This is a genomic window from Marinomonas sp. AWM4_232 (assembly GCF_056158325.1).
Window position 1 is genome coordinate 1,956,520 of the sequence record NZ_JBSWTA010000001.1, and the last position, 115,343, is coordinate 2,071,862.

Sequence of the window (115,343 nt, forward strand, 5' to 3'; positions counted from 1 at the left end):
ATGATCGCATGGTGTAGGCGCAGGGTAATGTCTGCGTCCTCTGCTGCGTAAAACGCCGCTTGCTCAAGCTCGATCTGGTTAAAGGTTTTCTGCTTCGCGCCTTTACCTGCGATTTCCTCAAAGCTCACGGTGGTGTGACCAAGGAACTTGGACGCTAGGCTGTCCATATCGTGGCGTGTGGCGGTGGAGTTAAGCACGTAGGACTCCAACATGGTGTCGAACTGAATGCCACGCAGGGTGATGCCGTAGTTGTTCAAAACGTTAGCATCGTATTTAAGGTGCTGACCGACTTTCTTTTGGTTGTCGTCTTCAAGCCAAGGCTTAAGTTGTTCTAGTACCCAGTCACGATCAAGTTGCTCTGGCGCGCCTTCGTAATCGTGTGCCACAGGGATGTAAGCGGCCTTGCCGATCTCAACAGAGATGCCTACGCCAACTAGCTCGGCGGCCATGTAGTTAAGAGACGTGGTTTCGGTATCGAACGCTACAAGGTCGGCTTCTTGGATTTTCTTCAGCCAAGCATTAAAGCTGTCTTTATCGAGAACCGTGTCGTATTCCACATCGATATTAGCCGCAGGCGCTGGCTCATCATCGTTGTCTACCGTGTCATCGGCGGTGCCGGAAGCAGGGGCTTTATCTAGATCGCGCAGCCAAGTTTTGAATTCCAGTTTAGTGAACCATTCGCGTAGCGCTTCTTTGTTGATCTCTTCGTTTTTCAATGTGTGTGGATCAAATGGCAGTTCCACATCGCATTTGATGGTTGCCAGCTTGTAGCTAAGCTCGGCCATTTCACGGTGTTCTTCCATTTTCTTAGCCATGGTTTTCGAACCACGGAAGCCAAGCGGGGCAATGTCATCAAGGCGCGCGTAGATTTCTTCTAGGCTGCCGATACCTTGTAGCATGGCGAGGGCGGTTTTCTCACCCACACCCGGTACACCTGGGATGTTGTCGACCTTGTCGCCCATCAGCGCGAGAAAGTCGATGATCAATTCTGGTGGGATTTTGAATTTCTCTTTAACGCCTTCTACGTCCATTACGGTATCGGTCATGGTGTTCACCAGTGTGACTTTGTCTGTCACTAACTGGGCCATGTCTTTATCGCCCGTTGAGACGACGACTTCACGGCCTTCACCACCGATTTGTTTGGCGATGGTGCCGATTACATCGTCCGCTTCCACGCCTTCGATGATCACCAAAGGTAAGCCCATGGCTTCGATCATACGGTGGATCGGTTCGATTTGTAGACGCAGATCGTCCGGCATCGGCGGGCGCTGGGCTTTGTACTCTTTGTACATATCGTCGCGGAAAGTTTTACCTTTGGCGTCGAAAATCACCACGATCGGGGAGTTAGGGTAACGGCCAATTAAACTGCGAATCATGCTGATCACACCGCGGGCCGCGTTGGTCGGTTGGCCATCGCTGGTGGTCAGTGGTGGAATCGCGTGAAAAGCACGATACAGGTAAGACGAGCCGTCTACCAAAACCATCGGTGCTGTGCTTGATAATGTGTCCGTAGCCAAAATAAAACCTCTGTTATAAAACGCCATAATTGCTGACTATTCTAGGGCGTTCAGCAGAAATTTACAGCGTTAAGTGGTCTGAGTGACCGCTTAATGCATTATTCCTCAGATGGGCGGCTGACCACTTGATCTCGGCCTTGCCGTTTGGCGATATACAGACACGCATCCGCTTGACGGATGAGGGTGTCAATGTCGTTTGACTGGATATTATGAGCAACACCAATGCTACAAGTGAGCTGGCCTACTAAGGGGAACTGATGGTCGTGGATGGCTCGCCAACAAGTATCTGCAACCTGTTTCGCCTGGTTCGCTGTCAAATCATTTAATAGTACTACGAATTCATCCCCACCCCAGCGAGCAAGGCAGCTTTGTTTTGGTAGACTGTTTCCCAAAAGCTTTGCTGCTTTCCTTAGAACTGCATCGCCGGACTCGTGTCCATGGGTATCGTTGATTTGTTTGAAGTGGTCTATATCGATGATGAGGCTGCTGATATTAGGTTTTTCCCCTGCATTCGACGAAAGCCAGTAAATAAGGCCTCGGCGATTATAAATGTCGGTTAATTCATCATAGTCGGCTTGTCTGCGCGAATAACGTAAGCGCTCTTCTATCTGGTAAAAACGCAAGAACAGGTCTCGTTGATAAAATAAAACGATCAGTAGCAACGCCCCGCAAGGTCCGAAGAATACTATCATCTCTTTGCCGCGAGCTGTTTGTAGCTCAGCTGGGTGCGCAATGAGGTAGACGAGTATAGGGGCACAGATCAGCACCCATAAAAGGAACATATACTTTAACCATGACTGGGGGGCCATGACCACTGACATCGCTGAGACAAATAACATTAGGCCGCTCACTGGAGGGAATTCATCTACTAATACCCAGTCATTTAGGGCTGAGCTAATCGTAAAATACCAAGCCGGTGGGATAAAGGCGTAGGCGTTCATTATAAGTAGCGCTTTAACAGCAACAGAGTGTCTGTCTTGTGGAGCTTGATGGAAATAGATCAGAACCAAGATAAAGCAAACGCCGGAGCTAGTGGGAAGAACAAAATCAATCAGGTGGCGGGTATTGAAATGAATTGCGCCAATGCTGATAGTGGATATGATGTAGAGGCACAGCGCAATATAGGTCGCCCTGATGGAAAACAACGGTTTCTGCACAACTAGTCTCCTGCCTCATTACTTTATCGAAAAGGGAGTGAATGATGTATGAAGTATAGTTTAATAGCCGAGTCAGTATTTTTATATGGGCGTTGTGTATAGAGATGTAGCGCGAATGTACTAAAATGCCTCATTCAAAAGAGGTTTTGGCGATAACCAATTGACCTTTTTGCTCCGATTGTGGAGCATTAGCGGCTAAATGAATCATTGCGCAAATAAAATACATTAGGTACAGATTTTGGCTGTTTACACTTCTCTTTCGGACTCTGACATGCGCGGCCTTGTGGCCGATTATTACTTAGGTGAATTGGTGTCTTTTCAAGGCATTTCTGGTGGCGTAGAAAACACCAACTACTTTGTGAACACCACTACAGGCAAATACGTCCTGACCTTATTTGAAGAGTTTGAATACGACGAAGTACCGTACTTCTTGGATGTGGTCGCGCATCTTAAGCACAAGGGCTTTAACGTACCGGCGGCCTTGATTGACAACCATGGGGAACGTTTACGTGTCGTCCAAGGTCGTCCTGCGATCATAGTGGATTGCTTCCCAGGTGGCTTGCTAGAAGATGGCACCACTGTCGAAAGCTGTCGTTTGATGGGTAAAGTGTTGGCGCAGCTGCATACAGCGGGTATGGATTTCCCTGAACACCGTCCAAGCCACCGTGGTATGGATTGGTGGCGCGCGACGTCAAAGTCGATTGCTCCAGAGCTAGAAACGGATCAAGCGCACTTATTGCTTGAGCAAGTGTCTGAGTTTGATGCCTTTATTGCGCAATACGACGATCAGTTAGCCAAAGGTACGGTGCACGGGGATTTGTTCTACAACAATACCTTGTTTGAAGGGGAGCAACTGTCTGCGATCATCGACTTCTATAATGCTTGTTACTCTTGGTTGATGTACGACTTAGCCATTGTGGTGAACGATTGGTGTTCGGATATGAGCACTGGCGAGCTGGATATGGATAAGTACCATGCGATGGTCAATGCCTACATTCATGAGCGCCAGCCAAGTGCGGCAGAAATTATGTCTTGGCCACATATGCTAAAAATCGCCGCGTTGCGTTTTTGGTTGTCACGTTTAGAAGCATGGCACGGTGCGAAGCATGATCCTGAGCGTTTGGCACAACAGCATGATCCAATGGAGTTCCAACGTATCCTAGAAGCGCGTGTGCGTCATGCACCGAGTCTAACGGAGAATTAATCTATGTTGAGCTGGCGTCGCTGTATTTGTAAAGCTATGAGTGCAAGTTTGTTATGGCTTGGAGCAGGGCAGGTGCTGGCTCATCCGCATATTTGGATCGACTCTTATTACCAGGTCAATCTAACGACACCTGCGATTCAGACGGTCGATGCCTACTGGAAGTTTGATGTGTTTTCCAGTCTCGACATGTTGATGGCTTTTGATCAAAATGCTGATGGGCAATTAAGTGGCGCTGAGAAATCAGAGGCTGCTTTAGCTATGACCAACCTTGCGCAATACGGTTACTTTCTAAAGATTAAGGTCAATGATCGGAAGTTAAAACCTACTCATGTTGAGATCGTTAATGTGGGCATCAGTGATCAAGCCTTAACTGTTCACCTAGGTATAGTGCTTCCCGAAACGATAGATTTACAAACCAGTACCCTTCATTTGGGTTTTGGCGACCCTGAAAATTATTTTGCCTTGGTCACTCCTGATGAAGGCTTGATTAAATTGACCGGAATGATGGCGGAAACCTGCACACCAGCAGAGCAAGAAGCCGATGAATTCTATATGGAAGGTTGGGTCGACCTTCACTGTGACACCTAGTCCTTAGGCTGTCGTGTTCCTAATTTGATTGAGAGCGTCCTATGATCGAGCAATTCCAATGGTTGCCATTTTTACTGGCGATAACGGTGTTAACCATGAGTCCTGGAGTGGACACTTTATTGGTGCTTCGTAGCTCTGCCGTGGCAGGCTGGCGTGTAGGCTTCGTGTGCAGCTTAGGTATTTGTTTGGGCTTGTTTGCCCATGCCACGATTTCAGCCCTAGGCCTGTCGGTGATTTTATTAGGTTCTGCGACCTTTTTTACGGCCTTCAAAATAGCTGGTGCTCTGTATTTGGTCTACTTAGGGGTACAAGCTTTGCGCAGCGCTTGGCGACCTCAAGGACTGACACTGAATGTGCCAGAAGGGCGTCAGATGAATGCTAAACTGGCGTTTCGTCAGGGTATCTTGTCGAACATCCTAAACCCTAAGACTATTGTGTTTTATATGGCGTTTTTGCCGCAGTTTATTAACCCAGAATATTCTGCCGTGGCGCAATCTCTGTTTATGGCTGCCCTTCACTTTATCATAGCGATGGTGTGGCAAACGTTTCTTGCGGTGATGGTTCACCGAGCAAGAGTATGGCTGGCGCGACCAAAAGTGGCGCAAGTCTTGGATAGCTTAACCGGCGTATTGCTGGTGGGCTTTGGCATCAAACTGGCACTGACGCAACGCTGATCGCGAACGCACTGCCGATCTAGGTACTCCTATCATGAGTCTATTACTGTCCACGTGGATTAAGTTTTTCTTCCTATTTGCTCCGTTTTTCGTGATGTCGATGTTTTTGGCACTGACACGCGGTGAAACCCCAGAATCCCGCCGTCATGTGGCCAATAAGTCGATTATTGCCGCATTAGCGATCGCTTTAGTGTTGATGTTCTTTGGCAGCACTTTGTTTGCGGTATTAGGGATTACACTGGATTCTTTTCGAATCGGTGCGGGCATCCTGCTGTTTATGTCTGCCATCAGTTTGGTGAAAGACGGTACTCGTAACCATGCTACGGGGATGCCGAACGAAGAGCGTGATGATATCTCTGTGGTGCCGCTCGCGGTGCCGACCATCATTGGTCCGGCGACGATTGGTACAATCTTGGTTTACGGTGCGGAGTTCAAAGGCTGGGAGTTTGTTATTGGCGTAATGGGCTTAGTCGCAGCGCTATTGACTCTAGGCGTGTTGTTATACTGCAGTTCGATTATTGAGCGCTTATTAGGCCGCACAGGTCTGAATATTCTATCGAAGATCACCGGCTTGATTTTGGCAGCGATGGCGGCGCAAATCTTTATGGGTGGTGTGATGGGCTTCTTGCATCCTGCGACCAGTTAAGGTGAAAATCAATCTTATTAACCTAGCAAACCAAAATGTTATATTGTAACATTTTGGTTTTGGTGTTTTTGGAGCTCAGTGTGCGCAATATAAAGTGGTTAAGCATTTTATTGATGTTGCTGTCCAGCACTGCATGGGCGGCTGACCAGACGTTTGTCTTTGAAATGGGACGCTGGGTCATGGAGCAGCAGCGTGATTTTCACCGTGAATTAGCGCGTTTGGTGCAAACCTTAGCCAAGCAAGAAAGCCCTGCGTTAATCGGTAGTTTGCTGGTGGCTAGCTTCCTGTATGGTGTATTTCATGCGGCCGGCCCCGGCCATGGTAAAGCGGTAATCGGTTCTTACCTACTTGCTACTAAGGCACCGTTGCGTAAGGGGGTTCAGCTGTCTTTTATCTCCGCTCTGGCGCAAGGTGTGGTGGCGATTCTCTTGGTTTGGGGGATGGCGCAGTTACTCGATATTGCTGGTGCCATCACTGAAACCACCCGTGTCCTTGAGCTGGCTTCTTATGCCGCTATTGGTTTGATTGGTATTTGGATGCTGTGGCGTTTGGCACAAGGTAAATCCAGTTGTGGGCACGATCACAGTAAGGATCATTTGCACGATCACAGTCACCACGATTGTGGTCATCATGAGCATAGCCACTGTGAGCATCATGATCATAGTCATAAGCATGAATGTAAGCACCATGCTCATCAGCATGATGCAAAGCTTTTGGATGCGCCTGATGAGGAAGTAAAAACAGCCAAGCGCAGCACCATAGCCATGGTGTCTGCGATTGGTATTCGCCCGTGTACGGGGGCGGTCTTAGTGCTGTTGTTTGCCACCAGCACAGGCATTTTTCAATGGGGCGTATTAGCGACCTTGGTGATGTCGTTAGGCACGGGCTTAACGGTATCTGCGTTAGCATTACTGAGTGTATTGTTTCGCGATGGCAGCTTTGCATTAAGCCCCAGTCGATGGCGACAACGGGTGACACGCCTATTGGGTGTGCTTGCCGCGTGTGCCTTAATTTTTATCAGTGTCACGATGATTTACAGTGACCTACAAGTTGCAGGGCGGGCATTCTAATGACCGAACACCACCACTCTCATACGGCTGGCCATGATCATGCACACAATCATGATGTATGCATTGAGCAGGCCTTGGAAACCGCTGAAACGGTTTGTTCTGAGCAAGGCCAGCGTCTAACCAAAGTGCGCCGACGCGCGCTTGAGCTGATTTGGCAAAGCCACCGCCCTCTTGGGGCGTATCAGCTATTGGCGAAGCTAGCAGAAGAGGGCTTTAACTCGGCTCCGCCAACGGTTTATCGTGCCTTGGACTTTCTGATGTCGGCAGGCTTGATTCACAAGGTAGAGTCTATGAACGCCTACCTCGGCTGTGCCCACGCCGATAAGCCGCACAAGGGCTATTTCTTAATCTGTGATGACTGCCAAAACGTGATGGAATTTGATTACCAAGACATTCACCAATCGTTGATTGATAAGGCTGCGGAGCAGGGTTTTGAACTGCGTGCTGAAACCATTGAATTGACCGGTTTATGTGCCGATTGCCGTACTCAGGAAGCGCCTGCATCATGAGTACACGATTAGCAGAGCTGCAAGATATTGGCATTCGTTTTGGGGAGCGCCAACTGCTGAGCAATATCAATATGACCCTGCATCAAGGGGAGATTGTGACGCTGATCGGCCCGAATGGCAGTGGTAAGAGTACTTTGATTCGTACCCTCTTAGGCTTGCAAGAGCCTACCACTGGTAAAGTGGTGCGCCATGATCATTTGCGAATTGGTTACATGCCTCAAAAACTGCATATTGATCCAACCTTACCACTAACGGTTAAGCACTTTTTAGGCTTGGTACGTGGCGTGAATAAAAAAGACATTCGCCCTACGCTCAATAAAGTGGGTATTCCGCACTTAGAAAACTCCCAAGTACATGTGTTGTCCGGTGGTGAAACACAACGATTGCTATTGGCCCGTGCACTGTTGAATCGCCCTAATTTATTGGTATTGGATGAACCGGTACAAGGGGTCGATGTCAGTGGTCAGGTAGAACTGTACAACCTAATCGATGTGATTCGCAAAGAGCTAAACTGTGGTGTTTTGATGATTTCCCATGATTTGCACTTGGTGATGGCACAAACGGATACGGTGGTGTGTATCAATCAGCATGTGTGTTGTTCAGGTTCTCCACAGCATGTCAAAGGCCACCCCGCGTATCAGGCTCTGTTCGGCATCCCTGGTGCGGATTCGTCCTTGGCGATTTATGCCCACAATCATAATCACGTGCACGATGACAGTGGTGAAGTGGTCGAAGAAGGCCATGTACACACGGCTAGTTGCCAGCATCATACTCATTAATCGGAGATTTCTAGAACATGCTTGAACTGTTAATGAGAGCCTTGATTGGCGGCGTTGGTGTGGCAGCCGTTGCGGGGCCGTTAGGTGCGTTCGTCGTTTGGCGACGGATGGCATACTTTGGCGATACCTTAGCGCACTCTGCTTTACTGGGTGTGGCGTTGGGTTTCTTGTTGGATATTAATTTGAACTTCGCCATTGTGGTGCTGTGTGTTGGCTTGGCATTGGTGCTGGTGGCGTTGCAGAAAAAACACATCATCGCGACGGATACATTGCTGGGCATCTTAGCCCATTCCGCTTTGTCGCTGGGACTGGTGGCGGTTAGCTTTTTGGACAATGTGCGCATTGATCTGATGGCGTACTTATTTGGTGATTTGCTTGCCATCAGTCAGACAGACTTATATTGGATTTATGGCGGCGGCTTATTAGTGATGAGCTTGTTAGTGACCTTCTGGCGTCCTTTGCTGGCTCTGACCGTGAATGAAGAGTTGGCGAAAGTGGAAGGTTATCCAGTTGAAGCCATCCGCCTGTTGCTAATGCTGTTGGTGGCGGTGGTCATCGCGGTGGCGATGAAGATCGTTGGTGTTTTGCTGATTACGTCTTTGATGATCATTCCTGCCGCAACGTCGCGTAAGCTTTCACAGACGCCTGTACAGATGGCGTCTATGGCAGGCGTATTAGGGTGTTTGTCGGTGTGTGGCGGCTTGTGGGCGTCGTATCATTGGGATACACCAACTGGCCCAAGTGTGGTGGTGTGTGCAGCGCTTCTATTTTTGATTGCTTACACTCTGCCGATTCGTAAGACGGCTTAAACTAAACGCTGATCGCTAAGTAAGAGTTAAAAATGCGACATCTTGAGAGATCAAGGTGTCGCATTTTTTATGGCGTATTACTTAGGCTCTTAATTTAATGAAACGCTTTTTAGCGAGTGAGAAGGTTGTCAAGAGAAACACGTCCAGCGCCTTGTTTCATGAGCAGCAATGCCATGGCTGCCCAAGAAGCATGCAAGGCATAGGCACTAGGGTAAACAAAGATTTGAATCACTAGGGTCATGGCCAAAATTCCCACAGCGCCTAATCGCGTGAACAGGCCCAGTATGAGCAAAATGGGCAGTACATGCTCGGCAGCGGTGGCGAGATAAGCCGCGAGATTGGCTGGGATCAGAGGTAGGGCGTACTCATACTCAAATAAGAAGAATGTGGATTCCTTTATGGTAGGTAAGCCAAATTCAAATTGCCCCGCCAGCGGGTTAAAAGCGAAGCCTTCGATTTTGGTCTGTCCTGACAGCCAAAATACAGTGGCCAGAGCGAACCGAGTTAACAACAGAATGAGTGCTTCTGGAAGGGGGCGAAACAACTGTTCGGGAACACGCGTTAACAGGTTTAGCATAATCTGGCTCCTAAGATTCGTAAATATCTGAGAAAACTTCCCAAGTCATTAATTTTGCAAGAGTTTGTCCTAAGTCGAAGGACTCGCTTTCAGGCAATGCTTGGCTCAAGCTAGGGTTCTTTTTTAACGCAGTAATGAACTCGAACTCAATGCTGCTGAGTGTGTAAATACAGCCGTAAAGGCCAGATTTTGTGAGCATCAAGTAGTCCGTTTGCTGAAGCTGTAATTGACTCAAGTCTTGCTGTTGTTGCTTATGCGCTAGGTAAAGTTGTCCGACGGCGTAAGGATAGCTTAGTAGTTCACATTGTGAGCAAAGTAACAGTTGTAAGGCTTCTGGGTTACTGGCTTGGCTGAGACGTTGTTGCGCTTCTATGAGAGATAAATGAGTCGGCTCAGCGCTATGTGTCATCTGCAAAAGTCGGTATTCAAGGTCACACAAACTGGCTAGATAGGGCAATGATTGGGCTGCAAAGAAATGACTGACAAATTCACTGAATTGATCACCGTACTCGCTCAGGATTGCCGATTCAGGAGGGTGTCGATCCACATATTGGCGTGCCATGGCATTAAAAAAAGCGTCACCCACCACTTGCTTACACACGGGAAAAATCTCCCCAAGGGCTTCCATCAGGGAGACAAACACATTGTTGCGGTAGACGTTTAGGCGTTGTGTGCGCTCTGCGAGCGAGTGGCCCTTAATTTCGTTGAGTAAATCTTCTTGCTCCAGTTCGTTTGTGGAAAACAGAGCCTGACTAAATTGTTGCTGCATTCTGTGCCTCCTTTACTAAGGCTCGAATACGGTCGGCCATACCTGCCTCTTCTCGTAACACGGACAACTCAGGAAAATTGCCATCACGTTCAATCAGAGTTGGACAATCTCCTATCAGCTCAAGTGTGTGCTGATAAAGGTGCCAGACATCGGTGGTTACCGGTTGATCATGTGAGTCGATCTTCAGTGCGGGTTGCGCCTTCTCGTCTAAAGTATGTCCTGCTAAATGTATCTGCTGAACGGCCTGTAACGGGAAGGTTCGTAAATAATCATAAGGGTTACGTTGATGATTAAAGCAAGAGACATCAACGTTATTCACGTCGAGTAGAAGCCCACAGCCTGTGCGTTTGACCAATTCCGCGATAAAGTCAGTTTCTTCCATGGCGCTTGAGCAAAACTCGAAATAGGTAGAAGGGTTCTCGATTAATATCTGGCGTTTGAGTCGTGCTTGTACTTGGTCAACGTGCTCACACAGTCGCTGCAACCGATCTTCGGTGTAGGGCACTGGCAGTAAGTCATTAAAGAAATATTGCTGGTGAGTAGACCAAGCCAAGTGCTCTGAAAATACGGCGGGTTGAACTCGTTCCACTAAGCGTGCAACGCGTTCTAAATGCTCAAGGTTGAGCTTCTCATCACCTCCTAAGGATAAGCCCACACCATGTACACTGATGTCATACAGGTTTCGAATCTTTTCAAGATAATGACGTGCGGGACCGCCTTCACTTAAATAGTTTTCGGCATGGATCTCAAAAAAGCCAACCTTAGGTTGTGTCGCTAAGACTTGCTCGTAATAGCAAGGCTTTAAGCTGATCCCTGTTTGCTGGGCAAAGCCTGAGGGTAAAGATTTACCCTCGGCTTGCGGCTTACTAAAGGTCATCATGACAGCCCTTAGAATGCTTCCAATTTACCGTGACCAGAAGGAGACGTTGGCGAGTCCATTTCCATACATGTGCCAGCTGGAACCAGTTTCCAAGCATTGCCTTGGTAATCCATAGTCGATGTGCCGGCACAAGAAGTACCTGGGCCTGCGGCACAGTCATTTTGACCAGCAAGCGCTACGCCGTAGCATTTTTCTTTAGATGCGGCTTGGGCTGGAACCGCCACAGCAGATAGAGCAACAGCAGTACCTAAAGCAAGAGCAAGGGAAGTGTTTTTAGTAGACATAACGTTTTCCTCTAATGAGATAATGTTGATTTGCCTACATTGGACGAGAGGCTTTTTGAATTTCTTACACATCATTTCAAAAAAAGATAATTTTTTCTCAAAGAAAATGTTTTTTTTAATGTGGCGGTTTTGTGACTTATGTATTAAGTTTTTATGACAATTGCTTTTGAGGGGTGGGAGTTTCTCTTCAATAAGCGTAAAGTGAAGTTCTTAACTCATTGAATTATAAGGAGACTACGGATATGTCTAAGAAAGAAGTTAAAGCAATTAAATCAGAGATTAAAGCACGTAAAGAAAAAGTGGCTAAGCAAAAAGATAAAATTGCTAAATTGAAAAAGTCACTTAAAAAGAAATCTGCAAAATAAGTTTTGCTGGATTTAAAGCGGGGCCAACATGGCCCCGTTTTGCTTTATAGCGGTTATGTCATGAATGCCTGTTATTTGTCTTGCGCAGATGTGTCAGACGCTTTGACATAGCGCTGGCTTAAGTCACGCAGATTCAGCATTTGTTTGCCAAATTGGCGACAGGCTGGGCACATGGCTGTGTGTAAACCTAGGTTCACTTTTTCACTGTTTGTCAGGTTACGATCGAGTCGTTCTGATAAAAGCTGTGTGGCTTGTGTGCATTTCATCATGGTGTGTTCTCTCCGATAAACCAGTTATCTTCTAGACATTCACGCAGGCGTAGGCGAGCACGGAACAAGGTCGTGTTCAGGTTGCTCACACTGACTTCTTCATTTTCACAGATCTCTTTAGTTTCCAGCTCAAGGAATTCTCGCATCATAAAATAGCGGCTATGCTTCGCTGGCAAAGCTTCTAAACAGACATCAAATGTGCGCCAAAAATGAGAGTTTTCAATATCGTGATCTGGCTCATCCCATTTTTTTGGACGCTCGCTTTTTTGCCAATGGCCTTTTTCATTAAATAGATCTTCTAGTAAAGCTTCGTCACTTCGGCCTGCGCCTTCTTCTAATAAACTGACGTTGGTATAACGCTTTTCCTTACGCAAAATATCAATCAATTTATTTTTCAGGATGGCAAACACCCAAGTTTTCAAGGCAGCTTGACGATTAAAACGGTCAATATTTTGATAAGCGGATAGCATGGCTTCTTGAACGGCATCTTCGGCAAGCGCTTCGTTGCGAACTTGTAAGATAGCGAATTTAAGCATCTGACTGCGTAGCGCTTCCATAAATTCAGTATCTTGGAATAGCTGACTAGAGGCTTGTTCGTTGGAGCGAGATAGGGTTTGGGTCATGTTAAATCTCGGCTTGTCGTTTTATGAAAAATCAATTTATCGAATTAGACGAATCAAGCCGAGGTTTTATTACAAGACGATACAAAAAATTATGGATTCAAAGCCTGCATCGCGTTAGCGAGCGTGTCAGCGTTATAAGGTGGTCGCAAAGAGCCTGCAAACTTCCCGTCTGGGTTAATTAATAAAATTTTGTCTTGATGAAGCTGATATTTCTCAGCACTAGTGACTTGGGCAAGGTCTGAGTAAACCGCCTGAGTGGCTGGTACTATGTGTACGCCTAATGTGGCAAGTTGAACCATGGTGCCTTGGCAGACTGCATCGCAGAACTCAGGCTGTAAGCGGATAGCTTGCCATGAGTTGCTATCGAGTCGCTCAATGGGTGGTATCTGGCGTGGAAACTCTAGCAGTTGAATTCCAAGCTCAGCTTGTTTGGCTTCATCTAGGGCTGGGCCTGCAAAATGGTTTTGGTAGGACTGAGTCGCCACCCAGAATGCACCAGCGACCAGTGCCACGCCAATGAACCTTGCGCTTAAACGACTCATTAAGCTTCTCCAGCCGCCTGAGCTTCTGCTAGGTACTCGTCTTTCAGTTTGACGTAATTTAGGCCTGCGTATTGGAAGTACTCGATCTCTTTTTCAGATAGAGGGCGGGCTTGTTTTACGGGTGATCCCATGTATAAGTAGCCTGATTCTAGACGCTTACCCGGTGGTACTAGGGAGCCTGCGCCAATGATCACTTCGTCTTCAATCACGGCACCGTCTAAGATAGTCGTGCCCATGCCGACTAGAACTTTATTGCCGATCTTACAGCCGTGTAACATGGCCATATGGCCAACGGTTACATCATCACCGATTTCAAGCGGGTGACCTTCTGGCTTGTAGGTGCTGGCATGGGTGATGTGTAGGCAGGAGTTGTCTTGGATACTGGTACGCTGGCCGATACGGATACGGTGCATATCACCACGTATGGCAACCAATGGCCAAACCGAGCTGTCCTCGCCGATTTCCACATCGCCGATGATCACAGCACTGTCGTCGACCCATACTCGTGCTCCAAAACTTGGCGTGTGGCCGCGAAATGATTTAACTGGCATTCTCTCTTCCTTAGCACACACAGTGCAGCATTAATGAAAGCTATGGGTGTGATCGACGTTTCCCCATTGAAAAAGCGTCAAGACCACATATCTTATAAGACAGTACTAACCCTATTTCAGCTGGAGTGTTTTGGCACTCAGCAAACGCCAAAAAGGATAACACGATATGACACAATCCGTATGGGATGCCACGACATTGCCAGAATTTTCCAAAGTCGAGCCAAAGAACATCGTCGCCGACTTAGAAGCGTTGCTAGAGAAGAACCGCAATGACATCGCTGCGGTCGTTGAAAAAAACGCACAGCCAACGTGGGCAAGTCTGGTCACGCCTTTGGATGAAATCCACGATCGCCTAAGCCAATTCTGGTCGCCGATCAGTCACCTAAACTCGGTACAAAACACGCCAGAGATTCGTGAAGCCTACAATGCCAGTTTGCCAAAGCTAAGCGACTACTACACAGAGCTGGGTCAAAATAAAGCCCTGTACGACGCTTACAAAGCCCTAGCCGAAAGCGATGAGGCTAAATCTCTGACACCAGCGCAAGCTGAAGCGCTAACGCAAACTATCTGTGATTTTGAATTATCGGGCGTCGGTCTAGAAGGGGAGCCAAAGAAACGTTACGGTGAAATCAGCGCGCGCCTATCTGAGCTAGGCAGCCAGTTTGGTGAAAACGTATTGGACTCGACCCGAGCGTGGAGCAAGTTGATCACTGATGAAGCAGAGCTTGCAGGTCTACCTGAATCAGCCCTTGCCCAAGCCAAGCAAATGGCGCAAGCGAAAGAACAAGAAGGCTGGTTATTTACGTTAGATATCCCTTCTTACTTACCTGTAATGAGCTATGCAGACAGCCAAGCACTGCGCAAAGAAATGTACACGGCGTACGCAACACGCGCGTCTGAGCTAAGCAGCGAAGGTAAATTCGACAACGCTCCATTGATCGATGAAATCCTAGCCCTTCGCCATGAAATGGCTCAGATCCTTGGTTTCGAAAACTACGCTGAACTATCTGTTGCAACAAAAATGGCGGAAAGTGGTCAGCAAGTTGTGGACTTCTTGAGTGATCTTGCCGTGAAGTCTAAACCTTCTGCTGAAAGTGATTTAGCTGACCTGAAAGCGTTTGCTAAAGCAGAGCACGGTGTTGAAGAACTAAATTCTTGGGATGTGGGCTACTACGCGGAGAAACTGCGCGAGAAGAAATATTCCATTTCGCAAGAAGTGTTACGCCCTTACTTCCCGATTAACAAAGTGCTGTCGGGCTTGTTCCATACGGCACAAACCTTGTTCGGTGTGGATATTCGCGAAGAGTCTGATTTTGATACGTACCACAAAGACGTTCAGCTGTTTACCATCTCTAAAAATGGTGAAGACATTGCTCGCTTCTTCTTAGATCCTTACGCTCGTGAAGGCAAGCGTGGTGGCGCTTGGATGGACGAATGCCGTGTGCGTCGTCGTTTAGACGATGGCCGTTTGCAGCTACCTGTGGCGTACCTAGTTTGTAACTTCACCCAGCCAATCGGCGATAAGCCTGCTTTGCTGACTCATGATGAGGTTACTACCTTGTTCCATGAATTCGGTCACGGCTTGCACCACATGCTGACGCAGGTAGAAGTCTCGTCGGTATCGGGCATCAATGGCGTAGCGTGGGATGCGGTTGAGTTGCCAAGTCAGTTTATGGAAAACTGGTGCTGGGAGCCGGAAGCCCTAGCGCACATTGCTGGTCACTTCGAAACCAACGAGCCACTGCCTCAAGACTTGTTAGATAAAATGCTCGCGGCGAAGAACTTCCAGTCTGGTATGCAGATGGTACGTCAATTGGAGTTCTCTCTATTCGACTTCCGTTTACACCGTGAATACCAAGACGGCATCAAGGCGCAAGACGTATTAGACGAGGTGCGCAGCCAAGTAGCGGTCACTGTCCCACCAGCGTTTAACCGTTTCCAGAACAGCTTCTCGCACATCTTTGCGGGTGGCTATGCGGCCGGTTACTACAGCTACAAATGGGCGGAAGTGTTGTCTGCGGATGCGTTCTCAAAATTCGAGGAAGATGGCATTTTCAACACTGAAACCGGTGCCCACTTCCGTGATACCATATTGGCAAACGGCGGTTCACGCCCAGCGGCCGAGCTATTTGAAGCTTTCCGTGGCCGTGAGCCAAGTGTCGATGCGCTACTGCGTCATAGTGGCATTGCAGCTTAGAATCTGCTTTGAGTAATAACAGATCAGCAAAGGCATATTGCTCCAGACGGTCGGTCGACGCCATCCATGGCGTCTGCTTTTGAGTAATAACCGCTTAATCAAACAAGCTCTATGATCTAATTAGGTGAAGCTTGCGTTCCTTTTAAACAGCCACCAAGGAGGGTGGCGCGAGGGCTCTGGCGCAAGGATGCGCCACGCCCGAGTGAAAAGGAACCAAGTGCAAGCCAAGCTAAAAAGCGAGCGTCGCTAAGGTAAAAAAGCATCGAGCCAGTACCAATAAACCGAGGTAAGAAATGACAGTTAAACGCTTTATCGCGGGGGCAGTATGCCCACGTTGTAATGAGATGGATAAGATTCGTGCATGGCGTGATGACGAAGCTGAAAAGCAGTACCGTGAATGTGTCGCTTGTGGTTACGAAGATGAGCAATCGACTGTTGTGCAAGCGCAGCCACAAGAGTTAGCTACCCGCGTTAACCAGCCGCATTCTTCTGCACCAGAAGGTGATACGGCAGTGATTAACTTTGTGCCCAATCCAGGTACTACAAAGCACTGACACTGTCGCTAGAGTTGCCAAATAGCGCTCCACAGAAGGGCTGACGCGTCGTTTAGATAAGTATATCATTGAATATGATAGTTATTATCATTAACATGTTTGGCTTATTCTATGACTCAAACCGCTTTAGGCCCTTGTATGAGCTCCTTTCTAAAACGCATTGCCTTGCGCCCGATCTTGGGTGTCTGTCTTTTACTATTCTCGTGCCTGCAAGGACAGTTATTCGCACAAGATAAACCTTACCGTGTCGATCATGCTATGGGTAGTACAACCGTGCCGTCTGAGCCATTGCGTATTGTTACCTTGTATCAAGGAGCAACAGATTCTGCGGTGGCGCTTGGAATTAAGCCCGTTGGCGTAGTGGAGTCTTGGGCGCAGAAGCCTAAGTATGATTATTTACGTACTTCGCTTGGAGGTGTGGAGTTAGTCGGTCTAGAAACTCAACCTAACCTAGAAGTGATTGCCCGCTTAAAACCTGATTTGATCATAGGAGCGAGCGCCCGCCATGAGAAAATCTATGGTCAGCTATCGCAGATTGCGCCAACGGTATTAGCCGATAATGTCTATGATTTCAAGCGCTCTTTAGAGCTAACGGCGCAAGCGACTGCGCGCGTCGAGCAGGGTGCTCAGCTCTGGCAAGATTGGCAAACGCGTATACAGAACTTTCGTGATCAACTGACTGCTCAGCAACCGCAATGGCCGTTGACAGCGTCAGTTTTGAATGTGCGTGCGGATCATTTGCGTTTGTATCTAGCAGAAAGCTTCCCAGGCGCGGTGCTTAAAGATATTGGCTTTGATTTTCCCATGTCTGGTCAAGCTGGTTGGGGTATTAAGCTGAAAACCAAGGAAGCTTTGCCAAGTGCTAACGCGGATGTGTTCTTTGTCATGCTGCACGGCGATGATGCGGCGGTGCGACAGAATTACGACGCTTGGCGTCAGCACCCTATGTGGCAGGTGTTAACTGCGCCTCGTAATGGTCAAGTATTCCAAGTGGATCGTGTTACTTGGCTGCTTTCAGGTGGGATCTTGGGTGCGAATTTGATGCTGGATGATTTGTCCGAGCTGTACCAGCTAACAACTGCGAACTGAGCATGTTGATTTCTTATCAAGCGCATGGTTTACGCCTAGGCTTATTGTCAGTCTCTTTGATGGCCTTGCTATTGAGCTTTATGATCAGTGTAGCTTTTGGCCAGTATGCGGTGCCATTGCAGAGTGTATGGACATCCTTCTGGCATTACGACCCCAACTCTATTGATCATGTGGTTATTCATACCACGCGATTATCTCGTGCGGTAGTCGCCTGTGTTGTCGGCGGGGCATTGGCGGTCTCGGGTGTATTGATGCAAACCTTAACGCGTAATCCGTTGGCGTCACCGGCGATCTTTGGTGTGAACGCGGGGGCGGTGTTTTTTATTGTGCTGTTCGCACAGTTCTTCTCGGTAGCCGCGTTGAATGACTATCTTTGGATCGCGTTCTTGGGGGCGACTATTGCCGGTGGATTGGTCTATGGCCTAGGTGCGATGGGGCGTGATGGCTTATCGCCAGTGCGCATTGTCTTGGCCGGTGCGGCGATTAGTGCACTGTTTGTCGCCTTTACCCAAGGATTGTTAGTGATTGGTCAAGAAGGTTTAGACAGTGTCTTGTTCTGGGTAGCTGGTTCGGTATCAGGGCGTGAGCTGGATGTGGTCGTACCGATTTTACCGTATCTTGGCGTAGGGCTACTGGTGGCTCTGCTGCTAGCGCCGCATATCAATATTCTGCTTTCTGGTGATGACATTGCCAAGGGCTTGGGCCAAAACACCTTACTGCTAAAAGTTGCCTTGAGTGTGCTGATTATCGGCTTGGCTGGTGCGTCGGTGGCGCTGGCGGGCAATATTGGGTTTATCGGCTTGGTGATCCCCCATATGGTGCGTGCTTTTGTGGGCAATGATCATAAGTGGCTGATTCCGCTGGCGGCGATCTGGGGCGCGAGTTTGCTGTTGCTGTCTGATGTACTAAGCCGTTTTGTATTGCCGCCTGTGGAAGTGCCCATTGGTGTGATCACTGCATTGATCGGCACGCCCTTCTTTATTTATCTAGCACGTAAGGGGCGTAAGCATGGCTAAGCATTGGGTTGCCCGTACGCGTTGGATTTCATTTTCAGTGCCCGTGCCCACGTTAGTGGCGTTGGCTTGCATTCTGATGGTCACTCTTGCCGTGATGTTGTTGTCGTTAGCCTTAGGGGAAACCTTGGTGACCCCACCGACGGTTATCGAGGCTTTACTGGCGCCTGCTAGCAGTGAATATGGTTTTGTTGTCGAGACGCTGCGTTTACCACGTATCTTGATGGCAGCCATGGTCGGTGCGGCGCTGGCGTTATCGGGCTTGGTGTTGCAGTCGATGATTCGTAATCCGTTGGCGTCGCCGGACATTATCGGTATTACCAGTGGCGCCTCAGCGGCGGCAGTGCTGTTTTTATCATTGTTCGCCAGCCTAGGTATGATCTGGCTTCCTTTGTTTGCTATTGCGGGGGCTTTGCTGGCGGCTTTGGCGATTTATGTCTTGGCTTGGCGCAGTGGCGTGACGCCTATGCGTTTGATTTTAGTCGGCATTGGCGTGTCGGCGGCCATGGGCGCGGTGACTACCTTGTTGATCTCGGTGAGCTCAACCGCAACCAGTATTACCGCTTACATCTGGCTCACCGGCAGTGTCTATGGTTCTGATTGGCAAGATGTTAAAGCGCTGATGCCTTGGCTACTGGTAACCTTGCCGCTGAGTTTATTTTTAGCGCGTCGTATCAATGCCCAAGAGTTGGGAGATCAGTTAGCTACTGGGCTTGGCTTATCGGTACAGCAGTTACGCTTAGTGTTGCTCGGTTTGAGTGTGTTACTGGCTGCGCCAGCGGTGGCCTATGCCGGAGCCGTAGGCTTTGTCGGCTTGATCGCGCCACATATTGCCCGTCGTTTGGTGACCCGCAGTTTTGCGGTGCTGATGCCGGCGACAGCAATGATCGGTGCTTGTTTAGTTATGTTGGCAGACCTGATCGGACGTACGCTGTTCCAGCCGTTGGATATCCCTGCTGGCGTGTTTGTTTCGGCGATTGGTGCACCGTTCTTTATTTATCTTCTTTACCGACAACGTTTTTAAGTGAGTGACGTGTTATGACCATATCTCAGACCAGTGTGCATCCGTTAACCTGTAAGCAGCTGACCCTTGGCTATGACAAAACCACGATCATTGATGCGTTGGATCTGGCTATTGAGCCGAACCAAATCACGGTGTTGGTGGGCAGCAATGGCTGTGGTAAATCGACCTTATTAAAGTCACTGGCGCGCTTGTTGAAGCCGAGCTCTGGCGAGATATTTTTGTACGATCAAAAGTTATTGCAGCAGTCGGGCAAAGACGTGGCGCGTAAGTTAGCTATCTTACCTCAGGGGCCCACCGCACCCGAAGGGTTAACCGTTGAACAGTTGGTGCGCCAAGGGCGTTACCCACATCAAAACTGGCTGCAGAGTTGGACCGAGCAAGACGAGCAGCTGGTGCAAAAAGCCCTGCGCGATACCCATATGCGGGACTTTGTCGAGCGTCCGATTGAGGCCCTATCTGGCGGCCAGCGCCAGCGTGCTTGGATCGCGATGGCACTGGCGCAAGACACGGAAATCTTGCTACTAGATGAGCCGACCACCTATTTGGATCTAACCCATCAAATTGAAATTTTAGATCTGTTGTTTGAACTGAATCGCACCCATAAAACCACCATTTTGATGGTGTTACACGATCTTAACTTAGCCTGTCGCTATGCCCATCAAATGGTGGCAGTGAAGCAGGGTAAGGTGTTTTGCCAAGGGGCCCCAGAAGACATATTGAACTTCGATATGGTAAAAAGCGTGTTCGGTATGGAATGCCATATAAGCCAAGACCCTCTGTTTGGTACGCCCATGTGTATCCCGTTTGGCAAGGGGCGTAAAGTTGGCTAATGTGGCGTTTACTGCAGCAGAGTGGCAAGCCCTCGCAGCCTATGGTCTAACGCAAGCTGATAGCGAAAATGAGGTGGGCTTTAGGGTTAATGCTGAGCAGTTAATCGACGATAAGACCTGTGTCGTGCTGCTGGAACAGATTCAACCAGCGCTGGGGGCGCCGAACCTTAAAGTGACGGCGTCATTGACCCTTAAACGCTGGGCTTTTTTAGTGTTGGCGCCGGTGCTCTATGCGCTATCGCGCTTTGATAAAGGCCTGGATGTTTCACTGGCTCAGTGTGAATTTGACTACGCCTTAAAAGGTCGTATCTGGCAGTCGAAACTGCCATTAAAAAGCGTGCAAGTCGCGCCATTGTGTAGTGATCGTGCTGCTTGGCGTGTGCAAGTGCTTAGACAAGCGTTTGCCGAACACCTGACGCCTGCCGTCGAGACAATGCATCGCTTAACTCGCTGTCCCAAGCGTATCCTGTGGGAAAACGTTGCCGTACGCGTGTTCAGTATTTATGAGCGTCGAGTATTACCAGGCTTAGAGGGCCAGCAAAAAGTCTTAGCGCAGGCAGATTATGCTTGGCTGTTGTCGCAGGAGGCGAGTGCGGTGTTTGGTCTGGAGAGTAACCCTATCGAGGAATTTGATAGCACCTTTACTGAATTGGAGCATGTCGGAGAAGCGGTACGTGTGCGCCGCACCTGTTGTTATTACTACCGCGCTACTGAGCCGCAGGAGTTTTGCAGTAACTGCCCGTTGCCAATGCGGCTTAATCGTAATAAACGGCCTTAAAAACGCCCGTTAGCTAAACTAGTGGGCGTTTTTATTGCTGTCTTGGGGTTAAAAGTCTAAACCGTAAGCCAAGGTCAGCGTGCGGCCACGACCCTTAAAGTAGAAGTCATCATTTTTGTAGGCACTTTGTGAGTAGTAAGTGAAATAGTCTTCGTCCAACAAGTTAGCCACGGACACATTCAAGCGACCCACAGGCAATTGATATCCCATCGACGCATCCACCAGCGTGTAACCGTCAAACTCTAACTCCGCATCGTCGAAGCTACGATCAAAGGCATGGTTAGCTTGTAGCATGGTCGATAGCTTGCTGTTCCAGTTTGCTGTCCAAGCAACGCGTAGACGGTTGGGGGGGATTTCAGCGCCGGTAAGCTTGGTGTCCACTGAGCCATCGCCATCACGGTCTGATTTACCCTTGATGTACGAGTAACCCGCTTCAAGGCGGTGCTGGTCGGTTAGCACTAGGCCAAGTGTGGCTTCCGCACCTTGGATTTCTTTTTTCTCACGGCTCACGGTGTACAAACCACCAGTTTCAATAATGCGGCTACCTAGGTCTGAGTTACTCTCGTAGTAGCTGATTTCAAAATCGACGTTTTGTTTGTTTACACGCAGACCGGCTTCGTAGTTGTCGGTGACAATTGGAGATAGGTCGACCAGTGTATCCACATCTTGCCCTTCGACGCTGACACCACGTAACACACGGCCCACGTCCGGCATGCCAAAGCCTTGCGAATAGTTGGCGAAGAGACTGACAGAAGGCGTTAGTTTAAACACGGCACCAGCGTTGTAGACGGTTTCGTCAAATTCAGGTTGGCCACCATTCACAGTCACACCATTACGGGCGGCAACGGTTTGGAAGGTGTCCACATCCAGTTTGGCTTTTTCATAACGTGCGCCAGCTTGCAGAATCAAACGATTCGTGGCTTGAAGTTCAAGCTGGGCAAAGGGAGCGTAGTTTTGATAAGTGGTTTCGGGCACATAAGTACGATCGGTGAGGATTAATTTCTGGCTGGTAGTGTCTTGTAGCACGTCTACACCAGTGACAACTTTGAGACGGTCATTCAGCAAGCCATCTTTAGTGAGGCTGACTTTAGCGCCGACTTTCTCTGACTCGTTTTGCGATTGGTCGTAAATGGTTTCTTCTGTATTAGGATCTTGGAAACTGCCCGATGTGCTAGCACCGTAACGGCCTTTAAAATCTTGATGGAAAGCTTGGGCTTTTAGTTCCATGCCGGCCAAGTTGCTATCCGTATAAACCAAGCTAGTGGTTTTCACTTCATTGAAGGGCGCTTTGCCTTCTGGACGAGCTTTGATTGAACTGGTGGCAATGCCATTGTCCCGATCACCGCTAACGCCACGAAAGTTCATATTGCCTTCCAGCTCGTAGCGGTTGTGTTCAAATTCTAGGTTTTGATCATCGTTAAACCAGTAGCCAATTTTGCCGAAGGCGTCGTAGCTGTCAGAGTCTTGGATGTCACCGCGCACGGTAGCAGAACCGACGTAATCGCCATTGCCATCCACATACATGCCTTGTGTCTCACGCGTGAGACCGACGAGGTAATCCCAATTACCTTTTGCGCCTTGGGCTTGATAGCCCACTTTGTAGGACAGCGTATCGCTATCAACCGCATCGGTGGGAGTGGTTAGGGATATGTTGAGGTTTTGTATAAGACTGTCGGAACGGTTGGATTTGGTGATGAAGTTAATAATGCCCCCGGTGGCACCGAGACCATGTATAGCACTGGCGCCGTGAATCACTTCGATGCGTTCTACCATGGCAAGGTCAATGGTATGTGCGGAGCGACTGCCTTCGCGAATCGGGTTGGATTGCGGTACGCCATCGACCATGTACAGCACCGAACGACCTCGGAAAGTTTGACTACTATTGTTAAGCTTCTGTGTATTCGGTGAATAGGCAGGCAGTAAACTAGACAGGGCTTGTGAACTGTCGGTGCTAATGCTTAGTTGTTGTTCGATCTGTTCTCGGGTAATCACGGTCACGACTTGTGAGCTGTTGCCTTGCTCCGTATTGGTTCGGCTTGATTCAATGGTAATGGGAGTCAACGCAGCATTTTGAGATTCCGCCATGGCGGCAGTGGTAGCGGTCAACGCGAACGGCAGCGCAACGATTCCGAATGAGATTGAATAGCGCATGAAAAATTCCTCACCAGTGTCAGTTATTGTAGAATGTTGTTTATAATAATAACTGTTATCGTTTCTGTTTGTAAGGCGCAACAATTCGTTGCCTTTTTTGCACTACTTTTATTTATCAAAAAAGGTGGCGCTACTAATCTGCGTAGCCACTGCCGATGGCGCTAAATGGCATATCTAGGCCCAGTTCTGGGACTTGCTTACCAATCCACGCAGGGAAGGTGTTACTGTTTGGTCCAGGGAAGACGCTGTATTCGTTTTTCCAAGGATAGTTTTGCACGGCTTGATCTATTTTGGGGATCAGTTCGGCTGCTTTCTCGCCTTTAATTGATAAAATCTTTTCGGGCTTTGCGCCAAACCAATAACGATCAGGTGTCGCAGTGTTATAGCTGTACAGCGCAGGTTGGCCGCGTTCGACACGCCAACCCGTAACCTCGTGTACTTTATACTGTGATGCTCCCGCTTCTTTAGTGGCGATCCAAGTGTGAATGGCAAACCAGCCGCGCCAGCTAAACGCATCGGCACCGTAAAACTCAATAACGGCTTCTTGCTCTTGTTGCGGATCCGGTGCAATACCTGCAGGCTCTCGACTTGCTGTGCGCCAGTCGGAATTCGAGCAGGCGCTAACAAGCACGGCTAAGCTTGTTACAAATAACGTTTTCTTCATAGTCTTCTCCATGTCCTCTTTTCAGTCTGACAAAAAAAACGCGCAAGATGCGCGTTGTTCGAGAAGGTTCCAGATTTAATCCATAATGTCAGTGAATTTGAGAAAAAGCTTCATAGTTTTTATTTCAAATACGGGATTAGTTCTTCTTCAGTGGTCGGTGGTAGAAATAAGTAGCCTTGTAGGTAATCTACTTTTAAATTGGTTAATAAGCGGCGCTGTTCTTCTGTCTCAACCCCTTCAGCAACCACTTTATAATTAAATGCAGATGCGATTTGGGAAACAGCCTCTACTATTGCATGGCCTCCAGTATCCATTGACCAAATGAATGATCGGTCAATCTTGACATAATCAACATCAAATTCTTGCATAGCGGACAAGGAAGAGTAGCCAGTACCAAAATCATCAATGGAAACTTGAATGCCTGTTTTCTTCAGGCGGCGAATGTTCTCAATTAGACGGTGCTTATCATGAGCAAAAAGCGACTCGGTAATTTCAAGATCAAGGCAATGAGCAGGAAAGCCTGTACGTTCTAACGAGGCGGCTACTTCATCAGGAAACTCATCATCAAGCAGTTGCTGTATGGATACGTTGACGCTCACATTTAACCCGGGTTGGTGAGCATGAAGACGTTTACCCGCTAAGCATGCTTCATTTAAAACCCAGAGCCCAATTGCTCTAATGAAGCCGTATTGCTCAGCAATGGAAATAAACTCGTCAGGAGGAATTCTTTCGCCATCCAATTGCCATCTTAAAAGGGCTTCTATCGCCTCGATTTTACCTGTGCTGGCAGCAATAATAGGTTGGTATACTAAGTGTAGCTCATGCCGATGAATGGCGTTTTCAAGATGATCGCGCAAACGCAGTTCACGTAGTAATTGCTCGCGTAATGACTCATCAAAAATGCCCACTCGACCTTTCTCAGCGCGTTTTTGATTGTACATAGCCATATCGGCACGTTGAATAAGGCGTTCGTGCTGGCTGCCATGCTGGGGATAGTAAGCGATGCCGATGGTGGCACCTAGGTTCAATTTTGATCCATCGATTATATAAGGGAATGAGATAGTATCGATAAGGTCTTGGGCATCTTCAAGCAGGTTGTCATGTTGCTCGATCGCTAAAAGAAATTCATCTCCACCCCACCTGCATAACAGATCTGATAGCTCGATATTACGCTGAATACGCTGACTTGCTTCACGAATCACCTTGTCGCCCGTTTCATGTCCTAAAGAATCGTTTATCTTTTTGAAGCCATCTAAGTCGATAAATAAAATTGCCAACCGTGTATTAGGCTGAGTCTGGAGTCGATAGTTGAGTTTCTCTGAAAATGCCTTTCGGTTAAAAAGACCTGTTAGAGGGTCGATGTTGGACAGTGAGTAAATTTCTTGTGTGCGTTTCGCCACCTCTTGCTCCATATGGGCAAGTAAGTGCTCATTCTCGTGCTTCAAGTGAATCGAACGTGAAGTAAATAAGGCGGCTTTCTGGGCGCTAGCGAGCAAAATAGTGAAAAAAGCTAAGATCAAATAGCCTAGCGTAGCGAAGTATTCTCCGTCTCTCATTATAAGCGATATACTCAGTGGCAGAGTGACTAAAGCACTATAAATACCTGATAGGTAACGCGAGGCAGACAAAAAGCTGACTGATCCGCCAGAAAAGGCAGAAACAATGATGCATGTAATGGCGATTTCAGCCCAATTGCTGGAGCTGATGATTAAAGCGCAGTAGCTTCCCCATAAGCCCCCTGTCGCAATAACACCTATTGCAAAACGTGGATAAGATCGAGCTACATGAGTGTGGTGTTGATACCGAACACGAGCAAAAAAGTATATTAGATCCAGCAGTCTCGCTAAGATTACAAGGTTAAGAATTGCCCACCAAGTAAGTTGTAATATTCTATCTGATGAGTCCTGTGGAAAGGTCAAGATCAAAACTAATGACGAGATGAATGAAGTGAAGAGTCCTATTCCACTATTTGAATAGAGTTGAATTAGAGCATCCTTTTGTTCCATCTTTGACAATCCTATTGGCTGCATAGTGGTGCTTGTTCTCTGTTTAAGCGATTGTCCAGTACATTCTCTGATGGACTTGCTGATGTATTATTGAAATCTTAGAGCTAAATTTTGATCAAAATCATTTTATTAATTAATTATAACCAATTTATCGGATGAGAAATTCGATTCTTGAAGTTTGTTTACACAATGTAATGCCTCGTCTTCATGCTTAAGCTAGCAGGCCTTTATCAAAGGCTCGGCAAGGTTTTCCCAGCACACTAGCAATACGAATGTATCAATATCCTAGAATGGCTTTAAACTTCTTATAACGTATCTTATTCGAAACAGAGGTGGACATTGTATGCTGACGAATTTGAACTTTGGGGGGTATACTGAAAGTATTATCACAGTAAGGAATTAAGGAAGTTTTATCATGCAACATTTAGTATTAACTGTAATTGGAGATGATCGCCCAGGATTAGTAGAGGCCTTATCTCATGTGGTCGCTGAGCACCATGGCAACTGGAGTGAAAGTCGCATGGCGCATTTGGCTGATAAGTTCGCCGGAATCGTCACAGTGACCGTACCTAAAGCAAACGAGTTAGCCCTTGTCGGCGCTTTAAAAGCTCTCTCTGAAATAGGCTTGAATGTATCAATTGAAACCGCCAATCAGGGCGTGGCAAAACAGGATGTCGTCGTGTTATCAATAATGGGTAATGATCGAACTGGAATTATTCGTGAGGTGTCTAAAACCCTCAGTAGTTTAGGTGCCAATGTAATTGATTTGAATAGCTACTGTGAGCCGGCCCCAATGAGCTCAGAAATGCTTTTCAAGGCGGAATTGGAAATCGCTTTACCAAGCAACTGTTCGGTCCAAGCGTTAGAAAAAGCTATCGAAGAGATCAGCAGTGACTTGGTGGTTGAACTGGTGGAATAACCCGTTTAGCTAGTCACTGGAACTAATCTGGTGTAGCAAATAAGTCTTTTATATGAGCTTCTGGGAAATATTGTGTTTCCAGTTGCAGCCCAGTTTGAACCTGTTTCAATAGAGATATTTAAGCGAAACAGGTTCTCTATGTCACTTCCTGCCACATTTCGTGCGCTCAGCAACCCACATTACCGTTTATGGGTGAGTGCAGCTTTTATCTCCAATATTGGTACTTGGCTACAGCGTACTGCTCAAGATTGGCTGGTTATTTCAGACTTAACGTCACAAAACGCTGCAGCAGTGGGCGTGGTGGTGTTCCTACAATTTATTCCTCAGATATTACTGTTGCCTGTGACTGGCTGGGCGGCAGATCGGATTGACCGACGTAAATTGCTTTTATTAACTCAGCTCGTCATGGCTGGATTAGCATTTCTTCTTGGTTCTATCGTATTGCTTGACGTTGTTCAGCTTTGGCATGTTTATGCCTGTGCACTTGGTTTAGGTATTGTCTCTGCATTTGACGCCCCTGCACGCCATGCGTTTGTTTCTGATGTGGTGGCGGAGAAAGATGTTCCGAATGCCGTGTCCCTTAATTCCATGTCATTCCATTCCGCTCGATTGATTGGTCCTGCTATTGCGGGCGTTTTAATTGCGGTATGGGGGACCGGATGGGTGTTTATGCTGAATGTCATTACTTTCGCTCCATTGCTGTTTGCGCTATTTTGGCTAGGCAAGCAGACCTTGTTGGGGCTTAATGAGTCTCGAACTAATAGTGACAAAGCTGGCTTTTTGGCTGGCTTTCGATATATCAATCAGCGACGTGAAATCATTGTTTTGCTATGCACGGTGGCGTTAATTACCTCTGTAGTGATGAATTTTCCGGTGTATTTGTCAGCTATGACGGTACAAGTTTTTCAGGGGCATGCTGGCCAGTACGGTATGCTGATTTCCATGATGGCTATTGGTTCAATTCTTGGCGCGCTGGTGACGGCTAGCCGAGCGCAGCCTACTTTCGGTTTTCTTGTTTGTGTACCTTTTGCTGTGGCGCTGAGTGCATTGTTATTGGCTTTGGCACCAAGCTTTACGTGGTTCGCTGTCTGTATGACGCTGCTTGGATTAAGTACTCAGTTACTCACGATCTCAACATTCACTTTCATTCAACTGTCTACGACCAAAGCATTTCGTGGTCGCGTGATGGCGATTGCGCTAGCTACCATGATGGGCAGTACTGCGCTGGGGGCTCCGTTAGTTGGTTGGGTGGCAGATGAGTTCGGTGCTCGTTGGTCAATAGGGCTTGGTTGTGTGTCTGCAGTATTCGCACTTTTGATCGGAGCCTTGTATTGGCGCGTCGTATACCAGTCAAAAATAGTGTCACAAGGTGAGTAAGCTAGAAGGGGCCATGTTTCAAAGCCCCTTCAAACAGTATGTTAAATAGTCTCGCATTTCAAGGTGTTAGAGTGAACACCAAACCAACTAGACCAGGCTTTATGAGGGTGGAGGATGAAACCTTCCTCTTTGAGTAAGCCTTGCGTGATTTGGATATCCGTACGTGGATTATGCATTTGATAGTCAATGTTGAAATCGATGCTCACGGTTTTTTGCCCTGCCAGCAGGCGCTTAGAAATTGTGTCATTGTAAACCACAAGTTCAATGTCATCCCTGACGCCAAATCCAATACTGTCACCCGTTCTTGCTCCTGCGATGAACTTAATTGGTGCTGCTCTGCATAGCTCTCCTTGAGCGTTATAAGTGAGATAGCTTCCTTCCCCTTTCAGTCCGTGCAAAAAGGGCAAGCTGCCAACCTTTACTGAGGTGATGGTGAGTACCCCATGAGCGCCTGAAGGGATGGTAAGCAAGGCGCTTGCAGGGGCGCTCATAGCAAATAAAGACAGAACAAACCCCCAAAGTATCGCGATCAGAGTGTGCATGTTTAGACTCCTTTTGGTTGATGAGTGATGTAGGTTTGGCTGGGCAAACTTAATAAAATAAGCATGACAAGCAAACCAAACCCTGGAATCAGCAAGACGAGAAACCACCAAAGTGATAAGCCCGTATCACGTAACCGTCTTACGGTAATGGCCAACGTTGGAACCAGCGCGATCACTGAGTAAATCAGGTCAAGCCATCCGGGATTATTAGTCAGTATTTCGATCGTGGCGATAAACACACTGATCAAGACACTGATTAACGCAAACATCCAGAACGCTCGGCGTTGGGTTAGACTGGTAAAATCAGCGTAGTGTCGAAAAGCATCTAGATACCAATACATGGGAGTTCTCCTGTGTTAAAAAGTATATTCATAATCGTGCAAAGCCTTTAAATTCGCGTCCTAGATCAGGATTTAGGACGTCTTGCTTTACGACTTAGGACACACTGGATGTTCTAAGGTAGCTGTCAAAGGAGCGAAATATGGTGGCCATTCCTCTGCCGTTTGTAGTGTCGTTATTGTTGTGTCTATTGGCTGGTAGTTTGTGGATGCAGCGTCGCCATGCGTCATGGTTGGCCTGTGCATTCTTATTAATGTGTGCGTTCACTACCTTTATTGTGGGTTTGCGCTGGACCTTTGATGTGGCGCTGCTACGCACACTACAGCCCATCTGTGCCAGTTTGATTCCTGTTTTAGCGTGGTGGGTATTCGCCAAGGCGAGAAGCCAGAAACGCCTGCCATGGTGGCATGGCTTATTGCCTGTATCGGTCTGCGTATGTGCGGTGACTTATCCATGGTGGCAACCTCCAGTCGATATACTAATTACTGCTGAGTACATCGTTTATGGTGTAGCCTTATGGCGTTCCGCGAAGCATAGCCACACACTAGAAAATGTTAGGCTAACGGACTTGAACTGGGCGATTCAGTCTGAGCGAGTTGCGGGCACCATGTTGCTATTCTCGGCCTTGATTGATGGCGCGATGACGTTGGATTTTATGCTTTTTCAAGGTCTGCATGCCGTGTGGATTCTGTCCATTGGTCACGCATTGCTATTACCGACGCTGGCGTTATCCGTTGTTTGCTTGAGTGTGACGACGACCGAAGACACAGAGAATCCTGCTGAGGTCGATGGATTTATAAAAGTAAAGGAGACTTCGGCTCAAACAGATGGGGAGGCAAGTCTTGATGAAGTAGCTGACGCATTGCGAATCTCCCAGCAAGCCAACCAAGTGTTGCAAGAACAATCTTTGTTCCTAGATCCTGATCTAACGCTGGCGAAAATTGCGCGCAAAGTTGGGATTCCAGCACGGCAGATTTCCGCAGCGATTAACCAGACCGCCTCGCAAAATGTTTCACAATGGGTCAACCAATATCGTATTGAACATGCGAAAAAGTTACTGACGACAACCAGTGCACCGATTACACAAATCTACTTAGACTCAGGGTTTCATACGAAGTCCAATTTTCATAGAGAGTTTTCGCGCTTAACAAAGCAAACCCCCAGTGCTTATCGAGAAGCTAGCCGTTTATCTTGAGAGTGTTTCTGTGCTTTAGGCCGCGTCAATGGCCAGGTTAAGCGACTTAACAGTACGCCACTGAGCGTGACAATGATGCCAGCAATTTGAAGAGGACTGAGTAATTCGTTGAACAAGAGATAACCCTCAATCGCGGCAAGAGGTGGTACGAGCAGCATTAAGGTCGACACCCTTGCCGCGGGGATTTTACGAAGTAGCCATATCAATAAAAACACACCGCCGCAGGACAACACTAAGACGCCCCAAGCGACTAAGGCAAATGACTGCCAGCCCAATACAAAGAGGTGTTCGCCCAGCGCTAAGGCAAATGCACCAGAGACGACTGCTGCAGCGAAATTCTGCACAGCCATCGCACTGACAATGTCTGAATCGGCAATCGACATTTTTTGATAGACAGACCCCAGCGCTAAACTTAATACCCCAGCGCCGCCTAACAAAGCCAGCCATGGGGAGAACGAGGCGGAGTTGTCAGATGTTAAAGAAGGACTAATGACTAGCAGTAGGCCTGAGATGGCGATCAGCATACCGATCATGCCAAGGATGGAGGTACGCTCTTTAATAAGAACGAGCGCTAAACAGGTGACCAGCAGTGGTTGTAATGCGCCAATCAATGCCATGATTCCAGCGGGTAAGCCTTGTGCCAAAGCAATGTAGGCCAAAGACAAATAGAATGCATTCAGAAGAGTGCCAGCCAAGATATGTTTAGGAAGGTCTTTTCGCAGAGGAAAAGGTCGCTTTAATGCTTTTGCTAGCACGAAAAATAGCAGGGCGACCGCAGTAAAGCGTATGGTTAGGTACACATTGGGATCAATAAGCCCCACGATGAACTTGCCGACGATAAAACCAGTAGACCAAATCAGTATCAATAACACATAAAAAAATAGCATGAGTCACATCCAAGCTTGTGTGTTTCATTTTCAACCAAATCAGGCTAGAGAAGTCGAGCAACACTCTCCCTATAACAGTTGAGAAATGTTATTATTTAGTACGATACTACAGCACTTTATTCTAAGAGATACTGACATGCCAACTTTTACCGTATTACAACGTGGTGACCTTATTCGTGCAGAGTACGATGACAGTGACATAGATAACTTTACTGTGTGTGGTTATACAGCACGTGGCCAGGTTGAAGCAGAGACACCAGAGCAAGCAGTATCCGAGTATATAGCGCAGCATGGCATGGGCGAGAAACCGAAAAAACCGCTTGGATTGCGCTGGATTATGGGGGTTGCTGGCGTATTTGCTATCGTTTGGTTTGTCTTTGTGATCTTCTTTTTATTGCCAACAGCCTTCGAAGGATAATCCTGATTTAGACTCTTATTGATAAAATTGACCATTATGCTTTAACCATCCGTGAGCATGATGGTTCTTCGGGTCGTGATGTGTCCAATGAATCACGCCGCCTTTGTTGTTCCATTCATACTCTCCGTAAAACTCAACCATATCACCCACTTGTAAACGTGGAATACGTGGTGCGAGATCGATATTATGAGCGATGAGCAACGTCTGACCATTGTTCAATTTTAGAATGAATCGTTGGTGTTGCGAGCCTTTGGTATCATCTCTTAGTAATTGAACCACTTTTCCCCTTCCTTGGATTTGCAGGTCGCTTTGCTGGGTTTTATAGGCTTTCGCAAGGCGAACGTCGTTCGCGAAAGTAAGAATAGGAAATACTAAAAGGATAGAAAAAAATAGAGCTAGGATAGTTTTCATAGTGACTAATCTGTATTGAATTAAGCAACCCATTTCTTCTAGCATTTTTATCACGCTGAATCTTATTTTTACGAATCAATGATTGAAATGCTTTATTAAAGGTTTGGCTTGTAAGCTTTAAAGACGTTCTCGCTGATTCTGCAGTTTTTGGACTACTAAGGGTTTTAAGTATCTTTTTTTCCAGCTGTTCCAGCTCGAGAGCAGGTATTTGAGAAGAGCTTTCTTTTTTTGGGGAGAGTGTACATGACTTCTTCTCTAATTCTTTGGCTTTAGAAAATGGTGCAATGTTGTGAGGGGCTTTATGAAGCTTGCATTGGAAGGTAAAGGCTGTTTTTAATGCATTATCTTCAGTAAAGAGTGTAAATCGACAGACTTTTCTCTGCTCTTCTGTGAGTGACATTATGATGCCAACGAGGTCTCCAATAATATAAAAATCTGCTTGATTAGAGCCTTGTGGGTAGCTTGAATTAAAAATGAAAAGTTTGCGTTCACAAATGGTTTTTACATTTTCGCTCTTAGAGTACACCAATACTTTATCTGAAATACTTGCTTGAATAGCTTCAAGCAAAGCAGGACCAGTATTCTCAGCATCTACAAAAATGAATTTCACAGGACTCTCCTAGTCTAATTTCTTATCCTTGTTGACCAGCTAAATTACCATTAAAGTCAAAAGAGGTGAAGGTGAGGCGGCTATGGTCGCCATAAATACTTGAATAAAAAAACCGCCTACGGTTTCCCGAAGGCGGTTTGATGTTTAGCTGTTTTAACTAAGGTTTAGTTACGAATCAAGTAGTCAAATGCGCCCAGTGCTGCCGTAGCGCCTGCACCCATTGAGATGATGATTTGCTTGAACGGAACATTAGTTACGTCACCCGCTGCAAAGACACCATCCATTGAAGTGCGGCCATGGGTATCGATCACGATTTCACCACGATCAGTCAGTTCCAAAGTATCTTTTAGGAATTCACTGTTAGGTACCAAACCGATCTGCACGAAAATACCAGCTAGATCCAGTTTGTGTGATTCACCTGTCTTACGGTCGGTGTATTGAAGCCCCGTAACATGTTCACCGTTGCCTAATACTTCAGTCGTCATGGCTTCTTTGATGATGGTTACGTTAGGCAAGGACTCGGCTTTCTTAACCAAAACATCATCGGCACGTAGCTTGTCACCGAATTCCAGAACGGTAACGTGTTCGACAATACCTGCAAGGTCAATCGCTGCTTCAATGCCGGAGTTACCACCACCGATTACGGCTGTTTTCTTGCCTTTGAATAGTGGGCCATCACAGTGTGGGCAGTAAGCAACGCCTTTTGTTTTGTACTCTTGCTCTCCAGGTACATTCATTTCTCTCCAGCGAGCACCGGTTGCAAGTACGACAGATTTACTTTTCAGTACGGCACCGTTTTCAAGCTCGACTTCGATCAGATCTTTTTTCTCTACACGCACGGCTTTTTGCGTTTTCATCAAATCAACATCGTAGTCTAGTACGTGCTGTTCTAGACCTGCGACAAGCTTAGGACCGTCAGTGGCTTTAACAGAAATAAAGTTTTCGATTGCCATCGTATCTGCCACTTGGCCACCGAAGCGCTCCGCTACCACGCCAGTACGGATGCCTTTACGTGCCGCGTAAATCGCTGCCGCTGAACCTGCTGGACCACCACCTACAACTAACATGTCGTATGGCGCTTTTTCTGCTAAAGCAGCGGCTTGTTTGGCTTCTGCACCGGTATCGACCTTGTTTAAAATCTCGTCCAGAGTCATTCGGCCTTGTCCAAAGTGCTCACCGTTTAGGAAAACGGCTGGTACACCCATGATCTTACGGTCTTCGATTTCTTGTGGGAACAAGCCACCATCGATCATTGTCGCGGTCACTTTAGGGTTCAATACAGCCATTAGGTTAACGGCTTGAACCACATCAGGACAGTTGTGACATGACAATGAAATGTATACTTCAAAGTTCAGCTCAGTGTCTAAACCTTTGATTTGCTCAAGTGTTTCTTGAGCCGCTTTCGATGGGTGACCACCCGCTTGTAATAGTGCCAATACAAGAGAGGTGAACTCGTGACCCATTGGAATACCTGCGAAGTGAACACGTGCTTCGCCGCCTTGTGGTCCCACGGTCATTTGTGGTGCGCGGCCCGCTGAGTTTTCATTCACAGACATGGAAATTTTTGCTGAACTTAGCTCGGTGATTTCACGTGCTAATTCTAGTAGTTCTTCAGATTTTGCATTGCCATTTGAGGACACAGTAATCTCAATCGGATTAACGATGTTTTGAAGGTATGTGCCCAACTGTTGTTTCATGTTTGCGTCTAACATATTGATTAACCCGTTGTATTAGTTGAGTTTTACTAAAATGATTACAGTGCCAATAAATTTCGGGCGAGAGAGGTCAGCACCTGCTCTTTGAGGTGTGAGGTTCCTTAGCTCGAAAAATAAGTTTTGGGCTTTATCTGCCTTGCACTGGAAGGCTAAGCCCGATGTTGGGCGCTAAGCGCCCAACAAAGGAAGAGGCGTCTTAGATTTTGCCTACTAGGTCTAGAGATGGAGCAAGAGTCGCTTCACCTTCTTTCCATTTAGCTGGGCAAACTTCACCTGGGTGTGCAGCTACGTATTGAGCAGCTTTCACTTTACGCATTAGGTCTTCAGCGTCACGGCCGATACCTTCTGCAGTGATTTCCATTGCTTGGATAGTACCTTCTGGATCGATCAAGAAAGTAGCACGGTCAGCAAGGCCTTGACCTTCACGTAGAACACCGAAGTTGTTAGTGATCGTTGCCGTTTGGTCACCTACCATGTAGTAGTTGATTTTGCCGATTGCTTCAGAAGTGTCGTGCCAAGCTTTGTGACAGAAGTGAGTGTCTGTAGATACAGAGAATACTTCTACGCCCATGCCTTTAAGTTCTTCGTATTTGTTTGCAAGATCTTCAAGCTCTGTAGGACATACGAAAGTGAAGTCAGCTGGGTAGAAGAAGAACACGGCCCATTTGCCTAGAACGTCCTTTTCAGAAATCTCTACGAATTCGCCTTCTTTAAATGCAGTCGCGTTGAATGGTTTGATTTGAGTGTTAATCATGTTCATCTCCTAAGTAAGTGTATTTCGCTGTTTGCGTTACCAACGAGATACATATTAGAAGATAGCTGTAAATTAGTAAAATTGTTATTATCTAGTCTGTTGATTTAAAAAAGCTATCGGTATTGAGATCGCCTTCTAATCAGGGTGTAAGTCTCTAATTTCAATAATCTGTGGCATCAAATTAATCGCTAGATCCGCTAAGGTGGGATCAAAATGCTTCCCTTTCTGCTCATCTAAATATTCGATAGTTTGTTCGACAGTCCAAGGTTCCTTGTAAGGTCTTTTTGACATTAATGCATCTATCACATCGGAAATCGCAACAATACGCCCTTCTAATGGGATTTCATCTCCCGCTAACTTGTTTGGATAACCACTGCCGTCCCATTTTTCATGATGGGTTAAAGAAATAGTGCTGGCCATGCGCAGCAAGGGATCTTCTTTAGAGTCAAGGATTTGTGCACCTATTAGGGGGTGCTTTCTCATCTCGTGCCACTCTTCAGGAGTGAGTTTACCTGCCTTACAAAGTATATTATCTGGTATCCCAATTTTACCCAAATCATGCATTGGGGCTGCTTGGAATATGCGCTCTATCCATGCCTGGTCGCTTACAGTGCGTTCAGCTAATAAACGTGAAATTAGGCTCACCCTTATGACATGAGCACCTGTTTCATTATCTTTATATTCGACAGCTCTACCAAGATGTCGAATGATACGTAGCTTGCTATCTTGTAACTCTTTGGTTCGCTCTTTTATTAGGTTGAATAATTGGCGATTTTGATCGAATAGCGCCAAATGAGTCCGTACACGGGCGCGAACCAACGCAGGCGTAAAAGGCTTAGTAATATAGTCTACGGCGCCTATATTAAAACCATATTCTTCATCTTCGACTTCGTGTTTAGCTGTCACGAAAATGATAGGAATATGGGCGGTTGTTGGGTCAGCTTTTAAGCGTTTACATACTTCATAACCATCCATATCAGGCATCATGACATCGAGTAAAATAAGATCTGGTTTTGGTTGCTGATTGTTCTGTGCGATGGTCAGCGCTCGTTTGCCGTTGAGAGCAACTTTTAAGCGATAACTATCACGAAGGGCGGCCGCTAATAGATCTATATTTTCTGGGGCGTCATCGACAAGTAAGATAGTCGCTTGTGTTGTTGTATCGATTGAGGGAAGCTTGCTGAAATCGGTCATGATTGCACTCGCTAAGGTTGAATCGTTCTATCTAAACTGTCGATATGAGCTAAGGCTTTATCAAAGTCATAAAAGTTTATGGCATCGTAAATCAGTTTGAATATGGCTTTTTCATCTTCTTGGGTGAAATGAGGTGCAAGTTGTTTTGCAAGGTCTTGCGCATCAATCGAGTTTTGTTCTAGTTGATGGCGTAATTCTCTCAATTTTTCGAGTTTTTCTTCATCGCTTAATGACTCTTCAGTGTCTTGATCGCAGTTCTTCTTAGGTAATTTTGATTGCCATAGCATTAAGCCACTGAGAATGCTTTCTAGCTCGAAAGCCAGTTCAGATTTGACTTCTTGTTGTAAACAATTGGTCTCTAACTTTGCTGCTATCTCACTCAGGTGCGTCATTCCAAGTGTGGCGGCAATCGATTTCAGGCTATGATTTATACGTTTGGCGTCATCCCACTCTTGCTGAGATAAGTGTTCTTCAAGCTCAGTCATAAAGTTTTGGTATTTTTCAATAAAGCGAGTCAGCATTTTACAGTAGAGATTTTCACTCTGAGTATGTGCAAGGCCATGTTGAATATTGAGGTTAGGTAAGTGAGGCAACCTTGTATTAGCCTGTCCTTTAGACCCACGCGCTGTAGAAGAATTCTGCTGGCTCTGATTCGTCGAGGGCAATGTCTGCTTAGGTAGCCATTTAGATATAGTAGAAAACATCTTTTGGATGTTTATAGGTTTGGCTATATGGTCATTCATTCCTGCCTCCATAGCCCTTTCAATATCCTGAGTGAGTGCATTGGCGGTCAGGGCTATGATAGGTAAATCAGCAAATTGCGTCTGTTGGCGAATGGCGCGGGTGGCTTCATAGCCATCCATAACAGGCATCTGACAGTCCATTAAGATGAGATCAAAGGAATTCTTTTCAATCTGTTTGAGTGCTTCTTGACCATTTGGGGCAACGCTGAGTTCAACATGTTGCTGAAGGAGTAGTTCTTCTGCTAATTCTCGGTTAATCTCATTGTCTTCTACTAGAAGAATGCGTGCACCATGTAAATTTGAATAGTGTGTTTGTGTTTCGCTACTCTCCACTTGCTCAGCGATGATGTCTTTATCTAAACGATGTGATGACATGATGGCATCAAATAGGCTGGATAAAGTGACAGGCTTAGTCAAGTAGCCAGCAATGTCTACATCAATAGCCGCTTGTTTGACCGTTGCTAAGCTGTGTGCGGTGACCATAATCATGGTAGGAAGTGTTTTCTTTGACTGATTCATAATGTGACGGCAGGTCTCGATGCCATCCATTTTAGGCATTTGCCAGTCGACCAAAATAAGCTGATATTCATCGCCTTCAAACTGAGCTCGTTGGACTCGCTCAATAGCTTGGTAACCATCTTTAGCAGAATCACAGCATAACCCTAAAGCTTTGACATTTGAGCTGAGTATTTCTCTTGCAGCATCATTGTCGTCAACTACCAAAACACGCTGAATACCGTGCTCGTGTGTGACCCTTTCCTGTTTATCAAGCTCATCAGATATACCCAACTGAATGGTAAAGTGAAACGTGCTACCTTGGTTCTCTTTACTTTCGAGCCATATATCACCGCCCATTAGCTCAGTCAGCTGTTTTGAAATAGCCAGGCCTAGACCAGTACCACCAAAGCGTCGTGTGGTGGATGAATCAGCCTGTGAGAAAGAGCGGAACAGGTGTTTCTGGTGCTCCTCACTAATACCGATGCCAGTGTCTTGGATTGAAAAGTGCAATTCAATGTTCTGATCATTAAGAGTGCGATATAGACCTACGTGAATAATCACCTCACCGGTGCTGGTGAATTTAACCGCATTATTGCCAAGATTGAGTAAGACCTGTTTCAGGCGTAAAGCATCTCCGATAAATCGGTTTGGCAACCCGGGTGAGACATTAAAGATAAGTTCAAGGCCTTTGTCCTCGACTTTTAGAGATAAAATATTCGCTACATCCGAGAGAACATCTTGTAATAGAAAAGGGTGCCTTTCAATTTCCACTTTCCCTGCTTCTATTTTCGAGAAATCGAGAATGTCATTAATAATGCCGAGAAGGGATTCCGCAGAACCGAGCACTTTTTGAATGTAATTTCTTGGCTTATCCTCGAGGCCTGTTTGTAAAGCTAGATGGGACATACCAATAATGGAATTCATCGGGGTGCGTATTTCATGGCTCATATTAGCCAGAAAGTCACTTTTCGCTTGGTTGGCTTTCTCTGCACTTTCTTTTGCTTGTTTTAGCTCAAAAGTTTGCGCTTCAATCTCTTGTTCTAGTTGCGCTTTGTAGGACTCCAGAGATAGTTGATTTTGTTGGCGTTTGGTGATGTCTCGCCAAGTACAAATAATGGCATTTTGATCCTGATAAGTGACCGATAATAGGGTCATGTCAGCGTATATCTGCTGCCTATCTTTACCTTTGAAAAGCCAATCTGTCTGGGCTTGTCCCGTTGAATTGACTTTATTAATCAGTTCTTCCATTTCTTTTGTCGAATACTGGCCGTTCGCTTGGAGAGGTGGTGACAACTCAATAAATGAGCATCTATCAATGTTTCCCATTAGATGATGCAATTTGCGTTTGGCTGCCTCATTCGTTTCCATAATCTTCTCATTGATCATGATCCATGCTGGATCTGGAGAAGAATCGAACATAGAACGGAAGCGGTCTTCACTTTCAACGACGTGTTTTAAGTGGGAGGAGAGCTTACGCGTGATTGCCCAAGCTAGAAAAAGAGTGATTAAAATAGTAATGGTGCTGATGATGCCTGATTGAAAATTGACTGCTCGAAGAGCATCACCAATGCGCTTTTCAAATGAATGGGACGCTTTTTGCACCAGAGCGTTGACTTGAGTTAGATAAGATTCGATCGGCAAAAATGTATTCGTTAGGGTTGTCTTTAGTGCATTAGCTTCATTTTCAAGCGCAATTTTGGTTTTTAGGTTGTTCAATAGTGCAGCAGAATAAGAAGAGTCGGTAGTCATATCTAGCTGCAACGCTTTATTGCTGTATAGAATGCCGATGAGTTCATTCATTTGGCGATCTATACTGGATGCGTAAGCTGGGTAAACTGGCCGAATAATGTTTAACGCTTCCCTTAAAAGAGTTATTGAAGGGGTTAAGTTACTGTCAATAACATCATGTAATTCATCATTGTTTTTGATATATAAAAGCGAGAATAAAGCTGTTTCGATAGCAACCACATCTTCAATTATTGTCGTTAAAGCTGTGTCAAGTTTGGAGTTTCTTAAGTTGATATAGTATTCGAGAATATTCTCTTGAGTCTCTTTTTGCTGACGACTGTATTCATAAAGGGTGCGATTTTCTTGTTGGCGATAGCGACTGTTTAAGGCATTAGCCAAGCTGCGCAGCGCTTCAACTTTTCGTTGAGCTTTCAAAGTCAGTTGCTCAAGGTCTACCTGGTTTGCGAATCTGGCCTTACGGTCATGCCAATCACTAATATCATGAAAAACCTGCTTTATGGCGATACCCTGTTGTATTAACAGGTTTGTTAAAGCTAATAGCTCCTCTTCTTGAACAGAGGTTTTTTGTAAATCGGTTACTGCTGTCTGATATTGCTTAATCCAACTAGCGTAATTCACTGTGTGATTATGATCATCCTCTATTAAGTGCTGGAGAATGGTGTTGAATTGAGCTGGAACAATTTCACGCAGGTGAGAGGTGGAGCGCAGCATAATGTTTTGCTGCTCCAGCAGTTCTTGCTGTTGAATACGCAAATTGTTGATTGTGCTAATCAGCATTCCAGCACCAACCAACGTTGCCAACAGAATAATGCCAGCCATCGTCCAAACTAACAATGAAGTGGTATCGTTTAGCCGTTTATCTTTTCGCATACTTACAACCTGATTGAGAGTCGCAATTTAACCAGTAAGGAAGAAATAAACGTACCTAACAGATTATTTGGGTAAGACGTTCCTTGCGACATGATGCTTAAACACTATTATAAAAGTGAGTAAATCACAAAAGGAGATATGTAATGATAGATGTCGAAAAGTTGCGCTCCTTTACTCGTTGGATATTAAGTGTAAAAGAGCGCTTTTAAGTTGAATTTGGTTAACGCCATTGATGCAAACGAGCCATTTGTAGGTGTCGCTCGCGTTCTGCTTGGTCAATCGTCATAAAGCGGAAGCCGATTTTATCCCCAGGTTTTTTCTGTGCCAGCAAGCCGCCAGAAATATTCGTGACACAGCCAATTTTGGGGTAACCGCCAATGGTCTGACGGTCTCTGAGTAAAACGATGGGATTGCCATCGCTGGGGATCTGAATCGCACCATAGGCGATGCCTTCAGAAATGATGCCCGGCTGATCTTGGCCAACGGCTTGCCCTTCCAACCGATAACCCATGCGATCACAGTTTTGGCTAAGTGTGTAGTCGCTGTTAAAGAAGCGGGCGCGATCTAGACCAGAAAAACGGGCGTACTGATACCCTGTGACAACATCGATCTCGGCTTGCTCATAGTTTGGAATGGCCAATCTAGGCAAGTGTCTTGGCGTATGGTGTGAGGTTGCGTGAAAGGGCAGTAAGTCGCCTTTTTGAACCTTGCTTCCCCTGCCATCAAAGCCTCCCAAGGATTCACGCATGACGGTAGCGACACTGCCAAGCACTGGTGTAGCCAGGAAGCCGCCCTTGACCGCCAGATAGGCCCTCAAGCCGAATTTAGGTTGTTGGAAGTTAAGCACATCTCCTGTTTTGATCTCATAGGTTTGCCACGGCATAACTGCTTCACCGTTGATCGTTGCCCCTAAGTCAGCCCCTGCAATCGCAATGCTAGTTGGCTGTGTTGCTTCTAATGAGAGCATACCAAACGTAATTTCTAGTTGTGGTGCATTATCTGGGTTATCCAGCAGAGCATTGCCCCATCGAAAAGCAACTTCATCCATGGGGCCGCCCGAGGTAACCCCTAAATGCTGGTAGCCATGTCGCCCGAGATCTTGCAGCAATGTCAGCATGCCGGGCTTTAATACCTTAAAAGCCATCTAGATTCCCCCCTTGTGCTAAAAACTCTTCTTTAGTCATAGGCTCAAAGCGAACGCTGTCTCCTGCATTGATCAGCGCTAAGCTATCACTTGCCCAGTCCACCAAGGCAATAGGAGTGCGTCCGAGGATTTGCCACCCTCCAGGGGTTACGCTTGGATAAACCGCTGTTTGACGCTCGGCGATGGCCACACTTCCAATTGGTACTTTTAAACGAGGTGTTGTTTTACGTGGCACGTGCAAGGCTTCTGGCGTATTACCAAGAAAGGCAAAGCCGGGAGTGAAGCCAATAGCGTAAGCTCGATACGTCGTAGTGCTATGGAGGCGAATCACTTCATCTGTGTCTAGCTGACAATGCTTTGCGACATCTTCCAAGTCTGGTCCGACCTCTGGGCCGAAGTACACAGGAATGACGACTTCCTGGCTGACACGATTCCCTGCACTGGACCAATCAATAGAGGCTAAAACTTTCTGAAGGGCTTTCTGAATGGCAAAACGGTCAAAGCAGCTGGTATCAAATACCACCAATAAAGTGGTGTATGACGGGATCAGGTCAATAATCCCCCCAAGCTCGCGAAGCGCAGTGGTCACGAGACTGATCTGATCTGCCACTGCATCACTGATGACGTTTGAAAACTGTAGTAAGCACGCTTGATCGCTCACTAGGCTGATTTCAATAGGAGTGGCTGTGGAAGCAGATGCTTGGTTATCCTTCATAAGGCACTGGCACCATCAACCACTTGGCGGATACGCTGGACGGCTTCCACGGCATGAGCGCCATCACCATGGACACAAATGGTGTCGGCCTGAATCGCTAATAACTGACCGGATTCAGTGGTTAACGCGCCTTGCTCGCTAAGCTGCAGCACTTGTTGCTCAATCAAGTCAAAGGTCTGATGTACTGCACCGCTTTGTTTACGTGGCGTGAGGCGTCCTTCATCTGTATACAGGCGATCGGAGAATGCTTCGAACCAAAGTGTTAACTGGTATTTTTCCGCTAAGGCTCTCACTTGATCGGATTCTGGAATGGCCATCACCATCAGAACCAGTGTTTGATCCAATTCGCTGACCGCCTGCATCACGGTTTCCAGTACCGAGAAATCCGCCATCATCGTATTGTAAAGTGCGCCATGTGGCTTTACGTAGGTGACCTGAGTCCCGTGAACTTTACAAATACCTTGTAGTGCGCCCACTTGATACTGAATAAGGGCTTTTAACTCTGTTGGCGCAATGTCCATGTTACGGCGACCAAACCCCACCAAATCAGGATACGCTGGGTGCGCGCCAATGGTGACATTATGTTGTTTCGCAAGCGCGACGGTTTTGCTCATGGTCAGTGGATCTGAAGCATGGAAGCCGCAGGCAATGTTCGCTTGATCAACGTATGGCATGATTTGTTCATCCATGCCCATTTTCCATGTACCAAAGGCTTCGCCCATATCACAGTTTAATTTCATAATAGCCTCCGTTAGCGTTGCGACATTGTGGTGGGTAAGTAAGTGACGATTTCAGGGAACAGCGTCACTAAGACGATAGCGGCACCGATCAATAAGAAGAACGGCAGTGCCGCACGTGCGACGTATAAAATATCGCGCCCGGTAAGGGATTGGATCACGAATAAGTTGAAGCCTACTGGTGGTGTAATCTGCGACATTTCCACAACCAGCACGATGAAAATACCGAACCAAAGAAGATCAATACCCGCGGCATCCACCATTGGAAGAACCACTGCAACCGTCAGTACCACGACAGAAATTCCATCAAGGAAACAGCCCAAAATCACAAACAGCACGGTTAGATACAGAATCAATTCCATAGGTGACAGGTTCATGCTGCCAATCCAAACCGCTAATTCTTTCGGGATGCCTAAGAACCCCATCGCAAGGGTTAGGAAGTGAGCACCAATTAAAATAAAGGTGATCATACAAGAGCTTTTTACCGCGCCCATTAGGCTTTCCATAAAGCTACTGACGTTAAGAGAACCAGTCACCGCGGCGATGATCAATGCGCCAGTTACGCCAATGGCAGCAGCTTCTGTCGGCGTGGTAATGCCACCATAGATCGAACCTAGGACAAAGCCAATCAGACCCACAACAGGTAGCAACTGCTTCAACGCTTTAAATTTGACGCTCCAACTGACTTGTGCACGCGTTTGTTGCGGTAATTCGTCTTTGTGCATCAGCCCCCAAATCATGGTGTAACCCATAAAGAGTGCGACCAACAGTAACCCCGGAAGCGCCCCCGCAATGAATAGGCGTGCAATAGATACTTCCGCCGCGACGCCGTAAACGATCAAGATAATAGACGGTGGAATCAAGAGACCTAACGTACCAGAGCCAGCCAATGTGCCGATCGCCATACGCTCGCTGTAACCTTGCTTTTTAAGCTCTGGCAAGGTCATACGACCAATGGTCGCCGCGGTGGCTGCAGAAGAGCCAGATACGGCGGCAAAGATGCCACAGCTTAAAATGTTGACGTGGAACAGCTTGCCTGGAACGCCTCCCAGCCAAGGAGATAATCCTTTGAATAAGTCTTCGGACAAACGAGTACGGAATAGCACCTCACCCATCCAGATAAACAGCGGCAATGCTGTCAGGGACCAAGCGGTGCTGGCACCCCATGAAGACGTCGAGAATAACAACCCGATTTGATAGTTCTCGGACAGAATCAGTCCCAAACCACCGATAAAAATTAGGGTAAAAGAGACCCAAACCCCTAGCGCCAGCATAGCAAGCATAGCGACCGCGAGAATAATTGAAATAAGTGTTAAATCCATGGTTAGTCCTCCAGAGACAGTTCGTCTTCATGACGAATATAGTGTGGGGATTGACCACGAATCGCACTGAGCCAAGCGTCCAGCACAGTAAGTGCTAAGGCAATGGAGCCTAGGGCGACACTCAGTTGAGGAATCCATAAGGGAACAGGGATGTAGCCGTATGACACCTCTTCATAAATGTAAGATTCATACACCATGTAGCAGCAAGCGTAGGCGACAAAGACGCTTAGGATCAGACCTAACGTCAGTACGAAGGCTTCTTGTACTTTACGCGGGCCTTGGTTGAGGCGTTGAATCAACAATGTAACTCGAATGTGCCCGCCTTCGTGAAAGGTGTACGCCAAGCCGAAAAAAGTCGCTGCGGCTAAGGCAAAGCCCGCAAAATCTTCCGCAGAGGGAACGATAAAGCCGAACAGTCGCCCAACAATTTGAGCAAGCAGTAGCAATGTAATGGCGACGATGCATAGGCCAGAAAGCCATCCTGACATACGATAGCAGGTATCTTTGAAATGTTTCATGGTGCTCTCTTCTTGAACAGTGTCTCCCTCTGATACAGAAAGAGGGAGACTCAGGTTGCGCGAGAAACGCTTATGGCTGGTAACGATCTAGGATAGCGCCCACTTCTTGTGGATCTTCGGCTTTCCACTCGGACACCATGGTATTACCAATTGCTTGAAGCTCTTTGATTAGCGCATCGGATGGATCGGATACATTCATGCCGTTGTCGATTAGCTTCTGCTTGTCGCTCGCAGCGCGTTCAGCAACTTTTTCCCAACCCAAAGCTTCAGCATGTTTTGCCGCGTCTAGGATGGCGGTTTGAGTGTCTTTATCTAAACGGCGGAATGCACGTTTGTTAACCACGATAATGTTCTTTGGAATCCACGCTTTGACATCGGTGTAGTAGTTAACATAGTCCCATGCTTGGCTGTCGACACCTGTTGAAGGAGAGGTGATCATGGCTTGGATGATCCCCGTGCTGAATGCTTGTGGGATATCCGGTACTTGGATGGTCGTCGGTGTAGTGCCCATTAGATCAGCAAGACGGGAGGTCGATGGGCTGTAAGCACGCATTTTAGAGCCTTCAAGATCGCTTAGTTGTGACACTGGCATCTTGGTGTAAAGGCTTTGTGCTGGCCATGCCACCGCGTACAGTAGCTTCATACCGCTTTTATCCAGTTGTTTTTCAACGGCTGGTTTGGCGGCTTCCCACAGTGACTTCGCGTCTTCGAAAGATGTCGCTAGGAAAGGGATATTGTCATGTTTAAAGACAGGGTGCTCGTTACCTAAAATACCTAGGAATACTTCACCAATTTGTACTTGGCCCGTTTTCACTGCTCGTGGGATCTCTGTGTGTTTAACCAAAGAACCCGCTGAGTGAACGGTAATGTCCAGCTCTCCACCGGTTTTCTCTTTGATTTCTTCAGCAAAACCGTAAGCAATTTGAGTTGGCAAGTTGCCGTCACCATAAGGTGTTGGCATGTGCCATTTATCTGCCATTGCAGAGGTAGAGAGCAAACTGCCGAACACTAACGCTGTTGTGATTTTTTTCATTGTTCCTTGTCCTTTCAAAGTGAAGGGTTAGATTTATTTTTGATTATAAAAATCGCCATGCAGAGTTAGGGCATCTGCACGGTAAAGCAGACACTAAAAGACCGCTAAGTCAGTATCGAGAATATCAGTGACCAGCATCTTACCTGGTGCGTGGGTGATACAGATCGGAGGTTTTGCATTGCGAATCGCCAATTGTGGTGTCACGCCACAGGCCCAAAAAACCGGCACTTCACCTTCACGAATACTGACTGCATCACCGAATTCTGGTTGGGCTAGATCATTGATACCGATGGCTTCTGGGTTGCCAAAATGTAGTGGTGCACCGTGGGCTTTGGGAAAGCGTGTTGTAATTTGAATCGCTCGGATGGCGTCTTTTGGTACGTAGGGACGCATGGTTACTACGGTATTACCATGGAAGCGTCCAGCAGGCGTCGTCGCAATATTGGTTTCAAACATGGAAACATTAACGCCTTCCTCAATGTTACGAGGTGTTAAGCCAGCTTGGGATAAAGCATGCTCAAAGGAAAACGAGCAACCTAAGACAAACGCAACCATATCGTCTTGCCAAAGTGCTTCAATGTCCGCACGGCTTTCTACTTTTTCACCGTTGCGATAGACATAGTACTCAGGAATATCGTGACGCATATCGATGTCTTCGCCCAACATAGGCATGCGGTAATCGCCAACTTCTGAAACACCGATCAAAGGGCAAGAGACAGGGTTGTTCTGACAGAACAGTAAAAACTCGTTTGCGTACTCAGCTGGTAGAATCACGACGTTACCTTGCATTGCTCCCGTTGCTAGGCCACTAGTCGGGCCAGTGTGCTCTTTACGACGTATCGCTTGGCGGAGTTCTGAGGTCTGTTGCAACAAGGTTAACGATGACTGAGGCATGACTGTTTTCCTAATTTTTATCACAGTTGGGTTAAATCAAGAGTAGAAGTACACCCTATAAAAAGTCTAATCGTGTTTTTTTGGTATTTTTGATCAATTTTTTTTATCAAGTGTTCATTTGGGCGTATTCATTAGCGGTTTTAACGGCGATTTTCGCGGCGACTTCTGCGATGGGATTAAATGGCTCGTCCGAATAGGATGCGGTGAATTTTAGCTCTGATGGCGTCCAAATGGCGCGAATACGTTTGAGTGTCCCTGCCTGCAGAGCGTCTTCAATCATGACATCTGGCATGGTAGCAACGCCTACCGCATCCAGCGCTAAACTGCGACAGGCAGCGAGCGAGGTGGACGCAAAAAAGTGCGCTGGTGGCCCTTCTAACTCTCTGAATTTCTGAGAGATTTCAGCGTAAGGTTTGCTGTTTCGGGCATAGGAGATGATTGGCCAAGGAGCCAGTTCTTCGAGATACAGCAAACGGTCAGGTAAGTTAAGCATTGGGCTGGCTACCCAAGAAAGTGAGAAGGTGCATAAGTCTAAATTGACAATACTTGGGTCATTAATAGGCCCCATTAAAAGCCCTAAATCAATAGAGCGGTCTTTGATCCCTGCCGAGAGCACGGTGGTGACTTCGACAGTGAGTTCCACATCCAGTTTGGGCATTTCATTGTGCAAACGAGACAAAAACGTCGATAGCCAGGTGTGGGCAATGGTTTCCGAAACGCCAATACGAATTACGCCCGAGTAAGCGGTTGTACTTTCTGCTCGTTTACGTAGCTGTTCCGATTGGTACAAAATCTTCTCAACGTAAGGCAGTAAGTCTTTGCCTTTAGCGGTTAGGGCGATGGGGGCTGAGCCAACTTCCCGTTCAAAGAGTTTCACCCCCAGTTCGGATTCCAAGGCTGAGATGCGTGCAGAAATCGCGGGTTGCGTGGTGTGCATGCGTTCTGCTGCCTTACGAAAACTGCCAAGTGAGGCGACCCAAACAAAAGTCTCTAAGCGTTTGTAATTCAATGAACTTCTCCCTTTTACCTGACACAGCAGAATAACGGGCTTTAAACCTCTAAGCCAGACAAGTGTGACGCTCTTTCCTATGTTATTGCCGAATCATTGCGTCCAACTCTCTATCTATGCTGGTACGGGTTTTGTATGCTCTGTTACTCCTAATGGAGCGCAAAATGAATAAACTGATATCCTTAGTATTAAAAGGCTTAGTGGCCGTTTTACCGATTGGCCTGACGGTCTATTTTATTTATTGGTTGTTTACTACAGCCGAGACATTGGTACGCCCGCTAGTGTTGTTGGTATGGCCAGTTGATTACTATTTTCCTGGGCTTGGAGTGTTAACCTGCCTAGCAGGATTGGCTCTGATTGGCTTAGTGGTGAACTTTTACGGCGTTCGCTACCTAATGAAAGTAAGTCACAGGGTGTTTGAGAACATCCCCTTAGTAAAATCGATCTATGGGGCGTTGCAAGACATGATGACAGTGTTCAGTCTGTCCAATAAAACTGAACAGCAGAGTGTCGTGTCGTTAGAAATCCAAGGTATGCAGGTCATTGGTTTTGTTACTGGTGAAAAAATGGGACAGCGACTGTTTGGCGACGCGAATTTAGTGGGTGTTTATCTCCCTTTGAGCTATCAAATCGGTGGTATGACGGTATACGTTGAACGGGATAAACTGACGCCTTTAGATGTAACGATGGAAGAAGGTATGCGTATCGCGGTCACAGGCGGTGTGCAATCAAAGACGAAATCATGAAGCAATTAGAAGACATTACGACATTATTAGAAGAGCAGGGTTATCCCGCTAAATTAAAAGCCTTCCCACGCCGTATTTATGTTGGCTCAATCGGATCATTTTATGGTGTCACCATTGTTCAAAATGAACAAACTGGTGAGTTGAAGGTTTCCTATCAACCACTGATATTGATTATTGGTAGTGTGCTGCTGATTTATAGCTTCATTGTCAGCTATGGCAATGATGACATGTTGTCCGCTCTGATCGGCATTACTGCCGCATCGGTGATCGCAAACTTTTTTAAATCCCGTAAAAAGAAACAGGAAATCGAAGCGGTATTGGCGCAAGTTAACTCGCAAGAGTAGCGTATAGCGAGACATTGGCTTTGTTGAAAAAAGGGTTTCAAGGCAGACTTGAAACCCTTCTTTCGTTTTATAAGTTCGATAAGGGACAAAATATTGTTCAAATGAAAGATATTAGTTTCATTTGAAATTTAAATATCATCAAAATGAAACATTACGCACGTACATTGACCCTCGTTTGATGCGTTATGACGAATACTTATTCCATTTTTGGCTTACAACGAGGGTTATTAGCATGAGTTCACGTGCATTGGTTTCATTAGCGGTAGGATTAGCGGTTTCAGGCTCTGCGATGTCTGCGACACAGATTGAGTGGTGGCACGCAATGGGTGGCGCTAACGGTGAGAAAGTTGAAGAAATTGCGCAGGCATTTAACAGTGCCCAAGACTTGTATGAAGTAAAACCGGTTTACAAAGGTAACTACACTGAAACCATGACGTCAGCGATTGCGGCGTTTCGTGCTAAGCAGCAGCCAGCGATTGTGCAGGTGTTCGAAGTAGGAACGGCGAGCATGATGGCCGCAGAAGGCGCGATTTACCCAGTTTACAAATTGATGCGTGAACAAGGTCAGCCGTTCAATCAGGATGACTACCTAAGCTCTGTAACGGGTTACTATACAGACCAAGATGGCAACATGCTTTCTATGCCATTTAACAGCTCAACACCTGTGCTGTATTACAACAAGGAACTGTTTGCGAAAGCTGGCGTGTCGGCACCAAAAACTTGGGAAGACATGGAAACCGTATCGCAAAAACTACTGGATAGCGGAGTGGAGTGTGGTTTCACTACCTCTTGGCAGTCTTGGATTCAATTAGAAAACTTAAGTGCGCGTCACAATGTGCCTTTTGCGACGAAGGCGAACGGTTTCGCTGGCATGGACACCGAGTTTGAGTTTAACGGTCCTGTACAGGTTGCGCATATCTCGAAAATGAGCGAGTGGCAGCAAAACGGCATCTTCAGCTACGGTGGCCGTCGTAGTGATTCTGCACCGAAATTCTACAGCCAAGAATGTGCGATGTTCATGGGCTCTTCTGCAGGATATGCTGGCATGAAGCGTAATGCGAAATTTGATTTTGGTGTATCGCAATTACCTTACTGGGCGAGCCAAATCGATACCCCACAAAACACCATCATTGGTGGCGCATCACTTTGGGTGCTTCAAGGTAAGAGCGATGCAGAATACCAAGGTGTGGCAACGTTCCTAAACTTCCTATCTCGTGCAGACATGCAAGCTGACTGGCACCAATTCTCAGGCTACCTACCGATCACTCATGCAGCCTACGATCTAACTAAGGGTCAAGGTTTCTATGATGCGAACCCAGGTACGGAAACAGGTGTGATTCAAATGACTTCTGTGACACCAACTGAAAACTCTAAAGGTCTACGCCTAGGTAACTTTGTGCAAATCCGCGACATCATCAACGAAGAGCTAGAGTCGGTTTGGAGCGGTGATGCGGACGCTCAAGCAGCCCTAGATAAAGCGGTTGAACGTGGTAACGCGTTACTGCGTAAGTTCGAAAAAGCGAATAACTGATCATCACTTCCTCACTCTTGAGGTGCCTCCCTCTCTCGGAGGGGGGCTTTTTTGCTTTGATGTTTGCTCCAAATAGCTGAGTGCGAGTATGTCCGTACATTTTCCACAAAAGAAGCTGCCGTATTTGCTGCTGTTACCACAGTTAGTGATTACCTTTATCTTCTTTTTATGGCCTGCCGAACAGGCCATTGAACAAGCGTTTTATCAAGAAGACGCTTTTGGTCTAAGCCGAGAGTTTGTCGGTTTAGATAACTTTATTGATATTTTCCAAGACCCACAGTATTACACCTCGATCGGTGTGACGTTGATCTTTAGTTTCTCGGTGGCTTTCCTCGGTATGGCGTTAGCCTTGTGGCTGGCAGTGATGGCCGATCGTGTGATTCGAGGCAAGTTGGCTTACCAGACGTTGCTGATTTGGCCCTATGCCGTCGCCCCTGCGTTGGCAGGTGTTTTATGGTGGATTCTTTTTGACCCAAGTATGGGGCCCGTTGCGCTCTGGTTAAAAACGGTGGGTGTCGAGTGGAATCACTTTTTAAACGGTGATCAAGCGATGATTTTGGTGGTAATTTCTGCCACTTGGAAGCAGATCAGCTACAACTTTTTATTCTTTTTAGCGGGCCTTCAAGCGGTGCCACGTTCTTTGATTGAAGCGGCTGCAATTGATGGTGCCAGCCCTGCAAAACGCTTCTGGGACATTGTGTTTCCGTTGCTATCACCGACCACATTCTTCTTATTGGTCGTGAATTTGGTGTATGCCTTCTTTGACACTTTTGGTGTGATCGATGCGACCACTCAAGGTGGTCCAGGTGTGAGCACCGCCACCATGGTGTACAAGGTCTTTAATGACGGCTTCATTGGTCTGGATCTAGGCAGCTCCGCGGCACAATCTGTGGTGCTAATGGGATTGGTGGGGATTATGACGGTGGTTCAATTCCGTTACATTGAGCGTAAGGTGGAATACTAATGATTGAAAATCGTCCTTGGCTAACGGCCATTAGCCACCTTTCTCTACTCTTGGGCATCGCCATGGTGGCATTGCCTGTCTGGGTGGCGCTAGTCGCATCGACGCATCCTACGGAAGCCTTTGGTTCTGGGGAAATCCCACTCTGGTTTGGTGATCAGGCGATCCAAAACTGGGGCGCGGTGTTGTTCGCTAAAGCAGGGAATGGCATCGATGTCCCAGTATGGTCGATGATGCTGAATTCGCTGGTGATGGCATTGGGTATTACCATCGGCAAAATTGCGATCTCCATTTTATCTGCTTACGCGATTGTGTTTTTCCGTTTTCCATTTCGAGGCGCAGCGTTCTGGGTCATTTTCATTACCTTGATGCTGCCCGTTGAAGTGCGCATTGTGCCGACTTATGAAGTGGTTGCGAACCTCGATATGCTCAACAGTTATTCAGGTTTAGTACTGCCTTTGATTGCCAGTGCCACGGCAACATTTTTATTTCGCCAGTGCTTTATGACGGTACCCGGTGAATTGGTGGAAGCGGCTCGTATAGATGGCGCAGGGCCGATTCGCTTCTTCTTTGACATCTTGATGCCATTGTCGCGCACCAATATCGCAGCCCTGTTTGTGATCATGTTTATCTATGGCTGGAATCAGTATTTGTGGCCGTTGATAGTGACCACAGATGATGCCTATTACACCTTGGTCATGAGTATTAAACGGATGCTCTCTGTGGAGCAAGGTGATGTGGAATGGAACCAAGTTATGGTCACCACATTATTAGCCATGCTACCGCCAGTGTTAGTGGTGGTATGTATGCAGAAATTATTTGTTAAAGGTCTGGTGGACGCGGAGAAGTAGCATGTCAGATTTAGTCTTAGAAAATATTGGAAAAACCTACGCTAACGGATATCACGCGATCCCCAGTATTGACCTGAATATTGAACAAGGTGAATTCATTGTTTTAGTGGGACCATCCGGTTGTGGTAAGTCAACCTTGCTCCGTATGGTGGCAGGCTTGGAAACCATTACCCAAGGGGACTTGCTGATCAAAGGCGAGCGGGTGAATGACAAAGAGCCTGCTGCGCGCGACATTGCCATGGTGTTTCAAAACTATGCGCTTTATCCACATATGTCCGTGTACGACAACATGGCCTATGGTTTGAAAAACCGAGGTGTGAATAAAGACGAGATCGACACCAAGGTGAATGCGGTCGCCGTAATGCTTGGGCTTGAAGAGCTGTTGAGTCGTAAACCGAAGCAATTGTCAGGCGGACAGCGCCAGCGTGTTGCCATGGGGCGTGCCATGGTGCGTGATCCTAAGGTCTTTTTATTCGATGAGCCCTTGTCCAACTTAGATGCAAAACTACGTGTGCAAATGCGTGTGGAGATTCGTGAGTTGCAGCGTAAGCTGGGAACGACCACGCTATACGTGACCCATGACCAAGTCGAAGCCATGACGTTGGCCGATCGATTGGTGGTGTTGAATAAAGGTCATGCGGAGCAGATTGGCACCCCAATGGAATTGTATGATCGCCCGGCATCGACGTTTGTGGCGCAATTTATTGGCTCACCGTCCATGAATCTTATCCCCACCGCGATGAAAAGTGAGTATTTGCAACTAGGTGTGGATATCCGCTTGCCTTGTCCACAGCTAGCGGATCAAAAGCTTATTTGGGGAATTCGACCTGAGCATGTGGAAATCTGTGCTGCAGAAGAAGCCGATGTCATGCTGAGCGTGAAAGCAGTGGAAGCCTTGGGTGCGGAAACCTTAGTCCACGGTAGACTTCAATTAGGAGACGGCAACACACCAAACTTTGTAGTACGATTGGCAGGACATCATACGCCTAAGTTGGGAGAGCGCTTGCCCCTTAGGGTTCCTGAATCCGCTTGGCATTTATTCGATGCTGAGACCCAACAGAGGGTAGAGAAATCATGCAACTGAGCAAAGTTATGGGGCACCGTGGGGCGGCATTGTTAGCGCCAGAAAACACCTTGGCATCGATTAAAGCTGCAGCGAAAACGGGTGTAAAATGGGTGGAAATTGATGTCTACCCAATTGCTCAAGGTGGTCTTGTGATCTTTCATGATGATACCTTGGATCGTTGCACCAATGGTTCTGGTGTGACAGCAGACGCAGAGCTTAAAACGGTCTTATCTTTGGATGCTGGAGCTTGGTTTGGTAGCGAGTTTTCAGGGGAAGGGGTGCCCACACTTGAGCAGGCGATAGCATGCATTCAGGATCTTGGTTTAGGGCTTAACTTAGAAATCAAATACGAAGGCACAGATGTCGAAGCAGTGGTACCTCCGATTTTGGCCACGTTAAAAGCGCTTTGGCAAGCCCCTGAGATGCTGATGATTTCAAGCTTCAACTATCCAGCTTTGGAAGTCTGCCACCGTTTAAACAGCACCCTTTACTTGGCTTACTTGGTGGAAGATGTACCGCAGGATTGGCAGGAGAAACTCTCTGGCATAGCGGCGTACAGTTTAAACTGTGATTATTCGCAATTAACTGAAACCCAAGCGCGAGCGGTAAAAGAGGCAGGCTATAAATTGCTTTGCTACACAGCTAACACCACCGATGCGGTTAAAGATCACTGGCAGTGGGGCATGGATGCGGTGATCACTGATGATCCTAACCAGTTTATGCATTTGGAGTCATGATTTGAGTTTAAATGAACGTCAGCTGCACATCTTAAATTGGGTGCAGCAGTGCGATTTATTATTGGTTGAGGACATGGTGGAACGCTTCAATGTGTCCTCACAAACCATTCGAAAAGACATTAACCAGCTGGCTGAGAAACACTTGGTCAGACGCCAGCATGGCGGCATTGCGCCGGTATCCACAGCGGAAAATTTGCCCTTCGCGAATCGCCAATTTTTGAACAGTGATGCGAAGCAGAAAATCGCTCAACAGGTGGCCCAGGTCATCCCTAATGGTGCGTCGGTATTTTTAGGCATAGGCACGACGGTGGAGTACGTGGCAAAGGCGTTACTGAATCATCAAGAGCTGCAAGTGTTTACCAATAACCTGACGGTCGCTACGTTGTTTGCAAACCGCCAAGACATTTCTGTAAGGCTAACGGCTGGGCGCATGCGTCATCGTCATTGTGACTTGGTGGGAAGCGATGCCATTGAGAGTATGCGCAAGTATGTATTTGATTATGGCATTTTAGGCTGTGGTGGCTTACATGAACGCTATGGCATTCTGGATTTTGACCCAGACGAAGCCAATTTAAGTCGTGTACTGATCGAGCAAAGTCGCCACGCGTTGCTGGTTGCAGATCAACATAAGTGGGGGCGTAAAGCGGGCGCCTGTGTCACATCCTTTGCCGCAGTTGAAGCCCTGTACACCGACGTTATTTCCGTAGAGCAGCGTCAATTATTGATGCAACAAGGAGTGGAGATTGTGCTTAGCGAAGAGTTAATCAAACATGCCTAAACCATTAGTGGATTTACCGCAGACAACACTCAAGAACGTGCGTTATGTTCTCACTGATTTTGATGACACGCTAACGCTTCATGGCCGTTTGCCGACTGCAGCACTTAGTGCTTTGTATCGGCTAGAACAAGCAGGGGTTAAAGTAATCCCTGTCACTGGTGGCTGTGCAGGATGGTCGGATATGATGGCCCGAGTACTGCCTGTAGCAGGTGTCATCAGTGAAGGTGGCGGTGTGTTTCTAGAGCCAAAGTCTGGTGCGATCCGCTATCACTTTTTGAACGCTGAGGCGGCTATGCGTACAGAGCAAGCGTCTCTGTTAGCAACGGTTCAAGCAGAATTGGTGCGTTTTCCTACTTTGGCTTTGGCAAAGGACCAAGCTTATCGATTAACGGATGTGGCGATCGACTACGCACAGCAGGTGCAGCCCCCCGCCCATCAAGAGAAAGAGGCGTTACTGGCTCTTTTGCGAGAGAAAGGGCTGAATGCGAAAGCGTCTTCTATTCACATCAACGTTTGCCAATCAGGGGTGGATAAAGTGGTCATGGCGCGTCATGTGCTGACGCACTTTTTCCAACTGTCTATGGTGCAAGCTCGTCAACAGGTTATCTACGTAGGCGATGCTCCTAATGACGAGTCGATGTTTGCGGAGTTTCCTTTAAGTGTCGGTGTAGCGAACATCGCGCCACATTTAACAAGGCTGAAACATCTTCCGGCTTACCTAACCGATGCCGAAGGTGGTGAAGGCTTTGCACAGCTAGCGGATTACCTGCTTTGTCATCATGGCTAACAATACAGGTAACGCTTGAAGCATAAAAAAACGCTGCCAGATAGCAGCGTTTTTTGTGGTTTAGAATAAATTCTCAATGGCGATATTGCTGGAGGCTGCTGATTTCGTCTCTGTATTCGATGACCTTTCTTGAGAGTCTGGCCTCGCGACAGTTCGTTTAGCCGGAACATGATCTTTACGGAACAGTTCGAAAATAGCGTTGTTTTGCCCCGGAATCGCTCGTTCACCAGTCGTAGGGTCAATACGAACAGTGACCAGAGATGATGGCTTATCAACATAGCTTGATGGCTTCTCTCTGAGTGCTGAGCGCATGTAGTTTATCCAAGTTGGCAAAGACGCAGAGCCACCCCATTCACCACGCCCCAATGGAGACATGTCATCAAAGCCAGTCCAAACTGTTGTCACAATGTCGCCATTAAAGCCAGAGAACCAAGCATCACGGCCATCATTGGTAGTACCGGTTTTACCTGCAATATCGTCACGCTCTAGCACGCGAGCGCGACGTCCGGTGCCATAGCGAATCACATCGCGCATAATGTCGTACATGATGTAGTTCACTTCAGCATCCAAAACCCTTGGCGCTACCGGTAGTTCAACGATGCCTTGCTTACGATCGAACAGGCCTTTTGTCGGGCTATCGATGTCTATGCCTTCAAGCAATGTGCAATCCTGACAAACTGTCATAGGCTCAGCTTTGAATACCGTGTCGCCTGAACGATCTTCGATATGATCAATTAAATAAGGCTGAACGCGAAAGCCGCCGTTTGAGAAGACCGTGTAACCAGAGGCAATCTGCAATGGAGAAAGGTTAGCGCTGCCCAATGATAGGGACAAGTTATGTGGCAATTCGTTCGGGTCAAAACCGAAGCGCTTAATGAAATCGAGTGTAGGACGAACCCCCATTTCATCAAGCAAACGAACGGAGACGACATTTTGAGAGCGATACAAAGCTTGGCGTAATCGCGTTGGGCCATAGAATTTTCCACCGTCATTAGTCGGGCGCCAAGCGCTGGCTAAGTTGCTGTCTCTGAATACAACGGGGGCATCATTGATAACGCTGGCCGCGGTATAACCATTCGACAAAGCACTTGCATAGATAAAAGGTTTAAAGTTCGAGCCAGGTTGACGTTTAGACTGTGTGACACGGTTGAATTTATTGGCGAAGAAATTAAAGCCGCCGACAAGGGATTCAATCGCGCCATCACGGCTATCTAGAGAAATCAATGCACTTTGTACGGCGGGTGTTTGCGCTAGGCGCCAGGTTGTTTCGTCATCAGGACGTAACTGGATGATATCGCCAGGAACCATGACATCGCTAACCGCATTTGGTTTTTTACCATGGTAATTTTCATTTATATAAGGTGCCGCCCAGCTCATCGCTGAGAAAGGCAAGTCCACAGCGCTGCCATCCTGCAGGCGCACAGTGGCTTGTTCATCTTCGGTACTTAAAACTAAAGCCAACGTCCAATTAGGGATATTATCAAATTCGTTAAAGGCTGCTTGTTGATCTTCTAATGCGGCATCGATTAGATCGGTACGAGTATCCAACGTGCCACGGTAACCATGACGCTCATCGTAGGCAAGTACACCGTTGTAAACAGCTTGGTTGGCTTCTTTTTGACGCTTGGAATCGATGGTCGTGTACACCACAAGACCTTCCGTATAGAGCTTGTCGCCATAAGTTTGATACAGTTCGTGACGCACCATCTCAGCCACGTAGTTAGCCTCTACATCCGCTTGTATACCATAGTTTTTAGCGGTAACGGGGGACTCTACTGCATTCTGGTAGGAGGTTTTATCAATCATTCCTAAGGTAAGCATGCGCTGTAGAATCCAGTTGCGACGGATCAATGCTCGAGATGGGTTGGCAACAGGGTTATAGCGTGATGGGGCTTTTGGCAATCCTGCAATCATGGCGTATTGCGCTAGAGACAGCTCGCTGAGGGGCTTGCCGTAATACACTTGTGCCGCTGCATCAAAACCATAAGCGCGTTTGCCAAGGTAAATTTTATTCATGTAGAGCTCTAGAATTTCGTGTTTACTAAGCTCTTGCTCCATTTTCAAAGAGATGAAGATCTCAGTGAACTTACGCATAAAGGTTTGCTCGAAGGAAAGAAAGTAGTTTCTCGCGACCTGCATAGTAATGGTACTACCACCACTTTGAATTTCCCCGGTCGATACTAATTGATAGGCTGCACGTAATAGGCCCATGATATCGACGCCTGGATGGTGGTAAAAATTACTGTCTTCTGCCGCTAACACCGCGTTTTCAAGATCCAGAGGTATATCTTCGTAGCGAACAGGTGTCCGACGCTGCTCACCAAACTCTCCGATTAATTGCTCATCCCGAGTGTAGATTCGTAAAGGGATTTGCAGCTCGATAGCTTGCATTTCTTCTTTGGTAGGGATACTTCCTTTTACTTGTTGGTATACCGCGAAGACAATACCAGCAGCTGCCAATGCACCGATAAAAGCAAGGATAAAGAGAATTTTGAATGTTTTGGCCATGTTGGGTCGCTGATTAATTCGTGTTCGATCAATTATACCTGAGTTAGGTTGACCTTGGAGACTTGTGGAAGGGAATTTTCGTGTTATCTTCTTGTAAAGATATGATGATCAATGCTGAAAAGTATTTTTCTGATAAGCTACTTAGCGATTAGATTTAGAAAAAATGACATCGATTCATGGAGGAAGACATGTCTGTATTTATTCGCCCTAGTTATTTTCTGCTATACGAAGGCTCTTGGTGTTACATGTCAAGAAAAACGCTAACAAGCGCTTTTTCTGGCGAAATGGAACCAGCATTTCATTCTGATTCAAGTGCTGTTGAAGCGGACTTCGCTCAGTTGATAAATGCGCTGCGCCAGCAAAACTCCGCCGTATCAACACTCTTGCTACCCGATTGTTGGCTGCAAACTTATCAACATCCTCTTGAAGAAATTCTACCTGCGAAATTGCTTGGAATGGCTGCACATGCTTATGCACAGTTAGCAATATCGTATTCAGAAAAGGAGCATCTATTAAGCTATTATCAGGACAAAGATAAAGCCCCTTATACACTTTATATTGCTGTGTTGCCGGTTACTTACTTCAAAAAATTAAAGCAATTGGGGGTGCGAAACATTGCTAGTGAGAGACTTTTTCGTCTGAGTAAGCTTGGCGGAGAGGGTGTTCATAATCGCCGTACAGTTGTCTTCCATCCCTATAGTGAGAGCTATCTTCAGCTGCAACAGCAAAACAAGCAATATCGTAGACTGATAGGGATTTTTTTACTGCTGACAACACTTGGAGGTGTTGGAGCAAGTTATCTTTGGCTGGATATGCCTGCTCGTGTCGAGCGATTTCATTGGGGCTGGCCTGAGCCCTCTGCGGCCATCATTAATACCGGTTTACTTTATATCCGAGCGCTACCAAGAACGATGCGATTAGAGCATATTGACTTTCAATCTAATTACGTTCGTCTTGAACTGACGGGCCCTGCATCTGAACTCATACTTTGGTATGAAAACTGGCCATCTTCTTTGCCACCACTAGCGGTCAAACTCAATGGTGAGGTGTGGCAATGAGAAAATTTATTGCAGCACAAACTATGACATCTAATAAATGGCTATGGATTATCTTGATTGAGCTGATCATTATGCTTTGGGGTGTCACCACTTTGTTTCAGCTACATGAGGAGCGTTATCAATCACAACAAAAGTGGCAGCGTTCGGAAACTCAATGGCAAGTGATTATCCGCTCGATAAAAGCACTCGCTCTACGTTATCACGCAACATTAATCTATGAGGATTCCTATGTTGTGGGATTACGCATACAGGATACGATGAGTTTATCCGATTGGAACCGAACATTCACTGATCTACAAAAGGAACATTGGCTTCAGCTCAAAAATGCGTCTTGGCGCAGGTATAACGACCAATGGGAAGCTGATCTAACATGGTTCTTTTGTAAACCTGCGACATTAAAGCCAGAACAAAATTGGCTGCCGATTGACGAACAATCTGCTTGGCCTCGTGCCGGTGAGCTACTCACAACGCTTTATACTCCTAAGGCCACTGCATTAATAAAAGTAGACGGACAGGAAGCGTGGTATCCAATTGGGCAATGGCTTCCAGCGTTACAAGCCACAATTACTCACATAGAACCAGAGTACATAACCTTATCTAATATCCAAGGAAAGCACCGTCAGTTGCTGTTAACAAAGAAATACCATAAACACTCTGAGCAGGGAGAGCCTTAATGTTTAAGAATTTATCTGTGATTTGTTTATTAGTTTTCTTGAATGCTACACAACAGTGTTTTGCCTTAGATGTGTTTGTCAGACAACAGCCATTACAGCAAGTACTGCCGCAACTGGCAGCGAAGTTAAACAGCAGTGTAGTGATTGACCCAGAAATTGATGGGGACATTACTGTTTCTATTCGTGATGCAACATGGGAGCAAGTATTGTCCGCGGTGGCTCAGCAGAGACAATTGTCTTTGCAATGGCAAGATACCATTGCCATCTTAACGCCACGAATTGAGTCGTCAATCACAGAGACCGTTTCCGCCTCCCCTAATTGCGCACATAGAATTTGGAATTTGAAACATGCCAAAGCAGCTCAAGTTGGTGCGCATGTACAACATTTCTTTTCCGATATTAAAGTGATCATTGATATTCGTACGAATGCGTTGATGACCAGTTACTGTGGTGACTCTGAAGTATTAGAAGAATCACTAGCATGGTTAGATAGCCCAGTTCGACAGATAGAGATAGCAGCGGAAATTGTACAAGTGAATAATACGATTCAAGAGCAATTAGGGGTGAACTGGCAAGCGAACCTTTTGGACGGCGCTCAGCAAGGAGTTGTTGCGAACGCTGCTTTAGGGATTGCGTCTGCGCCTATCTCTCTTGGTATGACAGAGCGCTCTGGTGTGGTGAATTTATCCGCAACGTTGGATTGGTTAGAAAGAAATGGCTCTGCGAACATCATCGCAAGACCTAAAGTTGTGACCTCAGAAGGCCAATCGGCACGCATCGAGTCGGGTACTGAAGTGCCTTATCAAGTGATGAATGATGACAATTTAAGTGTCGAGTTTCGCCAAGCTGGCCTCATATTAGAGGTTACGCCAGAAGTAAAAGATGCGACGACCTTATTGCTGAATCTAAAAATCCATCAAGACTCGGTAGGGGATATGGTGAATGGCGTTCCCAGCTTAGAAACCAATCGTGTGCAAACTCAAGTGGTAGTGAATAGTGGCGAGACGCTGGTTTTGGGCGGGATTTTTCGTGAAGAACAGTTAGTAACGATTAACAAGGTTCCAGTGCTCGGAGATGTACCTTTATTAGGTGGTTTGTTTCGACAGCGGACCGAACAACAAGAAAAAAGGGAACTACTTGTATTTATTACGCCAAAACTGCTAAAAATGTCGGTAAACTAGGCAATAGCCGAAAACAGTTAACTTCGAAGTATTAAAAACATGACTAACGCCCCGACAATTATATTAGTTGGCCCAATGGGGGCAGGGAAAACAACCATTGGACGCCTTCTGTCACAGCAGCTGGACAGAGAATTTTTCGATTCTGATCGGGTGATTGAAGAAAAAGCTGGTGCAGATATTCCTTGGATTTTCGAAAAAGAAGGGGAAGAAGGGTTTCGCCGTCGAGAAACGCAGACGTTGCAAAGCATGTTGGATGAAGACCAACAGCCGATTGTATTAGCTACTGGTGGTGGCATCGTGATGAAAGAGGAAAATCGTCACCTGCTTAAGCACCAGCCTTTAGTTGTTTACTTATTTGCATCGGTTGCCCAGCAATTACAGCGAACCTCGAAAAGCAATCATCGCCCACTTCTAAAACAAGGTAACCCGAAAGAAATCTTGAGTCGTCTATTTTCAATCCGAGACCCATTGTATCGCGACGTGGCATCGGTCATTGTAGAGACGGACTCTCGTCACCCTAAAACGGTGGCAAATAAAGTTATGGACGCGATTAAAAAGCATTTAGCGGCGGAGGTTTAAACGCATGCGAACTCTGACGGTCGATTTAGGAGACCGAAGTTACCCGATTTACATTGGTTCTGGTATTCGTCATCAAAAGCAGCTTTTCCGTGATGCGATTCATGGTAAGCAAGTGATGATCGTAACGAATACTACGGTTGCAGACATTTATTTGGCAGAGTTGGTCGCACTGTTGGGCGATGAGTATCAAGTCGATACTTGCGTGTTACCAGATGGTGAGAAGTATAAAACTTTGGCCACTTATGAACAGATTATGTCTGCATTGCTGGAAGCCAAACATAATCGTACCACGACTGTGATTGCTCTAGGTGGTGGTGTCGTGGGTGATATGGCAGGGTTTGCGGCAGCAACCTATCAACGCGGTGTGCCTTTTATTCAGGTGCCAACGACGCTCCTGTCGCAAGTGGATTCCTCTGTCGGTGGTAAGACCGGTGTGAATCACCCGTTGGGTAAGAATATGATCGGTGCTTTTTATCAGCCACAGGCAGTCATTATTGATACGGAATCCTTGAACTCATTGCCAGCGCGTGAACTTTCGGCTGGTATGGCTGAAGTGATCAAGTACGGCCTAATTTGCGATGCGCCATTCTTTTCTTGGTTGGAAGACAATATTGACGATTTAATGACGCTGGATAGTGAGAAAATCACCCACGCCATCTATGAGTCTTGTCGCGCCAAGGCGGAAGTTGTTGCACAAGATGAAAAAGAAGGCGGCATTCGCGCTATCTTAAATTTGGGTCATACCTTCGGGCACGCCATTGAAACAGAAATGGGCTACGGTAATTGGTTGCATGGCGAAGCGGTTGCTGCTGGTACTGTGTTAGCCGTGGATTTATCTTGGCGTTTAGGTAGCCTGACCGAGTCAGATGTTGAACGCAGTGTGAATCTGCTAGCAAAAGCCAATTTGCCAGTGTTACCACCAAAAGGGATGAGTCGAGAAGCGTTTATTGAAAGAATGCTGTTGGACAAAAAAGTACTGGATGGTAGTTTACGTTTAATACTGTTGCAGGCATTGGGAGACGCGTACGTTACGTCTGACTTTGCTATGGAAGACTTCAACGCTTGTTTAGATGACGCGATAGAAGCAGCAAGCGCTTAATCATTTAACTGATACTCTGAGGACATGCATGGCGGAGCCAAACTTTCAGTTCAATCTGGAGGAAGCCTTAGATCAGCAACCAAAAGTGATGCTGAGGAATCCGTTTGGCTCCAATGATTCTCAAGTCTACTTTTCTAGCGAAGAACGTAACCAGCAACTGAGCATGCTGGAGCACTTAAGTCGCTATTCTAACCTCTTATCTGTTGTAAAAGGCGCCAGTGGTAGCGGAAAGACCCGCTTCTTGCAGGAATTTATGCGTCTGCAACATGACTCGGCCGTCATTAGCCACGTCAAAGCTTCCATGTTGATGACCGCGGGACAGCTGTTACAAGCTATCTATCAAGGCTATGCCGATGTCCTTGAAAATAGAGGTGGTGACACCTCTTTTGGGCCGCTGCTTAAGTTTGCCCATGATATGGAAGCAAAAGGGCAGAAGGCGATTATCTTGATCGATAATGCCCATGAGCTGAATACGGATGCTGTGACTATGCTGATGGACATGATGTCTTTAGCCACGGAATCCCAGGAAGTGCCTCATGTGGCTTTGTTTACAGAGCACTCAATTGCACGCAATTTAGACAGCTATCAGCGCAGTCGTTATGAGCAATTAAGTCATGAGTTGGCCCTCGCGCCTTATACCTTAGAACAAACGCGAGCGTACTTATTACATCGTGTACGTGCCATCGGTGGTGGTATCAACCTGCCGTTCAATGAACGCCAGATAAAGAAAATTTACCAGCAGTCTGCAGGTTTGCCTGGCGCCATTAACCAGATCGCTTTGGCGATGATGGGAGAAGGCAAACCTGGGGAGTCCAGTGCCAGTGATAAGCGCTCTTGGGTGCGCTTAGGTGGATCATTTGGTTTCCCTTTGGTACACATGGCGCTGATGTCGATCATTATGCTGGGGATATTGGTCGCAGTGATTTTTAGTGATGGCGAAGACGACGCCACACCGGTAAGCAACAGTACCAGTATTGCGCCAATCGCGCAGAATGCGCCAAGACAAGCAAGTTCTGAGACATTGGCGCGGATTGAAGCGATGCAACGCCAGATTGGTCAGGAAACTCCTGTATCATTGCCTCCTATTCCCGCTGAAGCACTTCAGCCCGCTGCGGAACAATCGAATAGTGCTTCGGCCAATCGTTCTGAGAATACTAATATAACCACGGCTCCCATCCGGCTTACGACGCCTAATCAAGACTCTGTAGTCTCTGAGCCGAGTACTCCCGTACAAACCACGCCTGTTTTGCAACCCGCAGAACCTGAGGTCCCAGAACCTGTCCCTGTTAAGCAAACTGTCGCAGCCGATCCGTTTGATAAAACCCGAGCTTGGTTAGAGCGCAATCCCAACCGCTATACACTTCAGTTATTAGGTACCCATAATAAAGACACGGTACAGGATTTTATTCGGGATCAGGGTAGCTTATCCGCATTTAGTTACTTTCAAGCGCTTCATAACGGCAGAGAATGGTATGTGGTTGTCTATGGCGAATACCGTAATCGCAGTGAAGCCATTGCCGCGGTTGAGAACTTGCCACAAGCGTTGCGCAGTTTAAATCCTTGGGCGCGAAGTGTGCGTGGCATTCAGCAGGATATCCAGAAAACTGGCACTCCTTAATCTGCATGTTTTTTGTACAAAAAAGGTGTTTTTGCACTTTTAATGCATGATTTCCGTCGCATTTTGATAAAAAAAAAGAGAAATAAGTAAAAAAAACCATATTTCTCTGAATTCCAATGTAAGTCAGAGGAATTTTCTGTCTGCAAATCAGCGAACCATAGATAATTCTACTTTACTATGAGAACGGTTCTTATTTGATGACAAAAAAGCCCCATTTTGCCCCATTTGACCATGCTTGAAGTTTGAGCGATCCCAGAGCCCAGAGTAGTATGGCCCTCAGTTTGAATGGTTAGGTGGGTATATTACAACCATTTCTCATGCCCTTCTGAGGCACCCCCACCTAACGTTATATGAAGTAAATCGAGTAGAGTTTTCTACGTTTTAACTGTGGGAGTTGGTGTATGAATGCAGGCCTTTATCGTCCTGGCGAGTTCAAAGACAACTGTGGGTTTGGCCTAATCGCTCATATGGAAGGTACGTCTAGTCACGACCTTTTAAAAACCGCAATCGAATCTTTAACCTGTATGACACACCGTGGTGGTATTGCTGCCGACGGAAAAACCGGTGACGGTTGTGGTCTATTAATTCAAAAGCCTGATGCGTTCTTGCGTGAAGAAGCTAAGACTTTGTTCAATCATGTATTCTCCGACCTATACGGTGTGGGTATGGTGTTTTTGGACCAAGACGAAGCGCTGGCTGAGAAACAACGCGATGCGTTAACCAAGCAACTAGAAACAGAAGGGTTAAATGTAGTGGGCTGGCGTGATGTGCCAGTAGATCCTTCTTGCTTAGGTACGATTGCGATGGATTGCCTACCACGCATTGAACAAGTGTTTGTCGACAGTAACCGTCTTGATGCACGCACGTTCGCCACTCGTCTTTTCGTTGCCCGTCGCCGCACTGAAATCGAGCTAGCTGAATACGAAAACTTCTACATCTGTTCTTTGTCTGACAAAGTGTTGGCGTACAAAGGCTTAATGATGCCAGTTGATTTACCTACTTTTTATAAAGATCTAGGTAATGAAAAACTAAAAACCGCCATCTGTGTATTCCACCAGCGTTTCTCAACCAACACGTTGCCTAAATGGCCGTTGGCACAACCGTTCCGCATGGTGGCTCACAATGGTGAGATCAACACGATCGACGGTAACCGTAACTGGGCGATCGCACGTGGTAGCAAACTGCGTTCTCCTTTGATCCCTGAATTAGCGGACCTTCAACCAATTGTTAACCTAACGGGTTCAGACTCGTCTTCTATGGATAACATGTTGGAGCTGTTGGTCACTGGCGGCATGGATATCTTCCGTGCAGCACGTATGATCATTCCACCAGCATGGCAAAACGTAGAGAACATGGATCCTGAGCTGCGTGCATTCTATGAGTTTAACTCAATGCACATGGAACCATGGGATGGCCCAGCAGGTCTTGTTATGACTGATGGTCGCCACGCGATCTGTATGTTGGACCGTAACGGTTTGCGTCCTGCCCGTTGGGTGGTGACTAAGAATGGTTACATCACACTGGCATCTGAAATCGGTACTTACGATTACAAAGCCGAAGACGTTGTGTCTAAAGGTCGTGTTGGTCCTGGCCAAATGTTGGTTGTGGACACGCAAAACGGTAAAGTGCTGCACACGGACGACATTAACAATAAACTGAAATCTGCTCACCCATACAAGAAATGGTTGAAGCAAGAAGGTTTGCGTATCGAGGCTCTATTGCAAGAGCATTCGATGGAGTTTGTGCCGTTTACCCCTGAACAAATGTCGACTTACCAAAAGATGTTCCAAGTATCTTTTGAAGAACGCGATCAGATCTTCCGTCCATTGGCTGAAAGTGGTCATGAAGCGGTTGGCTCGATGGGTGACGACACGCCAATGGCCGTTATGTCGAGCCAAACTCGTCCGGTATCAGACTACTTCCGTCAGAAGTTTGCTCAAGTAACCAACCCACCAATCGACCCACTGCGCGAGTCGGTTGTAATGTCCCTTGAGACATTGATCGGTGTTGAACGTAACTTGTTTGAAGAAACGCCTAAGCACGCTAATCGTATTATCTTGTCATCGCCAATCTTGTCTGCTCGTAAGTACAGCCGACTATTAGCGTTGGACGATCATCGTTTCCGCCTAGTACGTTTGAACACTACATACAATCCTGACGAAATTAGCTTAGAACAAGCGGTTCGTAACTTAAAAATCAGTGCCGAAGAAGTCGTACGTAATGGTGCTGTGATTGTGGTATTGACGGACCGTGAGTTCGAAAAAGGTCAGCTGCCGATTCCGGCGCCAATGGCTGTAGGTGCGGTACACCACCACCTGACAGAAGTAGGCTTGCGCTGTGATTCAAACATCGTTGCTGACACTGGCTTTGCACGTGATCCACACCAGTTCGCCGTGTTACTAGGCTTTGGTGCGACAGCAGTTTACCCATACCTATCTTACCGCTTGATCAACGATATGATCGATAAAGGTGAAGTGTTAGGTGATCCGATTTCTTGTCACCAGAAATACCGTAAAGGCATCAACAAAGGACTGATGAAAATCATGTCTAAGATGGGTATCTCTACGATTGCTTCCTACCGTGGAGCACAGCTTTTTGAAGCAGTCGGCCTAGATAGCAAAGTAGTTGATTTGTGTTTCAAAGGTGTTGCTAGTCGTATTCAAGGTGCCACGTTTGAAGACTTCCAGCGTGAGCAAGCGAATATTGCTGTAAACGCTTGGAAAGCGCGTAAGCCAATCCAGCAAGGCGGTTACCTAAAATACGTACACGATGCGGAATACCATGCCTTTAACCCGGATGTGGTTCGTAACCTACAAACCTCTGTGAGCAGTGGTAAATTCGAAGATTTCTCTAAGTACGCAGAGTTAGTTAACACACGTCCTGCTTCGATGTTACGTGACTTATTTGGCATCAAAGAAGACGTGAAAGAAATTGCTTTGGACAAGGTTGAACCAATCGAAGCTATCCTGCCTCGCTTTGACTCGGCTGGTATGTCTCTTGGTGCCTTGTCTCCTGAAGCACACGAAGCACTAGCACAAGCAATGAATGAATTGGGTTGTCGTTCAAACTCTGGTGAGGGTGGTGAAGACCCAGCTCGTCACGGTACAGAACGTCGCTCTAAGATTAAGCAAATCGCATCGGGCCGTTTTGGTGTGACGCCAGAATACCTTGTGAACGCAGAAGTGCTGCAGATCAAAGTCGCGCAAGGTGCGAAGCCAGGTGAAGGTGGTCAGCTACCGGGTGGTAAAGTAAACGGTTTGATTGCTCGTCTACGTTACGCGGTACCAGGTGTAACCCTGATTTCACCACCACCACACCACGATATTTACTCGATCGAAGACTTGGCACAGCTGATCTTCGACTTGAAACAAGTAAATCCAGATGCCCTAGTATCAGTGAAACTGGTATCTGAGCCAGGTGTTGGAACGATCGCTGCTGGTGTTGCTAAAGCTTACGCTGACTTAATCACTATTTCTGGTTACGACGGTGGTACCGCGGCATCGCCAATCACATCGATCCGCCATGCGGGCTCTCCATGGGAGCTAGGTCTGGCAGAAGCACAGCAAGCTCTTCGTGCTAACGATCTACGTGGCAAGATTCGCTTGCAAACAGATGGTGGTTTGAAAACAGGTCTGGATGTGGTGAAGGCTGCGATCCTAGGTGCTGAAAGCTTCGGTTTTGGTACCACACCAATGGTGGCAATGGGCTGTAAGTTCCTACGAATCTGTCACTTGAACAACTGTGCAACGGGTGTGGCAACGCAGGATGAAAAGCTGCGTGAAGAATACTTTATCGGTACCGTAGAAATGATCAAAAACTTCTTCCGCTTTATGGCTGAAGACACGCGTCAATGGATGGCTAAGTTAGGTGTTTCTAGCATGGCAGAATTGATTGGTCGTACCGATCTACTGACCTTGCTACCAGGTGAAACCTCTAAGCAAGCAAACTTGGATCTATCGCCAATTTTGAACAACGATGCGATCCCAGCAGACAAGCCTCAATTCTGCCAAGTACCGTTTAACCCGCCTCATGATAAAGGCCTATTGGCTGAGAAGATGTGGGAGACCGTTAAAGAGGTAGTGGAAGAGAAAGAAGGCGGTGAGTTCGAGTTCAATGTGACCAACTGCGACCGTTCTATTGGTGCTCGTCTGTCTGGTGAAATTGCCAAACGCTACGGCAACCAAGGTATGGTCGATGCACCATTAACCTTGCAACTGAAAGGCACAGCAGGTCAATCATTCGGTGTATGGAACGCTGGCGGATTGCACATGTACCTAGAAGGGGACGCCAACGACTACGTGGGTAAAGGTATGACTGGCGGTAAGCTAGTTGTTCGTCCACCAAAAGGTTCGGCGTTTGAGTCACAAGAGTCAGCGATCATTGGTAATACCTGTCTATACGGTGCGACCGGCGGTAAATTATTTGCAGCAGGTACTGCCGGTGAGCGCTTCGGTGTACGTAACTCAGGTTGTCATGCGGTAATCGAAGGTGCAGGGGATCACTGTTGTGAATACATGACAGGTGGCCTGGTAACGGTGCTAGGTAGTACAGGCTACAACTTCGGTGCAGGTATGACCGGTGGTTTTGCTTACGTACTCGACTTAGACCGTACCTTCGTAGACAAGTACAACCACGAGTTGGTGGAAATCCAACGTGTAGGTACAGAATTGACTGAAGAATACCGTTCGCACTTACGCAGCGTGATCGAAGAATATGTTCGCGAAACTGATAGCGAGTGGGGCCGTGAGATCCTAGAAAACTTCTACGACTACATCGGTAAGTTCTGGTTAGTGAAACCAAAAGCAGCAAGCTTAGGCCAGTTGTTGGCGAACACTCGTCAGCGTCCTGAATAAGCTTTAGAGAAGAACGTTCCTAACCCAGTTTGACCCATTTGAGAGAGTGCCGCGCCGAGCGCGGCCACAGGAGATAGCAGCTTATGTCTGAGCGCTTGAACAACGTATTTCAATTTGTTGAAGTGGATCGTAAAGATCCGAAGAAGAAGCCACTGCTGACGCGTAAATCTCAGTTCGTGGAAATTTATCGTCCTTTCGAAGAAACGCAAGCGAAAGGCCAAGCACACCGCTGTTTAGAGTGTGGTAACCCATACTGTGAATGGAAATGTCCGGTACACAACTACATCCCGAACTGGTTGAAGTTGGTATCAGAAGGCAACATTCTGGAAGCAGCAGAACTTAGTCATCAGACGAACTCACTACCAGAAGTGTGTGGTCGAGTGTGTCCGCAAGACCGCCTATGTGAAGGCGCTTGTACACTAGGTGAAGGTGGTTTCGGTGCTGTAACCATCGGCTCTGTGGAGAAGTACATCACTGATACAGCGTTTGCATTGGGCTGGCGCCCAGATATGTCAAAGGTTGTTCCAGTTGATAAAACCGTTGCCATCGTTGGTGCAGGCCCTGCGGGTCTTGCTTGTGCGGACATTCTCGTTCGTAACGGTGTGAAGCCTGTTGTATTCGATAAGAACCCAGAAATTGGTGGTCTTCTAACGTTTGGTATTCCAGAGTTCAAACTTGAAAAGTCTGTGATGACTCGTCGCCGCGAAATCTTTGAAGAGATGGGCGTTGAGTTCGTGCTGGGCACCAGTGTGGGCGATGATGTGCCATTCGAGCACCTGCTTGAAGAATACGATGCCGTGTTCCTAGGCATGGGTACTTACAAGTACATGAAAGGTGGCTTCCCAGGTGAAGACCTACCAGGTGTCTACGATGCTCTAGACTTCTTGATTTCCAATGTGAACCATTGCTTAGATTTCGAAGAAAGCGAAGACGATTACATCAACATGAAAGGCAAGCAAGTGGTTGTCTTAGGTGGTGGTGATACCGCGATGGACTGTAACCGTACGTCTATCCGTCAGGGTGCGAAGAGCGTTACTTGTGCTTACCGCCGTGACGAAGAGAACATGCCGGGCTCACGCAAAGAAGTGAAAAATGCTCGTGAAGAGGGCGTACAGTTCCTATTTAACCGTCAGCCAGTAGAAATCATTGGTGATGGCAAAGTAGAAGGCATCAAAGTTGTTGAAACACAAATGGGTGAGCCTGATGCCAATGGCCGCCGCAGCGCTGAAATCGTTGAAGGCAGCGAGCAAATCATCCCAGCAGACGTCGTATTGGTGGCCTTTGGTTTCCAACCTAGCCCTGCGCCTTGGTTTGAAAAGTTCGGCATTGAAACGGACAACCGCGGACGCGTATTGGCACCAAAAGACGGTAAATTCATGTTTCAAACCACTAATGAAAAAATCTTCGCGGGTGGCGACATGGTGCGCGGCTCTGACCTAGTGGTGACAGCGATTGATGAAGGTCGTAAAGCCGCTGAAGGGATTATGGATTTCCTAGACGTTTAAGATTCGTCATGTGACCCACGCTTGTGGTGTCTCATCTCAGCCCCTATCTTTGATAGGGGCTTTTTTTGTCCATTTTGAAACCGCATACCAAATTAAAGCTGTAGTGAGGATTGATACATAACCGTCAATAGCGTAGTGCCAACCTAAATGTACGGATCCAACTTGAATTGCAACTAGGTATATCCAACAAATAACTCCTAGCTTCTTGTTATAATTAGATATAGAAATAGCTATCAAAGTAGTAATGGATACATGCATGCTTGGCATTGCAGAAATGCCGCCGCCGAGGATAGATGAGTTAGAGGAATAGGAGGACCATAGAGTTTCTTGAGTGTTTAATGCCCAGATTTTTAGGAAGCTACCACTGTTAATTAAATCTAAATTTTGTTTGGTAAGAATGTTAAAAAGCTGTCCATAAATTTTTTCATTTTCATATAGGTGGTGGTAAAAGCATGGGCCAGCTGAAGAAAATAATGTAGCTAAAATGTTTCCATTTATAGCCCAGCACAAAATAAAACAAATAATTGAGTTTTTTCTTAATATCGTCTTTTTTGTTGAATAGCAAAAATAAATTAAAAATATCCAAAGGAAAAAGAACCACAAGTTATAAAGTAAGTTAATTATTCCTGATGAAATGCTAGAAGTAAAAATTGAATGAGTTATTTCCCATGGGTGTTGATTAAAATGTATATGATAATCAATAGTTGATAATGTTGAGTCGAGATAAAAATTATTTATGTTTGGGAAAAACTCTTTTGTATTAGTGAATAGAGATAAAAATATCGAAAGAAAAAAAAGTATGAAAAGTATGTTTATTGTCTCATTAAAATGAGTTATCGGGTATTTTGCTATCTCATAGTATCTAAATAATGGATGCTTCTCTTTATTTATTACTAGCTTAATAAAGTGTAAGAATAATCCAATTGCGCCTGTTAAAATAGATGCTTTAATAATGTTTGTGAAATACATTGACAATACAATCGGTAGCCCAAAAATAAAGTGCGCAGAAGCATATAACAAAAAAACAATAAAAAACGTATAGTATATGTGTCTATCTCTATTAATAGGGGAAGATAAGTATTTGATTTTTTCTTTCATTTTTTTCCTTTAAGTTTTACACGCTAAATAATTTTCAATTCTAGCGTTCCTTTGTGTAGTGGTATTTTTTATTATATTCTAATTTTTTGGTAAGCGTAACTGAATCGGCCTCTAGCTTTCTTGCCTAACTCCATTCACTAAGGGCAAATGTTATGTGACCGATTTCAACTATTCCTAGGGTTGTTCTGCGTCCAGTGAATCATGCCTTAATTCGACATAGCCATTGTTCTTAGATCAATGACTATGTTTAATACGAGTTTTATTCTGGTTTTTCCGCCATGATCCATGTGCGAAAGCGCAAGAGTCATGTGAATACTTGGTATCGTGCATTCCTATTTATAGCGCTTCTCTGTATGTTTATTGCACGGGGTCATCACTCCGTCATACAGCCATGCGTATAGTCAGGCTGTGAACCATTCAAACAGGGAGCGTTACATGGGTAAGGTACATTTCGTCGGTGGTGAAAAAGGTGGTGTAGGCAAATCAATGACGGCGCGTTTGCTGGCGCAATATTACATCGACCATGAACTGCCATTTTTAGGTTTCGACTGCGATGCGTCACACGGCACGTTTTCTCGCTTTTATAGCGACTTTGCTTCACCGGTGGTAATTGGCGAAGAAGACAGCCTTGATGGTCTGTTGGAAGCAATGGAAGCCAACCCAGATAAGGATTTAATCATCGATCTAGCCGCACAGGCCGCAAAGCCTTTAGGTGACTGGATTGATGACACAGATGTATTTGGTTTATTGGATGAAATGGATTACCAGGTTTGCCTATGGCATGTGATGGACGACGGTGCCGACTCAGTGTTGCTACTTGATCAACTACTAGAGCGTTACCAGCAACCAGAGCTTGAGTTTATCGTGGTACAAAACTTGGGTCGCGGTACTGACTTCTCTCGATTCCAAAAATCAGACACCTTCAAAAAAGCTCAGCAACGTGATGCGTTCATCATTGAGTTACCTAAGTTGCAAAGTAAGCTGACTCAGAAGATCGACTTCAACAACAGCAGCTTTTGGGCGGTGGCCAATAACCGCAGCCTCATGAATATTGCTGAACGCCAGCGCATGAAAGTGTGGCTCCGTAATGCCTATGAGCAATTGGCTTTTCTAGAATAACCCACGTCGCTTTCAAAGTTAGATCACAGCGCTTCCTTATTTCGCCTTGAGAAACAGGAAGCGTCTAGGGATAGTGATAGGACGCCTAATCAGACGGAGTCCATCATGAGTAAAGCATTGATCATAACCAACGTATTAATTGTCGGTGTTGTTGGCATGGTTAGCGCTGTTTGGCATGCGAACGAAAATTGGCAAGAGCCGATAGTGATGCCGGTTGTTGGGGCGACGCCTCGTGATTGGCATCCTGAAACATTCTGGTATGAGCCTTGGGGAGAATCTTTGGTTCATAAAGGTATGGACATCTTCGCCGAACGTGGCACGCCAGTAGTCGCGGCGACGAATCACATTATTTTATCTATCAATGATAGCCGACGTGGTGGAAAGAACATCTGGGCGCTTGGGCCTAATTGGCGTATGCATTATTACGCTCACCTCGACTCCATTGAAGAAAATCTAGGGCGCTATGTCGAAGCGGGTACGCAGATTGGCACCGTTGGCAGCTCCGGCAACGCGCAAGGTAAGCCGCCGCATTTACATTATGGCATTCGTCTCGTGTTTGCCGATGAGTCTCGTATCGACGATTCGACGCTAGGTGAACAAAAAGCCAATTGGCTTAACCCGATCGAATATCTTGCTCCCGTTATTACAGATCCTCGATAAGTATAAAGTTTAACCGATCGGTTAAATTTGGCAGGATTCCTGCTACTCTATCCTAATAAAGCATAATTAAGTGTGCTGATGGGGCTTTCCCTGATGGCTTTTTGTCCATTGGAAATGCTTAAAAATCAGACACTAAGCAATCAAAGCACGTTGGAAGGCTTTGTTTGAGATTAGGAGTAGAGAGATATGATTCGTTTTTTGATGAACGATCAAATGGTGTCCATTGAGCAATGTGCACCGCACACCACCGTACTGGAATATTTACGCACCAAAGCCGAGCAGCGGGGTACCAAAGAAGGTTGTGCATCAGGAGACTGTGGTGCTTGTACCGTGGTGTTGGCTGAAGTTACTGAAGGACGTCTGCAATACCGTAATATTAATAGCTGTATTACGCTTCTTGGTAGTTTGCATGGCAAGCAATTGATTACGGTTGAGCATCTAAAACAGCAAGGGGCGTTACATCCAGTACAGCAAGCCATGGTGGATTTACACGGTTCTCAGTGTGGCTTTTGTACCCCCGGCTTTATCATGTCGATGTTCTTTCTTTATAAAAACTGTTTGCAACCGACTCGGGCTGATGTTGAGCAAGCGCTTGCCGGAAATCTTTGTCGTTGTACTGGCTACCGCCCAATTATTGATGCGGCACTAAGTCTGGCAGGACAGGGGAGCAGTGACGCCTTTTCTGAAAAAGAAGCCCAGACCATTTCCCGTTTACAGACGATTTTAGCTCAACGGCCAAGCGGCTCATTACTGGATGGCAGCCGTCAGTTTCTGATTCCAACGTCGAGTGATGCGCTATTGCAGTCTTTAACAGACTATCCTGAGGCAAAGCTATTGGCGGGGGGGACTGACTTTTCATTGTCGATCACTCAGCAACTACAGCAGCCAGAGGTGATTATTTACACTGGCCGAGTAGCGGAACTCATGCAACTTGAAGAAACGGAACGCAGCATCACAATCGGTGCTGCGGTGTCTTATAGTGATGCCGAATCTTTATTGCATAAACATTTCCTTCCCTTTGCTTCGTTATTAGAGCGCTTAGGCTCTTTGCAAGTACGTAATCAAGGCACCTTGGGTGGCAATGTGGCCAATGCCTCGCCGATTGGTGATACGCCACCCGTGTTGTTGGCGTTGGATGCAGTATTGCATCTAAGAAGTCCTGCCGGACGAGAGGCGATACCGATCAGTGAGTTCTTCACTGGATATCGTCAAACTAAGCTTCCATCTGCTGGGTTTATTGAAAGCATTGAAATTCCACTGCAGTCAGAGCGGACGTTATGTGTTTATAAAATATCAAAACGCCTAGATGATGATATCTCAGCCGTGTGTGCGGCGTTTTCAATCTCACTGAAAGATGGTGTAGTCACCGATGCACGTCTTGGTTTTGGCGGTATGGCGGCAACGCCTGCACGCGCATTACATGCAGAGAAAGCCTTGATCGGTCAGCCCTTTACCGAACCAGGAATTGTCGCGGCTCAACAAGCCTTAATCCAAGATTTCAGTCCAATTGATGATGTGCGTGCAACCGGTACTTATCGCCTACAAGTGGCGCAAAATCTATTGCTGCGTGCCGTTCTAGAACACGATCCAGAACAAGAAAATTCCAATCAAATCATGGAGGTGGTGCAGTATGCGTAAGTTGGCCGCAAATCAAAACAGTGCCCCCCAAACCATCGGCGCAACGGGCGTATCACGCAAACATGAAAGTGCGCCGAAACATGTGGCGGGTGAAGCTATCTATGTTGACGATATGCTGGAGCCACGGGGTACGTTATACGGTGCTGTGGGCTACAGTGCCATTGCCAAGGGCCGAATTACATCACTGGATTTATCGGCGGTAAGAACTAGCGAAGGGGTGGTTGAGACACTCTTAGTAGAAGATATCCCTGGTCATACGGACATTGGTGCGGTGTTCGGTGGTGATCCGATTTTGACGTCTGACGAAGTGAAATACCAAGGCCAGCCCATCTTTGTTGTTGTCGCTGAAACAGAGCAACAGGCGCGCCGTGCCGTAAAGCAAGCCAAGATTGAATTTGAAACACAAACACCTCTGTTAGAGGTGACTGAAGCGCTAACTCATAAGCAATTTGTTCGGCCTTCACATTTTATGCATCACGGCGATGCGCCTAAGGCCTTAGAGCAAGCCCCGCACCGCTTACAAGCGGAACAACATGTCGGCGGCCAAGAACACTTTTATCTAGAAGGCCAAGTGGCGCTAGTGGTGCCAGCCGAAGATGGTGGCATGCTGGTGTACAGCTCCACTCAGCACCCCAGTGAAGTGCAAAAGCTGGTGGCGGAAGTATTGGCTGTGCCAGTGAACCGAATCACCGTAGACATGCGTCGTATGGGCGGCGGTTTTGGCGGTAAAGAAAGCCAAGCCGCCGCTTGGGCATGCATGGCGGCGGCTTTGGTTTTGAAAACGGGCAAACCAGTGAAGCTGCGTTTACCTCGTGTCGATGATATGAGCATGACCGGTAAACGTCATCCGTTTTACAACACTTATGATATTGGTTTTGATGAGCAAGGCCTGATTCACGGGGCGGATATCATGGTGGCGGGTAACTGTGGTCACTCAGCGGATCTGTCTGATGCAATCGTGGATCGCGCCATGTTCCATGCGGACAACGCTTACTATCTGCCAGATGTGAGTATTGCCGGTCATCGATGCATGACCAATACCGTGTCGCATACCGCGTTTCGCGGCTTTGGTGGCCCACAAGGGATGATGATCATTGAGCGGGCCATGGATGATATCGCACGTGTAGTCGGCAAAGATCCCCTCGATATACGTAAGCTCAATTTGTATGGTCCTGATGGGCGTGATACGACGCCATACCATCAAACAGTGGAGCACAATGTTTTATTAGAGCTGATTGAGCAGCTTGAGCAATCCAGTGATTATCGCAAGCGTCGCGATGAAATCACCCAGTGGAATAAAACCAGTCGTGTCTTAAAACGAGGTTTGGCGCTGACGCCAGTGAAGTTTGGTATTTCCTTTACTCTACAACACTTGAACCAAGCCGGTGCCCTGATCCACATTTATACCGATGGCAGCATCCAAGTAAACCACGGTGGCACGGAGATGGGACAAGGTTTGCACACCAAGATCATTCAGATCGTTGCAGAAGCCTTGGCAATCGATCCGAATGAAATCCAAATTACCGCGACGCGAACGGATAAGGTTCCTAATACCTCGCCAACGGCCGCTTCAAGTGGTACGGACTTAAACGGCCAAGCAGCGAAGAATGCAGCACTGACGTTGAAACAGCGCATCGCTGAATGTATCGCCGAGCAAAAAAGCTGTGCACTTGAAACGGTCAAGTTTGCTAATGGCCGTATTTATTGGGGGAATCAATCTGAGTCCATGAGTTTTGCCGAAGCAGCGCTATTTGCATACGTAAACCGCGTTTCCTTGTCTGCGACAGGCTACTACAAAACCCCAAAAATCTGGTACGACAGAGAGCAAGCCAAAGGTCGCCCGTTCTTCTACTTTGCTAACGGTGCGGCAGTGTCCGAAGTAGTGGTGGACACATTAACAGGTGAGTATAAAGTCGTGGGGGTGGATATCTTGCATGATGTGGGGCGCAGCTTAAACCCAGCCGTCGACCGAGGTCAGATTGAAGGGGGCTTTATTCAAGGCATGGGCTGGCTCACCACCGAAGAATTGAAGTGGAACGAGAAAGGCGTGCTGACCAGTAATGGGCCTGCGACCTATAAAATCCCTGCAATCAGCGATACCCCCAAACGTTTTAACGTAGACTTGTTTGAGCGTGATAACGACGAAGAAACCGTTTATCACTCCAAAGCCGTCGGTGAGCCGCCATTTATGTTGGCGATCTCTGTTTGGTCAGCATTGCGTGATGCGATTGCTTCTGTGGCGGAATATCGCGTCAGTCCACCATTGGATACGCCTGCGACACCAGAGCGTGTACTGAATGCCGTGATGACCACTCGTGCAGCGGGCCAAAAGGAGGCTGTATGATTCGTTGGGCAGAGCAGGTGGCTGCCTTGCAACGCCAAGGCTGTGCCTTTGTTATGGTCACCATTATTGGCACCCGTGGCTCTACGCCACGGGAAGCGGGCAGTAAAATGGTGGTCACCGCAGAGCAGACCTATGACACCATTGGTGGTGGGCATCTAGAATTCAAAGCCATTGCTCGCGCTCGTGAATTACTATTGGGCGAACAGGATTCTCAAACGCTGGAGCAATACCCTTTGGGCGCCTCCCTAGGGCAGTGCTGTGGTGGGCATGTGACCGTGCTGTTTGAACATTTTGCGGCGTCGGCTAAGCCTCTCCTAGTGTTTGGTGCAGGGCACGTGGCAAAGGCATTGATTCCGATATTGAGTGAATTGCCAGTGCGTGTGAAATGGGTTGATAGCAGGGCAGAGCAGTTTCCTGAACACATTCCGAGTCAGGTTGAGAAGTGCTTAACCGACGATCCGGTTGGCGAAGTCACACAGGCTGCATCGGGCAGCTATATGTTGGTATTGACCCATAATCACCAGTTGGATTACGAACTCACTGAAACGGCATTGAAGCGTGGTGATATGGGCTTCATCGGCGTGATTGGCTCTGATACTAAGGCGCGACGCTTTCGTCAGCGCTTGGCCCATCGACAGTTTAGTGAGACTGATATTGCTAAAATGACCTGTCCTGTAGGACTCGCGGATGTTCCAGGTAAACGTCCCATGGAAGTTGCTGTTTCCATTGCGGGTCAGATGATTGCGCTTTACCAAGCAGAGCAGCCTGTATCCGTGTCACCAGCTGCAGCGGATTGGTCTGAGATAAAGCGGGCGTTAGAAGTAGAGTAAAAATAGGAGACATGACGTCTCCTATTTTAGTGTGGTGGCTGTGTATCGTGCTAAAGCGTTACCACCAGCCTTTCTTTTCGCCTCTTTCGCCACGAGGGCTGCCGCGTCCAGCGTTACCAAAGCGGGTAATGACGGTATCCAGTGTGACTGTGGTGATGTCTTCGCCATTAATTTGCACTTGGTAAGTTTGACCCAGTGTGAATTCAGGCTCAGAAACAGTGAACGATTGGAAGTCCATTGGCATCACTTGTTCAAACACCTGATTGCTCTCGGCATGGGTGATGGTGACTGTGGCCCCTTTTGCATAAGTGCTTTCTAAGTTGATCTGAATAACTGGCTGAGTAGAGTCGTCAGAAGGGACTTGTGCCATGCCAGCACTGCCCATGGCAAATAAACGACCACCTGTTAGCTTGAAGAAGCCATCCACATCAATATAGCCATCACGATTACTGGTTGGCCCTTCGATAAACAGTTCACCGCCACTCATCATGGCGTCACCATTCGAGTCAAAGCCGTCACCACCGGATTGGATATGCGTGCGGCCACCTAAGATGGTTAGAATGCCATCTACTTTGGCTTTACCACCGCCATGTGGAGGACGTTCACCAGGTTGGCCTTCAGGTCGTTCGCCGCGAGGAGGGCGTTCGCTCATTTCTCCTTCAGGATGTTCACCACGCTCACCGCCTTTAAAAAAGCCTTTCACACGCTCGCCAAAGTTAGGCTCATTCGCACCACTGCCATCAGAGATATTTACTGCATCGTCTTCCGCTTTGACAAAAATGTCTCCGCCATGAATCGTGATATTACGGCTTTCAATGCCCTCATAGGACTCTTCGACACGAATGTTGCCACTGTAAATGTCGACTTTGCGTACGCCCTTGATGCCATCGTCTTTTGCGAAAATCTGAATGTCGCTGCCTTCGATGTGAATAAAGCCTTTGTCTTCACGCTCTTCGTTGTCGGCTTTAATACCGTCGTCACCCGCCTTGATCAGGATCTTAGAGTCACGGATATCGACACTGTCTTGGCCGTATAAACCATCGTCTACGGTTTCGATGCTGATGTTGGCGCGGCGAATATCAAGATCGTCTTTACTCACGATTCCGTCTTTATAACGGCCCACAACGGTTAAAGTTGCTTGTGGTGCGCCGGTGATTTTTAGATCAGCTTTAGAGTAAATCGGCGCGTTTTGTTTTGCTTCGCTTTCTTTCTCCGCGCTGTGGTTATGGTCTTCAAAACGGTTGTTGGAATTTGGTGCCAACTCAACATCCACATCACCCGCTTCTTCGATGTACAGGACAGACCCGTAAGCGTTGGACAGTTGGATATTATCCAGCTGTAACGTAACTTTCTCGTCTCCTGTGTTGACCCAGATTTGACCGTTGTCACTTTGTCCCGTTAGGCGGTAAGTACCACCGCGGGTAATAAGGATACGGCCGTCTTTGACCAAAATGGCTGGGTTCGATAAAGGTGGCTGTGCCACATTCAGTTCAATGGCATTGTTGGTCGCAGAGACCTGAGTGCTGGCTGCGAACAAGGCTGCATATAGAGGCGTGATCGCCCAACGTCGAGATAGCTGTTTCATCATATTATTCCGTAAATTCGCCGTTACTTGAAAGAAGAACACAGCTGTTGATGCTCGTGCATGAGCGCAGCTGAGTAAGAAGAGGTTCTTGCTGTCCACGCTTAATCTTGACTTCGGTAACGCGTTCGACCACGTCGCCTTTTAGCGTGTCAGAGCGGGTTAGGTAGCTGTTGACCAGTTTGCGGTCATCTAAAATAGTTTGTACGGGAGCCCAATCGCTGCTGCGTGGGTATTTAATAATGAGCATGTAAGCAGGCTCGAAGGTCACCGAACGTGACAGCCCCCAAAGTACGATGGCAATGAAAATGCTCGCAATAAATGACAACTCGTAATAGGCCACGCCATTGGCGATCCCCACCATGATGGACCAGAAGATAAAGGCCGTATCGCGAGGGTCTTTGACGGCTGTACGAAAACGGATGATCGATAATGCGCCGACCATGCCTAAAGACAGCATTAAATTGCCACTGATACCGATGACGATGGCGTTGATCGCAATAGCCGTCATCACCAAGGTGATGTTGAAGTTTTGCGAGTACAGTACACCGTTGTAGGTGCGTTTGTAGATAAAGTAGATGAACATTGCCATCAAGAAGGTGATCGACAATGACAGTAGGATTTGCAGCATACTCATGGTGTTTTCCGAGAAGAGCAAGCTGTTATTAAGTATTTGGCTTAGGTTAGTTGAGTCCATGATATTCGTATTGCTTCAAGAGTTAGTAGTTAAAAGATTAAAGAAATAAAGGGATAAATTAGTCGCCGTAAAACTCACGCATATGCATTCGACCTTGGCAATATTTACTAATCGCCATGGCGGTGGTGCCATCAAATTTCAGCAGAGTAGGGAACCAAGAGGGCAAACAAGTATTGAACTTGACCTCCATGATGATGGTGTCTGGGCGCTGTAAAGTGTGGGTTTCAAGGTCCGGGTTAAATAGGTCTAGATCGCTGGTATTTACACGGATGTTTTTATCAAACGTGACGCGAATTTCGTTGTAGTCGAGCATGTAGACTTCTCGGTCATAGTCGACAATCACTTTCGGACGAATAAATTTACGCTTGAGGTCGAAGTAGATAGAGCGCGCGCTTTGGCTGTCTTTTTCCAGTAAAAAGTCCACATCGCCATCAATCATTTGCAGGGCTTCAGCCTTGCTCAAGCGCACAGAGCTTTTGTTGACAAATTGATTGTGTTTGCGCTTACGTTCTAACTTGACCCAATCGAACGTCGGGTCGTAGGTGCGTAAACGGTATTTATCGCGGTGTTCAATGCCGTCCAGTTTTTCCTCAACGCTGGTGTCATAATCATCGTCAAAGTAGAGACTACGAATGAAATAGCCGCGTTCGTCTTTTTGATGAGGGTCTCGCTGCATTAGCGTGGTGAGCAGGCGACGCGCGTATTCGTAATCCGCGTAGCTGATGTAATACTTCACCTCATGGCGCTGAACTTTTAGCGTATTACTCATCGGGCCGTCACCCCTCCAAGGTGTCCTGGAGTGGGCTGATAGGAAATTTCGACCACTTCAGAATCCTTGAGGTTGTGGCCGATGGAAAACTGTCCTTTATAAGCAGTCGGTGCGACTAGGGTGATGCGGTCCAATTGAGTTTTACCGCTTGGACTTGTCAGAATAACGCTTTCACCGTTACTGAGACTGAAATTCAGCTTAATCGCATCAAGCGGAAGGTTTTTGGCTTTTGCACCATATAAAAGTGTTGTGCCGTGTGCCGGAACGATAACATCAAACGGAATACGAAAACGCTCAGGATCCTCTATGTCATCACTTAGGTGATAGCCTTTTAGAGAAACGCTGTTTAGGCTTGGGTTATAGAGTTCAACCCAGTCTTGCTTATCGTTATTAGCAAACGATACCTCACTGATAAATAAGTGATTGGCAGATTGTGTTTCAGTTGCCTGGTGTATAGCGAAAGCACCCGCTGCAATGATGGCAACAAATGCAGAAAATAGGTAGGGCTTGATAGTGCGATAAGTCTGATACATAAAGCATGTCATTGTGCCGTAACAAAGTCGTCATATTATATTTTCAAATAACATTGTTTCTCATTTGTATTTACCTATATTTACATTCAAGAAGTGTTTTTTTAAGACAAAAAAAGAGCAGCCAAAAGGCTGCCCAAACAGAAAGAAAGCGTTTGTATCTAAAGGGGATTAGAAACGGTAATTAACGCCTAGCTTGAAATTACGACCAGGTTGGTAGGATGTTGTATCCGCCCCTGTATCGGTGTCTTCAGAAGTTTGGCTTTTGCTGTACAGTTCATCGGTCACGTTGTCCACGCGAAGTTGCGCGCTCAAGTTGTCGCTAAACTGGTAAGAGGCGAAAACATCGTAAACGGTGTAGCCTTTGTAAGTGTACTCCGTAGTACCATTGCGGCCACCGAAGTAGCTGCGTCCTTTACGATATTTGGTATCCACCCCTACTCGGCCTTTTTGATCGTTAAAGTAGGTACCTAGTGTAACACTGACACTACGTGGCACTAAGCTCGTGTCTTTGGTTTTTGAGCCATCGTCTTCGACCACATAACCATTCATGTCTTGTAGTGTGAAGTTAGCAAAGACAAGCGGGCTGTCGTAACCTGCTGCCAGTTCCCAACCAAAAACTGCTGCTTCATCTTTGTTCACAAATTGACGAACGTTGTAGACGCTGCCGTTGTACGTGCCGAGGCTACTGTCCAAAGTACCCAGTGTATCATTGTAGATCTTATCCTTTAGATCCGTATGGATGTAGCTGACGCTGGCATTAACACGGTCTTGAGCTTGCCAAACGCCCATGCGTTCGAAGGTTAGGCCGACTTCTGTATCTAATGATGTCTCACCTGTCAGGTCTTCATTTGGAATCACACACCAGTTACCGTGTCCATCCATACACCCAGAGGTGTTGCCGGTTTCGTATACGCCGTCACCGTCAGCATCGGTTCCGGAGAAAGGTACTTCAGGGAAGCTTTTGCCATAAATTTCATACACCGCTGGAGCTCGGTAACCAGAGCCAACTAATGCAGTAAAGCCTAGACCATGAGCAGACGTGTTTTCGAACGGTTTCCACAAAGCAGACAATTTAGAGTTAATGGAATCTTCACCTTCGAAGGAATCTCCTTTGAACTTTGCATCGTACTGGTCATATCGCAGACTGCCTGAAAGTTCTAAATCATCGCCCAAATGCAGAGTATCAGAAAGATAAGCACCAAGTGACGTACGCTCAACTCGCTTAGGCAAGCCATTTTCATCATCGTATGCCATGCGGACATCATCAAAAGTGTAGTCTAGACCGTAGCGAATGACATGCATGGTATTTTGCGTAGGGAATAAAACACTGGTGTTCTCAATTTCTGCGTAGGTTGTGGTAACGCCGCCAATATTTTCCCAATCCCCTGTACCATAATCCGAGTCTTGATCGCTTTCAGCATGAGACACACGTACTTTTAGATCAACCAAGTCGTTATCTTTCGGGTTAAAGGTGTATTGTGCTGACAAGGTTTGATCGCGAACTTCTTTTTTCGTTTCTGTACCATCATCATCAAAATCTGAGTAATCCATATTGTTTTGAAGCACGCTGGCTTCCAAACGCTGCGCTTCGTCAGGGGTAAACACACCCTTTAACAAATAGCTTAAATCCTCGGAGCCGGTGCTACCGTTACTAGTTTCATAGCCATTCGCATCTTCGTAAGCGTCGGTATCTTTGGCAGATATGGTCGCGTTAGCAGAGAATTTATCGCTGAACTGCTTCGCTACGTCAGCGCTGATACCATTGGCTTCACCATTTGTCTCATGGGTGTAACGTAGGTTCGCACCCCAATCACGGCCGTCGCGTATAATCGATTCAGGGTCTTTAGTTTCTAATAGAACCACACCGCCTGTTGAGCCGTTACCGTAGGTGTTTGCGGCAGCACCAGGGATGACCGTCACAGACTCATACATGTCCATGTTTAACCAAATAGTGTCACGATCGTTACTGCCTTTGTGCATGATTTGACTACGGTTATTCGGCGCACCTTCGACACGAACGCTCACCGCATTACCTGATTGGCCTCGGATAGTGATTTCACTACCACGTGAACCGCCCACTTCGTCAACTTGAACTGAGGCATTGTTTTGCAATGCATCGGCTAGGTTAGAGGCTTGTGCTTCAACAAGGTCTTCACTTGTGATGGTGGTAGCGCCTTGAGCTTCACTCACGCGTGCTTTGTCCGTTGTTTGAAGCTCTGTCTGTCCCTCAATCGTTAGAGTGTCCAGTTTATTATCGGCGTGTAGGGCGCTTGAAGCTAGTGCTACAGCCAATGCGACCAAAGTGGGTTTCATAAGAATGGGGTCTCCCTGCGTCAAAAAATGTAAAGATCAGTAAAGTCGGCGTTATATTCTCATAGAGGGCAGTAAAATTAAATGCTAATGCGAACCGTTATCATTATTATATTTGGGACGCACTGTTTCAATAATTGCAACAGGTCATCATAAATGCTGCAATTCAGGGCGTTGTATATGTCGAAAATGCCATATCAGAGTCATACTGTGTGGCGTTTGTGCATAAAAAAGCCGATAAATGCGAACACTTACCGGCTGATCAAGTAGATAGGGGAAAGAGGTTAAAAGAGGTTAGAAATTAGGCGCTGTACCGTTCGCTTGATATAAAGCGACAATGCTGTTGAGCATACTTTGTTTGGCGGTCACTAAGGATTCTTCAGTGCTGAACAAGCTGCGTTGTGCGCTAATAAGATCAGACTTGTCACGTACACCTTCTTCCCATTCATACTCCGTGAGTTGGGTTTTCACAATTTGATTCTGGTGGGAGATTTGCGCATAGCGATAGCCAATACGGCTTTGTTGATAAGCGCTTAATGTGTCTAGTACCTCATGTAACGCAGATACCACGGTATTCTGATAATTGATGCGTGCAATCGCCTCGTTGATTTCCGCCTTTTTTAAGGCTCGTTTGTTATCACCATTATCATACAGCGCCAAGCTAATGGACTCCGCTAGGGTTAAGGTCCATTGTTCCGCAAGGTCGTAAAGGTCTGAGGGACGCAAGCTAAGACTAATCGAAAGGTTTGGCCAACGATCTAGCTCTGTCTCAACTTTGCTTAAAAAGGCGGCTTTGACAGATGCTTCAGCCTCTTTCAAATCAGGGCGTTGACGAATCAACTCAGCTGGTTGGTTAAGCGCAATATCGGGCACGGTTAAGTCCAGCAAACGAAAATTCGGATCAAGCTCTTGCCAGTATGGTTGTCCTGTTAGCAGGGCTAGCGCTCGCTCTTGATCTTGCTGGTCGAGTTGCAACGTTTCAATTTTCTCTTCCAAGTTAAGTATTGTCTCTTGTTGATCAATCAGATCAATGCGTGAAACTAAACCTTCCTCATGTTGGGCTAAATAAAGCTCATAGCTTTCTTGCGCTGACACTAGATTTTTCTGAGCCAGAGTCATGCGCTCTTTTAAAGACAAATAGGCGATGTACTGTTTAACGATACTGGCTGTTACCGTCAGTCTAGCGGATTCAAAATTCCACTGGGAAGATTGCGCTGACAGCAGTGTTTGATCCATTTGCGCCTGTAATTTACCCCATAAATCCCATTCGTACTTCGCACTAAAGGACAGAGATGATGCATCTGAGCTAGTGAAGTTACTCAGATCATTGGTGTTGGCGCTTTGTGTTGAGCCAGCAGTAAGTGTGGCCGTCGTTGAAACGCCTTGGTTGGCTTCTTCTGTCTCGATTGCCAATCGAGCTAAACGTACCCGTTCAGCTGCCACCGCGATGGTCCAGTTATGGGAAAATGCAGTCTTAAGTAAGGCTTCCAGATCAGGAGAACCAAAGCTTAACCATTGGTTGGCTGAAAATTCTGCAAGGGCATACGTCGGCATGCTTTCTGCCGTCACGGAAGGCGCTTCATACTGATATTGACTGGCGCAGCCGGATAATAATAGCGCGGCACAACCGGTGATTAGATACTTCATTATTCCTCCGCGAGTGCGTCAATAGGGTTGAGCTTAGAAGCTTTGCGGGCTGGCGCGTGTCCGAAAATCAAACCGACAAAGAACGCTGAAGCAAACGCTAGCGCAGGCGGGTGCCAAGACAGAGCGATCGCAAGGTTAAAGCTGGACATGGCTAAGGCGGCACTGAGGCCAATTGCGATGCCCAGTAAGCCACCACTGCAGCACACCACCAATGCTTCGATATTAAACTGGCGTAAGATGTCTTTTGGTTTGGCACCCGTAGCCATACGCAAGCCGATTTCTCGGCGTCGCTCGGAAACACTCACCAGCATAATGTTCATCACGCCGATACCACCGACGAGCAGTGAAATGGCGGCAATGGAACCGAGCAACCAAGTCATGGTGTTTTGGGTTTCGGAAACGGCTTCGATCAATGACGCTGTGTTCAATACTTGAAAGTCTTCTGTACCGTGGCGTTGGATCAAGAGCGCACGAATGGCTTCTTCGACGCTGTCCAAATTGTCCGTGTCATCCACCTTAACAGTCAGGCCATTTAGGTACTGACCAGCAAACACTCGCGACAGGCCGGTAGATAGAGGTATCAGCACCATTTCATCGTTGTTGACACCACTTGCGGTGGCGCCTTGGGTGCTGAGCACACCAATCACTTGGTACAAGGCGCTCTTCATCATCACGTATTGGCCGATCGGGCTTTCATCAGGAAACAAAGACGTGGCAATGGTATCGCCAATAACAATCACAGGGGCCTTATTGAGCATGTCTTGTTGGTCGAACATGACCCCTTGCGATAAAGACCATTCTTTTACGTCAATATAATTCGGTGTCGTGGCCATGATCTTGCCACGATAGTCTTGGCTGCGGTAACGAATCGTCGAGCGACTTTCACGTTCGGGGGCCACGAACTCTATATGCTCAAGGGTACTGAGTGCTTCAGCGTCATACTCGGTTAATGTGGCAATGTCTCCTGTGTTGCGCATATTGGCACCGCCTGGACGAACCAGTAGTAGGTTGGTGCCCATCGACTGGATACGCTGTATCACTTGCTGTTTGCCACCTTCACCGATGGCCATCATGGCCACCACCGCGGCGACACCAATCACCACCCCGAGTAGGGTGAGCAGAGTACGAAACCAATTCGCCCGCAGCGCTTTAAACGAAATGTTGATGGCTTCATCAATGCCAATGGAGGGCAGCTCTTGCATCGTTTCAGGGTTTTCGCTCACCGGATCAGTGTTTGAAACATCACTGTCGGACAGGATCTTACCATCTTGAATATGCACCTGACGCTTAGCTTTGGCCGCGACGTCTGCATCGTGAGTGATCAGAATGACTGTGACTCCTTGATCATTCAATTCACTCAGCAAGGCCAGTACTTGTTCACTGCTTTTCGAGTCCAGCGCGCCAGTAGGCTCGTCGGCCAAAATTACTTCAGCGCCATTAATCAATGCCCGAGCAATGGAAACACGCTGTTGTTGGCCGCCCGATAACTCACTTGGCTTGTGGTGCTCACGTCCTTCTAAGCCAAGCTTCTGTAGCAACTCCATGGCCTTTTGTAGGCGCTGCTCTTTTGCTGTATTCGCGTACAGTGCCGGTAGGGCGACGTTCTCTTGAGCATTCAGTGTTGGTAACAACTGATAGCGTTGGAAAACGAAACCAAAGGTTTTAAGGCGCAGCGCCGCAAGTTGATTGGTGTTAAGTTTATTAACATCATGGCCATTAATCAGATAACGTCCTTCGCTGGGTTGATCCAAGCAGCCAATAATATTCATCAAGGTGGATTTCCCCGACCCTGATTGCCCCATGATGGCAACAAATTCACCTTCGTGTACGGTGAGAGAAACACCGTCTAACGCACTGATCAGTGAGTCGCCATTGCGATAATGGCGGCTCACTTGTTCAATCGACAGCAGCGGACGTTTAGAATCCACGATGCCCTCCCATTGGTGGGCGGTTGCTTGAAGACCCCATCAAATTGATACTGTTTTCACCACTGGCACCATTTTCTCGACCAACAATAACCGTATCGTTAAGATTTAGTCCGCTTATGACTTCCACTTGGGTGCGGTTTTTTAGGCCAACTTTCACCGGAGTTGTTGTACGTGAACCGCTTTCTGGTCCTGGAATGTAAGCAACGGCACCGCGGGGGCGCTCAGAGATGGCAGCTAGAGGAATGGTCAACACGTCTTTGGCTTGAGCCTCAATAAAGAAGACCTGGGTACTCATGCCATCCATCAAATGACCTGCTTCGTTATCAACCTTGATTAAAACTTGATAAAGCACGACGTCATTATTCACTAAGGGTGTTGGAAGTACCTTTCCCAGAGAGGAATAGAAGAAGTCATTCGGATTACCCAGAGTGGAAAAACGCACTGGCATGTCTGGAGACAGGCGTTGGATATCGGCCTCGGAAACATTGGCACGCAATGTCATATGGGACAAATCAGAAATAGTCATCAAGGTTGGGGCACTTTGGCTGGCATTCAGAGTTTGCCCTACGCGCACTTCAACACTGGTGATGGTGCCATCCATCGGGGCATAGATTTGGCTATAAGATAACGTAATAAGGTCTTGCTCTAATGCGGCTTCATCGACTTGTAACTCGGCTTCTGTGGCGGCAAGTTTGGCGCGCTGTACGACGATGTCTGTTTCACTTTGTTTTAAAGAATCATCGCTCACAGCACCACGAGCATTCAGACGACGATCTCGTTCAAGCTGGCTTTCAGCCAACTCTAATTGCGCGACCAATTGATCTCGTTGTGCTTTCTGGCTTAATAGGCTGGCACGACTTCTCTTAACTTCGGTCTCAAATACGGTTGCGTCTATCTCAGCTAACAGTTGACCTTTTTTCACCACATCGCCTTCGCTGACATACAGGGTTTTAATTTGACCTGAGACTTGCGCGCCGACATCAACATAGTTTGACGGCTCTAACGTCCCCGTGGCAGGTACGGTGATTTCAATAGAGCCCGTTTTTACAGTATCCGTTAACCAGCTAACCGAAGCGCTTTGACTGTCTTGATAGAGCCACCAACCCGCAAAAATAGGGCTGCCTAATGTGATGCTCCATAGAACACACTTCAATGTGAATCGTAAGATTGCCATGGTGGCTATTCGCTCCTTGCTGGACGGTTATTGGCATCAGGGTTACGGCGTGGACGTTCTCCTCGAGAGGGCGAGACATCATCCGAAAGACCGATATATGAGAGCAGTTGTTGCTGACCTGAAGACGAGCTAAAAAAATACATAGCTGACACACTCAGCGTGAGGCTAAGCACGGCAGAAAGAAGTAAGGCTTTCATAGAGTTAAGTATTTGATTGACCAAGTGGGAGGGAAATCTTTACAAATTGCAGAAATTAAGTAAATAAGAATGTAAATGATTCTTGGTAAAGCTATGTAAATTTAAGATGATTAAAATATAAAAAATGGGCGCCAGTGCGCCCGTTGATATCGAGTTTCACATTTAAAATTTAGAAATATGCGCTTAGTCCTAAATTATAGCGTCGGCCATCTAAAAGTGTGCCGTAGGTTTCATCTTCGATAGTCTTATCTACAGCATTATAAATTGTCGCGTAGAAACTTAAGGAGTCTGAATACTGATAAACAAGGCCTGTATCAATTTGACTGAAGCCCGGACGCTCCTCATCAGTGCCATATTGGCCTCGATAGTTAGCTGTAGTCCACAAAGAGACATCATCACTTGCTTGCCAATCTAATTTGATACTCGCAGTGCGTTCAGGTCTGCTCGAAAGTGGTTCGCCTTTATCCTCGCCAGAAGTAATTTCACTGTCTGTCTGAGTAAAGCCAAAGGTACTGACTAGTTGGTCTGTCATTTGCCAAGTTGCATCCACCTCAATGCCATACACTTCAGCACTGTCTACATTTTGATATTGCCATACTGCTTCATAGTCGTAACCAAAGTAGTTACAGCTAACATCACCAAGGTCGCTACCTTCACGACGATCACATATTTTAGGTTTTTCGATTTTATCAGTGTAGTCAGTGAAAAAGGCGGTTACGCCAATACTGTTGCCCTGATTATCCTGCCAGATACTTGCAAGTTCCATCGATACGCTACTTTCTGGTTTCAGGTCATCGTTCCCCATATCCGCACCATCCGTATTGCGGCCACCTCCACCTTCGAGCCAATTTGAATCTCCTTGTTTCAAATCTGGCGTGCGGTAGCCAGCGCTTACCCCGCCTTTAAAAACCCATGTGTCATTAGGGGTATATACGCCATATAATCTCGGCACAAATTCGCTACCGTAGTTTTCATCGTATACCCACCTAGCACCAGTAGTGAGAGAGAAGGTATCAGTCATAAACCATTCATCTTCAGCGAAAATAGCGCTATCAAACCTCTCTAAGTCACCTTTTTGCTTCGCTCTGCTAGGGTTTTCTGTGCTTTGCTCACGGAGATTGACGCCAAAGGAAAGTAGGTGTTCTTCAAGGGCTAGTGTATTAAGTGAGTTAGCCGTGATGCGTTCATACACTGAGTCTTGTGTATGATTGGTCATCTTTTCGTGTTTGATGTAACTGTTGGTGGTATTTGCTCCCCAGTCGATAGAGTGAGTCAGAGTTTGATGTTGTCGTTTCGTTTCAAGTGTGCGGTCTGAGCCTGTGTTGCTCTCGGTCCCTTCGCTATTTTGCTGCGCTGTTCCCAGTTCTAAGCTAGCTTTTTGATTTGCTGAAATCTGCCAGTCGACCTTACCTGAAATTTTGTGACGTTTATGCTCAATATACCCACCTTCACGCTTGTCTTCATCACGTAGGTAAGTTTCAGCAGATAATGTCCCAATCAATTGCTCTGATAAAGCACCATTGACTCTCAATTGAGCCTGTTTTTGGGAACCTGACTCCGAGCTTTCTGGAATGACAGTATTTAGAGAAAGTTGTCCAGTGGTTTCTACTGACACTGGCTTTGTTATGATGTTTATAACACCTCCAAGTGCATCCGAACCATATAAGGAGGACATAGGACCTTTTATCACCTCTATGCGTTCTATATTGCTCACGGGAGGTAGCCAGCCTAGTTCTGAACCAGAACCATTGCCATTATAGTAGGCCTGTTTAGACCCCTGTGGAATTCCATCTACCATAATCAAAGTATACTTCGAATCCATTCCCCGTATAGAAATCTCCCCAACACCTCCCTTACTTGATGGACCTAGGTCAACTGTAATGCCAGGAATCGACTGCAGTACTTGGCTAATATCTCTAAACGCTCCTCGCTCTAGCTCTTCATTAGTCACAATATCAATGCTGGCAGGCGCTATAGCTTTGTCAGTCGCCGTTCCGGATGCGCTAGCGGAAGTAACTTGAATGGTCTCTAAAATGGTAGCTGAGTTGGCCATAACGGGAACCGTGGCGCTTAAGCCAAGCGCTAGTAGCACTGAGCTGCGAATAGGGATGGGTCTCATTTTGTCTCCTGTGATTTTAAGTAATGCTAGTTTGTATTATGTAAAGTTACCTTGCGTATTGTATTACTTATGTAAATATTGTTGCAAATAAAAATTATTATCATTAACACTCAGGGGAGTGGCGGAGGATTTTAATATCTCCAACATTATTTATGTTCTAGTCGAAATGCAGGACAGTCATAGGCAACACACTGATAAGCTATTCTGATGCGGCAGTTTTTCTCTATCTAGGGACGAGAGGATAGGAAGGTGGTGCATAGTATGAAATTAAGAATAAAAGACATTATTAATAAAATATAAAAATGGTTTTAATTTACTTAACTTTACGTTTGAGCTGTCGCTTGGGATACGGCTTGTAAATATAATCATTCTCATTTTTAAATAGGGATGAAATGTTGAATAATGTTGCATGCAATTAAAAAAGGGTATGACCTCACTTTATCGCCAAAGATGTCTTTAGCGATCCGTTTGGCTGTGGCATTGATTGGCGGGTATGTTTTGTCTGCCGGGTTAAGCCTATTAACCAGCGCTATTATTGGCGGCACTGAGCGTGAAATGCGCACCATCGTGCATTTTATGTTTTTCCTCTATTACGCCTTTTCTATTATGACCTTCGTGGCGATTAACTCTCTTTACCGTAGCGTTTGGATTGCGTTGGGTACCAACGTAGTGGTGTGGGGATGCTGGTGGTTGCTCGGAGGACAAACGGTATGAAGGGGCCGCTACGTAAAACCATGACATGGCTGCACACATGGAGCAGCATTTTATTAGGTTGGTTACTGTTTGCGATTTTCCTAACCGGTACTTTGTCGTATTTTCGTGGTGAAATTAGTCACTGGATGACGCCTGAGCAGCATGCCTCTTACATCACCGACGATACGATTATGAAAGCCTATGAACGTCTTTCAGAGGTGGCGCCTGAGGCCAATAGTTGGAGTATTTCTCTGCCGACTGTACGTGATAATACGGTGGGGCTAAGTTGGCAGAATGAAGGTGAAAACCAGCGTCGCCGTGGCCCTCAAGAAACCCTGAACGCGGCAACGGGCGAATCCATTGATAGTCGAGAAACACGAGGTGGTGACTTTCTCTATCGCTTCCACTTTGAGTTGTATGGTATGCCGAGAGGCTTTGCCCGAACCGTGGTTGAAATCGCCACCATGGCGATGTTTATTGCGATCTTAAGTGGCATCGTGATGCATCGGAAAATCTTCAGTGATTTCTTTATGATGCGCACCAAGAACCGCTCGTTAGGCTGGGCGGATGCTCATGCGGTGACAGCGGTACTGGCGTTGCCATTCCACATTATGATTACCTTTTCTGGTTTGCTGCTGTTGTCCTCTAGTTTGATATTTTGGACGGAGAACACCCGCGGTGGCGGCGGTGGCGGTGGCGGCGGTGAACGTAACCAAGCACCTAATGCCCAACAGCAAATGGCAGAGAACGGTCCACGTGGTGGACAAGGCGATTTAGCAACGTTGACGGCCAATCGCACCGAAGGTGGGCGTATGACTGAGCAGCGTACGCAAGGTATGAATGGCGCACGTGGACAAGACAGTGCTCGTGCTGGCGCTGACACTTCAGAAGTTCGCGCAAGGCCGAATCGTGATGTTCGCGAAGCTGAGGGTGAGCGTTTAGGTGAACGAAGAACCCGCGGCGAAGGTCGTCAAACGGCTCGTCATCAAGGTCGTCAAGACATAGCAACACCACCGTTACGTAACATGCTGACTCAAGCCGAGTCTTTATTTGCTGGAGACATTGGTCGAGTACAGATTCAGAACCCTTTAACGGCTGATGCGACGTTTGTCTTTTCACCGGTGAATCGCGATATGTTGATGATGGAACGAGGCTCTAATAATAGCGTTACTTTCTCTGCTACGGGATTAGAGATTGAGCGTAACCAAGCGAAAGCGAGTGAAAGCAACTCGTTCTTCAGTGCTGCCGGCGGTGTACTGCGTACTTTGCATGAAGCGCGTTTCGCCGATGCGATTACCCGTTGGGCATTTTTCTTAGCGGGCGTGATGGGCACCATTATGGTGGGAACGGGCTCGGTATTGTGGGCGGTCAAGCGTGCCAAACGCCAGATGGGTCAGTTCGGTTATGAATTAGTCGTGATCACAAATATCGCCAGCATTGCCGGTTTGTGTGGTGCGGTGGCCGTTTACTTCTGGTTAAACCGCTTATTGCCTGTCACCCTAGAGAATCGAATTAACTGGGAAATTAATGGTTTCTTTGTGGCTTGGTTGTTGTCATTGCTCCATGCGATTTTCTATCGTAATAAAGGCGCTTGGGTGGTGCAGCTAGGAATTGCAGGTGCATTGTTCTGCTTGATTCCGGTGTTGGACACGCTAACGTCCTCCGCTAGTCTTTTGCATGCCATCATTCATGTGGATGTCTTACGTCTAAGTTTCGATGTGATGTGTTTGTTGTTAGGCGGCATTATGTTAGCCACCGCGCGTTATCTACAGAACAAGGCTCGTCGTGTCGCATCCCCAAAACCAGCCACTCGTAAACCCAATTTAGAAGGAGCTGTAAAATGACCGCGTTATGGGGGATTTTAATTGTCAGCTTCTTTAGTTTCATGCACTTTGCCGTGTCGGTGCAAAAGCACCATCGTGACCTCTATAAGAAAATGGCCATTACCAACAAAGAGTTCCGTGTACTGCAAGGTGTTGCTTGGATAACATTGTTGTGTACCTTGATCCCAGCGATTCAGCATTGGGGTGTCGGCATTGGTATCATGACTTGGCTACTATTGATTACGGTATCCGCTCTCGTGGTGACAGTGCTAGTGAACTTTGCTCCAGAAAGCTTTGCCAAACTATGGCGTTTTTTGGGCGTGGTGCGTTTCATTGCACCGCCCGCAGAGCGCCCGCAACGAACAAAATAAGAGGTTTTAGAATGTCCACCATCCCGGTAGGCGTTTGCTCATTAGCGGATTATGAGCAACATGCGAAAGAAGTATTGCCAGCGCCTACATGGGCTTATCTCTCTGGAACGGCTATGGACGGCCTGACGTACCAACGTAATCGTCAAAAGCTCGATGAGATCCTGTTACAACAGCGTGTGTTATGTGAAGACATGGCCAAGGGTGGTTGTCAGCAGACTTTATTTGGCCAGCATCTAGCCATGCCATTGTTGGTAGCGCCGCTGGCCTATCAAAAGTTGGCTCATCCCACTGGAGAGCTGGGAACGATCCAAGCCGCAGTAGCGCAAAATGTAGGGTTTTGTTTGTCCACCCTAGCCAGTGCGCCTCTGGAGCATGTGGCGCAAATGTCGCCACATGCCACCCGTTGGTTCCAGTTGTATTGCCAGCCCTCCCGCGATACCACTTTGCAGCTTGTGCGCCGTGCAGAGCAGGCCGGTTATCAGGCGATTGTCATCACCGCTGATGCGCCGATTAACGGCGTACGCAATGCTGAGCAGCGAGCTGGCTTTTCTTTGCCAGAGGGCGTCAGGGCGGTGAATTTAGAAAGCCTGCCTAGTGCAGCGCAAGGGGACTCCGTTTTTTCCTGTTGGATGGGGCAAGCTGCAGATTGGCAAACCCTAGCCTGGTTACGTGAGCAAACTAACTTGCCGCTATTATTGAAGGGCGTTATGTCGCTACAAGATGCTCAACGTGCCGTCTCGCTTGGGGTAGATGGCATCATTGTCTCTAATCATGGCGGCCGTGTACTCGATAGCCAACCTGCTACCATTGAGGTCTTGCCTGCTATTCGCGCTGCGGTAGGCAAAGAGACGACGGTGTTATTGGACAGCGGTATTCGCCGTGGTAGTGATATCTTTAAAGCGATTGCGTTAGGTGCGGATGCGGTATTACTTGGCCGCTCGGTATTTTACGCTTTAGCCGTGGCTGGTCCATTGGGGGTAGCCCATTGCTTGCGCATCCTACGAGATGAACTGGAAGCCACCATGGCACTGTGTGGCTGTGCCAGTGTGCAGGACATTACGTCCGAATGCTTGTACCAACCTAATACATCGACGTTCTGAAAATTAGTTGGTTTGGCTCCATTGGCGGAGTAGGTTGTGGTACACCCAAATTAGGTTTTGGATGTGTTCGCTTTCTTCGCCGTGTTCTTTTCTGAGTCCTTGAATACTTTGATCAAGTTGATGCAAGGTGCGACGCTGTTCGTTATCGGACACTAAGCTTTGTAGCCAAAAAAAGGAGCTGACACGTGCGCCTTTGGTCACAGGGTTAACTTTGTGTACGCTGGTTGAAGGGTACAGCACCATATCTCCTGCTGGCAGCTTTACTTCTTGGGTGCCAAAGGTATCTTGGATGACCAACTCGCCACCCTCGTATTCTTCTGGCTCACTCAAGAAAATTGTCATCGATAAATCGGTGCGAATCTTTACCGGTGTATTGGGCACCTGACGGATGGCGTTATCCACATGATAGCCAAAGGCTCCGCCCCCTTCGTAACGATTGAACATCGGCGGGAAAATCTTGGCAGGTAGAGCGCTGCCCATAAAGTCTTCCCGTTGACTCAGGGAATGCAATAAAAAGTCCCCTAACTTGCGGGCTAATGGGTCTTCTTGGTTAAGTTGTAAGTTGCTTTTCTGCTGTCGTGATGCGTTGCCAGCGGTGAGTTTACCATCTTGCCAATTGGCTTGACCTAAGGCTTGGCGGATCTCTTTGACTTGTTCTTTGGTGAGAATATTTTTGAGGTGTAACAACATGTTGAAACGCTTCTTATGAGGGTAAATGAAAAGCTAAAACGGCAAAGCAGCTGTGCTAAAACTAACACAGCTGCTCTGTAAGAGCGAAGAAAGGGGAGTAACTTCGCTATTATTTGCCAAGCTGATTACAGCTTAAAAGTCATATTTTACAGAGGCTTTGATGTTACGAGGGTTGCCAGGTAAAAAGTGGCCTTTAGCGCTGTAATCCGTTGCGTAACGTTCATCGGTTAGGTTGCCGATATTAAGTTGCGCTGACAGATTCTCGGTAAAGGCGTAGCTCGCCATGGCATTAACCAAAGTGACACCACCGGTGGTAAAGTAAACACGGTTTTGACGCCAGTACTCATTGCCTGAGTTGTACTCAGCGCCTAAGCCTAGCCCGAGCTTCTCACCTTGGTAAGACAGCCACACAGCAGCGGAGTCTTTTGGTGCAGAGCTCAAGCCATTCCCTGTTGCATTGGTAACTTCTCCTGAGCGGTTTGTTCGATCTGCTGCTTCAGTGACTTTCGCATTTTGATGGGTGTAACTGGCGGTGATGCTTAGAGTGTCGGTCAGTTGGCCTGTGGCAGACAGTTCCACCCCTTTACTTTCTTGCTCACCGGATGCTTCTAGAACGTTATCAACCGTTTGGTAAACGTCTTTCCTTGTTTGGAAAACCGCTGCGGCCAACAAAAGCTTGTCATCAAATAGCTCCCACTTGGTACCAATTTCTGCGGTAACCGACTCGATTGGATCAAGACTTGAGTACTCTTCTATTTGTTCAGCGCTACTACCATTCAATGATAAGTTGTTGCCGTTAGGTTCTTGGTTATTGGCGAAAGATGCGTAAATACTACTATTATTGGTTGGTTTAAAGTTGATCGCAGTATGCCAGCTAATTAGGTCTGATTTATCGACAGAATTAATGGATATAGTATTCCTGTCTTCGTCACGAGTATCTTGTGTGCTGTCGATTTTGTACTTTTCGAAGCGAATACCGCCGGCTAATTGAAGCTTGTCATTCAACGTGGCGGTGTTGCTTAAGTAAGCGGCTAGGCCTGTTGCGGTAGCGTCTTTAGAGTAACCGTCTACGGTGTATGAGCCTGTTGCAGTGGTGATGCCTGGGTTAGTGACATCATAGCTTGCTTGTGAGCGCACGACATTATCCAAGCTTACACTTGGTGTCTTTTGTGTCTCTTGGTAAATCTCAGCACCCACTACAAGATCATGTTTGACTGAGCCCGTCATGACTTCGCCCAAGAAATCAAATTGTGAAACGGCCAGCTGGTTCTCACTAAACTTATTGCTGGAACGCTCAGTGCTGTAAGTGCCATCTGAGTTTGGCCAGGGACGTGTAATAATACTTTTGGTTTCTGTTTCACCAAAGCGAGTTTGGTTGCGGAAGGTCCAGCTGTTATTAAGTTGATGGTTGATGATTGCTGTCAGCGTTGTAGCATCGACTTCTTCGAAATCTAGCCCTTTAACACCGTAGTAATTACTCCAGTAGCGCTCATCAATCATACCTTCTTGTAGGCCCGTTGCTTCTGAAACTGTTTCAGTAATAAATGGCAAACCAATCACAGGGGTGTTGTCTTGCTTCATATGCATAAAGTTGAAGGTGACATCCGTATCATCGCTAATCTTTGTAAAGAACGATGGTGCAATGGCGAACGTGCTGTAGTCTTCTTCACCGTTGTCCCAGTAGTCGCCACCATTTTGTGTTAGCAAGTTCAAGCGGACGGCACTGTCATCTGAGAGTACTTTGTTAAAATCTGTGGTGATTCGGCGTGTGTTACCCTCATCAATAGAGGCTGATAGACTGTTGGCATCACCACGCAGATTTGCCGCTTTGGTGACTAAGTTAACCGATCCACCTGCTGAACCTTTGCCTGAAATAGTGCCGTTGGCACCTTTCGCTACTTCAATTTGTTCTGTATTGAATGTGTCGCGGCTGTAGCCTGCTACATCGCGGATACCATCAGAGTAGATGCTGCCGTTTGCATCAAAGCCACGAATGGTAACGTTATCCGTTGTGTTAACGTTACCACCACCGCCTTCACCTGCACCAAAGGTAGAAACACCTGCTACGTTACGTAGGGCATCTTCAAGGGAAGTGACGCCTTGATCCTCTAAAACCTGTTCGTTGACAACATTGATTGTCTGAGGAGTATCTACTAATTCCTGAGTGTATTTCACACTCGCAGCTGATTTCACCGCATAGCCATCTTGCGCTGTATCAACTACTTCAATCTGTTCCAACTCAACGGTACTTTGCTCTGCTGCAAGAGCTGTTGAGCTCATCATTGCGAGTGCTGAGCTGACCGCGATAGCGATGGGTGCTACTTTGAAAGGGGTGTAACTAGGAGCCGCGTTTTTCATTCAATGATCCATGCAAAATTTATACAGGTTATTTTTAATATTAATGAGAAGCGAATGCTAAACGATAATGAGTGTTATTTGAACAGTTGATTTGCGTTTTTTTACACTAAATTTGCATTGTTTTAATTTGAACGAAAAAAGCGGAGTTCAGAAACTGAACTCCGCTTTAGCAGGCGAGCAAGATAGTCGAGAGAAAAGCGCTCTGTTTGGAACGTTGAAAACAGTAATTACGGCATGGATTGGATAGCTTGTTGCCAGCGTTCAATAAATGGCACATCACTGTAGCGACTGAAGTCGTCTACCTGCCAAGTGCTTGCTGAAGCCTTGCTTGAGAGAGTGACGGTGTTTAACCCCTCTGCTTCAGAAGCATCAAGAGTGGGCAGCAATAATCCCTTGCTAAACGGTTCTAATGAGGATTTATCCAACAGAATAGCGTCATAACCCTTCATTAGTAATGCGTCATCAATATCCAATGCTAACTGACGTAACGCCACACTAGTCGTTTGATAGTTCTGACTGATCTGCTCTGCGTATTCTGGCCATAGGGTGGACAAGTCTCGCTTTAAAATACCGAGCATGAGCAGAGCATTATTGGTATTTAGCCAAAAGTACTCATCAGCTTGATGGGTTGCGACTTGCTCTCCACCAGGGATCAAGGCTTTGGCGATATCAATCGGCACAATGCGAATATTACGACTACGTAAAGGCACGTAGAATGCGAGGTCTGGACGGATAGAGCTGATGTTGACGATGGCATCAAAGTGCTCCATGGGTTCCGTTGCTGAGCGATTTAACCAACTCGGTATACGGTTGATCGGTAAGCGAGTAGGGGGTAAGTAGGTCACCTCAATGGGTGTGTTTTCGCTAAGAGCACTGCTCATGCTGTGGGCAATCGGTGACACCGTCGCGAGGCTAGCCGCGTGTCCAATATTGGCAAGAAGAGCGAACAGACTGATTAGGATTATGCGCATGCCGGTTGTCCTCCTTTACGCAATGAATAAACAGAGATAGCGATCACAAACCAAACACACGCCACCAGAATGATGGCGGGACCTGTGCCAATGGCCCACTTCATATGCATGGGCAGTAGCACGCCAATCAAGGCGCTGGTAGTGGCGATCAGCACGGAATACCCCACCATGCCACGTAAGTCCCGAGCCATTAATCGGGCGCTGGCCGCTGGGATTAACAGTAGAGCCCCGACCAAGATGGCACCGATGATTTTGACGGCTGCTACCGTGACTAATGCAATCAGTAGCACAAAGCCATAATCATGTAGCGTGGTGCGAATGCGTCGTGAACGTGCGATGTCTGGGCTAAGTGCGTTCAAGTAAGCATCGTTGGCACTGAAAAACGCGAGGGCTAAAACCACGGTGGTGATGAAAGCCAAAATCACTAAGTCATAGGCGGAGGCCGTTAAGATAGAACCAAATAACACTTGTTCTACCAAGTGTGCATTGATCTTTTTCGCGACAAACATCAGTAATGCTGCGCCGAGGGCCAAAGCAAAGGCTAGGAACACCCCAATCAAAGCATCATAGGGAACAGTCGTTCGGCCTCGTACCCATTGCAGTGTTAGAGCAAATAGGACCGAGAAAGCGAATAGACTGATCCATGGCTCGGTGACGGGCTCTCCCATCAATATGCCGATAGAGACACCGGTTAACGCACTGTGTCCAACCGCTTCAGATAAGAACGCCAAGCGTTTGACCACCACCAAGGTGCCTAATAAGCCGAGTAGAGGGCCGATCATCAGGCAGGCGATAAAGGCATTGACCACAAAACCATAACTGAACATGGTGGGTAAGATGCCAGCGTCCACTAGCCCTGAAAAGAAACTGTGTAGATTAGCTAGCATGACGAAGACCTAAATGAAGACTGTTTATCTTGGTAAAAATGGCGTCAGGGGCATCATGGTGCTGCAAACCGCCATCAATCCATGACAGAGTATCGCAATGAGCCTGTAAGATTTGCCAGTCGTGTTCGATCATTATGAGTGAGCCACCTTCTGCTTTGAAGGCGCAAAGAATCTCGATGATTTGTTCTCGGCCCGCCTTGTCGACCCCTGCAAGCGGCTCATCCAGCAATAAAATGTCGGGTTTGTATACTAGGGCGCATGCTAATAGGATACGCTGGCGCTCCCCTGACGATAGGGTGCCAAGGCGCTTACTGAGTAGCCCTTTAATGCTAACTTTTTCAATGACTTGCTCTATGTTGGGGTTACCACGATAGCGACGCCATACCGGTTGCTTATCACAATGCATGCGCAAGAAATCCAGCGCCGTCACGGGAAGAGAAGCATCAAAAGGTGATAACTGAGGCATGTAGCCGATCTGTCCACGATCCGACGGCCAATGTAAGGCTATTTCCCCCACATGATTGTGAAGGCCTGCGATGGCTTTGAGTAAGGTGCTTTTGCCGCCGCCATTGGGGCCAGCAATGCCATGCCACAAGCCACCCTCTAGTTGCAGGCTTAGTGGTGTCACGAGGACTTGTCCTTTTACTGTGACACCGACATTAGATAAATGAAGACTTGGTCCCATCATGAACTCAGTGCCTCGGCCAGTTTGCTTAAGTTGTGCCCCATTTCTTGCTCGACTTGATCTTTACTGTACGCGCCGTGAGTCATATGGCTGAAGTAATAAATTTTGATCCCAGTCTCACGTTCGATCAGATCCACGTATTTGTTTTCCATGTTCAGCTCAGTGAACAGTACATCAATGTTCTGCTGACGAATCGTTTCGATGGTTTCTTCCAGTTGCGATGCAGTGGGGGCAACGCCGTGGGCAGGCTCGATTACGGCAGAAACCGTTAAGCCAAACTCTTGTAATAGGTAAGCGTAGGCACCGTGTGTGCTGGCAATACGCAGCTTGCTAACGTCCTTATTTAGCAGTGCTTGCTGAACCGGTTTCTTTAATGCTCTTAACTTTTTCGCGTATTGCAGCGCATTCTTAAGGAAGTATGCCTTGTTGTCTGGATCTAAAGCACCCAGCTCTTTAGCGATGGTGTAAACCTGACGAATGGCAGCGTCAATGGAAACAAAGGTATGGGGGTTTACTTTTTCGTCATGTCCGATCAGAGGGACATCCTTGTTGGCGTAAATGACAGTCAAGTTTTTGGGGTGGAGACGGTCAACGGTATTGGTCGCAAACATGTCGTGACCGATGCCATTCACTACCAGCGCGTCTAAACTGTTGAGGCGCTCAATATCGGCAGGGTTTAGTTGGTAATTATGCGGGTTAAAACCACTGTCGATCAGTGGCAGCACATCGGCTTTATCTCCCACGATATTGCTCACGTAGGAATAGTAAGGGTGCAATGTGATGCCAACTTGCAAACGGGCACTTGCCTGTGAGCTGAGTAACACCAAAAGACTGAGTAAAAGTAAACGCATGGGAGTTCCTATTGGTTAAGCGAATGCCAATCAAGAGAAGCGTGGCAATCAACGGCTTGTTCTGATGGTGCCCAGTGAGCATCCCAGCCTTCTTCATGACGTTCGATAACGAACACATATTGACCTTGGAACAAGCTAAAGCAGTGTTCGTCTTGCTGAGTAAATGACTGGTTTTGGTAAGTAGGGAAAGGGAGGTCGGTCAACTGATATGGCGCATTTATCAGCTCTGCTTGTTCCAGCAGTTCGATCTCCTCTACCGCGTTGCTCACCTGAGTTGCTAAATTGCTCAGGTGATTGGGCAATTCTGGCAACGCTTTAGGAGATGCAGAGTGGATCAGTGAAAGCAAGATGACGGCACAAATCAGTACCGCGGCGCATACTAACAAAAAGTTACGGGTCTCGCCGCGCCCATCCGCTGGTGCAATGATCTCAATATTAGAATTCGGCATAGTCGAACTCAGCAGGATCTTCGTGGCCTGGATCGAAGATTAAATAATATTCACCCTCAGGCTGAGCGAGACGAATTTCACCATCGTCATCTGTGGTAAGGGTTTGCAGCACGTCATCGTCATAGCTACGGACTTCCACTTGTTCGTTGTAGGCGGCTGAACCATCGCTGTACGCAGCCACGCAAACCACTTCTTGTTGATTCAGTTGACAATCTAAGGTCGGGTAATGAGCCATGGCTTTGCTCGAAAGCAAAGCCATTGCGCTACCCAGTATTAAGGCAGCTTTGGTCATTATTCGTACACCACTTCAAAGGTGTAGAACACAGTGTAGGCTTCTTTATCTGCCAATGGATCACTGCTTGGGCCACTGTAAGATACCGCGGCACTATAACGCCCTGCATTATCTAGAGTAAAGCTAGCAACACCAGATTTATCCGTGCTGACTTCAACAGGCTCTTCAGCAATGCCGTAAATTGCCGATTCTGCTTTCACTACCACTTTAGCACCCGCTAGTGGCTTGCCATCCATCAGAGTTTTGATTTCGATTTCTTCGCCGTTAATGTAGTCGGCTGGGTGAGTCACTGGCACCATTTCAAAGCCTTGGTTGCTTGGCTTCAATACCGTATCCGTTGGTGCTTTGCTGGTGATGTATGTCACACCAGTACGACCCATTTTCATGGTTTCGATGTTTTTCGCATCCGCTGGGATTTGGTCAGCCATTTCTTGCTGGTTGCCACGTAGACGCTTACGAGTATTGCGTTCACCTATTTCATAAGTAGTCATGTAGCCAGGCATGCTGGAACCATAGGTGATCTTGTAAGTACCTTCTTCAGTGACGGCCAGATCAAATGATGTACGAGTGGCGCCTTTTACCATGGTGCCAAGGTCACGAATGCGCTTACCGTCAGGGCCGTAAACCGTCACATTATCAGGAGAAACTGGTTTATCAAAACGGTAAACGTTGTGCGTTGCCGTCACATCAACGGCCACATTTGCTGGTACTGCTGATAGAATGGACTTGTTTGGTAACACCATAATATCGTGAGCAAAGCTTGAGCTTGTCGCAACGATAGCCAAAGCACAAAGACTTGTCTTAAACATATTCAATCCTAACTATTTAAGGGTTAATGGAAATTTGGATGGGGCCGATTTCAGCATCTGCAGGGATGCTGTACTGTTTGGCGTTATTTAGGTCAATTTTGGTTTTCACTAAAGAGCGGCCGCCATTTTCTCGGGCAGCTTCGATGTATAGGGTGAACTCGCTCCAGTCACCAAGATCTAGGGTTTCTTGGTAATGACCTGGTCCTTTTGTTGCACCGGTTAAGCTATCAACATGGGCATCATAGCGACCAATTTTTCGCCACCAGCGGCGCAGGTCTTTCAGCCATTTGTCTTCTTTGCCTTGTAAGTGCCAGACCAGCAGAGGTTTAGACTCTTTACCTTGTTCAGCCCAAATAGCCACATAAGGGCGAGCGTATTTACCAGTCGTTACTTGAGGAATATCGAAAGACACCTCCATTGACGCTGCATGCGTAATACCGGCAAAGCTTAGCGTTGCGGCCAACATAGAAGTTTTAAACAGTGAGCGCATCAAGCTCTCCTTTGTTAATGCATTAGAAAAATAGTCACTACCATGACAGTTGACCCGAGCCCAACCCAGCTCAACGTACTTTGTCGTTGTAAGGCATTAGTCAAAAGCAACCACAGTCCAGTAGCGCAAAAGACAAACATACAAATGCCAGCTAAATCCGAGAGAAAGCGCCAAAACCCCGTCACGTGTTTGCCACGGTGTAAGTTGTTAAGCATTTCTAAAAATGGCAAATCGAGCACAAACAGCTCAGCGACCTCATCCTCTGGGTAGACTTCAACGGTATAGCTACCCTCTGGGGTTTCTAGGTTAAGAATCAGCAACGACTCTTCCAATTCCCAGCCAATTTCAATATCAACACCATGAATACCGTGTTCGATGTCCAACCAACTTAAGACACCAAATGCGGTTTGCGCAGACTCTGTCTGCCAATCTTGTTCGAGCAAGTATTCCGGCAAATCAAATGTTTGGTTGACTTGTCGAGTCTCTCCTAGGTGCCAAGCTGTATGGTTCAACAGCACCCCAGTCAGAGAATAAAACAGCATCAGTAAGAGCACTGGCGCAGCACTGTAAATATGCAGCCATCGTGCCCAGTGGTTGATGGTTGAGAGTCTGGTTGTCATTAAATAGCATTCAAATGTAAAATTTTTGCTAATGATAATCGCTTGCAATTAGGTTTTGCAATATAATATCAATTATTATCAATAATATTTTCAATAAGTGAGGGTTGGGTGTCATCAACTTGGCTAACAAAGGCTGTGCTTCAGTTTGAACGTGCGCTGTGGCTGGTAAGCATCGGCATGCTGTTTGTGCTGGGGTACTTTTGGGGCGTGCTGGAGTTCGGTATGAGCCATCCTGTATCACTGATGACATCACTGGAAGTATTAAGTGGTTTTGAATTTTCCGGTCGATCGGTGCATCAATTGCCAGGAGGGGTTTGGGCACACATCAGCGAAGGCGAAGTGGGTTACATTTTTACTCGCGCTGAACTGCTTTTGATCTCAGTAGTGACCTTTTTCTGTCAGATAGCGCTCGCCATCGTTATGGTGCTCTCTCTGATCTCATTGCGAGATAAGTCCTATCGTTTGTATGCGGGGGTGGCCTTGTATGCCAGTGGTTTGCTTATGGTCTCACCGCTTTACTCACTGTACGAATCCGGTGCGGTATTACCTTGGTGGGAATTAGTACGTGTGGCAGGCGCTCTATTATGTGTTCGCTGGGCTGCAAAATCTTTACCTGTTCCACAGACCCATAGTCAGGCGCTCATCGTCTACGCCAGCCAAACAGGCAGTGCAAAATATCTTGCTCAACGTTTACACGATACGGCTCATGCATTAATGGATATCGCCTGTGTCTCGACGCTAACGGAGCAAACATTAAAGCGTTATCAGCGGGTTTTCTTTGTAGTGAGTACCTACGGGCAAGGAGAAGCACCTGACAGCGCTCGACGGTTCGTTAATACATTGCAGGGGGCCAACTCGGCAGCCTCTCAAACCCAATTCAGTGTGCTTGCGTTGGGCGATCGGACTTATCAAACGTTCTGTGCATTCGGTCATTATTTGTCTGAGCTACTGGAGCAGAAAGGCTACCAACGAGCCATTCCTACAACGGAAATTGATCGAATGGATCCTCAAGGGGTTGCTCATTGGTGGCAGCAAGTTGGGGAATTGCTTGGCATTCATACTGCGCCTGAATTATTTGAATACGATGACTATACGGTGGTAGCGAACGAATGCTTGAACCCAGAACAAACGCATCGCTTGGCTCATCGAGTGACATTGTTTTGTGCGAATGCGCGCTACGAAGCTGGTGATCTATTGGCGGTACAGCCTGAACAGAAGGATGAGCACGAGCGTCTTTATTCGATTGCATCTTACCAAGACAACACAATAGAGCTATTGGTGCGTCAGCATATCCGTGCCGATGGAACCATTGGGCTGGCATCGGGAATGCTGAGTCGGTTGGCAGCGGGGGATCGTATTTCAGCCAGTGTGCGTGAGCATACGACTTTTCACCCTAAGGCAAACGTTCCTTGGATCATGATTGGTGCCGGCACTGGGCTTGCGCCGTTTATAAGCTTTTTAAAGAAACGCCAAGCAGAGCAAGACAGTGCCCCATGTTGGCTGTTTTTCGGTGAGCAATATGTGGAGCATGATGCCTACTTTGCCAAAGACCTGACTGCGTTCCAGGATCAGGGAATATTGACCCGTTTAGATCGAGCATGGTCTCGTAGTGATGGGGTCTATGTTCCGGACTTATTACAGCAGTCCCACAAGGTCATTCGCCAATGGGTGGCAGAACAAGGAGCGCATGTTTACGTGTGTGGTAGTCGAGAGGGTTTTGGAGAGTCTGTGCTCGCGACTCTCCAAGATATTTTGCCGGAACCGCAGTGGCAGTCTCAACTGCATACGGACCTTTATTGATTAATCATTAGTGGGGCAAGGGTGCCACTCACCAGCATGAAAGCGGTGGATGGACTGGTCTTGCCATTGGAAAACATAAAGCCACTGGTGGTTGATCAAGTGTTGCAGCAATGCATGTTTGGCAACCACCGCCGCAATAGCAGACTGCGGCGCACGAATATAGACCGCTAATCGCTGGGGTGTGTGCATCCATTGCTGGCCATCGTGCAGAGACTGCATGGCGAGCCCAATACGCAAGTCACCACCGTTCCCCTCAAACACACCAATATGATCGCCCACAGCGTTATGCAATACTTTATTACCGCTGCCGAACTTAAAGTTATCGGTAGTTGATAAGTTGTATTGCATGTTAATCCAATGGGTGACCAGCATTGGAGCCGTCATCAGCCGTTCTAACACGGCGCTGTCTGGATCAAGGTGAAAGTCGTAATCGTGTAAAAAGCAGCGACCATTAAGATCTAAAGCTCTGGTGTACTGGCGTGGCGCAATAATAAAGGCATTATTGTCCGCTAAGCCCCACTCAGGTCGTGTTTGTGACCAATCCTTGGCTCGCTTTAAATAGGCTTCATTACGTTCCTGCTTATCCATTTCCAGCAAGGCCGGATCAAGTCGAGGCGCCCGTTCAAGTTGCGTTAGATAAGTGGCTTGCTGCAGCCAGTCATAAACAAAGCTGTCACGAACTTCTTGGAAGCAAGTGACATGATCAGTCATTGTGTTATGCAAGGCGGCGACAAACTGGGTATGGTTAGGGATTTCGTATCCAAGTTTGGCTAATGCCTCACGCACTTGGGTGTCATTCAGCAACTGAGCCAATACGCGGACGTTCACTTCCCCCGTTTGTCCGCCACATGCGCCACATTCCAACCCAGCGCTTTGCAAGTTGTTGCAGCTATGGCTGCCATGCCCCACCAGCAACACAGTGGTGGCGTAATAGCGTAGCCCCATGGTATCCAGAACCCCTTTTGCCAAAAGTGCTTGGTCATCAACACTCAAAGCATGGCCTTGACGGGTTAACGTCCAATGGGTGGCATCGGTAGGCGATAAGGCGTGACCTTGATCGCCTTTTAGACTCTTTTTGAACAGCTTAAAGGCATACCACCAGCCCATGGACTCAACCATGGAAAAAGTTGCCGCGGCCGCATTGCCCCAGCGGTTCCAGCCAGCATGGCGACTGGTTTGTGCCAGCTTATGCTCGTTTGGTGTACTCTCGAAGACGCGAATGGAAGCAGGAACCAGCCCCGGTAATTGTGGTCGTGACACTTGAGTGCCAGCTTGCTCGTACTCAATGGGCAGACCGAAGAACCCTGCGAATCCATAGGTTTCAATCTCACGACTTTGGCTTTCTAGAGCGCGGCGATACACTTCTGAACGTACATCGATACAAAAAATGGCTTGCAGGGTTGCATTGTCTGAGGGGGTAGTAGGTTGCACGTTAACGAGCTGTTGTTGCAAACGGTGTTGTTCACTCAGCTCTAGCGCACGGGCCCAAATGCGGGGGATGCTCAGAGCATCATGATGTTGACTGCGCAACTCGTGAGTATGCAGTAGCTGCTGTCCCCAGCGCTCCTTTAATGCATTGAATTCATCTGCTTGGTGTTTCTCCAAGTAACGCCAAATAACCAATTCCCAAGCTAACTTGATGGCAAGCAAAGAGCGCACATCGTCTTGGCTCTTGCCGACTTTTTCTGCTTCGAAAGCACGATAAGCCAAATAGGCCCCCCAACCATTAATGTCTAGGAGCAATGCTTGACCGTAGTTGTAAATGCTTTGGCTGGGAACTTTTAATTCGTTGATGGCGGTGGCAAACAATTGCTCTTGATCGTCTGGTAACAAATCAAATTCATCATCTAGATGGCTTTCTGACAGGATGATCGATAAGCCTCGGTCCATACGAGATACTTGCAGCCAATGTTGGTACAGGTTTAAAGACTGCTGGCGATATTGGCGCTGGAGCATAGGGCGCTGATCTTGATAATGGGCAGCACAGAACTGACTAATTTGATGAGTGATCTCGTCGTGCCACGACATTTTATGATTGCTACGAGTTAAATCTGCCCAATCGGCAATGTTACGCCAGCTTTGCACGCGTCCTGTGTCTTTGCTCAGGTGAACAATCAACGCTTCCGCAGATAGGTTAAGCCCGTATTCATGGGCGGCTTGCAGAAGTTGTTGATTTTGAATGCGGCCTTCTTCGTACCAACTTAAGTAAGTTTCTACTGGCATGTGACAGCGAATGCCAGCCAATAAGGACATGTCGGTGGCGACGTTATCAAACGGGCGATCCACCAAGTTCCAAAGTGGATTCACTGCAATCATGCGATCGAGTGGCCAGTTTGGCGCTAGACATTTTGTGGCATGTTGTAGCGCCTCTTGCTGCTGTGTTGTCAAGGATTGGGAGACAGTGAAATCAGACATTATTTTTTCCAACCTTTTGACAGATTAGGGAACAGCAATGAAACACCATGGTGTTTCGCTTTTGAGTAAGCCGGTAGTGCAACAGGCCAGATTTTTAAGGTCACCTTGGTGAACCATTCGTCCATATAAAGGCCGGCAAATAAAATCACTGAAAAGCGATTTACCCAAGCGAGATGGGCGTAATAACGCAAACAAACCGCTAACATGAATAAGCTGATGAAAATTCCTGAAACCCAAAGGTCAGCGGCACTACAAGGGATTTCTGTGTGGGCTGTAATATGTCCATGAAACAGCGATCCAAGCGCTGTCTTTAAGCCTCCGTAGAGTAATGACAGGCCAAATGTGAGCACTAGCAATCGAGGCCAAGGCACCGGTTTGGGAATACTGCGTCCCTGTGCAACCAACACCGTTAACGCGAGTGCCATTAAGAGCCAAGGGCTCAGCGGGCCTTGATAATGCCAAAACAGAGCCGAAAAAATAACGGTGACAGCACTAAATAAGAATGCTGACAGCCAGATAATAGGATTGGGCGTATCGTCGGGGGCGGCATTACGCGTGAGAAATTCCTGAACCGCACTACTAGAGTTTAAAAATGCATGAGCTTTGTATACGGAGTGCGTTAATAGATGCAGAACCGCTAGTTCGTATAAGCCCAGAGCGCACTCTAAAAGCATTAATCCCATTTGAGCACTGGTCGACCATGCGAGACGTACCTTAACGCTGATACGTGTTGTCATAATCAGGGCACTGAATAAGGTTGTGAATCCAGCAACAATGAGCAGTAACCAAGTGGCTGAATGACTTAGGTGTAGCAATGGATAGAACGTGAGCACCAGATAGCCACCTAAGTTGATGATGCCGGCATGCAACAATGCACTGATGGGCGTTGGCGCTTCGACAACTTGCATAAGCCAACCATGCACAGGGAGCTGTGCGCATTTCATCAGTGCTGCGACGGCGATAAGGCAAGCCGCTATTTGCTCTGACATTGATAAGCTACCGTCTATATCTGACATTAGCTCAAGCAAATACCAAGTTTGATGTTCCCAATAGAGCAATGCGAAAGCAACTAGCAAGGACAGCTCGGCCACCCTAGCAAGAATGAATTTTTTGTGGGCCGCTAAGATTGCGCGGGGGCGCTCGGGATAAAATGTGAGTAGAAAGTGAAGGCCAAGGCTAATGCCTACCCAGCCAATCCAGAAACCAAGCAAGTGATTGCTCGATAGCGTCAAGGTGACGGCGGCTAAGGTGAGCATAAGCCAGCGGTAATACTGTGCGACCCGTTGCTCCCCTTTCATATAATGCTGCGAAAACTGCACCAATACCCAGGTCATAAAGACCACCAGTATGAGCATCAGAGCACTCAGTAACGACCCGTGAAAAGCGGCTTGAGGATCAGGCTTTGTGACAAGCCAAGAGCTCAAAATGCCGACCAAAAGCAGAGGCGCACCGCGTACCGTCCACAAGGCCATGTAAGCGGCGCGATGTTCCAGTTTTGACAAACCGCATAAAATCCCTGAAACAGCGAACAGGGCAGGTAAAAGAAACGTCATTAAAGTCATAGAAGGCGCTACATAGTGTGAATCCATTTGCACCGAGTATGACGTGTCTTTAAAGTTAATAAAAATACATATATTTTAATGTATTGTTCTGTTTTAGTTATGATTTGAGGTCCTTATGCCCCGTTTGAACTACCACCACCTTTATTATTTCTGGCGCGTGGCGAATATTGGCCACTTAACCCATGCCGCAGAGCAATTGCATGTGTCTCAATCTGCGTTGTCAACACAAATAAAACAGCTCGAAAATAAAATGGGGCGTACCTTGTTTGAGCGAGAAGGGCGCCGTTTAGTGTTAACGGATGTAGGCCGTCGAGTACAAAGTTACGCGCAAGACATTTTCTCAACAGGAGAAGAGCTAGAACAGTATTTAAGGAGCGGTAATACTTCGCATACGCATTTAAATATAGGCTTTGAAGCCCATTTGTCCCGTAATTTTATTGAGGCGTTCATTACACCGTTATTTGCTCAAGAAGATGTAAGTTTCACCTTGTATGCCCGCACCATGACAGACCTAACAGAAGGATTGTTAAACCATGAATTGGACATCGCACTGACTAACCGCGCCATTACTAATGATGTGCAAGGGGTGCTGTGGCAAAACCAATTGGTAGCGCGACAATCTGTGGCGATCGTTGGCCCCTATGGACAGCAGCCAGAGCAACCTTTCCCTAAAGGTTACGAAGACAAGCACTGGATTTTGCCCGCACGGAATATGGGCATACGCTCGGTGTTTGAATCCTTTTGTGCTACCCATGAATATCGAGCGGACATTAAAGCTGAAGTAGACGATATGGCGATGATGCGTCTATTGGCCCGTGACAGCGGTTTTCTGTCGGTGATGCCACCAGTGGTTGTAAAGGACGAAATCGAAGCTAAAAAATTGCAGGTGTATCAGACACTCCCACAAGCTTATGAACACTTCTACGCGCTGTTGATGCCACGAAAGTTTGTCCCAGAAGTGCTGCTCGACTTGTTACGAAAACACCAGCTTGAATAGACTTTTGTCTTAAGTCATAAACCAGAGTAATAACGCATCGGTGCGCACTGTTTTTGCATAGCTAAGGCAGACATAATGTAATCATCACCGATTCGGAGTGCTCGTATGGATACTGTGTTCGCGCTTTTCCCTGTTGTTGCATTGATCTGGAGTATGACGAAAGCACGTCCATTGACCGCGCATGTGGCATTGCCGCTGGCGGCACTTTGTGCAGTGCTGATTCAATGGGGCTACTTCCAAGCGGATGCACTGACCTTGTCGGCCAATATCATTGCTGGTGGGCTAGCGGTATTGACCCCTGTGTCCATTATCGCAGGCGCAATATTGCTGAATCGGGTGTTGGTCATTTCTGGTGCTGAGCAAACGTTACGACAATGGTTAGCGGGGATCAGTACCAATCCAGTCGCACAGTTGATGGTGATTGGTTGGGCTTTTGCCTTCATGTTAGAAGGAGCATCAGGTTTTGGTACACCGGCTGCCATTGCCGCTCCTATTTTGGTTGGGCTTGGCTTTCCTGCTTTACCAGTGGCGCTACTGACTTTGGTAATGAACAGCGTGCCGGTTTCCTTTGGTGCGGTTGGTACGCCTGCTTGGTTCGGTTTTGCAGGACTGGCCTTAGCCGCGCCGCTTCGTTTAGAAGTGGCTCAATGGACGGCTTTGATCCACTTGTGCGCAAGTTTTGTTATACCCGTTATAGCGTTGCGCTGGTTGGTTTCTTGGCGTGAGATCTGGCAAAACGCAGGCTTTATTCTCATCAGTATTGTAAGTTGTACGCTTCCCTTTTTTCTCATAGCGCAAGTAAACGATGAATTTCCTTCACTGTTGGGAGGTGCTATCGGCTTACTGATTTCAATTTTGATGGCTAAGCTAGGCGTAGGGCTGCATCAGACTGTACCGGTAACGGATAGCTCAAGTATAAAACCTCCATCAAATTATGCGTTGGTACAGGCCTTATTGCCGTTTGTATTGCTGATTATTATTCTACTGGTGACCCGTATTCCCAGTTGGCCATTTAAGGGCTGGCTAAACGATACGAGCATGTGGTGGCAGTTTGGAGCCATAGAGGTGAGTCGAGCGTTAGTTGTTGCTTGGCCGAATATTTTGGGCACAAATGTCGACTGGTCTTATAAAGCTTTGTATGTCCCTGCGATCATTCCGTTTGTATTCACTGTGGCGATTATGAGTCCTATTCTCTCCCTATCTAAATCTCAGATATATCAGGCCAGTGCTGAGACATGGGGGCGCTTAAAACGTCCTATTTTGGCGTTGATGGGAGCTTTGATCATGGTCAGTGTGATGATGCAAGGAGCAGAAAACGCTCCTATTTTTGTGATAGCCAATACGCTGGCCAGTGTGGTTGGTGCCAATTGGGCATACGTTGCTGCGTTATTGGGCGCTTTGGGGTCGTTCTTCTCTGGTTCGGCGACGGTCTCTAATCTTACCTTCGGCGGTATTCAGTTAACCATCGCCACGCAGACAGGCCTTCCGGTGAGTGTGATTCTCGCCTTGCAATCGGTTGGGGCGGCCATGGGCAATATGGTGTGTTTGAACAATATTATTGCCGTGGCCAGCATTCTTGGCATTCAAAACCAAGAGGGGGCCATGATTAAGCAGACTCTTAAGCCGCTGCTGGTTTACGCCGTCGTGGCAGCCTTGCTAGGACAAGTGATTCTTACTTGGCTAATATAGCAAGCAAAGCACTTTGCCGTTATGCTTTTGTTAACGGTGCATTGGGTACTGATTGCGTTAGGAAAATCGTCGTCGTTATGGAATTTATCTGGATACTGTTTGCGTTTATTTGTGGTTTAGCGGTTAAGTTGGTGAACTTACCGCCACTGATTGGTTTTTTGGCTGCGGGGTTTATTTTGAACTTTATGCAAGTTCAGCCCAGCAGTATTTTGGAGCATTTATCCAATTTGGGTATCACCTTGATGCTCTTTTGTATTGGTCTAAAACTGCATGTACAAGACCTGCTGAAACGGGAAGTTTGGGCATCTACCATAGGGCACATGGGAGCTTGGACGATTCTGATCATCGGGGTCGCCTCTTTGCTTGGCATCGTAGGTCTGCATGCTTTTGAAATCCTATCTCTGCGTACCGCGGCATTAATCGGTTTTGCACTGAGCTTCTCTAGTACGGTCTGTATTGTGAAGTTGCTCGAAGAAGCCGGTGAAATGAAGACCCGCCATGGTCAATTGGCGTTGGGTATACTGGTTATGCAAGATATCGTAGCGGTTGTATTCCTCGTATTAGCGACCGGAAAAGTGCCTTCGATCTGGGCAGTACTGTTATTTGCTTTGATTCCGTTGCGTCCTGTACTTGGCAAACTTTTGAACAAGTCTGGTCACGGTGAAATGCTACCGCTAACGGGGTTGTTCTTTGCGTTGGGTGGCTATGAACTGTTTTACCTAGTGGGGGTGAAAGGTGATCTCGGTGCGTTGATTATGGGTATTTTGCTAGCGTCCCATACCAAAGCCTCTGAGTTAAACAAGTCACTGATGAACTTTAAGGATTTATTCTTAATTGGCTTCTTCTTATCCATTGGTTTCAGTGCTTTACCGACATGGAGTATGTTGGGACTGAGTTTGATCCTCACAGCATTGTTAGTGGTTAAGTTTCTATTGTTCTTCTATTTCTTTAACAGCTTACGCCTTCGCGGTCGTACCTCTTTTTTGGGGGCGCTGGCGCTTTCAAACTACAGTGAGTTTGGTCTAATTGTCGTGGCGCTGAGTGTGCAAGCAGGCTGGATCAGCAATGACTGGTTGGTGATTCTGGCGTTGGCGGTATCGTTCTCGTTTGTTATTACCAGTGTGTTCTATCGTAAAGCGCACAGTTATTTCCGTCGTTACAAAGATACGATTCGTCGTTATGAAAATGCCGTACCTTTGCCAGAAGATTGCTTTGAACAGCCAAAGAATATGGAAGTCCTAGTGGTGGGTTTAGGTCGAGTGGGACGTGGTGCATTTGAGTCGTTGACTGGCATGGTTGGTAATGTGGTGGCCGGTATGGATGCGGATCAGTTCCGTATCAAGCAAATGCAAAACGATCAGCATAATGTCTTTTTTGGTGACGGTGAAGACGTTGACCTTTGGGAGCATCTAGATCTGACAAATGTGAAGCTGATTTTATTGGCCCTGCCTTCTGCTGATGACAGTGTTAATGTAGTGAAGCAGTTACGTAGCGGTGGCTTCCGTGGCCAGGTGGCGGCCATTGCTCGTTATCATGATGAACGTGATTACATGTTAAAAGCGGGCATCGACAACGTTTTCAACTTCTATACCGAAGCCGGTACAGGGTTTGCCGAAGAGAGTCTGTCTCTGATCCGTTAATCTGTTTGCCTGTCACAGCACGTTTCGTGCTAGCCTTGCTCCTCAATAGATAAGGACAACTAGCATGAAACGCCGCTTCGCTGGACGCTTGCCCAGCCCCAACCTCCCTCTTTCCGAAAAAGAATTCATTGGTTTATTTGCCTGCATGATGTCGCTGACGGCATTGAGTATGGATGCCGTATTGCCTGCATTTCGAGATATGGCTGAGCAATTGACGGTTGCGGATTACACTCACATGCAATGGGTGGTGTCGGCATTGATTGCTGGGATGGTGTTTGGGGAGTTGCTGTTTGGTCCTTTATCGGACGCGATAGGGCGCAAGAAAAGTATCCTCACAGGTGTGGCTTTGTATTTAGTGGGCTGTTTGGTTGCTATGTCAGCAGACACTCTGGAAGCGCTGTTGTTAGGACGCTTTATTCAAGGCTTTGGTGTTGCAGGCCCCAAGATTGCCTCTCGGGCATTGATCCGAGATATGTACAAAGGGGCGGCCATGGCGCGCATCATGTCTTATGTGATGCTTATCTTCATTTTAGTTCCCATGCTAGCGCCTGCTTTTGGCCAATTGGTGTTGTTGCTTGGGGACTGGCGCTGGATCTTTGGCGCATTGATGTTACAAGCCACAATCGCCTCCATTTGGTTGATCCTGCGTCAGCCTGAAACGCTAGCTAAAGAACAGCGCCAACCGCTGGCCTTTTCCCGCTTATGGCGCGATGCTCGATTTATCGTGAAACAACAAGAAGTGATGTGCTTAACGGGAATGGCTGGACTCGTGTTTTCGGGGCTCATGTTGTATCTAGGGGTTTCGCAGTCGATCTTTCAGGATGTTTACCAAACGGGGGAAGCCTTTCCACTGTACTTTGCCATGATGGCGGGTGGCGCAGGGTTGGCGTCTTTTACCAATGGTCGTATTGTGATGCG

The 115,343-nt window shown here is 47.1% G+C and carries 105 protein-coding genes (2 of these 105 only partly in view); 51 read left to right on the plus strand and 54 right to left on the minus strand.

Going from position 1 to position 115,343, the window contains the following annotated elements:
* A protein-coding gene (gene polA / locus ACXAC1_RS09290) for a DNA polymerase I (RefSeq protein ID WP_475063808.1) crosses the window boundary here: on the minus strand, window positions 1-1,484 show its 5' portion. 1,246 nt of this gene lie to the left of the window's left edge; the window shows 1,484 of its 2,730 coding nt (coding positions 1-1,484); it begins with the start codon at window positions 1,482-1,484; the stop codon falls past the left edge of the window.
* A gap of 131 nt (window positions 1,485-1,615) precedes the next feature.
* Window positions 1,616-2,674, minus strand: coding sequence for a GGDEF domain-containing protein (locus tag ACXAC1_RS09295; protein ID WP_475061158.1), 1,059 nt, complete (start codon window positions 2,672-2,674; stop codon window positions 1,616-1,618).
* A 238-nt stretch (window positions 2,675-2,912) separates the two neighbouring features.
* Here ACXAC1_RS09295 and ACXAC1_RS09300 point away from each other — a divergent pair, with 238 nt between their 5' ends.
* The 8 genes from ACXAC1_RS09300 (at window position 2,913) to znuB (ending at window position 8,953) form a co-directional block, all read left to right on the plus strand.
* Window positions 2,913-3,878, plus strand: a complete 966-nt coding sequence (locus tag ACXAC1_RS09300; protein ID WP_475061160.1) for a homoserine kinase — start codon at window positions 2,913-2,915, stop codon at window positions 3,876-3,878.
* 3 nt (window positions 3,879-3,881) lie between these two features.
* Window positions 3,882-4,466 carry a DUF1007 family protein gene (locus ACXAC1_RS09305; RefSeq protein ID WP_475061162.1) on the plus strand — a complete coding sequence of 195 codons (585 nt, stop codon included), beginning with the start codon at window positions 3,882-3,884 and terminating at the stop codon, window positions 4,464-4,466.
* Window positions 4,467-4,507: 41 nt separating this feature from the next.
* A complete protein-coding gene (locus ACXAC1_RS09310) occupies window positions 4,508-5,140 on the plus strand; it encodes a LysE family translocator (protein ID WP_475061164.1) in 633 nt (210 codons plus the stop codon).
* A 34-nt stretch (window positions 5,141-5,174) separates the two neighbouring features.
* On the plus strand, window positions 5,175-5,786 hold the full coding sequence (locus ACXAC1_RS09315; RefSeq protein WP_475061166.1) for a MarC family protein: 612 nt from the start codon (window positions 5,175-5,177) through the stop codon (window positions 5,784-5,786).
* 80 nt (window positions 5,787-5,866) lie between these two features.
* Window positions 5,867-6,856, plus strand: coding sequence for a nickel/cobalt transporter (locus ACXAC1_RS09320; RefSeq protein WP_475061169.1), 990 nt, complete (start codon window positions 5,867-5,869; stop codon window positions 6,854-6,856).
* Complete coding sequence (locus ACXAC1_RS09325; RefSeq protein ID WP_475061172.1) at window positions 6,856-7,365, plus strand: Fur family transcriptional regulator; 510 nt, start codon at window positions 6,856-6,858, stop codon at window positions 7,363-7,365. Before ACXAC1_RS09320 ends, ACXAC1_RS09325 begins: the two co-directional genes overlap by 1 nt.
* Window positions 7,362-8,144: a zinc ABC transporter ATP-binding protein ZnuC gene (gene znuC, locus ACXAC1_RS09330; protein WP_199462663.1), complete on the plus strand. Its 783-nt coding sequence runs from the start codon at window positions 7,362-7,364 to the stop codon at window positions 8,142-8,144. The genes ACXAC1_RS09325 and znuC overlap by 4 nt, the downstream gene beginning before the upstream one ends.
* A 17-nt stretch (window positions 8,145-8,161) precedes the next feature.
* A complete protein-coding gene (znuB, locus tag ACXAC1_RS09335) occupies window positions 8,162-8,953 on the plus strand; it encodes a zinc ABC transporter permease subunit ZnuB (RefSeq protein ID WP_475061174.1) in 792 nt (263 codons plus the stop codon).
* A gap of 109 nt (window positions 8,954-9,062) precedes the next feature.
* On the opposite strand, the gene ACXAC1_RS09340 is transcribed toward znuB, so the two are convergent.
* The 4 genes from ACXAC1_RS09340 to ACXAC1_RS09355 are packed head-to-tail and all read right to left on the minus strand — an operon-like array spanning window position 9,063 to window position 11,463.
* The gene (locus ACXAC1_RS09340; protein ID WP_475061177.1) at window positions 9,063-9,530 is read right to left on the minus strand and encodes a DoxX family protein; all 468 of its coding nucleotides are present in this window, start codon (window positions 9,528-9,530) and stop codon (window positions 9,063-9,065) included.
* 10 nt (window positions 9,531-9,540) lie between these two features.
* Window positions 9,541-10,299 (minus strand): HvfC/BufC family peptide modification chaperone, encoded by a 759-nt coding sequence (locus ACXAC1_RS09345; protein WP_475061180.1) that lies wholly within the window; start codon window positions 10,297-10,299, stop codon window positions 9,541-9,543.
* Window positions 10,283-11,179: an MNIO family bufferin maturase gene (gene bufB / locus ACXAC1_RS09350; RefSeq protein WP_475061182.1), complete on the minus strand. Its 897-nt coding sequence runs from the start codon at window positions 11,177-11,179 to the stop codon at window positions 10,283-10,285. Before bufB ends, ACXAC1_RS09345 begins: the two co-directional genes overlap by 17 nt.
* Before the next feature lie 8 nt (window positions 11,180-11,187).
* Entirely contained in the window at window positions 11,188-11,463 is a 276-nt protein-coding gene (locus ACXAC1_RS09355; protein ID WP_199462659.1) for a BufA1 family periplasmic bufferin-type metallophore, read from the minus strand.
* A 242-nt stretch (window positions 11,464-11,705) separates the two neighbouring features.
* On the opposite strand from ACXAC1_RS09355, the gene ACXAC1_RS09360 reads away from it, so the two are divergent.
* Window positions 11,706-11,828 carry a hypothetical protein gene (locus ACXAC1_RS09360; RefSeq protein ID WP_266099414.1) on the plus strand — a complete coding sequence of 41 codons (123 nt, stop codon included), beginning with the start codon at window positions 11,706-11,708 and terminating at the stop codon, window positions 11,826-11,828.
* A gap of 71 nt (window positions 11,829-11,899) precedes the next feature.
* Here ACXAC1_RS09360 and ACXAC1_RS09365 read toward each other — a convergent pair whose 3' ends face one another.
* From ACXAC1_RS09365 to ACXAC1_RS09380, 4 genes are all read right to left on the minus strand, one after another.
* A complete protein-coding gene (locus ACXAC1_RS09365) occupies window positions 11,900-12,097 on the minus strand; it encodes a zf-HC2 domain-containing protein (protein WP_228190532.1) in 198 nt (65 codons plus the stop codon).
* Complete coding sequence (locus ACXAC1_RS09370; protein WP_475061185.1) at window positions 12,094-12,720, minus strand: RNA polymerase factor sigma-70; 627 nt, start codon at window positions 12,718-12,720, stop codon at window positions 12,094-12,096. The genes ACXAC1_RS09365 and ACXAC1_RS09370 overlap by 4 nt, the downstream gene beginning before the upstream one ends.
* 89 nt (window positions 12,721-12,809) lie before the next feature.
* On the minus strand, window positions 12,810-13,262 hold the full coding sequence (locus ACXAC1_RS09375; RefSeq protein WP_475061187.1) for a hypothetical protein: 453 nt from the start codon (window positions 13,260-13,262) through the stop codon (window positions 12,810-12,812).
* Entirely contained in the window at window positions 13,262-13,813 is a 552-nt protein-coding gene (locus tag ACXAC1_RS09380; protein WP_475061189.1) for a gamma carbonic anhydrase family protein, read from the minus strand. The genes ACXAC1_RS09375 and ACXAC1_RS09380 overlap by 1 nt, the downstream gene beginning before the upstream one ends.
* A gap of 166 nt (window positions 13,814-13,979) precedes the next feature.
* On the opposite strand from ACXAC1_RS09380, the gene prlC reads away from it, so the two are divergent.
* The 7 genes from prlC (at window position 13,980) to ACXAC1_RS09415 (ending at window position 21,298) form a co-directional block, all read left to right on the plus strand.
* Window positions 13,980-16,010, plus strand: a complete 2,031-nt coding sequence (gene prlC / locus ACXAC1_RS09385; RefSeq protein WP_475061191.1) for an oligopeptidase A — start codon at window positions 13,980-13,982, stop codon at window positions 16,008-16,010.
* 293 nt (window positions 16,011-16,303) lie between these two features.
* Window positions 16,304-16,564 carry a YheV family putative zinc ribbon protein gene (locus ACXAC1_RS09390; protein ID WP_475061194.1) on the plus strand — a complete coding sequence of 87 codons (261 nt, stop codon included), beginning with the start codon at window positions 16,304-16,306 and terminating at the stop codon, window positions 16,562-16,564.
* Between the two features lie 138 nt (window positions 16,565-16,702).
* On the plus strand, window positions 16,703-17,653 hold the full coding sequence (locus tag ACXAC1_RS09395) for an ABC transporter substrate-binding protein (RefSeq protein WP_475061198.1): 951 nt from the start codon (window positions 16,703-16,705) through the stop codon (window positions 17,651-17,653).
* A 2-nt stretch (window positions 17,654-17,655) separates the two neighbouring features.
* Window positions 17,656-18,669: a FecCD family ABC transporter permease gene (locus ACXAC1_RS09400; RefSeq protein ID WP_475061200.1), complete on the plus strand. Its 1,014-nt coding sequence runs from the start codon at window positions 17,656-17,658 to the stop codon at window positions 18,667-18,669.
* Window positions 18,662-19,690, plus strand: coding sequence for a FecCD family ABC transporter permease (locus ACXAC1_RS09405; protein ID WP_475061203.1), 1,029 nt, complete (start codon window positions 18,662-18,664; stop codon window positions 19,688-19,690). The genes ACXAC1_RS09400 and ACXAC1_RS09405 overlap by 8 nt, the downstream gene beginning before the upstream one ends.
* A 14-nt stretch (window positions 19,691-19,704) precedes the next feature.
* Window positions 19,705-20,520 carry an ABC transporter ATP-binding protein gene (locus ACXAC1_RS09410; RefSeq protein WP_475061206.1) on the plus strand — a complete coding sequence of 272 codons (816 nt, stop codon included), beginning with the start codon at window positions 19,705-19,707 and terminating at the stop codon, window positions 20,518-20,520.
* A 1-nt stretch (window position 20,521) separates the two neighbouring features.
* Complete coding sequence (locus tag ACXAC1_RS09415; protein ID WP_475063809.1) at window positions 20,522-21,298, plus strand: IucA/IucC family C-terminal-domain containing protein; 777 nt, start codon at window positions 20,522-20,524, stop codon at window positions 21,296-21,298.
* Window positions 21,299-21,346: 48 nt separating this feature from the next.
* Here the strand turns inward: ACXAC1_RS09415 and ACXAC1_RS09420 are convergent, their stop codons facing one another.
* From ACXAC1_RS09420 to ACXAC1_RS09430, 3 genes are all read right to left on the minus strand, one after another.
* Window positions 21,347-23,449 (minus strand): TonB-dependent receptor, encoded by a 2,103-nt coding sequence (locus ACXAC1_RS09420; protein ID WP_475061209.1) that lies wholly within the window; start codon window positions 23,447-23,449, stop codon window positions 21,347-21,349.
* A gap of 133 nt (window positions 23,450-23,582) precedes the next feature.
* Window positions 23,583-24,113: a DUF3750 domain-containing protein gene (locus ACXAC1_RS09425; RefSeq protein WP_475061211.1), complete on the minus strand. Its 531-nt coding sequence runs from the start codon at window positions 24,111-24,113 to the stop codon at window positions 23,583-23,585.
* Between the two features lie 119 nt (window positions 24,114-24,232).
* Window positions 24,233-26,119, minus strand: coding sequence for a putative bifunctional diguanylate cyclase/phosphodiesterase (locus ACXAC1_RS09430; RefSeq protein ID WP_475061213.1), 1,887 nt, complete (start codon window positions 26,117-26,119; stop codon window positions 24,233-24,235).
* A 415-nt stretch (window positions 26,120-26,534) separates the two neighbouring features.
* Between ACXAC1_RS09430 and ACXAC1_RS09435 the strand changes: the two genes are divergently transcribed.
* Together ACXAC1_RS09435 and ACXAC1_RS09440 are read left to right on the plus strand one after the other, a co-directional pair.
* Complete coding sequence (locus tag ACXAC1_RS09435) at window positions 26,535-27,038, plus strand: glycine cleavage system transcriptional repressor (protein WP_475061216.1); 504 nt, start codon at window positions 26,535-26,537, stop codon at window positions 27,036-27,038.
* A gap of 138 nt (window positions 27,039-27,176) precedes the next feature.
* Complete coding sequence (locus tag ACXAC1_RS09440; RefSeq protein ID WP_475061218.1) at window positions 27,177-28,415, plus strand: MFS transporter; 1,239 nt, start codon at window positions 27,177-27,179, stop codon at window positions 28,413-28,415.
* 41 nt (window positions 28,416-28,456) lie between these two features.
* On the opposite strand, the gene ACXAC1_RS09445 is transcribed toward ACXAC1_RS09440, so the two are convergent.
* On the minus strand, window positions 28,457-28,957 hold the full coding sequence (locus ACXAC1_RS09445; protein WP_475061220.1) for a hypothetical protein: 501 nt from the start codon (window positions 28,955-28,957) through the stop codon (window positions 28,457-28,459).
* A gap of 2 nt (window positions 28,958-28,959) precedes the next feature.
* Entirely contained in the window at window positions 28,960-29,298 is a 339-nt protein-coding gene (locus ACXAC1_RS09450) for a DUF805 domain-containing protein (protein WP_475061223.1), read from the minus strand.
* A 140-nt stretch (window positions 29,299-29,438) separates the two neighbouring features.
* Between ACXAC1_RS09450 and ACXAC1_RS09455 the strand changes: the two genes are divergently transcribed.
* The gene (locus ACXAC1_RS09455) at window positions 29,439-30,491 is read left to right on the plus strand and encodes a helix-turn-helix domain-containing protein (RefSeq protein ID WP_475061225.1); all 1,053 of its coding nucleotides are present in this window, start codon (window positions 29,439-29,441) and stop codon (window positions 30,489-30,491) included.
* On the opposite strand, the gene ACXAC1_RS09460 is transcribed toward ACXAC1_RS09455, so the two are convergent.
* Window positions 30,464-31,378 (minus strand): DMT family transporter, encoded by a 915-nt coding sequence (locus tag ACXAC1_RS09460; RefSeq protein ID WP_475061227.1) that lies wholly within the window; start codon window positions 31,376-31,378, stop codon window positions 30,464-30,466. The genes ACXAC1_RS09455 and ACXAC1_RS09460 overlap by 28 nt on opposite strands.
* 136 nt (window positions 31,379-31,514) lie before the next feature.
* Here ACXAC1_RS09460 and ACXAC1_RS09465 point away from each other — a divergent pair, with 136 nt between their 5' ends.
* Window positions 31,515-31,796 (plus strand): hypothetical protein, encoded by a 282-nt coding sequence (locus ACXAC1_RS09465; RefSeq protein WP_475061230.1) that lies wholly within the window; start codon window positions 31,515-31,517, stop codon window positions 31,794-31,796.
* A 15-nt stretch (window positions 31,797-31,811) separates the two neighbouring features.
* Here the strand turns inward: ACXAC1_RS09465 and ACXAC1_RS09470 are convergent, their stop codons facing one another.
* From ACXAC1_RS09470 to ACXAC1_RS09535, 14 genes are all read right to left on the minus strand, one after another.
* Window positions 31,812-32,207 carry a DUF3465 domain-containing protein gene (locus ACXAC1_RS09470; RefSeq protein ID WP_475061232.1) on the minus strand — a complete coding sequence of 132 codons (396 nt, stop codon included), beginning with the start codon at window positions 32,205-32,207 and terminating at the stop codon, window positions 31,812-31,814.
* The gene (locus ACXAC1_RS09475) at window positions 32,116-32,817 is read right to left on the minus strand and encodes a hypothetical protein (RefSeq protein WP_475061234.1); all 702 of its coding nucleotides are present in this window, start codon (window positions 32,815-32,817) and stop codon (window positions 32,116-32,118) included. The genes ACXAC1_RS09470 and ACXAC1_RS09475 overlap by 92 nt, the downstream gene beginning before the upstream one ends.
* A 164-nt stretch (window positions 32,818-32,981) precedes the next feature.
* Entirely contained in the window at window positions 32,982-34,529 is a 1,548-nt protein-coding gene (gene ahpF / locus ACXAC1_RS09480; RefSeq protein ID WP_475061236.1) for an alkyl hydroperoxide reductase subunit F, read from the minus strand.
* Between the two features lie 199 nt (window positions 34,530-34,728).
* Window positions 34,729-35,286, minus strand: coding sequence for an alkyl hydroperoxide reductase subunit C (gene ahpC / locus ACXAC1_RS09485; protein ID WP_133564637.1), 558 nt, complete (start codon window positions 35,284-35,286; stop codon window positions 34,729-34,731).
* A 135-nt stretch (window positions 35,287-35,421) separates the two neighbouring features.
* Window positions 35,422-36,480, minus strand: coding sequence for a response regulator (locus tag ACXAC1_RS09490; protein WP_475061238.1), 1,059 nt, complete (start codon window positions 36,478-36,480; stop codon window positions 35,422-35,424).
* 11 nt (window positions 36,481-36,491) lie between these two features.
* Window positions 36,492-40,340: a response regulator gene (locus ACXAC1_RS09495; RefSeq protein ID WP_475061240.1), complete on the minus strand. Its 3,849-nt coding sequence runs from the start codon at window positions 40,338-40,340 to the stop codon at window positions 36,492-36,494.
* 220 nt (window positions 40,341-40,560) lie between these two features.
* Complete coding sequence (locus tag ACXAC1_RS09500) at window positions 40,561-41,484, minus strand: 5-oxoprolinase subunit C family protein (RefSeq protein ID WP_475061242.1); 924 nt, start codon at window positions 41,482-41,484, stop codon at window positions 40,561-40,563.
* The gene (gene pxpB, locus ACXAC1_RS09505; RefSeq protein WP_475061244.1) at window positions 41,474-42,199 is read right to left on the minus strand and encodes a 5-oxoprolinase subunit PxpB; all 726 of its coding nucleotides are present in this window, start codon (window positions 42,197-42,199) and stop codon (window positions 41,474-41,476) included. The genes ACXAC1_RS09500 and pxpB overlap by 11 nt, the downstream gene beginning before the upstream one ends.
* On the minus strand, window positions 42,196-42,939 hold the full coding sequence (locus ACXAC1_RS09510) for a 5-oxoprolinase subunit PxpA (RefSeq protein ID WP_475061248.1): 744 nt from the start codon (window positions 42,937-42,939) through the stop codon (window positions 42,196-42,198). The genes pxpB and ACXAC1_RS09510 overlap by 4 nt, the downstream gene beginning before the upstream one ends.
* 11 nt (window positions 42,940-42,950) lie before the next feature.
* Complete coding sequence (locus ACXAC1_RS09515) at window positions 42,951-44,258, minus strand: TRAP transporter large permease (protein WP_475061250.1); 1,308 nt, start codon at window positions 44,256-44,258, stop codon at window positions 42,951-42,953.
* A 2-nt stretch (window positions 44,259-44,260) separates the two neighbouring features.
* Window positions 44,261-44,776, minus strand: a complete 516-nt coding sequence (locus ACXAC1_RS09520) for a TRAP transporter small permease (protein WP_475061253.1) — start codon at window positions 44,774-44,776, stop codon at window positions 44,261-44,263.
* Between the two features lie 70 nt (window positions 44,777-44,846).
* On the minus strand, window positions 44,847-45,809 hold the full coding sequence (locus ACXAC1_RS09525) for a TRAP transporter substrate-binding protein (RefSeq protein WP_417508007.1): 963 nt from the start codon (window positions 45,807-45,809) through the stop codon (window positions 44,847-44,849).
* A 93-nt stretch (window positions 45,810-45,902) separates the two neighbouring features.
* Entirely contained in the window at window positions 45,903-46,703 is an 801-nt protein-coding gene (locus ACXAC1_RS09530) for a putative hydro-lyase (protein WP_475061255.1), read from the minus strand.
* A gap of 106 nt (window positions 46,704-46,809) precedes the next feature.
* Complete coding sequence (locus ACXAC1_RS09535; protein WP_475061257.1) at window positions 46,810-47,712, minus strand: LysR family transcriptional regulator; 903 nt, start codon at window positions 47,710-47,712, stop codon at window positions 46,810-46,812.
* 164 nt (window positions 47,713-47,876) lie between these two features.
* Between ACXAC1_RS09535 and ACXAC1_RS09540 the strand changes: the two genes are divergently transcribed.
* The 9 genes from ACXAC1_RS09540 to ACXAC1_RS09580 all read left to right on the plus strand — a co-directional run bounded on the left by ACXAC1_RS09540 (window position 47,877) and on the right by ACXAC1_RS09580 (window position 55,513).
* Window positions 47,877-48,458: a DUF502 domain-containing protein gene (locus ACXAC1_RS09540; RefSeq protein WP_475061259.1), complete on the plus strand. Its 582-nt coding sequence runs from the start codon at window positions 47,877-47,879 to the stop codon at window positions 48,456-48,458.
* On the plus strand, window positions 48,455-48,802 hold the full coding sequence (locus ACXAC1_RS09545) for a hypothetical protein (protein ID WP_228190564.1): 348 nt from the start codon (window positions 48,455-48,457) through the stop codon (window positions 48,800-48,802). The genes ACXAC1_RS09540 and ACXAC1_RS09545 overlap by 4 nt, the downstream gene beginning before the upstream one ends.
* A 232-nt stretch (window positions 48,803-49,034) precedes the next feature.
* On the plus strand, window positions 49,035-50,333 hold the full coding sequence (gene ugpB / locus ACXAC1_RS09550) for a sn-glycerol-3-phosphate ABC transporter substrate-binding protein UgpB (RefSeq protein ID WP_475061262.1): 1,299 nt from the start codon (window positions 49,035-49,037) through the stop codon (window positions 50,331-50,333).
* An 88-nt stretch (window positions 50,334-50,421) separates the two neighbouring features.
* Window positions 50,422-51,297, plus strand: a complete 876-nt coding sequence (gene ugpA / locus ACXAC1_RS09555; RefSeq protein ID WP_475061265.1) for a sn-glycerol-3-phosphate ABC transporter permease UgpA — start codon at window positions 50,422-50,424, stop codon at window positions 51,295-51,297.
* On the plus strand, window positions 51,297-52,145 hold the full coding sequence (ugpE, locus tag ACXAC1_RS09560) for a sn-glycerol-3-phosphate ABC transporter permease UgpE (protein ID WP_475061267.1): 849 nt from the start codon (window positions 51,297-51,299) through the stop codon (window positions 52,143-52,145). Before ugpA ends, ugpE begins: the two co-directional genes overlap by 1 nt.
* 1 nt (window position 52,146) lies before the next feature.
* The gene (locus tag ACXAC1_RS09565; protein ID WP_475061269.1) at window positions 52,147-53,229 is read left to right on the plus strand and encodes a sn-glycerol-3-phosphate import ATP-binding protein UgpC; all 1,083 of its coding nucleotides are present in this window, start codon (window positions 52,147-52,149) and stop codon (window positions 53,227-53,229) included.
* Window positions 53,220-53,948, plus strand: a complete 729-nt coding sequence (locus tag ACXAC1_RS09570) for a glycerophosphoryl diester phosphodiesterase (protein WP_475061271.1) — start codon at window positions 53,220-53,222, stop codon at window positions 53,946-53,948. Before ACXAC1_RS09565 ends, ACXAC1_RS09570 begins: the two co-directional genes overlap by 10 nt.
* A 1-nt stretch (window position 53,949) precedes the next feature.
* Window positions 53,950-54,726, plus strand: coding sequence for a DeoR/GlpR family DNA-binding transcription regulator (locus ACXAC1_RS09575; protein WP_475061273.1), 777 nt, complete (start codon window positions 53,950-53,952; stop codon window positions 54,724-54,726).
* Window positions 54,719-55,513, plus strand: a complete 795-nt coding sequence (locus ACXAC1_RS09580) for an HAD-IIB family hydrolase (protein ID WP_475061275.1) — start codon at window positions 54,719-54,721, stop codon at window positions 55,511-55,513. Before ACXAC1_RS09575 ends, ACXAC1_RS09580 begins: the two co-directional genes overlap by 8 nt.
* A 60-nt stretch (window positions 55,514-55,573) precedes the next feature.
* Here the strand turns inward: ACXAC1_RS09580 and ACXAC1_RS09585 are convergent, their stop codons facing one another.
* Window positions 55,574-58,021 (minus strand): penicillin-binding protein 1A, encoded by a 2,448-nt coding sequence (locus tag ACXAC1_RS09585; protein WP_475061278.1) that lies wholly within the window; start codon window positions 58,019-58,021, stop codon window positions 55,574-55,576.
* Between the two features lie 188 nt (window positions 58,022-58,209).
* Between ACXAC1_RS09585 and ACXAC1_RS09590 the strand changes: the two genes are divergently transcribed.
* The 8 genes from ACXAC1_RS09590 to ACXAC1_RS09625 all read left to right on the plus strand — a co-directional run bounded on the left by ACXAC1_RS09590 (window position 58,210) and on the right by ACXAC1_RS09625 (window position 70,588).
* Window positions 58,210-59,079: a hypothetical protein gene (locus ACXAC1_RS09590; RefSeq protein WP_475061281.1), complete on the plus strand. Its 870-nt coding sequence runs from the start codon at window positions 58,210-58,212 to the stop codon at window positions 59,077-59,079.
* The gene (locus ACXAC1_RS09595; RefSeq protein WP_475061283.1) at window positions 59,076-59,753 is read left to right on the plus strand and encodes a hypothetical protein; all 678 of its coding nucleotides are present in this window, start codon (window positions 59,076-59,078) and stop codon (window positions 59,751-59,753) included. Before ACXAC1_RS09590 ends, ACXAC1_RS09595 begins: the two co-directional genes overlap by 4 nt.
* Entirely contained in the window at window positions 59,753-60,934 is a 1,182-nt protein-coding gene (locus ACXAC1_RS09600; protein WP_475061285.1) for a type IV pilus secretin PilQ, read from the plus strand. The genes ACXAC1_RS09595 and ACXAC1_RS09600 overlap by 1 nt, the downstream gene beginning before the upstream one ends.
* Before the next feature lie 39 nt (window positions 60,935-60,973).
* On the plus strand, window positions 60,974-61,513 hold the full coding sequence (gene aroK / locus ACXAC1_RS09605) for a shikimate kinase AroK (RefSeq protein WP_475061287.1): 540 nt from the start codon (window positions 60,974-60,976) through the stop codon (window positions 61,511-61,513).
* Between the two features lie 4 nt (window positions 61,514-61,517).
* A complete protein-coding gene (aroB, locus tag ACXAC1_RS09610; RefSeq protein WP_475061288.1) occupies window positions 61,518-62,612 on the plus strand; it encodes a 3-dehydroquinate synthase in 1,095 nt (364 codons plus the stop codon).
* Window positions 62,613-62,640: 28 nt separating this feature from the next.
* Window positions 62,641-64,230 (plus strand): AAA family ATPase, encoded by a 1,590-nt coding sequence (locus ACXAC1_RS09615; RefSeq protein ID WP_475061289.1) that lies wholly within the window; start codon window positions 62,641-62,643, stop codon window positions 64,228-64,230.
* Window positions 64,231-64,631: 401 nt separating this feature from the next.
* On the plus strand, window positions 64,632-69,083 hold the full coding sequence (gltB, locus tag ACXAC1_RS09620; protein WP_475061291.1) for a glutamate synthase large subunit: 4,452 nt from the start codon (window positions 64,632-64,634) through the stop codon (window positions 69,081-69,083).
* A gap of 83 nt (window positions 69,084-69,166) precedes the next feature.
* A complete protein-coding gene (locus ACXAC1_RS09625; protein ID WP_199462616.1) occupies window positions 69,167-70,588 on the plus strand; it encodes an FAD-dependent oxidoreductase in 1,422 nt (473 codons plus the stop codon).
* 36 nt (window positions 70,589-70,624) lie between these two features.
* Here ACXAC1_RS09625 and ACXAC1_RS09630 read toward each other — a convergent pair whose 3' ends face one another.
* The gene (locus tag ACXAC1_RS09630; protein WP_475061292.1) at window positions 70,625-71,686 is read right to left on the minus strand and encodes a phosphatase PAP2 family protein; all 1,062 of its coding nucleotides are present in this window, start codon (window positions 71,684-71,686) and stop codon (window positions 70,625-70,627) included.
* A 435-nt stretch (window positions 71,687-72,121) separates the two neighbouring features.
* Here ACXAC1_RS09630 and ACXAC1_RS09635 point away from each other — a divergent pair, with 435 nt between their 5' ends.
* From ACXAC1_RS09635 to xdhC, 5 genes are all read left to right on the plus strand, one after another.
* A complete protein-coding gene (locus ACXAC1_RS09635) occupies window positions 72,122-72,805 on the plus strand; it encodes a P-loop NTPase family protein (RefSeq protein ID WP_228190578.1) in 684 nt (227 codons plus the stop codon).
* Window positions 72,806-72,910: 105 nt separating this feature from the next.
* Window positions 72,911-73,465, plus strand: coding sequence for a M23 family metallopeptidase (locus ACXAC1_RS09640; RefSeq protein ID WP_475061294.1), 555 nt, complete (start codon window positions 72,911-72,913; stop codon window positions 73,463-73,465).
* A 186-nt stretch (window positions 73,466-73,651) separates the two neighbouring features.
* Complete coding sequence (gene xdhA / locus ACXAC1_RS09645) at window positions 73,652-75,103, plus strand: xanthine dehydrogenase small subunit (protein ID WP_475061295.1); 1,452 nt, start codon at window positions 73,652-73,654, stop codon at window positions 75,101-75,103.
* Window positions 75,096-77,447, plus strand: coding sequence for a xanthine dehydrogenase molybdopterin binding subunit (gene xdhB / locus ACXAC1_RS09650; RefSeq protein WP_475061297.1), 2,352 nt, complete (start codon window positions 75,096-75,098; stop codon window positions 77,445-77,447). Before xdhA ends, xdhB begins: the two co-directional genes overlap by 8 nt.
* The gene (gene xdhC, locus ACXAC1_RS09655; protein WP_475061298.1) at window positions 77,444-78,277 is read left to right on the plus strand and encodes a xanthine dehydrogenase accessory protein XdhC; all 834 of its coding nucleotides are present in this window, start codon (window positions 77,444-77,446) and stop codon (window positions 78,275-78,277) included. Before xdhB ends, xdhC begins: the two co-directional genes overlap by 4 nt.
* A gap of 58 nt (window positions 78,278-78,335) precedes the next feature.
* Here the strand turns inward: xdhC and ACXAC1_RS09660 are convergent, their stop codons facing one another.
* The 9 genes from ACXAC1_RS09660 to ACXAC1_RS09700 all read right to left on the minus strand — a co-directional run bounded on the left by ACXAC1_RS09660 (window position 78,336) and on the right by ACXAC1_RS09700 (window position 91,233).
* Window positions 78,336-79,865 (minus strand): carbohydrate-binding domain-containing protein, encoded by a 1,530-nt coding sequence (locus ACXAC1_RS09660; protein WP_475061300.1) that lies wholly within the window; start codon window positions 79,863-79,865, stop codon window positions 78,336-78,338.
* 1 nt (window position 79,866) lies between these two features.
* The gene (locus tag ACXAC1_RS09665; RefSeq protein WP_475061302.1) at window positions 79,867-80,496 is read right to left on the minus strand and encodes a DUF4956 domain-containing protein; all 630 of its coding nucleotides are present in this window, start codon (window positions 80,494-80,496) and stop codon (window positions 79,867-79,869) included.
* A gap of 118 nt (window positions 80,497-80,614) precedes the next feature.
* Complete coding sequence (locus ACXAC1_RS09670; RefSeq protein ID WP_475061303.1) at window positions 80,615-81,325, minus strand: polyphosphate polymerase domain-containing protein; 711 nt, start codon at window positions 81,323-81,325, stop codon at window positions 80,615-80,617.
* The gene (locus ACXAC1_RS09675) at window positions 81,322-81,858 is read right to left on the minus strand and encodes a lamin tail domain-containing protein (protein WP_475061305.1); all 537 of its coding nucleotides are present in this window, start codon (window positions 81,856-81,858) and stop codon (window positions 81,322-81,324) included. Before ACXAC1_RS09675 ends, ACXAC1_RS09670 begins: the two co-directional genes overlap by 4 nt.
* Before the next feature lie 168 nt (window positions 81,859-82,026).
* A complete protein-coding gene (locus ACXAC1_RS09680; protein WP_475061306.1) occupies window positions 82,027-84,171 on the minus strand; it encodes a TonB-dependent receptor domain-containing protein in 2,145 nt (714 codons plus the stop codon).
* Between the two features lie 291 nt (window positions 84,172-84,462).
* Entirely contained in the window at window positions 84,463-85,815 is a 1,353-nt protein-coding gene (locus ACXAC1_RS09685; protein ID WP_475061308.1) for a TolC family protein, read from the minus strand.
* Window positions 85,815-87,743, minus strand: coding sequence for a MacB family efflux pump subunit (locus ACXAC1_RS09690; protein ID WP_475061310.1), 1,929 nt, complete (start codon window positions 87,741-87,743; stop codon window positions 85,815-85,817). Before ACXAC1_RS09690 ends, ACXAC1_RS09685 begins: the two co-directional genes overlap by 1 nt.
* Window positions 87,733-88,917 carry an efflux RND transporter periplasmic adaptor subunit gene (locus ACXAC1_RS09695; protein WP_475061312.1) on the minus strand — a complete coding sequence of 395 codons (1,185 nt, stop codon included), beginning with the start codon at window positions 88,915-88,917 and terminating at the stop codon, window positions 87,733-87,735. Before ACXAC1_RS09695 ends, ACXAC1_RS09690 begins: the two co-directional genes overlap by 11 nt.
* Before the next feature lie 366 nt (window positions 88,918-89,283).
* Window positions 89,284-91,233: a TonB-dependent receptor domain-containing protein gene (locus tag ACXAC1_RS09700; protein ID WP_475061314.1), complete on the minus strand. Its 1,950-nt coding sequence runs from the start codon at window positions 91,231-91,233 to the stop codon at window positions 89,284-89,286.
* A 402-nt stretch (window positions 91,234-91,635) separates the two neighbouring features.
* Between ACXAC1_RS09700 and ACXAC1_RS09705 the strand changes: the two genes are divergently transcribed.
* The 4 genes from ACXAC1_RS09705 to ACXAC1_RS09720 are packed head-to-tail and all read left to right on the plus strand — an operon-like array spanning window position 91,636 to window position 95,220.
* The gene (locus tag ACXAC1_RS09705; RefSeq protein WP_475061315.1) at window positions 91,636-91,947 is read left to right on the plus strand and encodes a hypothetical protein; all 312 of its coding nucleotides are present in this window, start codon (window positions 91,636-91,638) and stop codon (window positions 91,945-91,947) included.
* Window positions 91,944-93,770, plus strand: a complete 1,827-nt coding sequence (locus ACXAC1_RS09710; RefSeq protein ID WP_475061316.1) for a PepSY-associated TM helix domain-containing protein — start codon at window positions 91,944-91,946, stop codon at window positions 93,768-93,770. Before ACXAC1_RS09705 ends, ACXAC1_RS09710 begins: the two co-directional genes overlap by 4 nt.
* A complete protein-coding gene (locus ACXAC1_RS09715; RefSeq protein WP_475061317.1) occupies window positions 93,767-94,120 on the plus strand; it encodes a DUF3325 family protein in 354 nt (117 codons plus the stop codon). Before ACXAC1_RS09710 ends, ACXAC1_RS09715 begins: the two co-directional genes overlap by 4 nt.
* An 11-nt stretch (window positions 94,121-94,131) precedes the next feature.
* Window positions 94,132-95,220 (plus strand): alpha-hydroxy acid oxidase, encoded by a 1,089-nt coding sequence (locus ACXAC1_RS09720; protein WP_475061318.1) that lies wholly within the window; start codon window positions 94,132-94,134, stop codon window positions 95,218-95,220.
* 3 nt (window positions 95,221-95,223) lie between these two features.
* Here ACXAC1_RS09720 and ACXAC1_RS09725 read toward each other — a convergent pair whose 3' ends face one another.
* The 11 genes from ACXAC1_RS09725 to ACXAC1_RS09775 all read right to left on the minus strand — a co-directional run bounded on the left by ACXAC1_RS09725 (window position 95,224) and on the right by ACXAC1_RS09775 (window position 104,322).
* Entirely contained in the window at window positions 95,224-95,910 is a 687-nt protein-coding gene (locus ACXAC1_RS09725) for a Fe2+-dependent dioxygenase (protein WP_475061319.1), read from the minus strand.
* A 132-nt stretch (window positions 95,911-96,042) separates the two neighbouring features.
* Window positions 96,043-98,268, minus strand: a complete 2,226-nt coding sequence (locus ACXAC1_RS09730; RefSeq protein WP_475061320.1) for a TonB-dependent receptor — start codon at window positions 98,266-98,268, stop codon at window positions 96,043-96,045.
* Between the two features lie 227 nt (window positions 98,269-98,495).
* On the minus strand, window positions 98,496-99,239 hold the full coding sequence (locus ACXAC1_RS09735) for a hypothetical protein (RefSeq protein WP_475061321.1): 744 nt from the start codon (window positions 99,237-99,239) through the stop codon (window positions 98,496-98,498).
* Window positions 99,230-100,126: a metal ABC transporter permease gene (locus tag ACXAC1_RS09740; RefSeq protein ID WP_475061322.1), complete on the minus strand. Its 897-nt coding sequence runs from the start codon at window positions 100,124-100,126 to the stop codon at window positions 99,230-99,232. The genes ACXAC1_RS09735 and ACXAC1_RS09740 overlap by 10 nt, the downstream gene beginning before the upstream one ends.
* Window positions 100,116-100,814 carry a metal ABC transporter ATP-binding protein gene (locus ACXAC1_RS09745; RefSeq protein ID WP_475061323.1) on the minus strand — a complete coding sequence of 233 codons (699 nt, stop codon included), beginning with the start codon at window positions 100,812-100,814 and terminating at the stop codon, window positions 100,116-100,118. The genes ACXAC1_RS09740 and ACXAC1_RS09745 overlap by 11 nt, the downstream gene beginning before the upstream one ends.
* A complete protein-coding gene (locus ACXAC1_RS09750) occupies window positions 100,811-101,662 on the minus strand; it encodes a metal ABC transporter solute-binding protein, Zn/Mn family (protein ID WP_475061324.1) in 852 nt (283 codons plus the stop codon). The genes ACXAC1_RS09745 and ACXAC1_RS09750 overlap by 4 nt, the downstream gene beginning before the upstream one ends.
* An 8-nt stretch (window positions 101,663-101,670) precedes the next feature.
* On the minus strand, window positions 101,671-102,111 hold the full coding sequence (locus tag ACXAC1_RS09755; RefSeq protein WP_475061325.1) for an SH3 domain-containing protein: 441 nt from the start codon (window positions 102,109-102,111) through the stop codon (window positions 101,671-101,673).
* Window positions 102,098-102,403 (minus strand): hypothetical protein, encoded by a 306-nt coding sequence (locus ACXAC1_RS09760; protein ID WP_475061326.1) that lies wholly within the window; start codon window positions 102,401-102,403, stop codon window positions 102,098-102,100. The genes ACXAC1_RS09755 and ACXAC1_RS09760 overlap by 14 nt, the downstream gene beginning before the upstream one ends.
* Window positions 102,403-103,212 carry a DUF4198 domain-containing protein gene (locus tag ACXAC1_RS09765; RefSeq protein WP_475061327.1) on the minus strand — a complete coding sequence of 270 codons (810 nt, stop codon included), beginning with the start codon at window positions 103,210-103,212 and terminating at the stop codon, window positions 102,403-102,405. The genes ACXAC1_RS09760 and ACXAC1_RS09765 overlap by 1 nt, the downstream gene beginning before the upstream one ends.
* Before the next feature lie 16 nt (window positions 103,213-103,228).
* Window positions 103,229-103,702, minus strand: coding sequence for a DUF2271 domain-containing protein (locus tag ACXAC1_RS09770; RefSeq protein WP_475061328.1), 474 nt, complete (start codon window positions 103,700-103,702; stop codon window positions 103,229-103,231).
* Between the two features lie 14 nt (window positions 103,703-103,716).
* Window positions 103,717-104,322, minus strand: coding sequence for a PepSY-associated TM helix domain-containing protein (locus ACXAC1_RS09775; RefSeq protein ID WP_475061329.1), 606 nt, complete (start codon window positions 104,320-104,322; stop codon window positions 103,717-103,719).
* 108 nt (window positions 104,323-104,430) lie between these two features.
* Between ACXAC1_RS09775 and ACXAC1_RS09780 the strand changes: the two genes are divergently transcribed.
* Entirely contained in the window at window positions 104,431-106,122 is a 1,692-nt protein-coding gene (locus ACXAC1_RS09780; RefSeq protein ID WP_475061330.1) for a flavodoxin domain-containing protein, read from the plus strand.
* On the opposite strand, the gene ACXAC1_RS09785 is transcribed toward ACXAC1_RS09780, so the two are convergent.
* Both ACXAC1_RS09785 and ACXAC1_RS09790 read right to left on the minus strand, forming a co-directional pair.
* On the minus strand, window positions 106,123-108,537 hold the full coding sequence (locus tag ACXAC1_RS09785; protein WP_475061331.1) for a YbcC family protein: 2,415 nt from the start codon (window positions 108,535-108,537) through the stop codon (window positions 106,123-106,125). It lies immediately after the preceding gene.
* Window positions 108,537-110,099 (minus strand): NADH-quinone oxidoreductase subunit L, encoded by a 1,563-nt coding sequence (locus ACXAC1_RS09790; protein ID WP_475061332.1) that lies wholly within the window; start codon window positions 110,097-110,099, stop codon window positions 108,537-108,539. The genes ACXAC1_RS09785 and ACXAC1_RS09790 overlap by 1 nt, the downstream gene beginning before the upstream one ends.
* 115 nt (window positions 110,100-110,214) lie before the next feature.
* Here ACXAC1_RS09790 and ACXAC1_RS09795 point away from each other — a divergent pair, with 115 nt between their 5' ends.
* The 4 genes from ACXAC1_RS09795 to ACXAC1_RS09810 all read left to right on the plus strand — a co-directional run.
* Window positions 110,215-111,096: a LysR family transcriptional regulator gene (locus tag ACXAC1_RS09795; RefSeq protein ID WP_475061333.1), complete on the plus strand. Its 882-nt coding sequence runs from the start codon at window positions 110,215-110,217 to the stop codon at window positions 111,094-111,096.
* A gap of 105 nt (window positions 111,097-111,201) precedes the next feature.
* Window positions 111,202-112,785 (plus strand): L-lactate permease, encoded by a 1,584-nt coding sequence (locus tag ACXAC1_RS09800; RefSeq protein WP_475061334.1) that lies wholly within the window; start codon window positions 111,202-111,204, stop codon window positions 112,783-112,785.
* Window positions 112,773-114,425, plus strand: coding sequence for a cation:proton antiporter domain-containing protein (locus ACXAC1_RS09805; RefSeq protein WP_475061335.1), 1,653 nt, complete (start codon window positions 112,773-112,775; stop codon window positions 114,423-114,425). The genes ACXAC1_RS09800 and ACXAC1_RS09805 overlap by 13 nt, the downstream gene beginning before the upstream one ends.
* Window positions 114,426-114,489: 64 nt before the next feature.
* On the plus strand, window positions 114,490-115,343 hold the 5' portion of the coding sequence (locus ACXAC1_RS09810) for a multidrug effflux MFS transporter (protein ID WP_475061336.1). Its footprint extends 412 nt past the window's final position; 854 of the gene's 1,266 nt are visible here — the first part of the coding sequence; it begins with the start codon at window positions 114,490-114,492; the stop codon falls past the right edge of the window.

Coding starts and splice junctions, on each gene's coding strand:
- ACXAC1_RS09305 (WP_475061162.1), top strand. CDS start 3,882: ATGTTGAGCTGGCGTCGCTGTATTTGTAAAGCTATGAGTGCAAGTTTG.
- ACXAC1_RS09310 (WP_475061164.1), top strand. CDS start 4,508: ATGATCGAGCAATTCCAATGGTTGCCATTTTTACTGGCGATAACGGTG.
- ACXAC1_RS09315 (WP_475061166.1), top strand. CDS start 5,175: ATGAGTCTATTACTGTCCACGTGGATTAAGTTTTTCTTCCTATTTGCT.
- ACXAC1_RS09325 (WP_475061172.1), top strand. CDS start 6,856: ATGACCGAACACCACCACTCTCATACGGCTGGCCATGATCATGCACAC.
- znuC (WP_199462663.1), top strand. CDS start 7,362: ATGAGTACACGATTAGCAGAGCTGCAAGATATTGGCATTCGTTTTGGG.
- znuB (WP_475061174.1), top strand. CDS start 8,162: ATGCTTGAACTGTTAATGAGAGCCTTGATTGGCGGCGTTGGTGTGGCA.
- ACXAC1_RS09340 (WP_475061177.1), bottom strand. CDS start 9,530: ATGCTAAACCTGTTAACGCGTGTTCCCGAACAGTTGTTTCGCCCCCTT.
- ACXAC1_RS09345 (WP_475061180.1), bottom strand. CDS start 10,299: ATGCAGCAACAATTTAGTCAGGCTCTGTTTTCCACAAACGAACTGGAG.
- bufB (WP_475061182.1), bottom strand. CDS start 11,179: ATGATGACCTTTAGTAAGCCGCAAGCCGAGGGTAAATCTTTACCCTCA.
- ACXAC1_RS09355 (WP_199462659.1), bottom strand. CDS start 11,463: ATGTCTACTAAAAACACTTCCCTTGCTCTTGCTTTAGGTACTGCTGTT.
- ACXAC1_RS09360 (WP_266099414.1), top strand. CDS start 11,706: ATGTCTAAGAAAGAAGTTAAAGCAATTAAATCAGAGATTAAAGCACGT.
- ACXAC1_RS09365 (WP_228190532.1), bottom strand. CDS start 12,097: ATGATGAAATGCACACAAGCCACACAGCTTTTATCAGAACGACTCGAT.
- ACXAC1_RS09370 (WP_475061185.1), bottom strand. CDS start 12,720: ATGACCCAAACCCTATCTCGCTCCAACGAACAAGCCTCTAGTCAGCTA.
- ACXAC1_RS09375 (WP_475061187.1), bottom strand. CDS start 13,262: ATGAGTCGTTTAAGCGCAAGGTTCATTGGCGTGGCACTGGTCGCTGGT.
- ACXAC1_RS09380 (WP_475061189.1), bottom strand. CDS start 13,813: ATGCCAGTTAAATCATTTCGCGGCCACACGCCAAGTTTTGGAGCACGA.
- prlC (WP_475061191.1), top strand. CDS start 13,980: ATGACACAATCCGTATGGGATGCCACGACATTGCCAGAATTTTCCAAA.
- ACXAC1_RS09390 (WP_475061194.1), top strand. CDS start 16,304: ATGACAGTTAAACGCTTTATCGCGGGGGCAGTATGCCCACGTTGTAAT.
- ACXAC1_RS09395 (WP_475061198.1), top strand. CDS start 16,703: ATGAGCTCCTTTCTAAAACGCATTGCCTTGCGCCCGATCTTGGGTGTC.
- ACXAC1_RS09400 (WP_475061200.1), top strand. CDS start 17,656: ATGTTGATTTCTTATCAAGCGCATGGTTTACGCCTAGGCTTATTGTCA.
- ACXAC1_RS09405 (WP_475061203.1), top strand. CDS start 18,662: ATGGCTAAGCATTGGGTTGCCCGTACGCGTTGGATTTCATTTTCAGTG.
- ACXAC1_RS09410 (WP_475061206.1), top strand. CDS start 19,705: ATGACCATATCTCAGACCAGTGTGCATCCGTTAACCTGTAAGCAGCTG.
- ACXAC1_RS09420 (WP_475061209.1), bottom strand. CDS start 23,449: ATGCGCTATTCAATCTCATTCGGAATCGTTGCGCTGCCGTTCGCGTTG.
- ACXAC1_RS09425 (WP_475061211.1), bottom strand. CDS start 24,113: ATGAAGAAAACGTTATTTGTAACAAGCTTAGCCGTGCTTGTTAGCGCC.
- ACXAC1_RS09430 (WP_475061213.1), bottom strand. CDS start 26,119: ATGGAACAAAAGGATGCTCTAATTCAACTCTATTCAAATAGTGGAATA.
- ACXAC1_RS09435 (WP_475061216.1), top strand. CDS start 26,535: ATGCAACATTTAGTATTAACTGTAATTGGAGATGATCGCCCAGGATTA.
- ACXAC1_RS09440 (WP_475061218.1), top strand. CDS start 27,177: ATGTCACTTCCTGCCACATTTCGTGCGCTCAGCAACCCACATTACCGT.
- ACXAC1_RS09445 (WP_475061220.1), bottom strand. CDS start 28,957: ATGCACACTCTGATCGCGATACTTTGGGGGTTTGTTCTGTCTTTATTT.
- ACXAC1_RS09450 (WP_475061223.1), bottom strand. CDS start 29,298: ATGTATTGGTATCTAGATGCTTTTCGACACTACGCTGATTTTACCAGT.
- ACXAC1_RS09455 (WP_475061225.1), top strand. CDS start 29,439: ATGGTGGCCATTCCTCTGCCGTTTGTAGTGTCGTTATTGTTGTGTCTA.
- ACXAC1_RS09460 (WP_475061227.1), bottom strand. CDS start 31,378: ATGCTATTTTTTTATGTGTTATTGATACTGATTTGGTCTACTGGTTTT.
- ACXAC1_RS09465 (WP_475061230.1), top strand. CDS start 31,515: ATGCCAACTTTTACCGTATTACAACGTGGTGACCTTATTCGTGCAGAG.
- ACXAC1_RS09470 (WP_475061232.1), bottom strand. CDS start 32,207: ATGAAAACTATCCTAGCTCTATTTTTTTCTATCCTTTTAGTATTTCCT.
- ahpF (WP_475061236.1), bottom strand. CDS start 34,529: ATGTTAGACGCAAACATGAAACAACAGTTGGGCACATACCTTCAAAAC.
- ahpC (WP_133564637.1), bottom strand. CDS start 35,286: ATGATTAACACTCAAATCAAACCATTCAACGCGACTGCATTTAAAGAA.
- ACXAC1_RS09490 (WP_475061238.1), bottom strand. CDS start 36,480: ATGACCGATTTCAGCAAGCTTCCCTCAATCGATACAACAACACAAGCG.
- ACXAC1_RS09495 (WP_475061240.1), bottom strand. CDS start 40,340: ATGCGAAAAGATAAACGGCTAAACGATACCACTTCATTGTTAGTTTGG.
- ACXAC1_RS09500 (WP_475061242.1), bottom strand. CDS start 41,484: ATGGCTTTTAAGGTATTAAAGCCCGGCATGCTGACATTGCTGCAAGAT.
- pxpB (WP_475061244.1), bottom strand. CDS start 42,199: ATGAAGGATAACCAAGCATCTGCTTCCACAGCCACTCCTATTGAAATC.
- ACXAC1_RS09510 (WP_475061248.1), bottom strand. CDS start 42,939: ATGAAATTAAACTGTGATATGGGCGAAGCCTTTGGTACATGGAAAATG.
- ACXAC1_RS09515 (WP_475061250.1), bottom strand. CDS start 44,258: ATGGATTTAACACTTATTTCAATTATTCTCGCGGTCGCTATGCTTGCT.
- ACXAC1_RS09520 (WP_475061253.1), bottom strand. CDS start 44,776: ATGAAACATTTCAAAGATACCTGCTATCGTATGTCAGGATGGCTTTCT.
- ACXAC1_RS09525 (WP_417508007.1), bottom strand. CDS start 45,809: ATGAAAAAAATCACAACAGCGTTAGTGTTCGGCAGTTTGCTCTCTACC.
- ACXAC1_RS09530 (WP_475061255.1), bottom strand. CDS start 46,703: ATGCCTCAGTCATCGTTAACCTTGTTGCAACAGACCTCAGAACTCCGC.
- ACXAC1_RS09540 (WP_475061259.1), top strand. CDS start 47,877: ATGAATAAACTGATATCCTTAGTATTAAAAGGCTTAGTGGCCGTTTTA.
- ACXAC1_RS09545 (WP_228190564.1), top strand. CDS start 48,455: ATGAAGCAATTAGAAGACATTACGACATTATTAGAAGAGCAGGGTTAT.
- ugpB (WP_475061262.1), top strand. CDS start 49,035: ATGAGTTCACGTGCATTGGTTTCATTAGCGGTAGGATTAGCGGTTTCA.
- ugpA (WP_475061265.1), top strand. CDS start 50,422: ATGTCCGTACATTTTCCACAAAAGAAGCTGCCGTATTTGCTGCTGTTA.
- ugpE (WP_475061267.1), top strand. CDS start 51,297: ATGATTGAAAATCGTCCTTGGCTAACGGCCATTAGCCACCTTTCTCTA.
- ACXAC1_RS09565 (WP_475061269.1), top strand. CDS start 52,147: ATGTCAGATTTAGTCTTAGAAAATATTGGAAAAACCTACGCTAACGGA.
- ACXAC1_RS09570 (WP_475061271.1), top strand. CDS start 53,220: ATGCAACTGAGCAAAGTTATGGGGCACCGTGGGGCGGCATTGTTAGCG.
- ACXAC1_RS09580 (WP_475061275.1), top strand. CDS start 54,719: ATGCCTAAACCATTAGTGGATTTACCGCAGACAACACTCAAGAACGTG.
- ACXAC1_RS09585 (WP_475061278.1), bottom strand. CDS start 58,021: ATGGCCAAAACATTCAAAATTCTCTTTATCCTTGCTTTTATCGGTGCA.
- ACXAC1_RS09590 (WP_475061281.1), top strand. CDS start 58,210: ATGTCTGTATTTATTCGCCCTAGTTATTTTCTGCTATACGAAGGCTCT.
- ACXAC1_RS09595 (WP_475061283.1), top strand. CDS start 59,076: ATGAGAAAATTTATTGCAGCACAAACTATGACATCTAATAAATGGCTA.
- ACXAC1_RS09600 (WP_475061285.1), top strand. CDS start 59,753: ATGTTTAAGAATTTATCTGTGATTTGTTTATTAGTTTTCTTGAATGCT.
- aroK (WP_475061287.1), top strand. CDS start 60,974: ATGACTAACGCCCCGACAATTATATTAGTTGGCCCAATGGGGGCAGGG.
- aroB (WP_475061288.1), top strand. CDS start 61,518: ATGCGAACTCTGACGGTCGATTTAGGAGACCGAAGTTACCCGATTTAC.
- ACXAC1_RS09615 (WP_475061289.1), top strand. CDS start 62,641: ATGGCGGAGCCAAACTTTCAGTTCAATCTGGAGGAAGCCTTAGATCAG.
- gltB (WP_475061291.1), top strand. CDS start 64,632: ATGAATGCAGGCCTTTATCGTCCTGGCGAGTTCAAAGACAACTGTGGG.
- ACXAC1_RS09625 (WP_199462616.1), top strand. CDS start 69,167: ATGTCTGAGCGCTTGAACAACGTATTTCAATTTGTTGAAGTGGATCGT.
- ACXAC1_RS09630 (WP_475061292.1), bottom strand. CDS start 71,686: ATGAAAGAAAAAATCAAATACTTATCTTCCCCTATTAATAGAGATAGA.
- ACXAC1_RS09635 (WP_228190578.1), top strand. CDS start 72,122: ATGGGTAAGGTACATTTCGTCGGTGGTGAAAAAGGTGGTGTAGGCAAA.
- ACXAC1_RS09640 (WP_475061294.1), top strand. CDS start 72,911: ATGAGTAAAGCATTGATCATAACCAACGTATTAATTGTCGGTGTTGTT.
- xdhA (WP_475061295.1), top strand. CDS start 73,652: ATGATTCGTTTTTTGATGAACGATCAAATGGTGTCCATTGAGCAATGT.
- xdhB (WP_475061297.1), top strand. CDS start 75,096: ATGCGTAAGTTGGCCGCAAATCAAAACAGTGCCCCCCAAACCATCGGC.
- xdhC (WP_475061298.1), top strand. CDS start 77,444: ATGATTCGTTGGGCAGAGCAGGTGGCTGCCTTGCAACGCCAAGGCTGT.
- ACXAC1_RS09660 (WP_475061300.1), bottom strand. CDS start 79,865: ATGATGAAACAGCTATCTCGACGTTGGGCGATCACGCCTCTATATGCA.
- ACXAC1_RS09665 (WP_475061302.1), bottom strand. CDS start 80,496: ATGAGTATGCTGCAAATCCTACTGTCATTGTCGATCACCTTCTTGATG.
- ACXAC1_RS09670 (WP_475061303.1), bottom strand. CDS start 81,325: ATGAGTAATACGCTAAAAGTTCAGCGCCATGAGGTGAAGTATTACATC.
- ACXAC1_RS09675 (WP_475061305.1), bottom strand. CDS start 81,858: ATGTATCAGACTTATCGCACTATCAAGCCCTACCTATTTTCTGCATTT.
- ACXAC1_RS09680 (WP_475061306.1), bottom strand. CDS start 84,171: ATGAAACCCACTTTGGTCGCATTGGCTGTAGCACTAGCTTCAAGCGCC.
- ACXAC1_RS09685 (WP_475061308.1), bottom strand. CDS start 85,815: ATGAAGTATCTAATCACCGGTTGTGCCGCGCTATTATTATCCGGCTGC.
- ACXAC1_RS09695 (WP_475061312.1), bottom strand. CDS start 88,917: ATGGCAATCTTACGATTCACATTGAAGTGTGTTCTATGGAGCATCACA.
- ACXAC1_RS09700 (WP_475061314.1), bottom strand. CDS start 91,233: ATGAGACCCATCCCTATTCGCAGCTCAGTGCTACTAGCGCTTGGCTTA.
- ACXAC1_RS09705 (WP_475061315.1), top strand. CDS start 91,636: ATGTTGCATGCAATTAAAAAAGGGTATGACCTCACTTTATCGCCAAAG.
- ACXAC1_RS09710 (WP_475061316.1), top strand. CDS start 91,944: ATGAAGGGGCCGCTACGTAAAACCATGACATGGCTGCACACATGGAGC.
- ACXAC1_RS09715 (WP_475061317.1), top strand. CDS start 93,767: ATGACCGCGTTATGGGGGATTTTAATTGTCAGCTTCTTTAGTTTCATG.
- ACXAC1_RS09720 (WP_475061318.1), top strand. CDS start 94,132: ATGTCCACCATCCCGGTAGGCGTTTGCTCATTAGCGGATTATGAGCAA.
- ACXAC1_RS09725 (WP_475061319.1), bottom strand. CDS start 95,910: ATGTTGTTACACCTCAAAAATATTCTCACCAAAGAACAAGTCAAAGAG.
- ACXAC1_RS09730 (WP_475061320.1), bottom strand. CDS start 98,268: ATGAAAAACGCGGCTCCTAGTTACACCCCTTTCAAAGTAGCACCCATC.
- ACXAC1_RS09735 (WP_475061321.1), bottom strand. CDS start 99,239: ATGCGCATAATCCTAATCAGTCTGTTCGCTCTTCTTGCCAATATTGGA.
- ACXAC1_RS09740 (WP_475061322.1), bottom strand. CDS start 100,126: ATGCTAGCTAATCTACACAGTTTCTTTTCAGGGCTAGTGGACGCTGGC.
- ACXAC1_RS09745 (WP_475061323.1), bottom strand. CDS start 100,814: ATGATGGGACCAAGTCTTCATTTATCTAATGTCGGTGTCACAGTAAAA.
- ACXAC1_RS09750 (WP_475061324.1), bottom strand. CDS start 101,662: ATGCGTTTACTTTTACTCAGTCTTTTGGTGTTACTCAGCTCACAGGCA.
- ACXAC1_RS09755 (WP_475061325.1), bottom strand. CDS start 102,111: ATGCCGAATTCTAATATTGAGATCATTGCACCAGCGGATGGGCGCGGC.
- ACXAC1_RS09760 (WP_475061326.1), bottom strand. CDS start 102,403: ATGACCAAAGCTGCCTTAATACTGGGTAGCGCAATGGCTTTGCTTTCG.
- ACXAC1_RS09765 (WP_475061327.1), bottom strand. CDS start 103,212: ATGTTTAAGACAAGTCTTTGTGCTTTGGCTATCGTTGCGACAAGCTCA.
- ACXAC1_RS09770 (WP_475061328.1), bottom strand. CDS start 103,702: ATGCGCTCACTGTTTAAAACTTCTATGTTGGCCGCAACGCTAAGCTTT.
- ACXAC1_RS09775 (WP_475061329.1), bottom strand. CDS start 104,322: ATGACAACCAGACTCTCAACCATCAACCACTGGGCACGATGGCTGCAT.
- ACXAC1_RS09785 (WP_475061331.1), bottom strand. CDS start 108,537: ATGTCTGATTTCACTGTCTCCCAATCCTTGACAACACAGCAGCAAGAG.
- ACXAC1_RS09790 (WP_475061332.1), bottom strand. CDS start 110,099: ATGACTTTAATGACGTTTCTTTTACCTGCCCTGTTCGCTGTTTCAGGG.
- ACXAC1_RS09795 (WP_475061333.1), top strand. CDS start 110,215: ATGCCCCGTTTGAACTACCACCACCTTTATTATTTCTGGCGCGTGGCG.
- ACXAC1_RS09800 (WP_475061334.1), top strand. CDS start 111,202: ATGGATACTGTGTTCGCGCTTTTCCCTGTTGTTGCATTGATCTGGAGT.